Genomic DNA, 113,811 nt, shown 5'->3' with positions numbered 1-113,811 from the left:
GCGGAGCTGCTCGACCTGGTCGAAGAACCTGCTGGCGGAGAACTGGCCCACGACACTGAGTTGCCCGCCGGTGCGCACGGTGGCGAGGGCGCTCACCATGATCGCGTTGACGTGAAAGAGCGGCAGGATCAGCATGCAGTGATCCGTCTCGGACAGGCCGAGATGCCGGGCCATCATCCCCGACATCGCCTCTGCATTCGCATGGTCGAGCATGACGCCCTTGGGCCGGCCGGTGGACCCGCTGGTGTAGATCAACAGAGCGAGCTCGTCTCCGATCAGCGGGACCGGGTCCGCGCGCCGGCCCTGCAGCGTGGTCCGCATGGCGTCGACGGGGATGGCCGGTCGCCCACCGTCGGGCGCCGAGTGTCCGAGGTTGACCACGAGCTTCGCGCCGGAGTCGGAGATCTGATAGTCCGCCTCGCTCGCGGTGAACACCGGGTTCACTGGGGTGGCGGCGCCGCCGAGGCGCCACGCCGCGAACATGGCGACGAGGAGTTCGACACGATTGGGCAGCATGATCGCGAGGACGTCGCCCTCGCCGAATCCTCGTTCGGAGAGCTGCTCGGCGAAGGCGGCGACCCAGGAGTCGAACTCGCGGTAGCTGAGTTCGACCCGGTCGTCACGAAGTCCTACCGCGTCCCATCGCGCGTCGAATAGGGTGGATCCGCCCCACGGCAAATATCCGAGCTGCATCGGCCCTCCAAGCGGTTGTCTGTGGCGCGCGCCACAGCGGGTGTGATTTAGAACACTAGGAGTTCACGGTGTCGCTGCCTACATGCGTAAAGACGAAGTTCGAGCCCTGCTTTGTCGGTCGCGCACAGGGCGACGAACGGTCGGCTGCATGCTGACCGAGCACGACCTCGCCCGGTGGCGGCTGCGAAGCCAGTTCCTCGTGACGCCGCACGCGCCGGCCGCGGTCGACGTCGTGCGTGGGCTGCTCGCCGTCCAGGCAGAGAACGTCGCCCAATCCGGGTGGGCGGTGGCCGCCCGGACTGCGACGCCCACCCCCGACGACCTGCGGCACCTGCTTGACGAGGGTCGGGTCATCCGCACGCACGTCCTGCGTCCCACGTGGCACTACGTCGCGGCCGAGGACATCGGGTGGCTGCTTGACCTGACCGCTCCACGGTTGCGGACGCTCGTGCTGCGCCAACTGCACCGTGACCACGGGCTCACCACGTCCGACCTGGACCGAATGGGTTCTGTCGTGGTGGATGCGCTGGGCCGGGAGCCTCACCGGACACGCGACGAGGTGGCTGCCGCGCTCAGGGCCGGGGGCATCGACACCACCGGTGCCGTCCTGATGACGTTCCTCGCGCTTCTCGAGTTCGATCAGCTCGTCTGCAGCGGACGGCCGCGCGAGGGCGTCCACACGTATGCGCTGTTCGCCGACCGCGTGCCGGCAGCGCCCCGGCTCGACCGGGCGGAATCGCTCGCCGCCCTGGCCCTGCGCTACTTCACCGGGCATGGCCCCGCGACCGAGAAGGATCTCGCCTACTGGGCGACGCTGCCGCTCGGCGAGGTGCGAACCGCTATCGCGGAGGTCCGCGACCAGCTCGGGTCCTTCGAGCATCAGGGCCGCACGTTCTGGCACGCCCGCGAGAGCGAGTGCCCGTCCGGATCACTGAAGCCCCAGGGGCATCTGCTGCAAGTGCTCGATGAGATGTACCGCGGCTACCAGGACAGCCGCATGGTGCTCGACGCCCGCGGCGTCGTGCCCGCGGGACGGGAGACGGCGCTCGGTATGGCCTTGGTGGACGGGCAGCTGGTGGCGCGGATGAAGCGCACCGTCGGTCAGCGCGTGGTCTTCGACCTCGAGCCGTACGACGGGGCGCTGAGCCGGGCCGAGCGCGACGCGTTGGACGAAGCGGCCGCGCGCTACGGCGCGTTCCTCGGCCTCGAGCCCGTGGTCACGGTCGCTACGCCTGGGTGAGTCACAACGGGCGACGCAGGACGGTCACGGCCGCCCGGGCGATGGCGCCGATGGCCGCGTCGACCCGAGGTTGATGTGTTTCCGGCCGGGCCGACTTGGTGAGGACGGCGACCGCAACGGGGTGCTCGTGCGGGAACTCGATGACCGCGGCCTCGTGACGCAGCCGGCCGAGAGTTCCGGTCTTGCCGTACACGCCGACGTCGTCGTGCGGGAAGCCGGAGCCGATGCGGTGTCTCCACGCCTGGAGACGCAAGGAGTCACGCACCATCGCGTGGTGCTCTGCTTCCCACAACCGCCCGAGGACGGTGACCATGTCGGCAGCCGTCGTGGCGCTGGCGAGAAGAGCGTTGTATTCGCTGGTCTGCACGTCGACGTCGGTGTTGGCGAGCCGCCGCGGCGCCTCGCCCACGTCGCCGCCACCGGTCTCCTCGACCACGACGCTCCAACTGTCCCTCGAGCCGCGGCGGACAATGGTGCGGTTCAGGCCGTGAGTCGTCAGCCAGGCCGAGAGCCGGTCGAGCCCGACCAGGTCGAGTACCTGCTCAGCCGCAGCGTTGTCCGACAGCGACAGCATCAGGCGCACGGCGTCGCGCTGGCTGACCTCGACGTCGTCGAGCAGCGCCGCGAGACCCGTGGGCCCGGGGGCGCGCTGGGTTGCGGTCACCCGGAGCCGTTCCGTCGCGTCGAGCGCGCCGTCCGCGACGAGGTCGGACCAGCAGGCGGCGAGCGGCAGTTTGTACAACGAGGCCATCGGCACCAGTTCGTCGCCACCCCGCGTCACCTCGTCCAGGTCGGGGCCGAGGCGGCGGGCGTGCACCCAGGCTTGGATGCCGACGTCCGCTGCGGCGCGGTCGATCGTCGCGGCCGCCGTTGCCCCCGTCATGAAAGTGCGGCTTCGAGTCGGCGGATCAGGGTTTCGTGGTCCACGTCGGCTCGCCGGTCCGGTGGCAGCGGCGTGACGACTCGCACCCGAAGCGGAGGAAGATCCGGGATCGGTCGTCCCGACTCGTCGTCCAGCACCAGCCGGACCCCGTGACCGGCCGAGGCCCACGCCTGCCGCTCGATCAGCGTCCCCGCCTCGATCACCGCGCCGCTGTGGCCCAGCCGCCGGAGCGCGTCGATCAACTGGTCATGAGCAGCGGGGTGGTGCCGCCGCGGCGGGACGACCACAGGCGGCACCTCGCGCATGGGCGGGAGCTCGGCGTCTCGCGGGCGGTCATCGTCCCAGGCGAGGTAGGTCGCGAGCGTGTGCACGGGGCCCGCCGCCAAGCCGTCCACCACGGCCGGGTGCCGGACCACCGCGATGTCGAGTTCGTCCTCGCGCACCCCCTCGACGAGCTCGACGGTGCCGCTCACGGTGGGAACACAGTCGACGTCGCGCTCGGCCAACCGGGTCAGCAGCGCGGGGATTTTGTCCTCGAGGTCGTCGGCAAGGCCGAGCCGCACCTGCCCGGACGGCCGCCAGCGATGCGCGAGCGTCATCAACTGCTCGGCGTCGCGGAGCAACCGGCGGGCGACGGGGAGGAGGGCGCCGCCGGCCTCCGTCAAGCGCACGCCGCGGGCGTCGCGGAAGAAGAGGCGCTGGCCGAGTTCCTGCTCGAGTCGCTGCACCCCCTGCGACACCGGGGGCTGGGTCATGCCCAGGGCCGCGGCGGCATGGCCGAAATGCCGGTGCTCGGCGACGGCGTCGAAGAAGCGCAAGTGCCGGAGGAGGTCCACTGGACCATGATAGCGAGAAGCTATCGAAGACCCCGATTCATACACTTTGACTCTCGGGGCTGCGGGTCGGCAGGATTCGAGCATGCGAAAACTCCTCGCCACAGGTCTGCTCAGTTCCCTCGTGCTCAGCGGCTGCTCGCTGTTCTCTGATCGCGGGCAGATCGAAGACCTGGCTGACTCTCTCGCCGCGGCCCTTGCCGAGCACTCGTTGGCCGATGTGCCGCTCACCCGAGACAGCGATGCGGAGCGACATGAAGAGCTCGTCTCGCCGTTGAACTCCCGACCTGTCACGGTGAGCGTCGGGGAGGTGACCGAGGAGGGCGATACGGCCTCGGCGACGCTGCGGTGGACGTGGGAACTCGGCGGTCAGGAATGGCGGTACGACACGCAGGCCCCGCTCGTTCACGATGGCGATCGCTGGCAGGTGGACTGGTCGCCCGCGCTCGTGGAGTCGTCGTTGACCGATGAGGACCGCCTCGTCGTCTCCAGTCTGGCCGCGCAACGCGGACGGGTGCTCGGCCAAGGTGACCTGCCCGTGGTCGAGGACCGGCCGGTGCTGCGCTTCGGCATCGACAAGACCAAGGTGGAGGCAGCACAGGTCGGAACCAGCGCCGAGCGTCTGGCGGCGATGCTCGACATCGACGCCGCCGGCTACCGCACGCGGGTCGAGGGTGCCGGACCGCAGGCCTTCGTCGAGGCTCTGGTGCTGCGCTCGGAGGAGGCGTCCGGCGTCGATCCGAACTACGCCGCGATTCCGGGCGCCGTCGCGCTCGAGGACGAGATGCCGTTGGCCCCGACTCGGGACTTCGCGGCGGAGCTGCTCGGCCGGGTGGGGCCCGCGACCGCAGAGATCATCGAGAAGTCCGAGGGGCGCATCCAGGTGGGGGATGTCGTCGGGCTCTCGGGGCTGCAGGCGCAGTACGACGAGGTCCTCGGCGGCACGCCGGGGGTCGAGGTGGCCGCCGTCGGAGCCGACGGGCAGCGCCGCCAGCTGTTCAGCGCCGAGCCGCGCGACGGTGAGGATCTGCGTACGACACTCGATGCCGCCATGCAGCAGAAAGCCGAGGCGATCCTGGCCGGAGCCGGTGAGGATGCTCCGCCGTCGGCGCTGGTGGCCATGCGGCCTTCCGACGGCGCGCTCCTGGCGGCGGCGAACGGCAACGGTGGTCTGAACATCGCTACGACGGGCCAGTACGCGCCGGGGTCGACGTTCAAGCTCGTGACCGCGTTGGCGCTGCTCCGATCGGGTGTCGCTCCCGGGGACGTGATCGAGTGCCCCGCCACCATCAACGTCGACGGTCGAGTCTTCGAGAACTACGACGACTATCCCACCAACCGTCTCGGCGCGGTCAGCTTGACCACCGCGTTCGCCAACTCGTGCAACACCGCGTTGATCGGAGCGCGCGACCGGCTCGACGACACCGCGTTGACCGAGGCTGCCGACGCACTGGGGCTCGGCCGCGACCATGACCTCGGCTTCCCGTCCTACTTCGGTCAGGTGCCGCCGCCGGAGGGGGAGACCGAGAAGGCGGCGGACGTCATCGGCCAGGGCAAGGTGCTGGCCAGCCCGATGGCGATGGCCGCAGCAGCGGCGTCGGTCAGCGCGGGGCACGCGGTCGTGCCGACGCTCCTTCCCGACTACGAGAGCACGGTCGACGAGGGGGACGCCCCGGCGCTCACCGAGCAGGAGGCGCAGACGTTGCGCGACCTCCTGCGCGCCGTGGTCACCGACGGATCGGGCGCCTTTCTCGCGCACGTGCCCGGCGACGTCGGCGCCAAGACGGGTACGGCCGAGTACGGCGAGCCGGGTCCGGACGGCAAACTCGCGACGCACGCCTGGATGATCGCCATCCAGGGCGACCTCGCTGTGGCCGTGTTCGTCGAGGACGGCGAGTCCGGCTCCGGCACTGCCGGCCCGCTGCTCGAGGCGTTCCTGCGCTGATCGACCGGCCGAGGCGCCCGCGCTCAGCCGAGCGCGGGCGCTCTGTGCTCGATCGGCGCCTCGGCCTGCCGGCGCCGCAGGAGTGCCAGTCCGTAAGCGATGGCACCGGGTGTCGAGGCGACTGCGACGGCGGCGACGAGGGGCTGGATCTGGCCGCCTTGCGCGAGGAGGATGTGGCTCAGCCCTTGGAGTGCGGCGACGCAGGTTCCGGTCCAGATGATCAGCCAGGCGATGCGGGGGAGTCGGCGGGCCGCGGCGGTCGCCGGAAGGATCAACGCGGCCGCGCTCAGCGCCCCGTTGACGAAAAGAACAGTTCGTTGAGCGGGGGAGTCCATGCCCTGCGGCCCGGTCGAGCCGGGACCGGCCAGGCCCCAGAAGAGCATCGCCGCGCTGAACGGCACGAGACCGAGCATTCCGGCCGCCGTGGTCCAGCGGCTGGGCCTCGGCACATCGGCGATCAGCTCGCTCCAGCGCCCGGCCACGTACACCGCCGCCAGGACTGCGAGGGCCATGGCGAAGACGCCGAAGCCGCCGTACACGACGCCGAAGACCCACGGAGCCAACCCCGGTTGGACCTCCGGTTGCGAGGCGCCGGGCCCGCTGAGCAGCTGAAGCACCGTCCCGATCGGCAGGCCGAGCAGGATGGGCGCGAGAAGCCCCGTTGCCCCGGCAGCCAGCACGAGCACAACGCCGCCCGGCAAGCGTTGCCCCCAGGGGCGGGTCAACGCGGTCACGAACGCGACCGCCACGAGTAGCAGCAGAACGGTGGTGACGTTCGCGGCAACAAAGCGTGTGCTGGACATTTCGGCGACTCCGGCTGCGCTGGTCATCCCGATGGTGGACCCGCCCAACCACAGCACCTTCAAGACCAGATAGGGCACGGCGGCGAGACAAGCGGTGACGAGCGCACCCCGCTGGAGCAGCGTGACGCGACGTGAGACTTCGGACATGGCATTCCCCGATGACGGCGACGATGATGACCGTCCCAATCTGTCCGAGAGGCGCACGGTCTGTCATCCGGGATCTCCCCGAATTCGCGTCCAGGGTCACCCGCTGTGGTCCCGTGGGTTTGCGGCATCAGCCGCCTGCATGCGATGTGTACTGCCCGATCATTTCGCGGCGTCGCCGAGGAGATCCCAGAGGTTGCCCCAGGGGTCACGGAACACACAAACGCGCCCGTACGACTCGGTGCGGACGGGGCGCACGATCTCGCACCCCGCTGCGCGGAGTTCTCCGAGTGTGGCGTCAAAATCAGCGACGCGAAGAAACAACCCGACCCTGCCGCCGAACTGATTCCCGATTGCTGCAACTTGCTCCTTGCCGTCGGCCTTGGCGAGCACGATTCCCGGTCCTCCGTCTGAGGGACGGACGACGACCCAGCGTTTGGGACGACCGTCCGTTGTGGTGGACGGCGAGTCATCAGCGACGACGAAATGGAGTGTTTCGGTAAAGAATCGTAGTGCTCGGCCGTAGTCGTCCACGAGCAGCGAGAACAGTTCGATCGGCATTCATGAATCCTAGGCCGTGGCAACACCGTGGCGGTCGATCACAGGCTCTCGACGTACGAGGGTCTTGGCCCCAACCGACGTCCGCGGCTGGACAGATTGCTGAAGAGCCGGCGGAACACTTCGAAACGGCCGAGGGCCCTGGCCGCAGCGCATGCGGCCAGGGCCCTCGGGCTCGTGGGGTACGACTCAGATGTCGTAGCAGAGCTCGAACTCGTGCGGGTGCGGGCGCCGCTGCACGGGGCGAACCAGCACGCCGAACCAGGCGAAGGGGGTACTCGCGGAAGTACTGCACTGCGTCCTTGATGTGTCCTCGGCAGACGCTGCGCGAAGCGTCGCCGCCCACGACGAGGTCGGTGACGATCCCGGGGCGACCGCTGGGGTCGGAGTACCGAGCGAGGAGATGACCTTGGGCGACTGCTCGGTCGGCGTCCCTGTCTGGTCCGGCACTGACGTCGTTGCTGCGATCGGGGCTGTGGCGCCGGACATTCGCCGCGACCGCGCTCGACTCGTCGCCGCTCTCACAATGGCGGTACGAGGCATCGTCCGTCGGCTGACTACCGAAAGTCGTTAGCACCTCGACATCCGAACGATGCCATGGAGCCGTCTCGGCGCATGACCACTCAAATGGTTTCAGGAGCAGGCAGGTCGGTGTGCTGGTGGCCAAACGACTAGAGCGTGTTGGCTTCCAACTGCTAAGCAGTCGCGCCGGTCCAATCGCGGCGGTAAGGCGCAACTTCATGGACGCTGCAGATCGCGAATCGCGGAGTCATCGCGCGGCCCACCGGCCGCTCACACCCCATGCTCGAGGACCTTGACTCCGTACAGGCTCGTCGACCTTTGCACGGTCGTTTGGAGTCCGTGACAGCTAAACCAACGATCCCGATTGCGGGGTGTCCCCGACTTGCCGAATCGTGCCAGCGGCCACCGAGAGCCCGGGTGCGGGGCGGCAACGTGTCACACCTTCGCCTTTTTGGCTGAGGGCGAGCTCCGGTTCCCCGGGACCTCCACCAGGACCAGATGCCGTTTATCGGCGTCGCCGGCAACATCGGCGGTGGCGTGAGTGAACAGCGACGTCAGGTGCGGGTGCGCCCCCGCCTGCGGGAACGCTTTGACCCGGAGGGCGACCACGAACCCGATGCGCACGTCGGTGGCCTGGTAGGTGACTGCCTGTTGCAGGTACGCGCCCTTGTCAGACAACGGCTTCATCGTGTCGTCGGACTTCAGTTCGAGGTACACGCTGAACCCGCCGTACTTGACCCGCAGATCGGCCCTTCCACCGCCGACCTGCTGCACCTCGATGTCCAGCAACGGCCCGACCGCGTAAGACAGATAGTCATACAGGTCCTCGTGGAGCGCGCTCTCGCTGGCAAGGGGGTCGAACAGGTACGGGCGGCGGCTTTCCTGCGCGTTCTGCCGACTCCCAACGAACCGCACCATCGCCAACACGAGCTCGTCGATCGCGATCTTCACCTTTCCGACGTAGTCCGTCGACGCCGACAGGGCGCTCTCAAGGCTCCGAAGTACTCGAGCCTCCTGGAGTGTCGAGTGACGCGCTGCGCTGGTGCTCTCCACGGCCTCCTCCAGGCGCGCGAGCCTGTCCTGCCCCAGCTCGGCGAGCTTCGCGATAGCGGCGGGATCCGACCCGAACAGTTCTTCAAGCCGACGCGGCAACGGCGCGGTGGCCGTGCCGCCGCCGCCTTTTCCCGGCGGCTCGCCACGAGCAAGCACCGCACGAGCCTCCGTGAGGACCTCTGCGGCAACCGCATGCTGCTCGACCAGGACGACGCGCTCCTCGTCCTCGACCTGCTCCAGACGTTCCTCGAGCCGTCGGGTGTACTCCGCGAGATTCGCCACGAACCCCGTGTTGGACGCGAACCCGGCCTCGATGACCGGCTGCACCACCTCCAGGACACCATCGAAGTCCTCGACCCTGCGCACGATCTCTACCGACCTGGAGGCTCGGTAGACGTTCAACAGATCGTCGATGATCGCCTCGGGTCGGTAGAAGGCCTCCTTGGCAAGCTGCTCCCGTGCCCGCGCGAGGTCCTCTACCAGCATCACCCACGCAGCGGTCGTTTGCCGCTTCACGTCTGCGTACCAGTGGTTCAACCCGCTCAACGACACGTTCAACTTCGTCTGCTGATCAACCAGTTGCTCGAGGTCACCGGCGGATGGCAACGCCACGTCGAGCGCCGCTACGCCCGGCTCAGCGCGAGTCAGCGCCCCGACAGCGCCGACGATGGGTGCCAGAACCCTTGCGTCGTCCCGGTCGTACGTCTCGACGCCGAGAGACAGGTACCGGACGCTGCTTTCGAGGTGGCTCAGCATGGACTGGCGCGTGGCCGCACGAAGCGCCTGGACGAGCTCGATGTTCGCGAGCACCCACGAGGCGTCGGAGGCGACGTCCTCAGGGTCTGCGTCGGCGGCCTGCGGGCCCGTCGGCGCCTTCAACCCGGATATGACCTCCACGACCTTGGTTAGGCTCGCGGCCTCGTGCCAGTGGTCCACGGCGGTCCCGACCGACCGGACGACCGCAGCCGCCAGCCGCTTAGGCGCTGGCGCACGGAACCGCTCCAGCGTGGCAAGTAGGCTGAACTTGGAGCCGTACCCGCCGACGTTGAGTCGGGTCACCGCCTCCAACGCAGTGGCAGCCCGCCACACATCCCGGGCGGACGGGTCATCGAGATCGACGAACGCGGCCACCTGCGCCAGCAACCCATCGGCGAGCCCGTCCGCGACGACGCCCAATACGGCAGGTGACGCCACTAGCGCGTCCACCGACTCCGAGAACCCACCGGGGCTCTCCATCGCGAGCACTGCATCGACGATCGCCGGCAACGCTGCGGCGACATCGGGTCCGCCGGCGGCGGCGTCTTGGGCGAGGATGCGGATCAGCACGACGGACGCCGGGTCGTCAACACCGCGGGGAAGTTCATCGGCGACGCGCTTCCAGCCGCCGAGACGCTCGACGGTGTCCTCAGGCAACTGACCCGCCGAGGCGGCCAAGAGGGCCCGCAGCGCGTCCATCAGAGACTCAGCTGGCTGACTCACCAGTCACCTCCGTCACGATTCCACCGTAACGGCCCCGCGGCCGTCGCCGAGACCGGTGCACGCAACCTGGCCAAAACCCATCCTCTCGGGATCGCCGGCCCCGCATGCGGCACGACGAACGGCGTGTCGCGCACCTCTGACAGGACCAGGGCAGTTACCACAGGTAGTCGTCCCCGACCGCGACCCGTCGGCTCGCCTCCGGCAGCAGATCTAGCAGCGGGCCGGCGTTACGGGTTCCGACGAAAATCTGCATTTCCGCCTGCTCGGCGACCTCTACGAGTTCCGCCATCAAGATTGCGAGGTCCTCCTCCGGCATCTCCTCGGCAGCCGGAGAGTCGAGCACCAAAAACCCCGGGTGCCGACCGATCTGGGCGACGTACCCGTGTTTGATGAGCGCGACCGCGGTCGCGATCTTCACCCGAAGCTTCTCGCCGGCCGTCAGCCGCGTGTACGTCGTCTGCCCGCCGCCCTTCACGACATCTAGACGACCGCCACCGCCGAGCTTGACCCTCGAGAGGCTGTCGGCACCGAACCCGACGGCCAGCTTCTCGATATCGGCTGAGATCCGCTCAAGCAGCGGGTTCTGTCCCTCGCTCATCCAGTTCGAAAGGACCTTCTTGGCCGCCTCGAGCACGGCGACGACTGCGGGGTCGGCAGGGTCGAGGAACTCCGGATCCGACGACCCCTTGAACGCTGCGAGGGCACCCTCCGCCCGCGCCAACTCCAGTTCCATTCTGCGGCGATCTTCGGCCGCCGCAAGCTGTTCTTTCCCACTCGTGCTCTGCGTCTCGGCGGCCGCCAACTGGTCCTTCTTCGCCGTGATCTGGGAGTTTAGCGCGTCGACCACCCGCTCCGCCTGCGTGAGCGCGGTCTCGAGAGCCTCGAGATCGTCAACGGGCGCGTCGACGTCGCCGACCACCGGTCCCGCGGCCACAGTCGCCTTGGACGTGTCAACCTCCTCGAGTCGCAGTTCCTTCGAGCACAGCGAGCACTCGTGTTTCTCGGTCTCGGCGGCCTGCTGCTCCGGCGTCACCTTGGACGTGCACCTGGGGCACACGCTCGGCGTCATCTGGTGGAAGAACTTGACCGCCAGGGCGTCCTCGAACTTTGTGTGGTTCCGGGCCTTGGCGGCCCGCAGCTGCAGCCGCACCGTGTCCACGTGCGAACTGGCATCCATGACCTTCCGCTCGAGCTCGTGCACCTGGCGTGCCAACTCCGTCGCGTTCGCGGTCGCCGCGATCAGCTGCTCAACGTCCGGCGTGCTGGCCGGGATGGCCTTGACCGCCGCCTCCAGACGGTCGACCTCCGCCTGCGCCTTCTCACGCTGCTGCCGGACTACCTCGCCAGCCGCGGACACCTTCTGCTCGACAACCGTCTGCTGCGCGCGCACCTCGTTCAGCGCCGTCTGCGTCGCCGCGAGCGCCGGACCCCAGTCCGTTCCGACGAACATCTGCAGCATCCGCGTCCCGAGGACCGTCACATTCCCTACGACAGGGTCCAGCATGTCCGCGCGGACCGTGAACGCCGACGCGTACGCCGGCCACTTGTGTCGGACCTCCCGGTCGCCGGTCCACATCGGAATCTCCTCGAGGCGAAGCCGGGACATCATCACCGTGCCCATCACGTCCTCGAACTGGTCCTCGCCGTCGAACGCGCCAACCGCCCGGACACGATCCGTCCCATTCGACTTGTCGACAGTCTCGACCACACCGACCGGGTGGCCGCGATCGTTGTCGAACTTGACCCGAATCGTCTCACCGCCGACCTGCCAGTCGACCTCAATGTGCTTGAGCCACGCCTTGGTGTCGACCTGGAAGTTCGCGCAGCGACCAGACAGCGCCCACATCAAGACGTTCAGCACGGTTGACTTGCCGCGCAGGTTCCTGCCGCTGCCAACCCCGTTCACGCCCAGCTGCGGCTCCCAGGACCAGTCGATCGGCACCGCCGCCAGCCGGATGCTCGCCTCGATGGGCTCGGCATGCTGCGGAGTCTCGGAATCGTTAGCATCCGCAGCCAGGGCCAGGTCCAGCTTGTCCGTGGTGACGTCGCCGCCGTCGACATCGGGACCGGCTAGCTCGATGAGCTCGTGCCCGGCCGCCAGCGGATGGTCCGCCGGCAGCACCTTTACGCCCGAGAAGTGGATGCGCGTCACCCGCAACGGCACAGGCGTCGCAGGCGAAGCAGATGTCGGGATACCGTTGGCCGACAGGATGTCCTCGACATCTTCCGACGACAACATCACCCGGACTTCACCGTCCACCGCGACCGCGTCCTGCGGCCCCGCCTCGCCCCCTGCGCCGTCAGCCTCAGCCTGCTCCTCGGCCCGCGCGGCGGACGACTCGGCCGCCCTCGCGGCCCGTTGAGCCGCACGCTGGGCAACCCGCTCGAGCTCGGCAGCCACCGCCTCCGACAACACGCTCATCGGCCGCCCTCCGCCTCGTCACCGGTCGCGTGCCCAGCCAGGCGCTCACGAACGCGGTCCGCGATAGATGCGATGTTCAACCCGAGCTCCGCGTTCGCGTATGTCGCCTGCAAGTACTGCCGCTCCTTCAACCGACTACCCACGTCGTCGCCAGCGATCAGCGCCACCAATTCGACCTGCTTCGCGTACCACCCCAGCACCGGGTCCTTCGCGAGCTCCGCGGCAGCGGCAGCACCAGTAGCCGTCAGGAAGAACTGCGTCTGCGACACGTTCTGCCCGGGGGTACCCCTCCGCACCGCAGACGCCAATCCGTACGTCTCCAACAACGAGAACGCGTCGTCCAAAGGCTCGTACGCCCCGTGGAGCCACTTTGGCATGGGGTAGTACCGCAAATCCGGTTCGGGGTCGTGCAACAGTTTCCGCGCGACCTTGACATATGACTTGTCAACGGCGCCGGACTCCACCAGGGTGATCAGCTCGTCCGCGAGGTAGTCAGGGTTGCGCAACCAGAAGTCGGTCGCCTGCAACCGCAGCTCACTCCGAACCACGGACACCATCCCCGGCGGGTCCACCTCCGTCGGCGGAGACCCACACCGGCTCATCAACACCAGGAGCCGCACCGCGTGCTGCGTCCGCGTCGCCGAAGGCCGCGCGACGTCGAAGCCGATATTCCCCGCCACGATTCCCTTTCGCCCTAAACTTGCTAGGTGTGCGGCGACAATCCTAGTCGCGCAACGAGCGGATGGCAGCCGGTTCATGCAAGCCAGCGCCGGCAGCGTCCGGACGAGGACGACGGTGCTTACGGAATGTCCAGGCGAGAACTTGGAGCGTCCTCACAAGAACGAGCGTCTCCAGAAGTCGACACGACACTCTTTCGAGAACCCGCACTAACGTGCGACGACCTGCTTGCTTCGAGTCCATTCGCATCGCGCAAGCCCGAATTCTAGGGCTTTACGCTCGACTGATCCGCCGCGTCTGAGCGGCGAGCTTGAGGTCCTAAGTCAGTCGGTCGAGGACGTTGAGCTCGAACACGACCTCGCCAGCGCTGCACTGATATCCGCAATCGGACGCCTCATGGGGGACACGGGCAGGGGCGTGCATTGCTTTCGGCGCTGGGGTCGCACTGGGGTCGCGGACAGCCGGAGAACGACCCCTGACGCTGGAAGACGTTGAAGGTGTCTTCGCGCTTCAGGGGCCGTTTTCAGGCACCTAGTCGATGGGCATCACCCAAGCGAGATCAGATGTCGTAGTAGAGCTCGAACTCGTGCGGGTGCGGGCGCAGCTGCACGGGCGCGATCTCCTCGGTGCGCTTGTACTCGATCCACGTCTCGATGAGGTCGGGCGTGAACACGTCGCCGGCGGTGAGGAACTCGTGGTCGGCCTCGAGCGAGTCGAGCACGGCACCCAGCGAGGTGGGGACGTGGTCGATCTGCGCGTACTCCTCGGGCGGGAGCTCGTAGATGTTCTTGTCCACCGGCGCGGGCGGCTCGATCTTGTTCTTGATGCCGTCGAGACCGGCCAGCAGCAGCGCCGAGAAGGCGAGGTACGGGTTGGCCGACGGGTCGGGGCAGCGGAACTCGATGCGCTTAGCCTTCGGGTTGTTGCCGGTGATCGGGATGCGCACGCACGCCGAGCGGTTGCGGGCCGAGTACACGAGCGCGATCGGCGCCTCGTAGCCCGGCACGAGGCGGTGGTACGAGTTGACCGACGGGTTCGTGAAGGCGAGCAGGCTCGGAGCGTGCTTGAGGATGCCGCCCACGTAGTAGCGGGCCATGTCCGACAGACCGCCGTAGCCTGCCTCGTCGTAGAACAGCGGTTCGCCACCGCTCCAGATCGACTGGTGCACGTGCATGCCCGAGCCGTTGTCGCCGAAGATCGGTTTCGGCATGAAGGTCACGGTCTTGTCCGCGGCCCACGCCGTGTTGCGGATGATGTACTTGAACTTCATCACGTCGTCGGCGGCCTTGAGCAGCGTGTCGAAGTTGTAGTTGATCTCGGCCTGGCCGGCGGTGCCGACCTCGTGGTGACCGCGCTCGACGGTGAGGCCCACCCGCTCGAGGTTCGCCATCATGTCGCCGCGCAGCTCGGAGAAGTGGTCCGTCGGGGCGACGGGGAAGTAACCGCCCTTGTAGCGCACCTTGTAGCCGCGGTTGTCGACGATGTCGTCATCGGTGGACCAGGCGCCCGCCGCCGACTGGATCTCGTAGTACGACTTGTTGGCGCTCGTGCCGAAGCTGACGCGGTCGAAGATGTAGAACTCGGCCTCGGGCGCGAAGAACGCGGTGTCACCGATGCCCGTCGTGCGCAGGTACGCCTCGGCCTTGCGGGCGATGTTGCGCGGGTCGCGCGAGTACGCCTCACCGGTGATCGGGTCGTGCACGAAGAAGTCGATCGCGATCGTCTTGCGGGCACGGAAGGGGTCGAGGTAGGCGGTCTTCAGGTCGGGGAGCAGCGTCATGTCGGACTGGTCGATGCTCTGGAACCCGCGGACCGAGGAGCCGTCGAACGCCAGGCCGCTCTCGAACACGCCCTCGTCGAAGGAGGAGACCGGCACGGTGAAGTGCTGCTGGATGCCCGGCAGATCCGTGAAGCGGACGTCGATGAACTCGACACCTTCGTCCTTGATGTACTTGAACAGCTCGTCGGCATTGCCGAACATGAGGGCCTCCTCGACCGCCGCCTGGCGGGTCATCGTCGGTGCTACGTGATCGTGACGCGGGGGAAGCGTCGCCATTGACGCTACGCACGTGCAGTTTCCCGTCCATCACTGGTTTGTTTCATCGATGTTACAAACTCAGCGGTGACTCTGCGGGCCGCGAGGAAGGGGATGCGGGGCGAATCGCTAGGCTCGGGCCGTGCCGTCATCGCCCTCCCACGACGCCCCTGACGCGGTAGATCCGACTGAAGCGACGATCGGCCTCCGGTTGGTCGCGCTGGTCATCGACTGGCTGATCGCGGCGCTCGTCGCCGGCCTCGCGTTCGGCATCGGCTACCCGCCCGAAGGGTCCCGTCAGGGCTTCGTCATCCAGTTCGTGTTCATCGTGTACGTGGGGCTGTTCGTCGGATTGTTCGGCGTTTCCCCCGGCAAGCGGATCGTTCGGCTCGCGGTGATCAACCCCGAGGGCGCACCGATCGGGTGGTGGCGCGGGCTGCTGCGCACAGCGCTCATGAGCATCGTCGTCCCGGCGCTCATTCAGACCAAGGACGGGCGCGGCCTCCACGACCTCGCCGTGGGCAGCAAAGTCGTCAAAGTTCCCAAGACCGCCTGAGTTCGCTGCGGGGAGAATGGGCGTGAGCGTTCAGCGGGCCGCCCAACGCGAGCGGTGAGTGAGCACGCAGAAACGGGCGTGAGGTGCGGGATAGCTCACCGCTAAAGCGACCGGTGCGGGATAGGTCACCGCCCGAGGAGTGGGGCCGAGGTCAGCCGCGCATCATCTTGCGGGCGCCCTTCATGCTCGTGGGCATCGGGCCACGCGGCATGGGGGCGGCCGGGCGCATCGCGTCGAGCGCCTTGACCTTGTAGAGGATGTCGGTCTGCTGCGCGGGCTTGATCGCCTTGGGCAGTTTGCGGACGCGCTTGACCAGCTTGGGCAGCGGCACCTCGCCCTCGCCGCGACCGACGACGAGCGTCGTGACGGGGGTGCCCTCACCGACGATGCGCTGGTGCTTCTTGGCCTCGCTGGCCAGCAGGGAACGGGTGCGGCCGGGGTTGCCCTCGCCGATCAGGATCACGCCGGGACGGCCGATGACGCGATGCACGACGTCCTGCTGCTTGGTGAAGCCGACGGCCTGCTTGACGTCCCAACGTCCCCGCAGCATCGACAGGGCCGCGCCACCCGCACCCAGCTGGCCCTCGGCCTGCTGATACATCGAGCGCTCGGCGCGACGACCGAAGACCGTGATCGTGGCGAGCGAGGACGTGGTGAGCGTGACCAGGACCGTGAGCACGATGCCGAGCCAGCCCGTACCGACGAGCAGGAGGCTGAGCGTCGCGACGATCGCTGCCGTCAGGATCCACACGCCCAGCAGCATCCACCCGAGCTTCGGGTCGGTCTGCTTGGTGTTGCGGTAGGCCTGGCGCAACTGCGCGATGCGGCCGGTGGGGACGGCAGGAGCGTTGGACATGCGTCGATTCTACGCGAGCGCCCGGAGCGCCCGGAGCGGCCCGAGGCCGGGCCGGCGGTGGGCCTTACTCCGCCTTGTTGCGCGCGTCGATCGCCTGCTGGTACAGGCGCCCCGCCCGGTACGAGGAGCGGACGAGCGGGCCGGACATGACGCCGGCGAAGCCGATCTCCTCGGCCTCCTGGGAGAGCTCGACGAACTCCTCGGGCTTGACCCACCGCTCGACGGGGTGGTGCCGCACCGAGGGGCGCAGGTACTGGGTGATGGTGATGAGATCGCAGCCGGCCTCGTGCAGGTCGCGCAACGCCTCGGAGACCTCCTCGCGGGTCTCACCCATGCCGAGGATGAGGTTGGACTTGGTGACCAGCCCGAAGTCGCGCGCTTGGGTCAGCACGTCGAGCGAACGCTCGTACCGGAAGGCCGGGCGGATGCGCTTGAAGATCCGCGGGACGGTCTCGACGTTGTGCGCCAGCACCTCGGGCCGCGACTCGAAGACCTCGGTCAGCAGCTCGGGCTTGCCGTTGAAGTCCGGGATGAGGTTCTCCACGCCGGTGTCCGGGTTGAGTTCGTGGATCTTGCGCACCGTCTCCGCGTACAGCCAGGCACCGCCGTCGGGCAGGTCGTCGCGGGCGACGCCGGTGATGGTGGCGTACCGCAGCTGCATCTTCTGCACGCTCTCGGCCACCCGGCGAGGCTCGTCGCGGTCGAGATCGGCCGGTTTGCCGGTGTCGATCTGGCAGAAGTCGCAGCGCCTGGTGCACTGCTCGCCGCCGATGAGGAAGGTGGCCTCACGGTCCTCCCAACATTCGAAGATGTTGGGGCACCCGGCCTCCTGACACACCGTGTGCAGGCCCTCGCTCTTCACGAGCTGCATGAGCTCGTTGTACTCCGGACCCATCTTGGCGCGCGTCTTGATCCACGACGGCTTCTTCTCGATGGGCGTCTGCGCGTTCCGAACTTCGAGGCGCAGCATCTTACGGCCTTCGGGTGCGATAGTCATCGTCGCCAGCCTACCCCTGTACCGGGAGCTGTACCGAGCCGACCGAGAGCCCGACGTGAGGTGTGCGCTCGATGTCCGGACTGGGGTCGTAGGGCTCCCACGACAGGAGCTCGGCGAGGTGGCGCGCCACGGCGGGCGCGGCCTCCGGCACCGTGACCTGTCGGCCGAGTTCGGCCGACAGCGTGGTGACGCCGGCGTCGGCGATGCCGCAGGGGACGAAGCGGTCGTACCAGGCGAGGTCGACGTCGCAGTTCAGGCTGAACCCGTGCATCGTCACGCCGCGCGACACGCGGATGCCGATGGCCGCGATCTTGCGTTCGGGACGCCCGGGCGCCTCCGGCAGCCAGACTCCCGAGCGGCCCTGGACCCGGCCCGTCGTGACCCCGAACTCGGCGAGCGCCCGGACGAGTGCCTCCTCGACCCGCCGGACGTAGTCGACGACGAGCACATGCGAGGGCAACTTGGCGATCGGGTAGCCGACCAGCTGGCCGGGACCGTGAAAGGTGATCTTGCCGCCGCGGTCGACATCGACGACCGGGGTGCCGTCCTGCGGCCGCTCGAACGGCTCGGTGCGCTTGCCCGCCGTGTACACGGGCGGGTGCTCCAGGAAGAGGGCGGTGTCCTCGATCCGGTCCGCGACGCGGTCGGCATGCAGTTGGCGTTGCAGCTCCCAGGCGTCGAGGTAGTCGATCGCCTGCTCGCCGTACCAGGAGTCCAGGATGCGTAGGCTCACGTGCGTCAGCCTACGCCTCCTCGCCGACCGCGCCGTCCCCGCGACGGCCCCTAACGTTCGCTCGCGACGAGCTCGGCGATGTCGGCCGCCACCTCCTCGGGGTACTCGCCGTTGACGGCGTGCGAGGCATCGGAGTAGACCCGGACGGTACCGGTCGGGAGCGCGCGCCGGGCGGTGGCGGCCGCCGCCTCGGGGTCGTGCATGACGGACTCTCCGGCGATGATCGCGAGCACCGGAAGGGTGAGTTCGGCGAGTCGCTCCTCGGGGATCCTGGTGGGCTGCGGGAGCTTGAGGCTGTAGTGCTGCATGCCTGCTTCGATCATCTCCGCGACCGGGACGTCCTCGACCGGAGCGCCACCGGCGGTGTAGGAGTTGAAGCTGTCGCGCCAGGATTTCGGGAGCCAGGAGAAGGCCGCCGGCAGCGACCGGACGATCGTCTCCAGCGGCATGCTGCCGAAGACGTAGACCGGGTCGATCAACGTCATGGTGGCGAGATTCTCCGGCTCGTGGAGCGCGAGGTTGGCGGCCGTCCACCCGCCGATCGAGAGCCCCACGACGTGGAACGACTCTTCGGGGAGGGCCTCGAGGGTCTCGTGCAGCCACGCTGCTTGATCGGCATCGTTGCTGATCGGGCGGTCCTGGATGCTCATCCCCGGCTCGCCGAGCAGGTCGATCGTGTAGACGTCGCCGATCTCCAGGAGCAACGGCAGATTGTCGGCCCACACCGGTGTGGCCGAGGCTCGGCCGGGCAACAGCACCAGCGGTAGCTCGGATGCGCCGTTGCCAGCGAACCGGTACACCCGCACGACGCCGTAACCGGTGCGGACGTCGATCGTCTCGGCGGGCTCGGGCAGATCCGCGAACGCCTCGTCGTACGCGGCCATGAAACGCGCGCGTCCCTCGGAGCCGTCCCAGTGGCCCGTGGGGGAGGGGGAGCGCCACGCGAACGCGATCATGACGCCCAGGACGGCGACCACGATCAGCACCGCGCGCGTGCGACGCCAACGGCGGCGTGGTTTCCGTTGCGTGTCGCTCGACTCCGCCTCGGGCGCGATGTCCTCGTGCGTGCTCGGCTCTGTCATTCCCGCTCCTAACCGATCGGTTAATGTTTCTACCGTACGGTAAGCTACCGGCTATGGCGACGAAGCGGCCCGGTGGGGCGCCAACCTTGACGGAGCAGGCGCGCAGAGCGCAGTTGATGACCACGACGATCGAACTCGTGGCCGACAAGGGCTACGCCGGCGCCTCGCTGGGCGCGATCGCGGCTGCGGCGGGCATCACGAAGGCCGCGGTGCTGTACCACTTCCCGTCCAAAGACCTGCTCGTCCACGCCGCCTACGAACAGGTTCTCGCCGCGTTGACCGGCGCCGTCGCCGCAGCCGTCGAGGCGGCGGACGCGGCCGACGGCCCCGCCGCGTACGTGCGGGCGATGATCGGACACCTGCGTGACCATCCGCGGCACACCCGCATGATCGTCGAAGCGATGAGCCGGGGTGGTGCGGACTACGCCCCGGAGGTTCGGTGGGGGCCGCTCGCCCGGATCATCGACGGCGCGGCCGAAGCGCGGGGTGCTGAGAACGTCGACTCGCGCACTCTGGCCATCGTCGTCGGCGGCGCGATCGACTCGATCGTCTCGGAGCGACTACACGACCCCGACTACGACACGGAACGCGCCGCCGAACGGCTCGCCGAGCTGGTCGAGTCCGCCCTGACCCCCTGAGCCGAGCGCCTGTGGACGAACGAGCGCACGAAACCGGCACTTCGTCCGACGATGGGTCCGTGTCGGACCTGATCGCCATCCTCGCCACGTTGCTCCCGTCGGCCGCCGCGTCGCCCTGCCTCGTGCTCGACGGGCTCGATCTGCAGCGCGAGATCGCTTATGCGCAGGCGAACCCGTCCGGTCTGGCGGCGATCTATGCGACCGGCTCGACGGCGGGAGCCGCCGATGATCGGGCGCTGGCCGACTATCGCGCCCGCGGTATCCGCGTCATCGGGGCCGATCTGGAGCGTCGATCATGCGAGCCGTCGGGCCCGGAGACGGTTCGCACGATCGAGCGTCTCGGTCCGGCCGTCGCGGTCTTGCCCGACGGCACCGAACGCGCGTTGCCGCGTGACGGCTGGAATCAGCGCGACATCGCCCTCGTCGTCGAGGACGGGCGTTGGCGGATCGGCGCCGTCCGATCGATCGACTGATCGGGCCGGCGACGGCTCATGCGAGAGCGGCGGCGAGGATCTCGTCGACGTCGCGGTGCGCGAAGGAGAAGCCCGCCTCGGTCAGTCGTCGCGGCTGCAGGCGCAACGAACCGAGCAGGTCCTCGGCGATCCCGCCGAGCGCGGCGCGGACCGCGAAGGACGGCGCCGCGAACGGAGCTGGGCGACCCAGCGTCCGGGCGAGTGACCGCGTGAACTCCGCGTTGGTCGGCACCGCGGGCGCGCTGAGATTGACCGGCCCGGCGAGGTCGTCGTGTTCGGCGACGAAGCGCACCGCCTCGACCCAGTCGCGACGGCTGATGCAGGAGAGGTATTGGCGGCCGGACCCGATCCGCGCCCCCACGCCGAGAGAGAACGGGATCTTCATGAGCTTGAGCGCTCCGCCGGAGCCGTCGAGCACCATCGAGGTGCGAAGGTAGACCACCCGCGCGCCGGCCTCGACGGCCGGCGTGGCGGCGGCCTCCCATGCCTGGGAGACCTCGGCCAGGAATCCCTCGCCGGGACCCTCGTCTTCGGTCAGTACCCGCGGGCCGCGGTCCACGCCGTACCACGACATCCCGGATCCGCTGAGCAAGGCCGGGGGAGTGGGGGCGTGGGCGACGGCCCGGGCGAGGGTGGAGGTGGCACCGAGCCGGGAGCGGAGGATCTCCTGGGCGCGGCGCCCGGTGCGCGGCCACTGGGAGATCGGCGCTCCGGAGAGGTTCACCACGACGTCGGCGTCGGCGATCAGGGCCTCATCGACCTCGCCGGCGACCGGGTCCCAGGGGGAGGCATCCGCGTCGGTGGCGTCGCCGCGCACCAGGCGCGTGACGTCGTGGCCGCACTGGCGCAGCGCAGACACCAGAGGGGCACCGAGAAATCCCGATGCCCCTCCGATGACGATGCGCATGACTCAGCCGAGCTCGCCCTCGAAGTTCGCGCCCTGCAGACGCTGCTTCACCGCGGTCAGGAACCGGCCGGCGTCCGCGCCGTCGATGATGCGGTGGTCGTACGTCAGCGCGAGGTACGCCATGTGGCGCACCGCGATGCTGTCGCTGCCGTTGGCGTCGGTGACGACCACAGCGCGCTTGACGACCGCGCCCACGCCGAGGATCGCGACCTGCGGCTGGTTGATGATCGGCGTGTCGAACAGTGCACCGTTGCTGCCGAGGTTGGTGATGGAGAACGTGCCGCCGCTCAGCTCGTCGGGGCTGATCTTGTTCGTCCGCGTCCGCTCGGCGACGTCGGCGATCTTGCGGGCCAGGCCGGCGGTCGAGAGGTCGCCGGCGTCCTTGATCACCGGCACGATCAGCCCGCGCTCGGTGTCCACCGCGATCCCGAGGTGCTCACCGGCCGGATACGTGACCGTTCCCGCCTCGAGGTCGAGCGAGGCGTTGAGCTGCGGGTAGGCCTTGAGCGCCTCCACCGCCGCCTTCGCGAAGAACGGGAGGTAGGTCAGCTTGACGCCCTCGCGCTCTGCGAACGCGTCCTTGTGCTGCGCACGCAGACGGGCGATCTCGGTGACGTCGACCTCGTGCACCTGCGTCAGCTGCGCCGACACCTGGAGCGACTCGGTGAGGCGCGTGGCGATCGTCTTGCGCAGACGCGAGAGCTTCTCGGTCTTGCCGCGCAGCGCCGAGACCTCGGTGGACGGCGCGGGAGCCGCCGCGGCGGGCGCCTCGGCGGCGGGAGCGCTCGGCTGCTCGGCCTTCTTGGCCGCGTCGAGGATGTCCTGCTTGCGGATCCGGCCGCCGACACCGCTGCCCTGGATCGAGGACAGGTCGACATTGTGCTGCTTGGCGAGCTTGCGCACGATCGGCGTCACGTACCCCTCGTCGCCACCCGATGTGGAGCTCTCGGACTGCGCGGGTGCCGACTGCGCAGCGGGAGCGGGTTCCTGGGCCTGCTTGGCGGGCTCGGGCTGCTCCGGCGCCGGCTCGGGCTCGGGTTCCGGCTCGGGCTCGGGTTCCGGTTCCGGCTCGGGCTTCGACTCCTCCTGGGGCGCGGACTCGGCGGCAGGCGCGGCGTCGGCGTCGCCGATGATGGCGAGCTCGGCACCGACCTCGACCGTCTCGTCCTCGTCGACCTTGATCTCCAGCAGCGTTCCGGCGACCGGGGAGGGGATCTCGGTGTCGACCTTGTCGGTGGAGATCTCGAGCAGAGCCTCGTCGACTTCGACGGTGTCGCCGACCTGCTTGAGCCACTGGGTGACCGTGCCTTCGGTGACGCTCTCGCCGAGCGCGGGCAGCGTGACGGACTGGCCACCGGACGAGCCGCCGGCCGGCTTGGCCTCGGGCTGGGGAGCGGGGGCCGCTTCGTCCGGCTCGCTGGCCGGCGCCTCGTCGGGCTGGTCCTCGGACTCGTCCGCCACGTTCTCCTCGCTGACCGGCGCATCGGCAGCGTTGTCGCCCGCGTCGGCCGGAGACTCACCCTCGTCACCGATCACGGCGAGCACTTCGCCGACCTCGACGGTGTCGTCCTCGTCGACCTTGACCTCCAGGAGGACGCCGGCCACCGGCGAGGGGATCTCGGTGTCGACCTTGTCCGTGGAGATCTCGAGCAGGGGCTCGTCGACCTCGACGGTGTCGCCGACCTGCTTGAGCCACTGGGTGACCGTGCCTTCGGTGACGCTTTCACCGAGGGCGGGAAGGGTGACGTTGGTTGCCATGTGTTCCTCTGTCCGATTCAGGCGTGCGAGTGGAGCGGCTTGCCGGCGAGCGCCAGGGCGGCTTCACCGAGGGATTCGTTCTGTGTGGGATGAGCGTGGATGAGCGGAGCGACGTCGTCGGGGTACGCCTCCCAGTTGACCAGGAGAGCGGCCTCCCCGATCTGCTCACCCATCCGGGCACCGATCATATGGACCCCGACGATCGGTCCGTCGGACTGACGGACCAGCTTGACCAGCCCCGCCGTCTGCAGGATCTGGCTCTTGCCGTTTCCGGCGAGGTTGTACTCGACGACGTCGACGTCGCCGAACCTCTCCCGGGCCTGCGCCTCGGTCAGCCCGACCGAGGCGAGCTCGGGCTCGCAGTAGGTCACGCGCGGGATCTGCTCGTCGACGACCGGCGCGGGGGCGAGCCCGGCGATGTCCTCGGCCACGAAGATGCCGTGCGCGAAACCGCGGTGCGCGAGCTGGAGGCCGGCCACGAGGTCGCCGACGGCGTAGACGCCGTCGACGTTCGTGCGCAGCCGCTCGTCGGTCGCGACCCAACCGCGGTCGAGTGCGATCCCGGCCTCCTCGAAGCCCATGTCCTCCGAGCGGGGGCCGCGGCCCACGGCGATGAGCACGAGATCGGCCTCGAGCGCCGAGCCGTCCTCGAGTCGGACGACGGCGTGGTCGTCGTCCTGCGTGACGTCGGTGAACTTGACGCCGGTGCGAAAGCCGATCGAGCGCTTGCGAAAGGCGCGCTCGAGACCTTTGCTCAGCACCGGGTCCTCCAAGGGGGCGAGGCGATCGAGCGCCTCCACGATCGTCACCTGCGCGCCGAGCGAGGCCCACACGGAGGCGAACTCGACCCCGATCACGCTGCCGCCGATGACGACGATGCGCTCGGGAAGTTCCTGCAGGGTCAGCGCCTGATCGGAGGTGACCACGCGTCCGCCGAGCTCTACTCCGAGCGTGCGCGGCGCTGATCCGGTGGCCAGGACGACGTTGCTGCCGGTGTAGCGGCGACCCTCGACCTCGACGGTGTGGGCGTCGAGGAGCCGGCCCGCGCCCTCGACGACGGTGATGAGGTCCGAGGACGCGATGAGGCCGGTGAGACCGCGGTACAGCCGGTCGACGACTCCCTGCTGGTAACGCTGGACGGCGGGCATGTCGACGCCGTCGAAGCGGGTGGACACGCCGATGGCCGAGCCGTGGCGGGCGGTGTCGGCAACCTCCGCGGCGTGAAGCAGCGCCTTGGTCGGGATGCACCCCTCGTGGAGGCAGGTGCCGCCGAGTTTGCCCTTCTCGATGAGGGCGACGGACTTGCCGAGCTGCGCCGCGCGAAGGGCACACGCATAGCCTCCGCTTCCAGCTCCGAGCACGACGACGTCGAACACGGTGCCGGGATCGGCGTGGGCCACAGCAGTCCTCCCCTCGGTGTCTGCGCTCCATCTTGTCACCAGAGGTGCACCCGCGCCCACCGGGGTGTCCGACCCGTCAGTAACTTTCCGCTCGTTGCCGTCGGGCACACTAGGGGTGTGGGTTGGTTCTCTCGTCGCAAGCGCACCGATGCCGGTGCCGTCGTCTCCGATCGCGAGGCGAACCGCGCCGATCTGAAGGCGTTGGAGGAGTTCGTCACGACGCGTCGTGGGGTGGAGGCGTTCGTCGAGCCGGCGACGTCGGTCACCCAGACCACGCTGCTGTTGGTCGCCTCCGACGGTGAGTGGACGCGCAAGCGGGTGGCGTCGGGCAAGGTCGCGGCTGACTTCGCGCGCAAGCACCACATGCCGATCTACGACGCCAATCGCGTCGGTTACCCGCAGCGGATGCGCGACTACAACCAGCGGGTCGCCGCCGAGCGCCGCGTCTCGTCGCCGCCGGCGCCGCAGCGCACCGGACTCAGCCCGAGCCAGTTCGCGGCCCTGATGGTCCTCGAGACCGTCGCCGGGGTCGAACCGCTCGGCAAGGACCCCTCGCGCGACGAGCTGGAGCGAGTCTGGAAGACCGCCCGCGCCGCAGCACACCCGGACCGCCGCGGCGGAGACCGCACGGACTGGGACAAGGTCGAGGCCGCCGCCCGCGCGCTCGACCTCCAGTGACGGTGGCCCGACGACCGGATTCGAGGGAGGCCGCGCCGCGCGCCTCAGTGCCAGCCGGCGGGATCGAGGTCGCCGGGGTAGGAGTGCGCGGGGTCGTAGGGCTGCCGCGTGAAGATGAACGACGCGAGGTCGAGGGCACCGTCGGAGCGGACGCTCAGGTGCTCCCCGGCGTAGTAACCGTCGAGGCCCCGCCAGCCGTCACCGTCCGGCGCGAAGCGCGAGCCGCGGCCCGCACCTTCGGCCGGACGCAGTAAGAAACCGTCGGCGTGCGACTCCACGACGAAGTGCGCAGGCCCCCAGTACCAGTCACCGAGGAGCCGACGCACCGGCGTGGACGGCTCTCGATCGGTGGCCGGCGGCGCCGGGACGACGTCCTCGGCCAGCCGGAGCAGATCGTCGGTGAGATCGCCGAGTCCGTGCGTCGTATTGGTCAGCACCACGACACCGACGCCGCGAGCCGGCTCGACCTTCAGCGTGGCGAGGAACCCGGGCATCGAGCCACCGTGGCCGACGAACCGCCGGCCACCGTCGTGCCAGACCCGCCAACCGAGCCCCTGCGCGCTGTCCCAGCCGGCGCCGAGCCGGTCGTCGACGGCGAGCGGCACCCGCATGAGGTCCATCGTCGCCGCGCTGACGAGCCCGCTGCCGTCGCTCAGCGCGAACTGCGCCCAGCGGGCGAGCCCGTCGATCGAGGACCAGACCTGTCCGGCCGGTGCCATCGCGCCGGCGTCGAACTCGGGCTCGGCGTGCAGCAGGTCCTCGTGCGGGTGGACCGCGAGGGGAGCGGCGGCCGACGCGTCCGGCCGCAACGACATGGCGTCGGCGGCACCGATCGGCTCGAGCACGTCGTCGCGCACCACGTCGAACCACGAGCGCCCGTGCAGCTGCTCCAAGACGCGCCCGAGGATCGCGAAGCCGACGTTGGAGTAGTGGAACCGGGTGCCCGGCGGGTGGACGAGTCGCAGGCCCGCGTCGCGCAGCGCGACCCAGTCGCCACCCGGTGAGCGCTCCCACCAGGGTCCGTTCGTCTCGGCCTGCAGCCCCGACGTGTGGGTCAGCAGCTGTGCGACGGTGACGTCGGCGAACGAGGCGTGCGCCGCATCGGGCAGGAGCTGCCGAACGCGCGTGGAGAGGTCGAGCAGACCGCCCTCGCGAGCCCGCAGCACGGCGACGGCGACGAGTGTCTTGGTGACCGATCCGATGCGGTAGCGGGTCGAGCGGTCCACGATGGCGCCGTCGCGTCCGTCCCGCGTGCCGACGGCACCGGCCCAGATCAACGCGTCCGGCGAGACGACCGCCGCCGTGACCGAGGGCAGCCGCCGCTCGGTGTACTCGCGGCGGAGGCGCTCGTCGAAGTCGGTCATGCCAAGGTGCTGGCGATCTGCACGAGCGTGCGGACGCCGGCGCCGGTGCCGCCGTTCGGCGTGTAGTCGTACGCCCCGCCGTCGTTGAACGCAGGACCGGCGATGTCGAGGTGCGCCCATGAGACGTCGCCGGTGAACTCGCGCAGGAAGGCCGCGGCGAACAGCGTGCCGCCGTAGGGCTTGCTGCTGATCTGCCGCAGGTCGGCGATCTGCGAAGACTTGAGCGCGGAGACGACCTCGTCGGTGATCGGCAGGCGCCACATGTCTTCGCCCGCCTCACGCGAGGCGGCGAACACCCGCTCCTCGAAGTACTCGTCGCTGCCGAGGATCGCGGCGGTCCGCTGACCGAGCGCGGTCAAGGCGGCGCCGGTGAGGGTCGCCACGTCGACGATGTGATCGGGTTCGGCCTCGGTGGCCAGGGAGAGCCCGTCACCGAGCACCATGCGGCCCTCTGCGTCGGTGTTGAGGACTTCCACGGTCTTGCCGTTGCGCATCGTGATGACGTCGCCGGGACGCGTGGCCGTGCCGCTCGGCATGTTCTCCGCGAGGCAGGCGTAGGCGGTGACGCGGATCGGCAGCCCGAGCGTGGCGATGGCGTTGACCGCGGCGACGATCGCCGCCGCGCCGCCCATGTCGCACTTCATCGTCTGCATGCTGGCGCCCGGCTTGAGCGACAGGCCGCCGGAGTCGAAGGTGATGCCCTTGCCGACCAGGGCGAGGTGCTTGGTCGCCTTGGACGGGGAGTACGTCAGGGTGACGAGGCGCGGCGGAGCCTCCGAGCCGCGGCCCACGGACAGGATGCCGCCGCACTTCTCCTTGGCGAGCCGCTTCTCGTCCCAGACCGCGACGGTGACGCCCTTGGCCGCGGCGGCCTCGATCTGCGCGGCGAAATCGGCCGGACGCAGGTCGCCGGGGGGAGTGTTCACCCAGTCTCGGGCCTGGCACACGGCCTCGGCGACGGCGACGCCCCGCTCCACGGCGGACTTGGCCTCGGACTTGCGTGCCTCGGAGGCGACGATGCTGACCTCGCTCAGCTGAGGCTTCTGCGCAGCCTTCTCGCGTGCCTCGGCACCGCGGTAACGATCGAAGCGGTACGCCGTGAGCACGGCGCCCTCGGCGACGGCGGTCAGCTGGTGGGGCTCGAGCGCGCCGAACTCCACGACGGCGTGCCGCACCGGTGGCGCGGCACGCAGGCCGGCTGCGACAGCACGACGCAGGTCCTCGTCGCTCGCCTCGTCGTCGACGGCCACGAACACCGTGACGGGCGCCTTCGTCCCCGCCGGACTGCTGGTGACCAGCGTCTGCCCGGCTTCCTGCCGAAAGCCGAGAGCATCGAAGGGGACGGTGTCCTCATCGAGCGCGTCGGACGTGCGGATCGCGCGGATCACGACGTCGCTGGACGGGGCGGTGGGACGCAGGGATACCGAGACCATGCCGACACTGTATCCACGGGTAGGTTGGGCGCATGGACCTGCTGCACTCGCCGCTGCACGACCGTCACGAGGCGCTGGGAGCCAAGTTCGCCGAGTTCGGCGGCTGGGAGATGCCGCTGGAATACGCCGGTGGCGGAGTGCTCGCCGAGCACGCCGCGGTCCGCGACGGTGCAGGCCTGTTCGATGTGAGCCACCTCGGCAAGGTGATGGTGCGCGGCGCCGGAGCGGCCGATTACGTGAACCGCTGCCTCACCAACGATCTGCGGAAACTCCGGCCCGGACAGGTGCAGTACACCCTGTGCTGTGACGACGACGGCGGCACGATCGACGACCTCATCGCGTACCTGCGCAGCGACTTCGAGGTCTTCTTGATCCCCAACGCGGCCAACACCGCCGAGGTCGCCCGCCGGCTCGCGGCGCAGACGCCCGAGGGCGTCGACGTCACCGATCTGCATCGCCGTTACGCCGTGCTGGCCCTGCAAGGTCCCCGCAGCGGCGAGATCCTGTCGCGGCTCGACGTGCCGGTCGACCACGATTACATGTCCTTCACGACCGCCAGCGTCGCCGGGCATGAACTCATCGTGTGCCGCACGGGATACACGGGCGAGCGGGGGTACGAGCTGGTCGTCACGAGTGATCATGCGGCTGACGTGTGGGACGCCATCATGGCGGCGGGCGCGGGCGCCGGCATCCGGCCGTGCGGGCTCGGCGCCCGCGACACCCTTCGCACCGAGATGGGATACCCGCTGCACGGCCACGAACTGTCGGCGGAGATCAGCCCCGTCATGGCGCGCGTCGGCTGGGCTGTGGGGTGGGACAAGCGCGAGTTCTGGGGCAAGGCCGCGCTGGAAGCTCAGCGCTCGGAGAAGGCCGTCCCGACCCTGCGGGGCCTGCGTGCCGAAGGCCGTGGCATCCCTCGCCCCGGCATGACCGTGACCTCCACGGACGGACGTCCGCTCGGCGAGGTCACCTCGGGCACGTTCAGCCCGACCTTGCGACAGGGGATCGGCCTGGCGCTCCTCGACCGCACGGTCGCCGACGGCGAGACGGTCGTGGTCGACGTGCGAGGACGGACGCAATCCTTCACGGTGGTGAAACCACCGTTCGTGAGCCCCTCGACCAAGGAGGACTGAAGATGACCGCAGCGTGGCGCTGGACCTACGAGACCGCGGACGGCGAGCAGGTCGGCAACTCGCACGACTTCGACAGCCGCAGCGACGCGGAGACGTTCATCGGGCTGGAGTTCGAGACCCTGCTCGGCAACGGCGTCGATCAGGTCCGCCTCCATGAGGGCGACACCGAGGTCTACGGGCCGATGAGCCTGCACGCGGAGTGAGGCGACCGCCCGCGGCGAACGGTCAGTACCGCTCGCGGAGCGGCTCGCCGCGCTGGATCGTCGGACGAGGACGACGGGTGCGACGCAGCTGCGTCGAACGCAGAACGCCGTAGGTCACGGCGCCCTTCGCCTCGCCCGGCTCGAAGCGCCGCTTGAGCTCGCGCTTGAGACCGACGACGAGGAAGACCTCGTCGACGACGGTCGACAGGATCGTCACGCTCCACAAGAAGAACACGACCGTCACCGCGGTCGGGTTCGGGATGAAGCTGAGGACCAGGATGACCACGAGGATCGGCAGCATGTACTCGGCCACCGAACGACGTCGGTCGATGTAATCGCGGACGAGTGCGCGGACCGCGCCGCGGTCGCGCGCCGGCAGGTACGTGGCGTCCCCGCGTCCGTCCAACGCGGCGAGCTGCTTCTCGCGCAGCTTGCTGCGGCGCTCGCGCTCACGGCGCATCTGCTCACGGCGTCCGGTGGGCCGCTTCATCTGCTGCTTGCGAAGGGCCTCGGCTTCCTTGCGCGAACGCGTGGGGCGGCCCTTGCCGGGTGAGTCGTCGATCACGCGCGAAACCCTACCGGGCGGGGCCAATGAGGCGTCCCGCGCCATGGCCGGACCCCGTACGCTGGGCCCATGGCAGGTGGTGGGATCACAGCGCGCATCGGACGGTGGTGGCGCTCGCGTGCCGCCGAACGTGACCTGGAGGACCCCGATCGCCTTCGGGGCAAGCTCGACGAGACGTACCGCGAGCAGATCCAGATGCTCACCCGCGTGCGGCGCGGCGTGGCCGAGGTCGCCACCAGCCGCAAGCGGGTCGAAGTCCAGATGGCGCAGCTGCAGCGACAGATCGAGGATTTCGATGCGCGCTCGCGCGATGCCGTGGGGCGCGGGGACGACGAGGCCGCCCGCGATGCGCTCACCCGCAAACTGACGCTCGAGAAGGCGCACCGGGAGCTCGCCGACCGCCACGCCTCGCTGACCCGCGAGGAGGAGTCGTTGGAGCAGGCCGCGACACGCGTGGAGCGGCAGATCGAGGACTTCCGGATGCGCAAGGACACCCTCAGCGCTCGCTATTCGGCCGCGAGCGCGCGTGCCGAGATCAACGACGCCACCCGCGGCATCTCCTCGGCGACGAGCGAGATCGGCCAGGCGATGGACGAAGCCGAACGACACACCCGAGAACTCGAGGCGACCGCGAACGCGGTCGACGAACTGGTGGCCGAGGGCATCGTGACGCGGCCGGGGGAGTCGCCCGACGATGCTCTCGCCCGGCACTTCGACGCCGCACTCGGCGATCTCCCACCCGTGGATCAGGACAAGAAGGGAAACGATGGCCCGCACCAGATTTCGTCGTGATCGGGGGCTCTCCTGGCGCATGGGGACCGTGAGCCTCGGTCTCGGTGCGCTCTACGTCGCCTTCGGCGCCGTGCTCATCTACTTCTCCGGCAGCGCCATCCTCGGCCTCGTCATCACGCTGGGTCTGGCGTGGGGGCAGTGGTACTTCTCCGACACCCTCGCGCTCAAGTCGATGGGCGCCAAGGAGGTCAGTCCGCAGCAGGCCCCCGAGTTGCACGCCATGATCGATCGGCTCGTCGCCCTGGCCGACATGCCGAAGCCTCGCGTCGCGATCGCGGTCACCGACATCCCCAACGCCTTCGCCACCGGTCGCACCCCCAACCACTCGGCGGTGTGCGTGACTACCGGGATCATGCAGCGGCTGGATGCCGAGGAGCTGGAAGGTGTCCTCGCCCACGAGCTCGCGCACGTGGCCAACCGGGACGTGTCGGTCATGACGGTGGCGTCCTCGCTCGGGCTGCTGGCCGGGTTCATCACCCGGTGGGGCTTCTTCTTCGGCGGTGGCAACAACCGGAACAACAACAACGGCGGGCCGGCGTTCATCGTGGTCTTCATGGTGAGCGTGCTCGTCTACTTCATCAGCTTCTTGCTGACCCGAGCGCTGTCGCGCTACCGGGAGTTGAGCGCGGACCGCTCCGGCGCGTACCTCACGGGTCGTCCCTCCAAGTTGGCGTCCGCGCTGATGAAGATCTCCGGCGACATGTCGCGAATCCCCAATCGCGACCTGCGTGACGTGCAGAGCATGAACGCCTTCTTCATCGCCCCCGCGATCAGCGGTGAGTCGGTGGCGGCGCTGATGTCGACGCATCCGGCCCTCGATCGTCGCCTGGCCCAGCTGTCGCAGATCAGCGCCGATCTCTCGGAGCGCGGCTGATGGGGTTCCTCGACGCGATCTTCGGCCGCACGACCCCGCCCAAGGCCGACCTCGAGGTGCTGTTCTCCGTGCCGCAGGCCGCCCTGTCGCTGGAGGCGCAGGGATTCCGCTTCCTCGGGCAGGGTGCCGTGTGCTTCCGCGACAGCGAAGGGTCGGCCGACGACGACGTCATCGCGGAGGTCGAACAGATCATCACGGTCGACGACGACGCGACGATCGAGCGCAGTCAGGACCAGTTCGGCTTCACCTGGCTCTCGGTCCGCCGGGAGGCAGGGGATGCCATCGCCGTGGCGACCGACCTGCACGCGCTCAACTCGTCCCTCGCCGACCACGGCTTCAGCACGGCGCTGCTGTGCTCGACGTTCCTCTTCGAGTACCAGGGCCGACCGCTCGCGCTGGTCTACCTGTTCAAGCGTGGGACCTTCTACCCGTTCGTCCCCGAGGGGGCCGGGGCCCAGCGCCGCGACAACGCCCTGGAGTTGCAGATCCGCGGCGTCGTCGAGGCCGACGTGCCGGTGGAGAAGGACCTCGGGCGCTGGCTCGCCATCTGGGGTGCGCCGGGCCTGGGCTGAATGTCCCTGCGCGATAGGTTGGGACCCGTGACGATCGACACCCTGTCCCGTGCGGACCTGCAGGAGTTCCACGACCACCAGCGCCAGGCCTACGACGCGCTCAAGCAGGCCGGCCTCGCCCTCGACATCACCCGCGGCAAGCCTTCGGCGGAGCAACTCGACCTCTCCACGGAGCTGTTGACGCTCCCCGGGGCCGACCGTTATCGCGCCGGCACGGTGGACGTCCGCAACTACGGCGGCAACACGGGTCTGCCGGAGTTGCGTTCGATCTTCGCCGAGTTGCTGAACGTGCCCGTCGAGCAGCTCATCGCCGGCGACAACGCCAGCCTCTCGCTCATGCACGACACGATCCTGTGGTCGCTCGTGCACGGCACACCCGATTCCCCGCGTCCGTGGGCCGCGGAGGAGAAGGTCACGTTCATCTGCCCGGCGCCCGGGTACGACCGCCACTTCTCGATCTGCGAGCACTACGGCATCGACATGGTGACCGTCGACATGCTCGATGACGGTCCCGACATGGCGGCCGTGCGTGAGCTCGTCAAGGATCCCTCGGTCAAGGGCATCTGGCTCGTGCCGACCTACTCCAACCCCACCGGTGCGGTCATCAGCGAGGCGATCGCCGCCGAACTCGCTGCGCTGGAGACGGCCGCACCGGACTTCCGGATCTTCTGGGACAACGCCTACGCCGTGCACCACCTGACCGACGAGCAGGTCAAGACGGCCGACATTCTCGGGCTCTGCGCGTCCAGCGGTCATCCGGACCGGCCGTTGATCTTCGCGAGCACCTCCAAGATCACCCTGGCGGGCGCGGGCGTCAGCTTCTTCGGAAGTTCTCCGGCCAACGTCGCCTGGTACCTCGGCCACGCCGCCGTGCGGGCGATCGGCCCGGACAAGGTCAACCAGTGGCGGCATGCGCTGTTCCTGCGCGACGCCGAGGGCGTGCTCGCGCACATGGAGCGCCATCGCGAGATCCTGGCGCCGAAGTTCGCGGCCGTCGACGAGATCCTCAACGAACGCCTCGGCGAGCACGACGTGGCCTCGTGGACGCAGCCGCGCGGCGGCTACTTCGTCAGCCTCGAGGTGCCCGAGGGCACCGCGGCCCGCGTGGTGCAGCTGGCCAAGGAGGCCGGAATCGCGCTCACGCCGGCCGGAGCGGCGTTCCCCTACGGGAAGGACCCGCGCGACCACCACATCAGGATCGCGCCGTCGTTCCCCTCGCTGGAGGAGTTGCGCGCCGCGATGGACGGGCTGTGCACGTGCGTGCTGCTCGCTGCCGCGGAGAAGGCTCTGGCCTGAGCCGTGCGGGTCCTGGTCGCGCCGGACAAGTTCGCCGGAACGCTGACCGCGCCCCAGGCGGCCGAAGCGATCGCCGAGGGGTGGCGGCGGACCGCTCCCGGCGACGAGCTGACGCTCGCCCCCATGGCCGACGGCGGTCCCGGATTCGTCGACGTCCTGCAGACCGCCCTCGGTGGCGGCGTGCACGCGGTCACGGTGCGCGGGCCGCTGGGCGACCCCGTGCCCGTCTCACTGTTGATCGACGGCACGACCGCGTATGTGGAAGCCGCGCAAGCGTGCGGGCTGCACGTGGTGGAATCCTCGCGCCGCTCGCCGTGGACGGCCTCGAGCCACGGTGTCGGTGAGGCGCTGGCGGCCGCCGCGGACGCGGGCGCGCGGCGCATCGTCGTGGGGCTGGGCGGAAGCGCGACGAACGACGGGGGAGCGGGACTGCTCGCCGCGCTCGGCGCGACCGCGGACGCGCCGCTCGATGCCGGGCCGGCGGCGCTCGAGCACGTCACGTCCGTGGACGTGAGTGCGGCACGTGAGCGACTGGCCGGCGTCGAGCTGGTCGTCGCGGCCGATGTCGAGACGCCGCTGCTCGGCATGTTCGGCGCCACCAAGACGTTCGGACCGCAGAAGGGATTGAGCGAGGACGAGATCCTCCGCGTCGACCGCATCCTGGACGGCTTCGTCGACGCGGTATGCGGTGCCACTCCGGCCGAACGCCGTCTCGCCGACACCCCGTCCGCGGGCGCCGCGGGCGGTCTCGGCTTCGCGCTGCTGGTGCTGGGAGCCCAGGTCACCTCGGGCCTCGGCGTGGTCGCGGACGCCGGTCGACTCCCTGAGCTCGCCCGCGCACATGACCTGATCGTCACCGGTGAGGGAGCCTTCGACTTCTCCTCCCGGGCCGGCAAGGTCGTGTACGGCGTGGCCACCATCGCCGCCGAGGCGGCGCGTCCCTGCGTCGTCCTGGCCGGCACGGTCGACGTCGGATCGCGTGAGATGCGTGCCCTGGGGGTGGAATCGGCCTACGGACTCACCGATCGCGTCCCGCTCGACGAGGCGATGCGTGCGCCGGCCCGTCACCTGGCCGACCTCGCCGCCCGCGTGGCGCGCACGTGGTCGACATCGGGCGGTAGGTGAGATCCCACGTCGGCGCCTCCGGTGGGACCTCACCTACCGCGCTCGGAGGCGGGTGGGACCTCACCTACCGCGCTCGGAGGCGGGTGGGACCTCACCTACCGCGCTCGGGCGCCGGACGGTGATCGAGTTCTTTCCGCGGAGCGCGTACGATGGGGAATGGAATCGTGACGGGGGGCGTTGACCTCGATCACCAGCAGTCCACCGGCAGGAGCACACATGACCACGACGGACCAGACCCAGACCACGGCGCCGGCCGACGGAGTGACGCTGACCTCCGGAGCGGCGGCCAAGGTCAAGAGCCTGCTCGACCAGGAAGGCCGTGACGACCTCTCGCTGCGCATCGCGGTGCAGCCGGGCGGCTGCTCCGGCCTGCGCTACCAGCTCTTCTTCGACGAGCGCTCGCTCGACGGTGACGAGATCCGCGAGTTCGAGGGCGTCAACGTCGTCGTCGACCGGATGAGCCTGCCGTACCTCCACGGCGCCACGATCGACTTCGTCGACACCATCGAGAAGCAGGGCTTCACGATCGACAACCCGATGGCGACGGGTTCGTGCGCCTGCGGCGACTCGTTCCACTGATCAGCCTTCTGTCACGGCGCCGGGGTGAGCTCGACTCGCCCCGGCGCCGTCGTCTGTCCACCCGGCTCGATGCCACCGGGGTCGACGGTCGCTGTGGCGTGGTTCGTATGCTGGGTTAGTGCATCTCGCCATCGCCGGGTCGGTCGCGACCGACCACCTGCAGACGTTCTCCGGCCGTTTCTCGGACTCGCTGGTCCCTGACCAGCTCGACAAGATCTCGGTCTCGTTCCTCGTCGACGACCTCGAGGTCCGCCGCGGCGGCTGTGCTGCCAACATCTCCTTCGGGCTGGCTCAGCTCGGCCACGCGCCGACCCTGGTCGCCGCCGTCGGCACCGACTTCGCCGACCAGGGCTATCAGAAGTGGCTCGAGACCGCCGGCGTCGACTGCTCTCAGCTCCTGGTCTCGCGCAACCGTCACACCGCGCTGTGCACCATCACCACCGACGACGCCCACGCGCAGATCGTGACGTTCTATCCCGGCGCGATGGCCGAGGCTCGCGAGATCGACATCGCGGCGCTGCACCGCAACCAGCCGATCGACCTGCTCCTCATCGGACCGGACGATCCCGAGGGCATGTTGCGCCATACGCGCACCGCGCGAGAGACGGGCTTGGCTTTCGCGGCCGACCCGTCCCAGCAGCTCGCGTGGGCCGACGGAGCGGTCATCCGCGACTTGATCGACGGCGCGGCGTACCTGTTCTGCAACGAGTACGAGGCCGCGCTCATCGAGAAGAAGACCGGCTGGAACGAGGCTGAGGTCCAAGAGCACGTGGGAACCCGCGTGGTGACCCACGGCAAGGACGGCGCGGTCGTCTACACGCCCGCGGGGGAGCGGATCGAGGTGTCGGCGATCGACGGCATCGAGGCCGTCGATCCGACGGGCGTGGGTGACAGCTTCCGCGCCGGGTATCTCGCGGGTGTCGCCGCCGGACTGAGCCCGCAGCGTTGCGCCGAGGTGGGGTGCACGGTGGCCGCGGCCGTGGTGGAGACCGTCGGCACGCAGGAGTACGACCTTCACGCCGAGACGTTCCTGCAGCGGGTCGAGCAGCAGTACGGCCGGACCGCTCGTGAAGAAATTCACCAAGCCCTCGCGATCGGCGCGTGACCCGATGGCGACGCGGCGCACTCAGGTCGACCTGAGCGACGTCGCAGGGAAGCCCTGCGTTAGGGTTTTGGTGACAACCAGGTGATGGTCCAGGTTTCAGAAAGGCGCCCCGTGGGTCGGAAGAAGTTGGCGGCGATCCTCGCCGCAGCCGTGGTGTTGCTCAGCGGCTGTTCCCCTCTTGACGAGTCGGAGTTGAAGCGTCTCGCGCTTCCGATCGCCGGCTCGGATCGTTCTGAGCCCATGTGGAACCTGTGGCTCGGCGCGTGGATCACGACGCTCGTGGTCTTCGTGGTGGTGTTCGCGCTCATCCTCTACGCGCCCATCCGCTACCGGCGCCGTCGCGGCGACGCCGCGGGCCCCTCGCAGGTCCGGTATAACCTCCCGATCGAGGTCCTGTACACGATCACCCCCGTGATGATCGTCTCGGTGTTCTTCTTCCACACGGTGCAGGCACAGAGCACGATGCTCGAGGACGTCGAGAACCCCGATCACACGATCGAGGTCGTCGGCAGCAAGTGGCAGTGGACGTTCAACTACCTCGAGCCCGACGCCACCGACGGTCAGGACGTCTACGACCAGGGCGACACCGAGCACCTCCCCGACCTGTACCTGCCGGTCGACGAGTCGGTCGAGTTCCAGCTGAAGTCGCCCGACGTCATCCACTCGTTCTGGGTCCCGGAGTTCTACTTCAAGATGGACGTGTTCCCGGGAAGCCAGGAAAACAGCTTCACGATGACTCCGAACCGCGAGGGCACCTTCACGGGTCGCTGCGCCGAGTTCTGCGGCATCTACCACACCCGCATGCTGTTCAACGTGCACGTCGTTTCCCGCGACGAGTACGACGCGCACCTGGAGGAGCTCGAGGAGGCCGGCCAGACCGGTCGCCCGCAGGGTCCCTCCGAGGCGACCAAGATCGCCGGCACGCCTGATGACAGAGGAGAATGATGGCCACCACCGCGGCGTTCGACGAGGGCAGCGCTTCCCCGTCCGTCCTGCTTCCGCGTGAGCGCACGATCGGTCAGAAGATCGTCACGATCCTGACCACGACCGATCACAAGCTGATCGGCAAGCTGTACCTGCTGACCTCGTTCGCCTTCTTCTTGCTGGGCGGCGTGCTGGCGCTGATCATCCGTGCGGAACTGGCCCGGCCCGGATCGCAGATCGTCGGCGACGAAACGTACAACCAGCTGTTCACGATGCACGGCACGATCATGCTGCTGTTGTTCGCGACGCCGCTGTTCTTCGGTTTCGCCAACATGATCGTGCCGATCCAGATCGGCGCTCCCGACGTCGCGTTCCCGCGACTCAACATGTTCAGCTACTGGATGTTCCTGTTCGGCGGTCTCATCACCGTCTCGGGCTTCATCGTGCCCGGTGGCGCTGCGGCCTTCGGCTGGTTCGCCTACCTGCCGCTGAGCGACTCGATCCACACGCCGGGCATGGGCGGTGACCTCTGGGTCATGGGCCTGTACATGGCCGGTCTGGGCACCATCCTCGGTGGCGTCAACTTCATCACCACGATCTTCACGATGCGCGCACCGGGCATGACGATGTTCCGCATGCCGATCTTCACCTGGAACGCGCTCGTGACGAGCCTGCTCGTCATCATCGTGTTCCCCGTGTTCGGCGCCGCGCTGCTGGCGTTGGCGGCCGACCGCATGCTCGGCGCGCACGTGTTCGATGCCGCCACGGGCGGTCCGATCCTGTACCAGCACCTGTTCTGGTTCTTCGGCCACCCCGAGGTGTACATCATCGCGCTGCCGTTCTTCGGCATCATCACCGAAGTCCTGTCGGTGTTCAGCCGCAAGCCGGTCTTCGGCTACGTCGGCCTGGTGTTCGCGACGCTGGCCATCGCGGCACTCTCGGCCACCGTCTGGGCGCACCACATGTTCGTCACCGGCGCGGTCAACCTCGGGTTCTTCTCGTTCATGACGCTGCTCATCGCGGTGCCGACGGGCGTGAAGTTCTTCAACTGGATCGGCACGATGTGGGGCGGCTCGGTGTCGTTCGACTCGCCGATGATGTTCGCCCTGGGCTTCCTGGTCACCTTCCTCTTCGGTGGTCTGACGGGCATCATCCTGGCCTCGCCGCCGCTGGACTTCCACCTCTCGGACAGCTACTTCGTCGTGGCGCACTTCCACTACGTGGTCTTCGGCACGGTGGTGTTCGCGATGTTCGCGGGCTTCTACTACTGGTGGCCGAAGATGACCGGGCGGATGCTGAACGAGAAGCTCGCCAAGATCCACTTCTGGCTGCTGTTCATCGGCTTCCACCTGACGTTCCTCGTGCAGCACTGGCTCGGTGTGGCCGGCATGCCGCGGCGCTACGCCGACTACGGCGCGCTCGACGGGTTCACGACGCTCAACGAGATCTCCACGATCGGCGCGTTCCTGCTCGGAGCCTCGACGCTGCCGTTCCTCTACAACCTGTGGGTCTCGCGCAAGGCGCCGATGGTCGGACTCGACGACCCGTGGGGCTGGGGACGCACGCTGGAATGGGCGACGTCCTCCCCGCCGCCGCGGCACAACTTCACCAAGCTGCCCCGGATCCGTTCGGAGAGCCCGGCGTTCGACCTGCACCACCCCGATCTCGCAGCGCTGGAGATGCGGCAGAACCCGGCGGAGACGGACACCCTGTCGGATGCCCCTGACATCGAGAACCGCGAAGAGGCCCTCGGCGACAACAACCGCCGCGGCGACAAGGATGGTGAGTGAGCCGTGAAGAACGAGTTCTGGATCCTCGCGGGCTGCGCGGTCTTCTTCGTCTTCGTCACGCCGGTCTACTGGGTCCTGTCGGGCGATCCGACGGGCACCACGGCGCTGACGATGACCCTCCTGCTGTGCCTCATGCTGGTGCTCTACCTGGGGTTCGTCAGCAAGCAGGTGCACCCCCGTCCGGAGGACCTCAAGGACGGCGAGATCATCGACGGTGCCGGTGAGCTGGGCTTCTTCCCGCCCTTCAGCTGGTGGCCGCTGTGGGCCGCGCTGGTGTTCGGCGTCCTGATGCTGGGCGTCGTCGTCGGCTGGTGGCTGTTCCTGCTGGCGGTGCCGTTCGGAGCCGTCGTGGTCGTCGGCTGGGTGTTCGAGTACTACCGCGGAGTCCACGCGCACTGAGCGACTGGACGAGGAGATCACCGTGACTACACTGTCACGGTGATCTCCTCGTCGTTTGTGCGTGGTCTGACCGCTGCGCTGTTCGCCGTCCTGCTGTTGAGTTCGTGCAGCAGCGACGGCGATTCCTCGTTCACGCCCGTCGCCAATGAGCCCGCCGCCGAGCTCCAGGCGAACGTGACCGACGGCGCCACCGACGTCCCCGTGGACACGGTGGTGACGGTCGACGTGTCGCACGGCGCGATCGACGGGGCGACCGTGCGCGACACCACCGGCGACGCGGTCATCGAGGGAACCGTCGAAGGCGATCGCTGGACGGCGGCTGAGCGGCTGGAGCCCGGCGTCGCCTATCGCCTCGAGGCCCAAGCCACGGGCGAGGATGGGGAGACCGTGGAGCTGGCGGCCGAGTTCACGAGTCAGGCGCTGACGCTCGATGAACAGACCTACCCGTCCGTCGTGCCGTTACAGGGGGAGACGGTCGGCGTCGGCATGCCGGTGATCGTCATGTTCGACATCCCGGTACAGGACAAGGCGACGTTCGAGCAGCACATGACGGTGACCTCGGACCCGGCCGTCGAGGGTTCCTGGAACTGGCTCAACGACCGCACGGCCCACTGGCGGCCCAAGGACTACTGGCCCGGGGGCACCTCCGTGCACGTCGACCTGCAGCTGAACAGCCTGCCCGCCGGCAACGGCATCTATGGTCAGCAGGACCAGGTCATCGACTTCCAGGTCGGCTCCTCGGTCGTCTCGACGGTGGACGTGAACGCCCACACGATGACCGTGCAGATCGACGGGCAGGTCGCGCGGACGATCCCGGTGTCCACGGGCGCGCCGCAGTGGGCGAGCCGTGAGGGCACCAAACTCGTGATGGAGAAGCACGCGTCGATCGACATGGACGCCGCCACGACCGGCGTGGACTCCGCCGACCCGAACTACTACAACCTCAAGGGCGTCAAGTGGGCCATGCGCCTGACGAACTCGGGCGAGTTCGTCCACGCCGCCCCCTGGTCGGCCGGCTCACACGGGCGCGCCAACGTCAGCCACGGTTGCGTCGGCATGAGCACCGAGAACGCGGCGTGGCTGTACCAGAACTCCAAGCGCGGCGACGTGATCACGTTCGTGGGCAGCACGCGTCCGTTGGAGGCGCAGAACGGCTGGACGGACTGGAACGTGGACTGGGAGACCTGGAAGGCCGGATCGGCCCTCTCCGGCGCCGCTGAGCCGGCTCCGGGCGCGTAAGCGGCCGCGTGGAGTAGAGACGGGATCGCCGCACGTGGCGTTCTCGCCCCTGGTGGGCGCGGCTCACCCTCGTCGAGGCGCACGCCGCGCCTGTGGCGCGACCACCCACGTTCGGCTCACCCGGAGCACTCTGGACGGTGGGTGACGTCCGACCGTCCGTGCGCTTGGGCGGTGCCGGTCGACCTGACGTGCGCTTGGGCGGTGTCTGGTCAACCTCACGCACACCCGGACACTAGTCAACCTGACGCGCTCCTGGGCGGTGTCTCGTCAACCTCATAATGCGGGTGATGCGTTGCTGAGACACCGCTGCGCACGTGATGCGTTGCTGACGCACCGCCCGCTCGCGTGATGCGTTACGGACGCACCGCCCTCCGGCCGGCAGCGGGGGAGGCGGCTGAAAACGGCGAAGGGCCGCTCCCCGGTGGGGAGCGGCCCTTCGCCGCGATGCCGGTGGGGCCGGTGCTCAGTGCACCCGCGGAACACCGGTCTCGGAGACGCCCTGGAAGTCCTCGCCGAGTTCGACGGGGTGCTCGTTCGAGCCCCGCAGGTGCTCTTCGGCGTGGGCCATGTCCTCGGCCGTCGGCTTGTCGACGACCGCCGCACCGTAGTAGTAGAAGCGGCGGAGGCGGTGACGCAGCCGCTCACGTCGCGAGCGCGGTGCGTCGACACCGTTCTCGTCGACGAGCTCGGGTGCCTCGATCTGCTTCGGACGCTCCTTGGCGGCGGTGAGCGCGTACTGCTTGGCCAGCGGCATGGCCGCGTGACGCTCCGAGTAGCCGCCGTCGGGGGAGCGGTCGATGACTCCGGTCTCGTACCCGTGGGTCAGGACCTCGTTGTCCTTGCGCTGCAGGCTGATGCAGATCCGGCGCGTGATGAGGAACGCGACGACCGGGCCCACGAAGATGCCCACCCGCAGGAACCACGTGATGGCGTTGAGATCCAGCCCGAACTTGAGCGCGATGACGTCGTTACCGCCACCGATCCAGAGCAGGCCGAACCAGGTCATGCCGGCCACGCCCAGGCCCGTGCGCGTCGGGGCGTTGCGCGGACGCTCGAGCAGGTGGTGCTCACGCTGATCGCGCGTGATGGCCCGCTCGATGAACGGCCACGCGCCGAGCGCGACGAACAACAGCCCGAGGAAGCCGAGGCCGGGGATGAAGACGCTCATCGCCCAGGTGCTGCCGAACCAGGACCACTCCAGCGGCGGGAAGATCCGCAGGGCACCTTCGGCGAAGCCCATGTACCAGTCGGGCTGGGAGCCGGCGGTGACCTCGGCCGGGTTGTAGGGGCCGTAGATCCACACGCCGTTGACGGTGAATGTCGCGGCCATCACGGCGATGACACCGAACACGATGAAGAAGAAGCCGCCGGCCTTGGCGATGTACACCGGCAGCGCCGGGTAGCCGACGACGTTCTCGTTGGTGCGTCCGGGGCCAGGCCACTGGGTGTGCTTGTGGTAGACGAGCAGCAGCATGTGCGCGGCGATGAGGCCGAGCAGCAGTGCCGGGATCAGCAGGATGTGGACCATGTAGAGCCGGCCGATGATCTGGTCGCCCGGGAACTCGCCACCGAACAGGAAGAACGAGACGTGCGTACCGATGAGCGGGATCGACTTGATCATGCCGTCGGCGATGCGAAGGCCCGTGCCCGACAGCAGGTCGTCGGGGAGCGAGTAGCCGCTGAAGCCGGCGAGAATGCCGAGCATGAGCAGGCCGAGTCCGATGAGCCAGTTGAGCTCACGGGGCTTGCGGTACGCGCCGGTGAAGAACACCCGCAGCATGTGCACCATCATCGCGGCGATGAACAGGTGCGCCGCCCAGTGATGCATCTGGCGCAGCAGAAGCCCGCCGCGGATGTCGAAGCTGATGTCGAGCGAGGAGGCGTACGCGACCGACATCTCGACCCCGTTGAGCGGTCGGTAGGAGCCCGTGTACGTCGTCTCGGCCATGCTCGGGTCGAACCACAGCGTGAGGAACACGCCGGTGATCAGCAGCACGACGAAGCTCCACAGTGCGACCTCGCCCAGCATGAACGACCAGTGCTCGGGGAAGACCTTGCGGAGGTTCTTCTTGCCGGCGCCGGCGAGCCCGAGACGGTCGTCGAGCCACCCGACGGGGCCGGCGAGCTTCTTGCCGGTCGACGTCTGTTCGACGGGGGTATAGGTCTGGCTCATGCCATCTCCTCGTCAAGCTTCTTCTGATCGCGGTCGAGGAAGGAGTAGGAGGGACCGACGATCTCGGGGAAGTCGCTCACCGCGACCAGATAACCCTCTTCGTCGACCGCCAAGGGCAGCTGCGGCAGCGGCCGGAACGCGGGGCCGAAGATCACCTTGCCGTTGTCGGCGAGGTCGAAGGTGGACTGGTGGCACGGGCAGAGCAAGTGGTGGGTCTGCTGCTCCCAGAGGCTGATCGGGCAGCCGACGTGCGTGCAGATCTTGGAGTAGCACAGGATGCCGTCGATGCCCCAGTTCTCGCGGCCCTCGGCCGGAGTGATGTCCTCCGGACGCATCCGGACGAGGATGACCGCGGCCTTGGCCTTGGCGTTGAGGACGTCGTGGCCGTGCATGACCGGGTGGCCCTCGTCATCGGTTTCGTAGAAGATCGCCGGCTGACCGTTGACCAGCTGGCCGACCTCGATGTCCGACGGCCGGATGGGCTGGCCCGAGACGTCGTTGACGACGCGCATGCCGGGCTGCCAGACCGTGTGCATGAGCTTGTCGCCGGGCAACGGCCCCAGATCGCGCAGCATGACGATGGCCGGCAGGCCCATGGCGCCGAGCGCGCCGAGCAGGCTGTTACGGATCAGCGGACGGCGTCCGATGCCGGACTCCTCGATGCCGGCGTTGATGTCGGCCATCACCGCCGTGCGGTCGTCGTCGGAGGAGCGGGCGGGGTGGCGCATCTCGATGATCTCGTGGTCACCCATGAGCTTCTTGGCCCACTGGATGATGCCGGTGCCGATGAGCAGCAGTGCAGCACCGAGCGTGAGGCCGAGGGTGAAGTTCATGGCCGACCAGCCGCCGTTGCCCGCGCCGTCGACGAAGATCAGCGCGTCCTGGTCGATCGTGAAGTAGGCGACACAGAACCCGAGCAGCAGCAGCGTCGCGACGCCGAACATGGCGGCGATCTGACGCTCCGTGCGCTTCTCCTGCGCCGCGTCGACGTCCTGCGGACGGTACTGGTGCTCCGGGAGACCCGGGTCGGCGATCGGGTCGCCGACGGGAGCGGTCTTCTCGAGTTCCTGCGTCATCGCTTCTTCGTCCTCGTTCCGTGCCAGCCGATCCAGATCGCGAATCCGACGAGCGACCCGAGCGCCACGAGCCAGGCCCAGACGCCGTCCACGACGGGACCGAGGCTGCCGCCGCTGACACCGCCGTAGTTCGGCTGCTCGGAGATCGTCTTGATGTAGGCGATGACCTTGAGCTTCTCCTCGGGGGTGATGACGTCGTCGGAGAAGACCGGCATCTGCTGAGGGCCGGTCTGCATCGCTTCGTAGATGTGCTTGGCCTCGACGCCGTCGAGGGACGGGGCGTAGCGGCCGTTGGGGAGGGCGCCGCCGGCGCCGACGGAGTTGTGGCATGCCGTGCAGTTGGTGCGGAAGAACTCGCCGCCTTCGGCCAGGCCCTCCTCGTCGACGCTCTCCCAGTCGAGGTAACGCTCCTCGGGGATCTGCGGGCCGGGAGCCAGCGAGGCGATGTAGGCGGCGAGCTGCGCCGTCTCTTCCTCGGTGTACTCGTCGGCCTTGCGCGGCGCCTGAGGTGCCGTCTGCGCCATCGGCATCCGGCCGGTGCCGACCTGGAAGTCCACGGCCGCGGCCCCCACGCCGATCAGCGGCGGGCCGTAGTTGCCGGCGCTGCCGTCGGCAGCCTCGGTCACGACGCCCTGAGCGTTGACGCCGTGGCAGCTCGCGCAGCCCACGAGGAAGAGCTGGCGCCCCGCCTCGATATCGCTCGTCGACGCTGTCTCTTCAGCGGTGGCGGCCTTCGGCGCCACAGCGGCGTACAAGCCGCCCGTGATGAGCAGCCCCACCGCGAGAACTAACAGTCCGGCCAGGGGGTGCCGGCGTCTGGTCGACAATGTGCGCACCGAGAACCTCATTCCGTGATGACTTCAGCGTATCCCTGGACACCCAGGTCGAAAATTGTGAGGTGAGCCTTGCTCACTGGATCAGATAGATGGCCGCGAAGAGCGCCACCCAGACCACGTCGACGAAGTGCCAGTAGTACGACACGACGACCGCCGAGATGGCCTGTTCGTGGGTGAACTTGCGCGCCACGTAGGTGCGGCCGATGACGAGCAAGAAGGCGATGAGGCCACCGACGACGTGGATGCCGTGGAAGCCGGTGGCGAGGTAGAAGAGGCTGCCGTAGGCCGAGCTCTGGATGGTGAGGCCGTGGTGGACCAGCTCGGCGTACTCGAAGGCCTGGCCGCCGATGAAGATGGCGCCCATGATGTAGCTGAGGATGAACCACTCACGCATGCCCCATTGCGCGACGTTGAGCAGCGAACCGACCCGCCCGGCACGCCCGCGCACCGCGGCGAACACGCCGAACTGGCACGTGAACGAGGACAGCACGAGGATCGTGGTGTTGGCCGTGGCGAACGGGAGGTTCAGCAGCTCGGTCTCCTGAGCCCATAGCTCGGGCGCCACGCTCCGCACCGTGAAATAGGCAGCGAAGAGCGCTGCGAAGAACATCAGCTCGCTCGAGAGCCAGACGATCGTTCCGACCGTCACATACGACGGCCGTCCTTCGACGCCGTGGAGCCGGGACGCGGGAATCGCTGAAGTAGTCGCCACGCCTTCATTATGTACGATTCGGTTGTGACCGATGACCACACCCTGCGTGTCCTCTTGTACAGCGACGATCGCGAGGTTCGCACCGCAGTGAAATCGGCGATCGGAGAGCGTCCGCACCCCGATCTCCCGCGCGTGGAGTTCGTCGAGGTTGCCACCGAACCGGTCGTCTTCCAGCGTCTCGACGAGGGCGGGATCGACATCGTCATCCTCGATGGCGAGGCGGTGCCCGCCGGCGGCATGGGGATCGCGCGACAGATGAAGGACGAGATCTTCCACGCTCCGCCGGTCATCGTCGTGACCGCCCGGGACGAGGACGCGTGGCTGGCCACGTGGTCGCGGGCGGAAGCGGCCGTGCCGCACCCGATCGACCCCTTCCGGCTCGCCGAGAGCTTCCTCGAGGTCGCTCGCACGCGACTCGCCACGAAGCGATGAGCCGCACCTGGCCGCAGCTGCTGTCGACGCTCGTCGCCGGCCGCGACCTCGATCACCCGCAGGCCCAGTGGGCGATGGAGCAGATCCTGTCCGGTGAGGCCTCCGCAGCCCAGATCGCGGGGTTCTCGATCGCGCTGCGCGCCAAGGGGGAGACCCTCGACGAACTGCAGGGGCTCGTCGACGCGATGTACGCCAAGGCCACCACCTTGCAGCTGGACGACCGCGTCGTCGACATCGTGGGGACGGGCGGCGACATGGCCAAGACCGTCAACATCTCCTCGATGTCGGCCGTGACGATCGCCGGCGCCGGCATCGGTGTCGTCAAGCACGGCAATCGTGCGTCGTCCAGCCAGACCGGCACCGCCGATGTGTTCGAGCGTCTGGGCGTTCGGCTCGACGTCCCCGCTGAGCGGATCCTCGACGTCTACGCCGAGGCGTCCATCACGCTGTGCTTCGCGCCGGTGTTCCACCCGTCGTTGCGCTACGCCGGTCCGGTGCGCCGTGAGCTGGGTGTCCCGACGGTGTTCAACTTCCTCGGTCCGCTGACCAACCCCGTGCGACCCGCCGCGATGGCGATCGGTTGCGCCGACCCGCGGATGGCTCCGTTGATGGCGGGCGTGCTGGCCCGGCGCGGTGCGGAGGCGTTCGTGTTCCGCGGCGACGACGGCCTCGACGAGATCACGGTCTCGGACACCACGCAGGTGTGGCTCCCCGACACCGACGGGAGCATCAGGGCCGAGACGTTCGATCCGCGGGACGTGGGCATCGCGCTGGCGGGGCCCGAGGCGCTGCGCGGCGGCGATCCGGAGTACAACGCCGAGGTGTTCCGACAGGTGATGGCGGGGGAGAAGTCCCCGGTCCGCGACGCGGTCCTGCTCAACGCGGGGGCGGGCATCGCCGCCCACGAGGCTGGCGAGGGCACCTTCACCGAGCGCATCGCCCGCGGCGTGGAGCGAGCAGCGCAGTCCATCGACTCAGGCTCCGCCCAGGCCGTGCTCGACCGCTGGAGCGCCGCCACGCAGCGCATCGCGAGCTGAGTGACGGGCGGTGCGTGCGCAACGTCTCGTCAGGTCGACCACGCACCGCTCAGTGCGCGGCGCGGCGATCGGTACGGGAGGGGCGGTCGCCTCAGTCGAGGCCGATGGAGAACGCGTCCTCGAGGTCGTGCTTGCTCAGGGCGCGGAAGGCGATCTGCGTGTGCGTGCTGAGAACGCCCGGGACCTTGTTGATGCGGTCGGGCACGACCTCCGCGAGATCCTCGTGCGAGCGCACGCGCACCATGGCGATGAGGTCCAGGTCGCCGGTGACCGAGTAGACCTCGCTGACCCCGGGGATCTCGGCGATCTGTTCGGCGGTCTCGGAGATGGACGAAACCTCGGCTTCGATGAAGACAATCGCGGTGATCACACAGCGAGCATAGAGCGGTCGACCTCGTAGCGGTCGAGATGGCGGGCCGTGCTCCAGCGCGGGGAGGTCCAACTGCCCTCGATCAGCCGGACGCCGGGTTGCTCGAGCCACCGCAGGATGGCTTCGGTCTCCTCGACGAGTCCCGACGGGCACGGACCCCGTCCCGGTGAGACCGTCTCGGCGCCGGCCACCAGCGCCTCCAGCCACGGCCAGGTGGCAGTGCCGCGCCGCAGGATCCCGGCGGCGGCAAGCCGGCCGAAGCGCACGACGTGAACCTCCCAGCCGTCGTCGTGGGGCGCTGCGGCGACGAGGTGCGGTTGCTCGGTCAAGGAATTCAGCCGCTGGCTGCGGCGGGCGCCGCGCAGGAAGGCGGCGAGCCGGTCGCGCCAGGCACCGGCATCCTCGAAGCGCTCGACCGATGCCAGCTGGGTCATCTTGTCCTCGACATGGCGCACGACGTGTGCTGATGGATCGCCGTGCAGGGCGGCGCGGAGGCGCTCGACCTCCTCGCCGTAGCGCTCGGCGTCGACGCTGCCGTCGCACGGCGAGAGGCAGCGACCGAGCTCGGCCAGGGCGCAGGGCGATCGGCGGGGGACCTTGCCGAAGCGCGTGGTGCACTGACGCACGCGAAAAGACTCGTGCAGCGCGGCCACCGCGGACTCGGCGGCCGCGCGGCGGAAGGGTCCGATGTAGTCCGCGCCGTCATCGAGGACGCGCGTCACGATGGACAGTCGCGGCCACGGCTCGGAGGTGAGCTTGATCCAGGACTGGCGGTCGGGGAACTTGGACCGCCGGTTGTACGGCGGTCGGTGGGCGTCGATGAGCCGGAGTTCGCGGACCTGGGCCTCGAGGGCGGTGGCGCACACGACCGGGTCGACGCGCTCGGCGAGCGCGATCATCTCGCCCATGCGCGATCGTGTCTCGGCGCGGGTGAAGTACGAGCGGACGCGGCGTCGCAAGGACCGGGACGTGCCGACGTAGAGGACCTCCCCGTCGCTGCGCCGGAACAGGTAGACCCCCGGAGCGTCGGGGATGTGGTCGGCGAGGTGACGCTTGGCGCGCTGGGCAGGGGAGACCGACGCGGTGAAGTCGCGGACCTCTTCGAACGTGGTGACCCCGAGCGAGCCGAGCCGTTCGAAGAGGGCGTGCAGCACGTCGACGGTGGCCCGGGCATCGGTGAGCGCGCGGTGGTCCGGCGTGACCTCGGAGAACTTCGCCGCGAGAGTGGCGAGCTTGACGTTGGGCACCTCGTCGCGCAGGAGGGCCCGCCGGGCGAGGACCGCGGTGTCGAGGACCTCGAAGCGCGGCCAGGGGAGACCCAGTTCGCCGGCCGCGTGTCGCAGGAAGCCGGTGTCGAAGGGCGCGTTGTGCGCGACGAGCACGCAGCCGTGCGCGAACTCCAGAAAGCTCGGCAGCACCTCGTCGATCCGGGGAGCGTCGATGACCATCTGGTCGCTGATCCCGGTCAGCACGGTGATGAACGCGGGGATGGACTCGTCGGGATTGACCAGCGTCTGGAACTCGCCGAGCACCTCGCCGCCGCGGATCTTGACGGCGCCGACCTCGGTGATCTTGGACCCCTTCGCCGGCGAGCCGCCGGTGGTCTCGAGGTCGACGACGCAGAACGTCGTGTCCAGGAGCGGACGGCCGAGGTCGTCGAAGGTCGGTTGGATCACCACGGCGGACACGCTAGGCGGACCCACTGTCAGTTCCGGGCTCCGGACGGCCGGTGGCGCGGCGGATGACGCGACTCGCCGGAAATGTCAGTGACCGTCCGTAGCGTCACCTCCATGAACCAGCACAACTTCGCCGCGACGCCTCCTGGACGGCCGGGCGACCACGACACCGAGAGTCTCGTCGTCGACTGTGACCGTTGCGTCGTCCGCAGCCCCGGCGCGTGCGCCGACTGCGTCGTCAGCGTCCTGCTCGGGCCACCGGTGCACGATCCGGTGCAGATCGACGAGGAGGAGCGCGCTGCGCTCGACGCGCTCGCCGGCTCCGGACTCGTCCCGCCCCTGCGGCTCGTGACCGTCACGCCGTCGTCGCCCCCGGACCCGGCGGGGGCCTGACCGAGCAGCACGCGGCAAAAACGTCGTCCAGCTAACAGCGGGGCGAGTTGATCCGCCCCCGGGCGGGTGCCTACAGTGGGGTCTTGTGTCAGCGGAGACCTCGGCCGACCGGTCGGGACGCTGCCACCGCCGAATTGCCTTCGGGCGAACCGGGGAACCACCACTTTGGGGTGAATCGGTCAGGCTTGGTGTCTGACCGTAGGGCAGCCTTGAGCCCGAACCCGTCAGCTCACCCGGTAGGCGTCGAGGATTGCAGGAGATGATCCGTGCCGCGAACGCACCGAGTCGCGCCCTTGCGAGCGATCGCCGTGGGTTCCACGTCCCTCGCACTCGCCGCAGTGCTGTCCCTCTCGTCCGCGCACGCCGATCCGCAGGTCACCCCTGCCGACGTCGAGCGCGCGTTCCATGCCGCCGAGGCGGCTAACGAGGAGGTCAACCAGCTCGCTGAGGAGCAGGAGACCCTCACCAAGCGCATCGACGAGCTCACCGCCGAGATCGCCAGCGTGCAGGAAGAGTACGAGGCCCAGCGCGCCGAGCTCGAGTCGGCGATCGTGCAGCAGCATCTCGACGCTCCGCTCGGCCCGACCGTCAACCTGCTGGCGAGCAAGGATGCCCAGGTCTTCCTCGACGGCCTCAGCGCCGTCGACGCGCTGAACACGTCGCGCGCCGAGGCGCTCGACGCCTTCGGCGACACGAGCCGTGAGCTGAAGAACCGCCAGAAGAAGCTCGCCGAGCACCGCAAGAGCCTCGATGCCGCTGTGGCCGAGGCCGAGGCGAAGAAGGCCGAGGTCGAGGCCAACTACGAGCGCGCGCAGGCCGACCTGGAGCGCTTGGAAGCGCCGCAGCGCGAAGAGCTCACCGCTGCGGGCAACACCCAGGCGCCCGTCGACACCCCGCCGGCCAGCGGTAACGCTCAGGCCGCCATCAACTTCGCTCTCGGCCAGCTGGGCGATCCCTACGCGTACGGCGGCACCGGCCCCGACTCGTGGGACTGCTCCGGTCTGACTCAGGCCGCGTGGGCTGCGGCCGGCGTCTCGCTGCCGCGCGTCGTCGGTCCCCAGGTCAACGCCGGGACCCGCATCCCGATCAGCGAGGTGCAGCCCGGAGACCTCGTGGCCTACTCGAGCATGTCGCACATCGGCATGTACATCGGCAACGGCCAGGTCATCCACGCCCCCCGCCCGGGTAAGACGGTCGAGATCGTCGGCTTGAGCGGCTTCTCGGTTGCCTCGCGCGTCGGCTGACCCTGACGCCTCGCGCCCGCGGTCGACGCTGCGGGCCAATCTTCTCGCGCTCGCGGCCCTCGTGGTCGTCGGCGGCGCCCTGCTGCTGTGGCAGCAGCCCTGGCGCACCGGCGATCCGGGGGCCGCGAGTGTCGTGTTTCCCTCCGACGCCGTCCGGCGGATCGACCAGCAGCTGGCGGCGATGAGCGAGACCGCCGCGACCGGGTCGTTCGTCGAGGCCGCCGGATCGGGGAACGTCGCGCAGACGGTGTCCGACGCGCTGCGCACGGTCGGGACCGCATCGTTGACCCTTCGCTACCTCGACGGTGGACAGGCGCCCTCGCGCGACGACGGCACCACCACCGTCACGACCCGGGTCGCCTGGGCCGCGGACGGCACGGTGCTCCCGGCCGGGGAGCGTCGCAGCACCGTGGTGCTCCGGTTCTCCTACGACGGCGAGCGCTTCGTGCTCGCCGGTGCCGAACCCCACGAGGACGACCCGTTACCGCTGTGGCTCGCCGGTCCCGTCACGGTCGAGAACGGCGATTCCAGCACCGTCGTGCGCGTCGGCGACGGCGCGCCCACCGACGGCGTCGTCGGCCTCGCCGACCGGGCCGCAGCCGACGTCGCAGCGGCGCTCGGTCCCGACGTCGCCGATCGCGTCGTCGTGGTGGCCCCGGCCAGCACCCGGCTCCTGGCCCGCCTCGTCGGTCGTGCCCCCGACGAGGCCGCCGCGATCGCCGCGGTCACCACGCGCCTCGACGCCGGCTCGGACGCGGCGGCGGTCATCGCGCTCAATCCCACCGTCTTCGCGCCGATGGACTCTCGTGCCCGGCAGATCGTCATGACCCACGAGGCCGTGCATCAGCTGACCTCGGTCGTCGGCTCGCCCACGGAGGACACGATGTGGGTCGTGGAAGGATTCGCCGACTGGGTCGCGCTGCGCGAGGACGACGCGGGCCTGGAGGAGAGCGCTGCCCGCATCCTCGGCGAGGTCCGGGCCGAGGGCCCGCCCGAGCGGCTCCCGACACGTGCGGACTTCGCGGACGCCGCCCGGGTCACCGCGGTGTACGAGTCGGCGTGGCTCGCCATCCGCATGCTCGTGGAGCAGCACGGCTTCGAGGCGGTCACCGAGTTCTACGGTCGGGTGACCGGCGGCGAAGCCGTGAGCATCGACGCGGCGCTACGCGAGACGATGGGAACCGATCTGGCGACCGTCGCGGCCCAGTGGCGCGACTACCTGACGTACAACGCCTCGACGGTGTCGTGAAGGTCGCGCAGCACCGCGTGCCGCTTGACCTTGAACGACGGCGTCAGGTACCCGTTCTCCTCGGTCCAGTCCTCGTCCAGCACGATGAACTTGCGGATGGACTCGGCGCGTGAGACCTGGGCGTTCGCCTCGTCGACGGCCGCCTGGACCGCCTCGTCGAGCGCCGGGTCGTCGAGGTCGCCGGTCCAGTGCTCTCGGTCGATCGTGACGAGTGCGGCGATGAACGGCTTGCCGTCACCCACGACGAGACACTGGCTCACGTAGGGATGGGCTCGGACGCGGTCCTCGAGGATGCTCGGCGACACGTTCTTGCCGCCCGCGGTCACGATGATCTCCTTCTTGCGACCGGTGATCTTGATGAAGCCGTCCTCGTCGATCTCGCCCACGTCGCCGGTGTGGAACCAGCCGTCGGCCTCGAGCACCGCGGCAGTGGCCTCCGGGTTGCGCCAGTAGCCGCGGAAGACCTGGGGCCCGCGGAACAACAGCTCACCGTCGTCGGCCACCTTGACCTCGGTGTCGGGGAAGGGGACGCCCACGGTGCCCATCCGCTGGCGGTCGACGCGGTTGACGGCCAGGGCTGCGGTGCTCTCGGTCAGGCCGTAGCCCTCGAGCACGGTGACCCCGATGCCGCGGTAGAAGTGCCCGAGCCGGGCGCCGAGCGGTGCGCCGCCGGAGATGGCGTACTCGGCTCGGCCGCCCAGGGCGTCGCGGAGTTTGCGGTAGACGAGCTTGTCGAACAACGCGTGCCGGGCACGGAGCCACAGACCCGCGCGGGCGCCGTCCTCGGTCGCCCGGCTGTAGGCGATGGCGGTCTGGGCGGCGCGGTCGAAGATCTTGCCCTTGCCCTCCGCGTACGCCTTGCTGCTCGCGGAGTTGAACACCTTCTCGAAGACCCGTGGCACCGCGAGGATGAAGGTGGGCTCGAACTCACCGAGGTGCTCGACGAGATCGGGGATGTCGGCCGTGTGGCCGAGCACCGCCCCGGCGCGGATCGCGCCGATCTGAATGATCCGGGCGAAGACGTGCGCGAGGGGGAGGAAGAGGAGGGTCGAGGCGCCGGGCTGCGCGAACATCTGCGGCAGACTCGACAGAGCGCCGCCGAGCTCGGCGCGGAAGTTGCCGTGCGTCAGCTCGCAGCCCTTGGGCCGCCCGGTGGTGCCGGAGGTGTAGATGAGGGTGGCGATGGAGTCGGGGGTGAGCGTGGCGAGCCGCTGGTCGACGAGCTCGTCCGTCACGTCGGCTCCCGCGTCGGCCAGCGTCGTCAGGACGTCGTCGAGCAGACGCACCTGCTCGACCTGCGGAGCGTCCTCGCGCGACTGCTCGACCCGCTCGCGGTGCTCGTCGGTCTCGACGAAGACGTGAGTGGCGCCCGAGTCCGACAGGATCCAGGCGATCTGGGCGGCGGAGGACGTCTCGTAGATCGGCACGGTGATCGCGCCGGCCCACCAGATGGCGTAGTCGAGGACGGTCCACTCGTAGCGGGTCTTGGCCAGCAACGCGACCCTGCCGCCGGCTTCGACTCCCTCGGCGATGAGACCCTTGGCGGCGGCCACGACCTGCGCGTGGAACTCGCGAACCGTGACGTCCTGCCACGAGCCGTCGACGCGTCGACGCAGCGCCACGGCGTCCGGGGCGGTGCGAAGTCGGTCCAGCAGATCGAGCGAGAGGTTACCGAGATCGCGCGTCGTCGCGGGAGTGCTCACAGCCCACCACCCTACTCCCGTGGATCGGCTGAGGACGGTGGCGGTGGCTAGGCTGTGGCGTGATCGGGACCGCCGGTCCTGCACGTCGACGAAGGAGGGACCGATGGCGCGCACCGAGAGCGACATCGTGATCGCCGCGCCCGCGCCCACCGTCATGGCGGTGATCGCCGACTTCGCGTCCTATCCCTCGTGGGCGACCGGCATGCAGGAGGTCACCGTGCTCGAGGCCGGTGAGAACGGACGCGCCGAACGGGTACGCTTCCTGCTCGCCGCCCCGCCCATCCGCGACGAGTTCACCTTGGGCTACCGCTGGGAGGGCGACGACGCGGTGTCGTGGAATCTGGTGGGCGACGCGTCCATGCTCACCGCGATGGACGGCGCCTACCGGCTCGACCGGCTGGACGAGAACACCACTCGGGTGACGTACCAGTTGCGTGTCGACGTCTCGGTGCCGCTGCTGGGCATGCTCAAGCGCAAGGCGGAGAAGGTCATCGTGGACACTGCGCTCAAGGGGCTGAAGAAGCGGGTCGAGACCGGTGACGCCTGAGCGAGGAACGGGGGAGAAGCATGGCTGAACGACTCGCCGTCGGTATCGACATCGGCGGCACCAAGATCGCGGCCGGCGTCGTCGACGAGGACGGCCGCGTGATCGCCAGGGCGCGGCGCGAGACGCCCACGACGGACCCCGTCGCGATCGTCGATGCGATCGCCGACGTGACCACGCAGTTCCGCGCGGAGTACACGGTGCGGGCCATCGGGATCGGCGCGGCCGGGTACGTCGACGTGTCCCAGTCCACCGTGTTGTTCTCTCCCCACCTGGCCTGGCGCCACGAGCCGTTGCGCGACGCCGTGGCGCGGCGCACGCGGCTTCCCGTGCTCGTGGACAACGACGCCAACGCCGGCGGCTGGGCCGAGTGGCGCTTCGGGGCGGCGCAGAACGAACCCGACCTGGTGATGGTCACGCTCGGCACCGGGATCGGCGGGGCCATCGTCATCGACGGCCAGCCCTACCGCGGGCACTTCGGAATCGCCGGGGAGTTCGGCCACATGCGCGTGGTTCCCGACGGGCTGCCGTGCGAATGCGGCAACGTCGGCTGCTGGGAGCAGTACGCGAGCGGCCGGGTCTTGCAGCGGCGCGCCCGGGCCGCGGCGCTCGAAGGGAGCGAATTCGGGCGGAAGCTGCTCGCCGAGGCCGGCGGCGACATGGAACGGATCGACGGTTCCTCCGTCGGCCGCCACGCCCTCGCGGGTCACGACGTAGCGCGGGGGTGGGTCAGCGACGTGGGCGACTGGCTCGGCGTGGGACTCGCCAACGTGGCGGCGGCGGTCGACCCGGGGCTGTTCGTCATCGGCGGCGGCGTGAGCGAGAACGGGGAGTTGTTGCTGAGCCCGGCCCGGGCCGCCTTCGCGCGCACCTTGACCGGCCGTGGCTACCGCGCCGAAGCCCGCATCGTCGGCGCGCACCTGGGCCCGGATGCCGGTCTGATCGGGGCGGCCGACATGGCCAGGCTCACAGCGCGGCGCCGTCGTCTGGCCAATCCCGGTGCGAGGGCCCGCGCTCGGGCAGGTGCCAGACCAGCCAGGCCACCGAGACGACCGCGACGAGCGTGAGCACGGCGAGCAGCTCCGTCGGGAGCCAGAACCCGACCACGGCCGAGAGCAGCGCGAGGACGGGAGCGGCTGCGACGCCGGCCCAGGCCAGCCCGGTTCCCCGGGCCGGACGCAAGCGGGCCGGGGGCACCTGGCGGTAGAACGGTTCCTCGTCCACCTCGTCGGCGTCCTGCAGTTCGCTGGGGAGTTCCTCGGCGTCGTGGGCCGCGCGCTCACGCTCCTCCTCGCGGCGGGCGTGCTCGGCGGCGGCCTGGTCCAGATCGGGCAGGCCGTCCACGTCCAGCTCGAGCCCCTCGACGATCCGGTCGAACTCGTCGCGCTCGTCGCGCTCGGTCATGACCACATCCTCGCACCGCCGAGGGCGTGACGGCGAGGGGAGGTATCGTCCTCTCGTGCTCTACTGGTTCTTGAAGTACCTGGCGCTGGGTCCGCTGCTGCGCGTGATCTTCCGTCCGTTCGCCGAAGGGCTCGAGAACGTGCCGCGTCAGGGGCCGGTGATTCTCGCCGCGAACCACCTGTCGTACAGCGATTGGCTGTTCATGCCGCTGGTGATGCCGCGTCGGGTGACCTTCGTGGCCAAGGCGGAGTACTTCGAGTCCCCGGGCGTCAAGGGTTGGCTGCAGAAGAAGTTCTTCGGCGGCACCGGCCAGGTCCCGATCGACCGCACCAGCGGATCGGCGGCCGCAGGAGCGCTCAAGACCCAACTGCGGCTGCTGTCCGAGGGAGAGGTGTGCGGCATTTTCCCCGAGGGGACGCGGTCGCACGACGGGAAGCTCTACCGCGGCCGTACGGGCGTGGCCCGGCTGGCGCTCGAGGCCAAGGTGCCGGTGATCCCCGTGGCGGTGCTCAACACCGACGTCATCGCTCCGCCCGGCAAGATCTTCGGCACGTTCGCTCGTCCGGGCGTCAAGTTCGGCCGGCCGCTGGACTTCAGCCGCTACGAGGGGTTGGAATCGGACCGTTTCATCCTGCGCGCGATCACCGACGAGATCATGTACGAGATCATGAACCTCACCGGCCAGGAGTACGTGGACCTGTACGCGCAGGACGCGAAGAAGCGGGACAAGGAGTTGGCCGAGGCCGCCGCAGCCGAGCGCGAAAAGGCCGAGTCCGAGGGCGTCTGGGACGAACTCAACGAGTGACCTCGTCCGGTCGGTGAAACCGCGTCTCGGCCGTGGGGACCCGCCGCGTATCCTAGTGCGGTGAGCATTCCCAGCCTTGACGACCTTCATGCGATCGGCGCCGCACAGCAGCCGACGTATGCCGATCAGGTCGAGCGCGATCGTGCGGTCGACACGCTGCGGAAGATGCCGCCGCTCGTGTTTGCGGGCGAATGCGATGCCCTGCGCGACAAGATGGCCGCGGTCTCCCGCGGGGAGGCCTTCCTCCTCCAGGGCGGCGACTGCGCAGAGACGCTCGAAGGCGTCACCGCCGAGAACACCCGCAACAAACTGCGAGTGCTGTTGTCGATGGCGGTCGTCCTCACCTACGCCGCGAGTGTCCCGGTCGTCAAGGTCGGCCGCCTCGCCGGGCAGTTCGCCAAGCCGCGCTCCAGCGACACCGAGACCCGTGAGGGCGTGACGCTGCCGGCCTACCGTGGCGACGCCGTCAACGGCTTCGACTTCACCCCCGAAGCCCGCCGACACGACCCGCAGCGGCTGCTCGACGTCTACCACGCCTCGAGTGCGACCTTGAACCTCATCCGCGCGTTCACCACGGGCGGATACGCCGATCTGCGGCAGATGCACGTGTGGAACACCGACTTCGTGCGCAGCAGCCCGGTAGGGGAGCGGTACGAGCGGATGGGTGCCGAGATCGATCGTGCGCTCGCGTTCATGGCGGCCATCGGCGCCGATCCGGCCGAATTGCACGCCGTCGACTTCTACTCCTCGCACGAGGCGCTCATTCTCGAGTACGAGCACGCACTCACCCGTATCGACTCGCGCACGCAGTTGCCGTACGACGTCTCGGGGCACTTCCTGTGGATCGGCGAGCGCACGCGTCAGCTCGACGGTGCGCATGTCGAGCTGCTGCGTCACATCGCCAACCCGATCGGCGTCAAACTCGGACCCACGAGCACGCCGGACGACGCCATCGCGCTGTACGAGAAGCTCAACCCTGAGCGCATTCCGGGCAAGGTCACCTTCGTGACCCGGTTCGGCGCCGACAAGATCCGCGACCTGCTGCCGCACCTCATCGAGAAGGTCAGCGCGGCCGGGGTCGAGGTCGCGTGGGTCACCGACCCGATGCACGGCAACACGTTCGCCACCGAGAACGGTTACAAGACGCGTGACTTCGACGCGGTGATCGACGAGGTGCGCGGGTTCTTCGAGGTGCATCGCTCGCTCGGCACGTGGCCCGGCGGGCTGCACGTCGAGCTGACCGGCGACGACGTCACCGAGTGCGTCGGCGGCGGGTCACGGCTGTCGGCCGCCGACCTCGCCCATCGCTACGAGACGCTGTGCGATCCGCGGTTGAACCGCGCGCAGTCGCTCGAGCTGGCCTTCCTCGTCGCGGAGATGCTCTCCGGCCGCTGAGCTCGGCAGCCGTTGTCGAGAGAACGTTCGATGCCCCGCGAGTGGTGCACATTGTTTCGCGAGTGGTGCAGATTCGCGGTCGCTGAGCTCGATCGGTGACGAATCTGCACCACTCGGCGAGGCGGACGCGGGTGGATTCGTTCAGCTGAGGAAGACCGTCACGGTTTCGCCTCTGCGACGCTCGGTGCCGGCGCTCGGGCTCTGGAACCGCACCTTGGCGCCGTCGCCGGCGAGCGGATTGCGGGTGGCGTTGAGCTTGAGCCCGAGTTCTTCGAGGGCCTTCTTGGCGTCGGCCTCGGATTTGCCGCCGAGGTCGGGGACCTTGACCAGCTCCGGGCCCTTCGAGACCACGAGCGTGATGGTGTCGCCGCGGAACGCCGATCCGCCCTGGGGCTGCTGGGAGATGACCCGGCCCTGCTCGACGTCGTCGCTGAACTCCTCCTGGACGTTGACGAGGAACCCCACGCCCTGAAGTCCGTTCGTCGCTTCGTCGACGGGCTTGCCGACGTAGTCGGTGATGGCGATCGGCTCGCGGCCCTGACTGACCACGATGTCGAGTGCTGTGCCGCGCTTGACCTGCGCTCCCACCTCGTGATTGGTGACGCGGATGATGCTGCCTTGCGGGATCTCCTCGTGGAATTCCTCGACCGTGTCGCCGAGGGTCAGGTTGAGCGAGCCGACGATGGTCCGTGCCTCATCGACGGTCTTGCCGGCGAGGTCGGGAACCTCGTAGCGCTCCTGGCCCTTGGACAGGGTGACCGTGATGGTGGTGTCGGGCAGGACCTGTTCGCCGGCCGCGGGATCGGTCGAGATGACGTGGTCGGCGGGCACGTCCTCGGAGAACGCGGCCGGCGCGAACTCGACGTCGAAACCGTCGGCCTGGGCCGTGGACACCGCTTCGTCGCGCGACAGTCCGGTCAGTTCGGGGGCGTCGACATAACGGCCGACGGCGAGATACCAGCCGCCGAGGGCGGTCAGCGCCAGTGCCACGAGGGCGGCGAGCAGCAACAGGGCCCCGCGCCGGGACTTCTTGCGCGGGGGCGGATCGGCTTCTTCAGACGTGGCCGCGTCGGCCGGCTGCGACCAGGTGACCGTCGGCTCGGCGATCGCCGTGGTGTGAGCGGTGTCGGCCGCGGAACCGAACGGCGCGAGGTCGACCGCCCGGGTGGGCTCGTCCTCGCTGGCCCGCGGCGCCGAGGGGAGCAGGTCGGCGGTGAGCTCGGGATCGTCCTGGGCGCCGTCGGCCAGCGCGCGCCGGACCTGCCGGACCTGGTGGAGCAGGGCCCGGGCGTCGGGGGAGCGGCGCTCGGGATCGCGAGCGGTGGCCCGGGCGACGAGAGCGTCGACGTAATCGGGCAGGCCGCCCACGAGCGTCGAGGGCGCTGCGACGTCGACGTTCACGTGCATGTACGCGACCTGAATGGGCGTGTCGGCGACGTGGGGCTTGCTGCCGGTCAGCATCTCGAACAGCATCGCGCCGCAGGCGTAGACATCGGCTCGAGGATCGGAGCCGCGGTGCAGCACCACCTCGGGCGCCAGATACGACACGGTGCCGATGAGGGCGCCACCGCTGTGCGTCGTCGAGGTGCTGACCGCCCGGGCGAGCCCGAAGTCGGCCACTTTGACCTCACCGTTCGGGGTGATGAGGACGTTCTCGGGTTTGACGTCGCGGTGGATGAGCTTGGCCGCGTGCGCCTCGGACAGCGCCTGCAGGATGGGATCGAGATAGGCGAGTGCCTGCTGGGGAGACATCGGGGCTTCATCGCGCAAGACGTCGCGTAGCGTGCGGCCCGGCACGTACTCCATGACGAGATACGTGAAGTCGCCGTCGGTGCCCTGGTCGAAGACGGCCACCACGCTGCGGTGATTGAGCTTGGCCGCGGCCTTCGCCTCGGAGACGAAACGCTGACGGAAGTCGTCCGCATCGCCGAGACCGGCATGCATGATCTTGACGGCGACGATGCGATCGAGCCGGAGGTCGGTGGCGCGAAAGACGCTGGCCATGCCGCCGCGCGCGATCCGTTCGTGGATCACATAACGGCCGTCGAGCGTGTGCCCGACCAGCGCTTGATCGCCGGTGACCGTCACCGATACCTCCTCGCGGCATGCGTCGTGGGCCGGTGGGCCCGGACCCTTTGAAGTGTAGAGAACCGCCGCGAAACTAGCGCAGATTCGCGGCGCTGCGGCGTGCCTCTCAGCGGTCGCGGCGGGTCGCGGCCCGCGCGAGCGGCGTGAGAATCCTGACCGCCTCCTCGCCGAGCGTCTCCAGCGCCTCGTCCGCGTCGTCCTCGAGGCGCGAGATGTCGGCCTCCACGTCGGCGCGAGCACCACTGGACTCGATGACGGCGGCCAGCTCCTCGACGCCGTCGTCGCGGCCCAGCAGGCTCAGGATCCGGTCCGGACCGAGGCGTTCTGCCGCTCGCGCGACGAGCACGGTGCGCTTCCCCTCCCGCAGATCGTCGCCGGTCGGTTTGCCCGTGGCGACGGAGTCGCCGAAGACGCCGAGGACGTCGTCGCGCAGTTGGAAGGCCTCACCGAGCGGTACGGCCAGCCGGGTCAGGCCGTCGAGCAACGCGTCGTCCCCACCGGCGAGCGCCGCCCCGACGTGCAGTGGACGTTCGATGGTGTAGGTCGCTGCCTTGAAACGGACCACCCGCATCGCGTCCTCGACGCTCAACTCTCGCTTCGTCTGCGCGAGGACGTCGAGGAACTGGCCGGCAATGACCTCGGTCTTCGCCAGGTCCCAGAACCGGAGCGCGTTCGTCAGCCGCCAGTCGGGCGCCTCCGGGACCCGCCGGATCTGCTCGTCCGCCCAGCTCAACAGCAGATCGCCGAGCAGGATCGCGGTCTGCGAGCCGAACGCGGCCGCGTCCCCGGCCCGTTCCTCGTCGCGGTGCTGGGCCTCGAAGGCCCGGTGGACGCTGGGGCGGCCCCGGCGGGTGTCGGAGCCGTCCATCAGGTCGTCGTGGACGAGCGCGCTGCCCTGGAGCCATTCGAACGCGGCGGCCGCGCGCGCGATGCGTGGATCGTCCCGATCGCCGCCGGCGACCTGCCAGCCGGCGAAGCAGAAGAGCGGGCGCAGCAGCTTGCCGCCGGCGACGAAACCGGAGGCAGCGTCGACCAACTCGACCAGGGGTGCGGCGATGTCGCCCAGGCGGATGCGCTGAGCCGCGGCGACGGCGCGCAGCTCGTGCTCGACGCGCTCCCGGAATGTGGAATCGTCGAGCGGGGTGGTCACGTCGGTCACGATACCGTTGTCAGGTGCCCGCACCCGATCGATCCCTCGTCGACGCCCTGCGCGACGACCGCCCCACCACGTCGTTCGAGTTCTTCCCGCCGAAGGACGACGACGGCGAGGACCAACTGTGGCGCACCCTCTCCGAGCTGGAACCGCTCGCTCCGACGTTCGTGTCGGTCACCTACGGCGCCGGTGGCACGAGCCAGGAGCGCACCGTGCGGATCACCGAGCGGATCGCGCGCCGTTCGTCGATGAAACCGGTGGGTCACCTCACCCTCGTCGGCCAGAGCACGGCCGAGATCGAGTCGGTCCTCAAGCAGTACCTCGCCGCCGGGGTCGATCACGTGCTGGCCCTGCGCGGCGATCCGAAGGGCGGGCCCCGCGCTCCCTGGGAAGGTCATCCCGACGGCATGAACCACGCGATCGAGCTGGTCGAGCTCGCCGCGCGGATGGGCGGGATCACGGTGGGGGTGGCGGCGTTCCCCGAAGGGCATCCCGATGCTGCGAGCCTCGACGCCTGCGCGGAGGTCCTGGTGAACAAGGCCCGCGCCGGGGCCGAGTTCGCGATCACCCAACTCTTCTTCCGCGCGAGCGACTACATCGAGCTCGTCGAGCGGGTTCGCGGGCTCGGCTGTGATCTGCCGATCATCCCGGGCATCATGCCGATCCTCAATTTCGGCCAGGTCGCTCGCATGGCCGAGCTCTCCGGTGCCGCGATGCCGGCGGAGGTTCTCGAGCAGATCGAACCCATCGCCGAGGACCGTGCGGCGGTGCGGGCGAAGGGCATCGAACTGGCGACTCAGCTGTGTCGCGACGTGCTCGACGCCGGTGCGCCGGGTCTGCACTTCATGACCCTCAACCGATCCAAGGCCACGCGGGAGATCTTCGAGGCGCTGCGCGCCGAAGGGCGCATCTGAGCGGCGGTCAGCGCCGGGGAACCTCACCGAGGTGCGCCGCGACCGCTGCCGTCGCGAGCCCGATGAGTTCGGGCGCGGAGCCCGGATGGGCGTGGGCGCCGGCGAAGAAGAGTCCGTGGCGCGCCCCGACCCCGGGCCGCTCGCCGGCCGCTCGCCAGCCTCGCCAGGCCCACCCGTCGTGCCCGAGCCCGACGAGGTCGCGCGGAGCCAGGTCGCGGCGCGCCGTCACCAGTGACCGCCAGTCGATTCCTGCGCTGGCGAGCACGTCGAGCACGTCACCGCCGGCCCGATTCTCCGCGACCCAGTGTTGCGGGCCGGACCGCCACAGCCGTACCGGCAACTCGGCGTGCACCACGATCTCCTCGGGCAGGTCGAGAGGCTCGCGCAGCACGAGGAGCGAGCGCGGTGCCGGGATGCGGCGCACGAGCGACGGCTCGCGGTACGAGCGGGGTAGTTCGGGGGCGCACCACACGACGACCTCGGCGTCGACGACGCCGTCGTCGGTCACGACCCCGCTCACTGCACCGTCGTCATATCGCACGTCGACGGCCCGTAAGGAGCGCACCGCCTCGACCTTGCGTTCGGCCAGCCGCCGTTCGAGAGCGTCGGCGAGCGCGGGCATTCCGCCGGCGAAGCGCCAGCGACCGAAGTTCCGTTCGGCGTAGTGCCACACGCTCGTGTAGGCCGGGGTATGCGCCGGGTCATCTCCGGCGAGCCGGACCGGATCGAGGACCAGGGCGCGAAGGCGTCGGTCGCGGAAGGCCCGGCGCGCCGCCTGCCGCACCGTGCGCCGCGGCTGAAGCAGCCGTCGGTAAGGGCGCTCGAGGGCCCCGTCGTACACCTCGTCGAGCATGCGCCGCCGCAGCCCGTCCCACGCAGGACCCAACGAGTCCACCCACGGAGACCAGGGGTCCGAACCGAAGGCTTCGACGACGGCGTCGTGCTGGGCCCCGCGGGTGCCGAACGGCAGGTCGAGAACGTCCCTGCGACGCCCGCGGACGACGACGTGCCGCCGGGGTCCCGCGGGAGAGAGGTCGATGACCCGGTCCATGGTCCGGCCGGACTTGCGGAAGAAGTCGCGGAAGACACCGGGCAAGGTGACGGTCTGCGGGGTGAGGTGCCAGACGTGGTCGTCCCAGGCCAGGCCGCGCAGCCGCCCGCCGAGGGACTCCGAGGCCTCCAGCACCGTGACCTGATGGCGCAGCTTGGCGAGGCGCGCGGCAACGGTCAGGCCGGCGAAGCCACCACCGACGATCACCACGCGGGCCATGGCGGCAGCATACGACCGTCCCTCGGACGCCGGTCCCCTAGGCTGGGGCCATGGGTCCGGTACGTGGTGAGGTCATGTGGCAGGCCGTGCGCGACGCTTTGGACGCCGCCGCGGCCGGAAGCGGCCGGGTGCTGCGCGTCCTCGATCTGGGAGGCGGCACCGGCAGCGACGCGGTACGCGTGGCGCAGGCCGGTCATGACGTGACCGTCGTGGACCCGAGTCCGGACGCCCTCGCCGCGCTCGCGCGGCGTGCCGACGAGGCCGACGTGGTGATCCGTCACGTGCTCGGCGACACGGGGGATCTGGGTGATCACGTTCCAGCCGGCTCGGTGGACCTCGTGCTCTGTCACGGGGTGTTGGAGCACGTCGAGGATCCGGGCGCGGCGCTCGCCGCGGTCGCCGGCGCCCTGGTGCCCGAGGGGCTCGTCAGCGTCGCCGTGGCCGGGCGCGTCGGGGGAGCGCTCGCCCGTGCGGTCGCCGGCGACTTCGCCGGCGCCCTGGCCCTCGTCGAGCGTCCGCTCGATCAGTGGGACGTCCGCGATCACGGGCCCCGCCGCTTCTTCGCCGACGAGCTCGACGCCCTCCTGGCGGCGCACGGCTTCGCGTCGGCGCCGACCCGCGGTCTGCGCGTCTTCGCCGATCTCGTCCCGAGTTCGGTCGTCGACATGGAACCGGGTGCCCGGGAGGCACTCTTCGCCCTGGAACAATCGGCACGTAGCCAGCGCGATTTCTCCACCTGCTCGGGTGGTCTCCAGCAGATCGCACGCCTAGAATCGAAGTAACCACCCGACCGAGGAGTCCACCGTGCCGCTCTCTGACGAAGAGGCCCGCCTGCTGGCCCAGCTTGAGCAGTCGCTGGCCGAGGAAGATCCCGACTTCGCGTCCACGCTGCGTGGTTCCAAGCTGGCCGCGCGGTATCGCAAGTTCGCGGTGCTGGCCGCCGTCGGCTTCATCGCGGCGATCGCCATGCTGCTCGCTGGTGCGGTCACCGCCACCACCTGGCTCGGCGTGGTCGGATTCGTCGCCATGGTCGCGAGCGCGTACGCCTTCATCCGAACCTGGCGCCGCGGGATGATGGGGGGCGCCGAGGAGGGCCGGCCCCGGTCGTCGCAGCCGAAGGGCTCGGGTTCGGGTTCGTTCGTCGACCGGATGGAAGAGCGCTGGAACCGCCGACAGGACGACGGGCGCTGACCGTCCTCCACTGACGCACCACTTCCCACCACTCCACCGCCCCACCGTCAGGTGAGGGCGGTTTTTCCTTGCCCCGCAGGCAGAAAGCCTGCGGGGCTTTCGTGTGTTCCGAACGCGACACGCACGGCAGCGACGTGTTCTTGGTGAGAAGGTGGTGCAAAGTGGGTTAAGGTGGTGCAAAATGGAGCAACTGGTGGAGGAGCAGCTCATGTGGCTCATGGCGCGAGGTGAGGAGGGCCGTGGTGAATCCCGACGTCACCAACTTCTTCGGCACCTACACCCCGCGTCTGGACGACAAGGGGCGGCTCTTCCTGCCCGCCAAGTTCCGGCCCCGGCTGGAGCACGGCGTGATCCTCACGCGGGGTCAGGAGCACTGCATCTACGGGTGGACGCCCGAGGCGTTCACGGAGTTCACCGACCGCGTGCGCTCGACGCCGTTCACCAACCGCCAGGCGCGCAACTTCCTGCGGATGCTGTTCTCCGGCGCATCCTCGGAGACGCCGGACAAGCAGGGGAGGATCTCGATCCCTCCCGTGCTGCGGGAGTGGGCGAGCCTGGGCCGCGACTGCACCGTCGTCGGTGCGATGGACCGCATCGAGATCTGGGACTCGCAGCGCTGGGACGAGTTCTCCGCCGAGCAGGAGGACACCTTCGCGGACATGTCCGACGAGGTGATGCCGGGCATCTTCTGACGGTCGCGGGCTCAGATGCCCGCCTGGGTGGATCTGACATCCCTTCCCCGGTGTCAGAACCATGCGGGCGGGGATCTGTCCCCACGACCGGATCGGAACCTGTCCCGCGGTTACGCCGGCAGATCGCCGAGCGCTGCGCCGTCATGGCCGTGTCGCTCGGTGGATCGGCCGCGGTGACCGCGGTGATCGCGCTCGCCCTGGGGTCGCTATGACGCCGGCGCAGCACGTGCCGGTCCTGCGTGAGCGGGTCATCGCACTGCTCGCGCCCGCGATCGAGAAGTCACCCTCCCCGGTGATCGTCGACGCCACGCTCGGCCTCGGCGGACACACCGCATCTCTCCTCGAGCGCTTCGAGCAGCTCCGGGTCGTCGGGATCGACCGCGACCCCGACGCCTTGCGCCGGGCCTCGGAGCGCCTCGCGGCGTTCGGCGATCGATTCGTCGGCGTGCACGCGGTGTACGACGCGATCGACGAGGCCGTGCGCGCCGGAGGAGCGGAACGCGCCGCCGGCGTGCTGTTCGACCTCGGCGTCTCGTCGATGCAGTTGGACCAGGCCGAGCGCGGGTTCGCCTACGCCCAGGACGCGCCGCTGGACATGCGGATGAACCCCGAGGATTCCGTGACGGCCGCCGACGTGCTCAACACGTACGACGCCGCCGACCTGGCGCGCGTACTGCGGGAGTACGGCGAGGAGAAGTTCGCCCGCCGCATCGCCGAGGCCGTGGTGAGAGCGCGCGCCGTCGAGCCGTTCACCACGAGCGCGCGGCTCGTCGACCTCGTCCGCGACGCGATCCCCGCTCCGGCCCGCCGGACCGGGGGACATCCGGCCAAACGGACGTTCCAGGCGTTGCGGATCGAGGTCAACGACGAACTGGGCGCCGTGCGCCGCGCGTTGCCTGCCGCCCTCGCGCACACCGATGTCGGCGGACGTGTCGTCGTGATGGCGTACCACTCGCTCGAGGACCGCATCGTCAAGCGGGTCTTCGCGCAGGCCACGACCTCGACGGCACCGCCGGGGCTCCCGGTCGTGCCGGCCGAGCACGAGGCGAGGTTCCGCCTCGTCACCCGTGGCGCGGAGAAGGCCTCCGACGCCGAGATCGCCGAGAACTCCCGCGCCAAGCCGGTCCGGCTGCGCGCCGTCGAAAGGATCACCGCATGAGCGCCCGAGGCACTGCCGCCGCCCATGCGGGCCGCGCCCTCGTCGCCCGCGGCCAGGAGGTGCGTTCCGCCGGGCTCCGCCTGGTCGCCCCGGTCCGTCAGCGGGCGCACAAGGCGCCCTTCGTCGTGGTCTTGCTCGGGGTGCTGGGTCTTGGACTCGTCGGACTCATCGTGATGAGCACCCTCATGCAAGCTCAGTCGTTCCAGCTCTCCGAACTCTCGCGGGAGTCCGAGAGCCTGCAGATCCAGCGGCAGGCGTTGGAGCGGGAACTGCAGGAGCTCCAGAGCCCGCAGTCCCTCGCCGAGAAGGCCGCGGAGGACGGCATGGTGCCGCCGGCGACGCCGGTGTTCCTGCGCCTCACCGACGGGGCAGTGATCGGCCAGCCGGTCCCCGCCGAGCCGGGAGGTGCGCCGTGACGACCGCGGTGACCCGCCGACGGCTGCGGTTGTGTCTCATCGTGGTGCTCGCGGTGTTCCTGCTGTTCGGGGCACGCCTGTTCCAGATCCAGGGAGTCGACGCCAAGGCGTACGCCGCGATGGCCGTGCAGACCGGAACCGCGACCACGACGGTTCCGGCGCCCCGAGGGGCCATCCTCGACCGCAACGGTGTCGAACTGGCCGCCAACGTCGACGGCCTCACCATCACGGCCGACCCGAGCATGACCGCCGAGCACGCCCCGCAGATCGCGCGCATCCTCTACGAGAAGCTGCCCGAGCACATCGACTACTTCGAGACGATCGAGACGCTGCGCACGCCGGACTCGCGGTTCGTCTACCTCGTGCGTGACCTGCCCGCCTCGGAGGCGACCGAGGCCGTCGAAGCCGTCCGGGACGCCTCCTACACCGGGGTCTTCACCGAGAAGGAAGTGCTGCGCAGCTATCCGGGCGGATCGCTCGCGGCCAACCTCCTCGGCTTCACCGACGCCGAGGGCAAGGGCGTCCAGGGCATCGAGCAGATGTACGACGAGGCGCTCACCGGTACGGACGGTTCGAGCACGTTCGAGGTCTCCTCCACCGGTCAGCGCATCCCGATGGCCGACAGCACCGTCGAGGAGATGGTTCCCGGCACGGCGGTCAAGACGACGATCGATCGCGATCTGCAGTGGTTCGCCGACCAGCGGCTGGCCGAGGTCGTCTCGTCCGCGGGCGCCGACTGGGGCCTCGCGATCACGATGGACGTCAAGACCTGCCAGATCCTGCAGATGTCGCAGTCGCCGACCTTCGACCCCGACGCCCGCACGGGCATCACCGAGCGGAACACCGTCTCGCGTGCCACTCAGACGGTGTACGAGCCGGGCTCGGTGATGAAGCCCGTGACGATGGCAGCGTTGGCCGACCAGGGCCTCATCGACGCCGACTCGAAGATCCGGGTCCCCAGTCAGATGGTCATCGACGGATTCCCGATCGGGGACCACTGGGACCACGGCGAGCTGCAGATGACCGCAGCGGGCGTCATCGCCCAGTCGTCGAACCTCGGCACGATCATCGCGGCGCAGCAGATGGACGACCAGACCTTCCACGACTACTTGAGCAGGTTCGGATTCGGTTCGACCACCGGGATCGAGCTGCCCGGGGAGTCGGCCGGCATCCTCGCCCCCGCTGACGGCTGGACCGACGCCAAGCACGCGACGACCTCGTTCGGCCAGGGCATCTCGGTCACGGCTGTGCAGATGATGCGTGCCCTCGGGGCCATCGCCAACGACGGCGTGGCCTGCGACCCCACCGTCGTCGAGTCCACCATCGCGCCGGACGGCACCGAGACGCCGAACGAGCCGGGCGAATCCACCCGGGTCGTGTCCTCGGACGCCGCGGCGCAGGTGACCCGGATGATGGAGGCCGTCACGGCTGACGACGGGACGGCACCGGCGGCCCAGATCCAGGGGTACCGGGTGGCCGGCAAGACCGGCACGGCGTGGCGGGTCAACCCCGACACCGGCCGCTACGTGCGGGGACAGAACACGGTCTCCTTCGCCGGTTTCGCCCCTGCCGACAAGCCCCGATTCCTCACCTACATCGTCATCGACAAACCGCCGGCCAATGCCGGCGGCGGCTCCCTCGCCGGCCCGGTGTTCCACGACATCATGTCGATGACGCTGGAGCGGTTCGGCGTCACGCCGACCGGTTCCGCGCCCCCCAAGGTCGAGCAGTACTGGTGACCGGCGCCCGGGCGGTGTGCCCGAGCATGACGCAGTAGGTTGGTGGACGTGGAGGAAGCGTCGATGAGAGTACGACCGCGGGCGCTGCCGCACCGTTCGCTGCGGTCCATCGCCCGACAGTTGGGCGCCCGGGCCTTCGGCGAGGCGGAGGTGACCGGGCTTAGCCTCAACACCTCCGATGTGGTCGCCGGAGACCTCTACGCGGCCCTTCCCGGCTCGACGACGCACGGCGGGCGCTACGCCCCGCAGGCCGTGAGCGAAGGGGCCGTCGCCGTACTCACCGACGCCGCCGGCCTGCAGTGCGTGCCCGACGACACCCCGTACATCGTGCTCGAGGATCCGCGCGCCGCGCTTCCCGAGCTCGCGGCCGAGCTGTACGACCACCCGAGCAAGGCCTTCACGACGATCGGCATCACCGGCACGCAGGGCAAGACCACCAGCACCTACCTCGCCGAGGCCGCGCTGGGCGCAGAGCGCAGCGCCGTCATCGGCACGATCGGTACGCGCGTCGGCGGGGTGCCGGCCCGCTCCGCGCTGACGACACCCGAGGCTCCCGCCTTGCAGGCGCTCTTCGCCGTGATGCGTGAGGAGGAGATCGAGGTGTGCGCGATGGAGGTGTCGAGCCACGCACTCGCCCAGGGGCGGGTGGACGGCTTCGTCTTCGACGTCGGGGTGTTCCTCAACCTCGGCCGCGACCACCTCGACTTCCACGCCGACATGGAGGAGTACTTCGCCGCCAAGGCGAGCCTGTTGACCTCGGCCCACGCGCACTCCGGTGTCGTCGTGGTCGACGACGAGTACGGACGCCGGCTCGCGACGGGAGCGACCGTGCCGATCACGACGGTCTCGACGCGGGGTGAACCGGCCGACTGGCGCGCCGTCGACATCGTCGCGCTTCCGCACGGCACCGAAGCCCGACTGCTGGGCCCCGAGGCCGTCGAGGTCGAGCTCTTCGTCCCGCTGCCGGGTGCCTTCAACGTCGCCAACGCCGCGGCCGTCCTCGCGGCGTTGACCGTGCAGGGTCACGACCCGCACGAGATCGCGCGCGGCATCGCGGAGAGCCCCGGCGTCCCGGGACGGATGGAGCGGGTCGACGCCGGCCAGGATTTCACCGCCGTGGTCGACTACGCGCACAAACCCGACGCCGTCGTCGCGGTGCTCGATGCGCTGCGTCCGGTGACGCCGGGGCGGATCATCGTCGTCATCGGAGCAGGTGGCGACCGCGACCACGGCAAGCGACCACTCATGGGCGCGGCCGCCGCGCGGCACGCCGACGTCGTCATCGTCACCGACGACAATCCGCGCACCGAGGAACCGGCCGCGATCCGTGCCGCCGTCCTGCGCGGTACACGCAAGGAGAGCGCGACGGTCATGGAGATCGGCGGGCGTCAGGCGGCCATCGCCGAGGCCGTCACGATGGCCGGGCCGGGTGACACCGTGGTGGTGGCCGGTAAGGGGCACGAGCGCGGGCAGGAGATCGCCGGGGTCGTGCACCCGTTCGACGACCGCGACGTCCTGCGTGCGTGTCTGGAGGCGCGCGCGTGATCGCCGGGCTCACTCTGGGCGAGGTCGCCCGCGTGACAGGCGGGCGGCTCGCGGGAGTCTCCGCCGATGCCGTGGTCACCGGGCCCGTGGTCATCGACTCGCGCCAGGTCCGGGCCGGCGCGCTGTTCGCCGCCTTGCCGGGGGAGCGCGTCGACGGGCACGACTACGCGGCCTCGTCGATCCAGGACGGCGCGGTCGCCGTCGTGGCAGCGCGCGAGGTCGGCGTGCCCGCGATTCTCGTCGAGGACGTCACTGTCGCCCTGGCCGATCTCGCCCGCCACGTCCTCAGCCGTCTCCGCGAGAACGGGACGTTGACCGTCGTCGGCGTCACCGGTTCAGCCGGCAAGACCAGCGTCAAGGACATGCTCAACGCGGTGTTCAGCGCCGCCGGTGCGACGGTCGCGCCACAGGGGTCCTTCAACAATGAGCTCGGCGTTCCCCTGACCGTGCTCCGCGCCGCCGAGGACACCCGGTACCTCGTGGTGGAGATGGGGGCCCGCGGCGTGGGACACATCGCGCACCTGTGCCGCATCGCACCGCCGGACGTCGGTGTGGTGCTCAACGTGGGCTCGGCCCATGCCTCGGAGTTCGGCTCGCCCGCAGCGACCGCGCAAGCCAAGGGCGAACTCATCGAAGCTCTGCCGCCTTCGGGCACCGCGGTGCTCAACGCCGACGACCCGCTCGTCGCGGCGATGGCGGTACGCAGCGACGCGGAGGTGGTCACCTTCGGTGCCGCCGGCAACGACGTCCGCTTCCTCGACGCCCCGGAGCTCGACGCCGACGGCCACCCGCACCTGCGCGTGCTGGTCGACGACCAGGAGATCGACCTGACCGTGCCGCAGCTGGGCGAGCACCAGGTGGTCAACGCCGCGGCGGCGCTGGCCGCTGCCCGGGCGTCAGGAGTCGCCACGGCGCTCGCCGCCCGGGCGCTCGCCGGGGCGTCCGCCGGCTCGCCCATGCGGATGGAGCGCCACGTGCGCGCCGACGGGTTGACGGTGCTCAACGACGCCTACAACGCCAATCCGGAGTCCACTGCCGCCGCGCTGCGGACCCTCGCGACCGTCGCTCCCGGCGATCGCGGCATCGCCGTGCTTGGTGCGATGCTCGAGCTGGGGGACCGGAGCGATGAGCACCATGAGGCGATCGGGCGGCTCGCGGCCTCGCTGGGCGTGGGACGCGTGCTGGTGGTGGGCGACGAGGCGGCCGCGATCGCCCGAGGCGCAGGATCGATCGCCGAGGTCGTCCCGACAGCCGACGCCGCCATCCGTAGACTCGTCCCTAGTCTGCGGGCGGACCAGGTGGTGCTTGTGAAAGCATCGAGGGGCGAACGACTCGAACGTGTCGCCCAGGCTCTGCTCGCAGACTGATGTCGTCACCCACCGAAAGGAAGCCCTTGCCGTGCTTGCCGTCCTGATCGCCGGTGCCATCGGTATGCTCGGCACCCTCATCGGGACGAGATTCGCCATCCAGGTGCTCGTGGCCAAGGGCTATGGCCAGCTGATCCGCGACGACGGACCCACCTCGCACCACACCAAGCGCGGGACCCCGACGATGGGCGGTCTCGTCATCATCATCTCCGTGCTGCTGGCCTATCTCGTCGCCAAGCTCGCCACCGGGTTCACGCCCAGCGCGTCGGCGCTCCTCCTGCTCTTCCTCTTCGCCGGGCTGGGCGCCATCGGCTTCCTCGACGACTACATCAAGATCTCCAAGCAACGCTCCCTCGGTCTGCGCAGCAAGGCCAAGATGATCGGTCAGATCGCCGTCGGCCTGATCTTCGCGATCCTCGCCATCCGGTGGGAGGACGAGACCGGACAGACGCCGATCAATCACGCGGTGTCGTTCACCCGCGACATTCCCGGTTGGACGCTTCCGACCGTCGTGCTCGTCCTGTGGGTGCTCGTGCTCATCGCCGGTACGTCGAACGGCGTCAACCTCACCGACGGCCTGGACGGTCTGGCCACGGGTGCCTCGGCGATGGTCTTCGCCGCGTACGTGGTCATCAACATCTGGCAGTTCAACCAGAACTGCGCCTATGAGAACGCGCCCGGCTGCTACGAGGTGCGCGACCCCCTCGACCTCGCGGTGGTGGCCTCGGCGCTGACGGGGGCGTGTTTCGGCTTCCTGTGGTGGAACACCTTCCCGGCCAAGATCTTCATGGGCGACACGGGCTCACTCTCGCTCGGCGGGGCGATGGCCGGCTTCGCGCTCATGACCCGCACCGAGCTGCTGCTCGTCGTGCTCGGCGGATTGTTCGTCATCATCACCTTGTCGGTCATCGTGCAGGTCGGGTACTTCAAGCTGTCGGGCGGCAAACGCATCTTCCGCATGGCGCCCCTGCAACATCACTTCGAGCTCAAGGGCTGGGCCGAGATCACGATCGTCGTCCGGTTCTGGATCATCAGCGGGTTGTGCGTCGCAGCGGCGATGGGCATCTTCTACTGGGAGTGGGTCCGTCTCGCATGAGCGGTGAGCGCAAGGACGTGTCCTCGCTCGGTCGCGAATCGTCGTGGGAGGGCGTGCGCGCGGTGGTCGCCGGCTTCGGCGTGAGCGGATTCTCGGCGGCCGACACCCTGACCCATCTGGGCGCCGAGGTCATCGCCGTCGACGAGTCCGAAGGCGATCGGGAGCGTCGCGAGAAGGCCACCCTGCTGCAGATCCTCGGCGCCGACGTGCGCCTGGGGGAGGGGGCGACCGCCACCCTTCCCGACGACGTCGACCTCGTCGTCACCTCGCCCGGATGGCGACCGAGCACGCCGCTGCTCATGCAGGCCGCCGACCGCCGGATCCCGGTGTGGGGCGACGTCGAGCTCGCCTGGCGGTTACGCGGACCGGACGCGGCTCCGTGGCTCGTGGTCACCGGCACCAACGGCAAGACGACCACGGTCCAGATGCTGGAGTCCATCCTCCTCGCGGCCGGCCGACGGGCCCGCGCCGTGGGCAACGTGGGCACACCGGTGCTCGAGGCCGTCATGGACCCCGCCGGGTACGACGTCCTCGCCGTGGAACTGTCGAGCTTCCAGCTGCACTGGACCAGCTCGATGTCGCCCGAATCGGCAGCCGTCCTCAACATCGCACCGGACCATTACGACTGGCACGGGGGAGCGGAGCCGTACACGGCCGCCAAGGGCCGCGCCTACGAGCACGTGCAGCGCGCCTGCGTCTACAACGTCGCCGATCCCCAGACGCGCCGCCTCGTCGAGGAGGCCGACGTCGTCGAAGGGGCGCGGGCGATCGGGTTCACCCTCGGCATCCCCGGTTTGAGCGAACTCGGCATCGTCGACGGGCTGCTCGCCGACCGGGCCTTCGTGGAGAACCGCGCGGAGCAGGCCGCGGAACTGGGCTCGGTGTCCGACCTGTACTCCGACGCCTCGCACGTCGTCGCCAACGCGCTCGCTGCCGCGGCGCTGGCCCGGGCCCACGGGGTGGAGCCGAAGGCGGTCCGCGACGGACTGCGGACCTTCCGACCCGGTCCGCACCGGGTCGCGGAGGTGGCGTCGATCGGCGACGTGCGGTATGTCGACGACTCCAAGGCCACCAACCCGCACGCCGCGCTGGCCTCGCTCCAGGCGGTACCGCGTGCGGTGTGGATCGCGGGCGGACTGGCCAAGGGAGCGACCTTCGACGACCTCGTGACCCAGGCGCGCGACCGGCTGCGTGCCGTGGTCCTCATCGGCCGCGACCGGGCCGTGATCGCCGACGCGCTCACGCGACACGCGCCCGAAGTCCCCGTGCTGGAGGTCGAGACGGGACAGGATGACCTCATGGATCGCGTGGTCGAGGTCGCCTCGTCGCTGGCGGACGCCGGCGACACGGTGCTGTTGGCCCCGGGCTGCGCCTCCATGGACCAGTTCACCGACTACGCGCATCGCGGTGAGGCGTTCACGGACGCCGTACGACGGCTCGCCGAGCGCGCGTAGTCCCGACCCTTCCTTCCCCACCCCCGCTCGCCGAAGGATCTGCCCATGAGCATTTCGGCACCCCGTCGGTCCACGTCGGCGCTCGACGCCGTCCGCCAGGTGCTCTCGCGCCCACTGGCGTCGTATCAGATCGTCCTCGGGCTCACCGCGATCCTGCTCGGCCTCGGGCTCATCATGGTGCTCAGCGCCAGCTCGGTGTACGCGCTGCGCCTCTTCGACAACTCCTTCTACGTGGTCAGCCGCCAGGCGGTCTTTGCGGTACTCGGGGTGATCGGCTTCGTCGCGGTGCTGCGGCTGCCGTGGAACGTGCTCCGCGCCCTCGTCCGGCCCGCGCTGCTCGGCACCGTGGTGCTCATCGGTCTGACCTTCACCCCGCTCGGCGTCGAGATCAACGGCAACCGCAACTGGCTGCCGCTGTTCGCCGGGATCAGCGTCCAGCCGTCGGAGCTCGCCAAACTGGCGCTCGTGCTGTGGATCGCCGACCTCTACGCCCGCCGGTACAAGTACCTCGGGACACCGCGGTACATCCTCACCCCGATGGTCCCGATCGCCGGTGCCGTCGCGGCCCTCGTCGTGGCCCAGAAGGATCTCGGCACCGCGCTCGTGCTGTTCGCCGTCATCGTCGGCATGCTGTGGGTGGCGGGCCTGCCCGGCCGGCACATGTGGTTCATGGTGCTCGCCCTCGGAGTCGTGCTGATCTTCTTCGTCGCCACGGCGCCGCACCGCATCACCCGGCTGCTCAGCTTCCTCGATCCCACGGCGGATCCCGAGGGTGCCGGGCACCAGTCGATCAAGGCCATGATGGCGTTCGCCCGCGGTGGGTTCTGGGGAGTCGGGCTCGGCGGCAGCCGGCAGAAGTGGGGCGCTCTGCCCGAGGCGCACAACGACTTCATCCTCGCCGTGATCGGCGAGGAGCTCGGTCTGGCCGGCACGCTGGTCCTGTTGAGTCTGTTCGGCATGCTGGGCTTCGTCGGCTTCCGGATCGCGATGCGCAGCCGTGACCGCTTCGCGCGGTACGCCGCTGCCGGGATCACGATCTGGCTGCTGGCGCAGGCGATCATCAACGTCGGCATGGTGCTCGGTCTGCTGCCGGTCATCGGCATCCCGTTGCCGCTCATCTCGTACGGAGGTTCCAGCCTGCTCGCGACACTCCTGGGCATGGCGTTCTTGGCCAAGTGCGCCACGACGGAGCCCGGTGCGGCTCAGGCATTGGCCGCGAGCCGACGTCAGCGACGTCGCAGCAGCAAGAAGTAGACGATGACGATGCGCGTTCTCCTCGCCGGCGGAGGCACCGCCGGCCACACCTCACCCTTGCTCGCCACCGCCGCGGTCCTCCGCGAGGCCGGCGACACCATCGTGTGCCTCGGCACGCCTCGCGGCCTCGAGGTCGACCTCATCCCGCGCGCCGGGTACGACCTCGAGCTCGTACCGCCCGTGCCGTTGCCGCGCCGCCCCAACGCCGACCTGGTGAAGCTGCCGATCCGGCTGCGGGCCACGGTCAAGGCCACGCTCGGCGTGCTCGACCGTGTGCAGCCCCAGGTCGTCGTCGGATTCGGTGGCTACGTCTCGGTGCCGGCCTATCTCGCCGCGCGCCGGCGCCGGATTCCGATCGTCGTGCACGAGGGCAATGCCCTGGCGGGAATCGCCAACAAGCTGGGGGCGCGGTTCACCACGCATGTCGCCACGAGCTTCCCCGACACCGAACTGCCGCACGGCGAGTACGTCGGGCTCCCGATCCGCCGCGAGATCGCCACGCTGGACCGCGAGGCGCGTCGTGCCGAGGCGCGCGCGTTCTTCGACCTCGAGCCGGAGCTGCCGACGATCCTCGTGACCGGCGGCTCTCAAGGAGCTCGCCGGATCAATCAGGCGATGGCGGCAGCGGCGCCGGCGCTGGCCGCGGCCGGGGTGCAGGTCCTTCATGCCGCGGGACGGCCCGAGGAGGTGCCCGTCGCATCCGCCGCAGGTCAGGCCCCGTACCGCGTGCTGAACTTCATCGAGCGCATGGACCTGGCCTATGCGGCGGCGGATCTCATCGTCTGCCGTTCGGGGGCCAACACGGTCACCGAGGTGGCCGCCGTCGGGCTCCCGGCCGCGTTCGTGCCGCTCCCGATCGGCAACGGCGAGCAGGCCCTCAATGCGCACCCGGTCGTCGAGGCCGGGGGCGGCCTGCTCATCGACGACGCGGCGTTCACCGCCGCGTGGGTCGAGAACGCGGTCGTGCCGTTGGTCACCGATGCGGTCCGGCTGGCCGAGATGTCGCGCGCGGCTTCGGACATCGTGCGGGCGGACGCGGCCGAGCGGCTGGCCGCCATGATCCACGCGGCGGGGGCGGAGCGGTGAGGATCGCGTTCCCCGACGAGGTGCCCCCGGCCGAGCAACTCGGCACCGTGCACTTCGTCGGCGTCGGCGGAGCCGGGCTGTCGGCCATCGCCCGCATCATGGCGCAGCGCGGCGTCCGCGTGCAGGGCTCCGACGCCCGGGAGTCCGCGGTGATCGAGGCCCTGCGCGCCGAGGGCATCACCTGCTTCGTGGGCCAGGACGCCGCCCACCTCGACGGCGTGGACACCGTGGTCGCGAGCACGGCCGTGCGCGAGGACAACCCCGAGATCATCGCGGCTCGCCGGCGCGGGCTGCGGCTGTGGCCCCGCTCGGCCGGACTCGCCTCGCTGATGACACCGCCCATCACCACGGTCGCCGTCGCCGGCACCCACGGCAAGACCACCACCACCGGGATGCTGACGTGCGCGCTGGTCGGCGCCGGGGCGGACCCGTCGTTCGCCATCGGCGCGGAGGTGCCGGCACTCGGCACCAATGCCCGTGCCGGTGCCGATCCGGTCTTCCTCGTCGAGGCGGACGAGAGCGACGGCGCGTTCTTGCACTACGCGCCGGCCGGAGCGATCGTCACCAACGTCGACGCCGATCATCTCGACATGTGGGGCAGTGTCGAAGCGTACGAGCAGGCCTTCGACGACTTCGTCGCCACGGTGGGCCGCTTCCTCGTCCTCAATGCCGAGGACCCGGGTGCGAAGCGGATGGCCGAGCGGGCACGCGCGGCCGGCCTGCAGGTCGTCACCGTCGGGTTCGACCCCGGTGCCGCGGACATCGCGGGCACCGATCTGCGCGTCGAGGGCCCCACGACGCAGCTGCAGGTCGTGATGGACGGCGAGACGTACCAGCTCGACCTCCTGGTCCCCGGACGGCATTACGCGCTCGATGCCCTGCTCGCCCTCGCAGCGGGTCGGGCCCTGGGCTACCCGGTCGCTCCGCTCGTCGCCGGACTCGGTACGTACCGGGGCGCGGCGCGCCGGATGGAGTACAAGGGCGAGGCCGGCGGAGTGCGGGTGTATGACTCGTACGCGCACCATCCCACGGAGCTGGCAGCCGATCTCGCCGCGGCGCGCGCACTGGCAGGGGAGTCCCGCCTCGTCGCGGTGTTCCAACCGCATCTGGTGAGCCGTACGCGGATCTTCGGCAGCCAGATGGGGCGCGCCCTCTCGGTCGCCGACGACGTGGCGGTCCTGGACATCTACGTCGCCCGTGAAGACCCCGACCCTCAGGTCACGGCTCGACTCGTCGTCGACGCGGTGGACGGGCCGCCCGCCCGCGCCATCGGTGCGGTGGCTGCGGCCCCGGCCGCGCTGGCCGCGTCCGTGCGTCCTGGCGACGTCGTCGTGACCCTGGGGGCCGGCGACGTCACGGACGTGGGCCCGGCGCTGCTGTCGCTGCTGGAGACCGGCGGTGAGTGACGCCTTCGCGGCCAAGCTCAAGCAGCGCCGCCGGCGTCGATGGATTCGGGTGCTGCTCGCCGTGCTCGTGCTAGCGCTGATCGGCACCGGCGTCTGGGCCGTCTGGTTCTCCGGGCTCCTGGTGGCGCAGAAGGTCCGCGTCACCGGACTGGAGCACCTCACCGAGGAACAGGTGCTGCAAGCCGCAGACGTCCCGCTGGGCGCCCCGCTGGCGCGGCTCGACACGGAGGCCGTCCAGCAGCGCGTCCGCGAGCTGGTGCCGGTCCGGCGTGCGGACGTCTCCCGGTCCTGGCCCGAGACGGTAGTCATCACCGTCACCGAGCGCTCACCGGCCGCCTGGATCAGTCGCGACAACCGCCCCTGGGAGGTCGACGCCGAGGGCGTGATCTTCCTGCCGGTCGACTCGCCGGAGGCCGGGCTCCCGGAGCTGCGGGTGGACGCGGAGGACGCCGACACGGTCGCCGCGGCGGCTCGTGTCGCCCACGACCTGCGCGACACCGACCCCGCGCTGGCCGCTCAGGTGGCCGCGATCGGCGCCGAGACCCAGGACTCGGTCGAACTCGCGCTCCTGGACGGCCGGACGGTCGTCTGGGGGAGCGCGACCGATCCGGGGGCGAAGATCCGCGTCCTGAAGGTGCTGCTCGACGTGCCCGCGGGCGTCTACGACGTGAGCGTGCCCACCCGCCCGACGACGCGCGACTGAATTGCCGCCGCGACGCGCGGCGTGTTGGCCGGGTTCGCCCGGGTAGCCCGCCTAAAGTCATGTCATGTCACGAGGTTGACATAACTATAAGCCTCTACCTCAGGGTTAAGGTTTCGGGTCTCGGCCCCACGAGAGCATTCACGAGCGAAGGGCAAGCAGCATGGCGGTTCAGAACTACCTCGCGGTGATCAAGGTTGTCGGCATCGGTGGTGGCGGCGTCAACGCGGTCAACCGCATGATCGAGGTCGGCCTCAAGGGTGTCGAGTTCATCGCCATCAACACCGATGCCCAGGCGCTGCTGATGAGCGACGCCGACGTCAAGCTCGACGTCGGTCGCGACTCCACGCGCGGACTGGGCGCGGGAGCCAATCCCGAGATCGGGCAGAAGGCGGCCGAGGACCACGCCGACGAGATCGAGGCGGCGCTCAAGGGCGCCGACATGGTCTTCGTCACCGCGGGGGAGGGCGGTGGCACCGGCACCGGAGGCGCGCCGGTCGTCGCCCGGATCGCCCGTTCGCTCGGCGCACTCACCATCGGCGTCGTCACGCGCCCGTTCAAGTTCGAAGGACGCAACCGCTCCAACCAGGCCGACCACGGGATCCAGCGCCTGCGCGAAGAGGTCGACACGCTCATCGTCATCCCCAACGATCGACTGCTCTCGATCAGCGACCCCAACGTGAGCCTCCTCGACTCGTTCCGGCAGGCCGATCAGGTGCTCTACCAGGGCGTGTCGGGCATCACCGACCTCATCACGACGCCGGGCCTGATCAACCTCGACTTCGCCGACGTCAAGTCGGTCATGAGCGACGCGGGGTCCGCCCTCATGGGCATCGGTTCGGCGCGCGGTGAGCACCGGGCGGCCGTCGCCGCCGAGATGGCGGTCTCCAGCCCGTTGCTCGAGGCGTCCATCGAAGGTGCCCGCGGCGTCCTGCTCTCGATCGCCGGCGGCTCCGACCTGGGGCTCTTCGAGATCAACGAGGCGGCCGGCCTGGTGAGCGACGCCGTCCACCCGGACGCGAACATCATCTTCGGCGCGGTCATCGACGACTCGCTCGGCGACGAGGTGCGGGTCACCGTCATCGCCGCGGGCTTCGACGGTGGCGAACCCAAGGCGCGCGACGCCTCGCAGCCGGCGCTGCTCAAGGGCGAAACGCCGCAGCAGAACGCCGCCCCCGGCGCCGCGCCTGCTGCCGAGCAGCAGGCTCCGGAGCAGCCGTCGCGACCCGAACCGAGCGCGCCGACCCCGCCGCCGGCCGCTTCGCCCGAGCCCCGCCCGGTTCCGGCCTCGCAGAGCGACTTCAACGACGGGCTCGACGTCCCGGACTTCTTGCGCTGACGGTGTTCTGGTTCCGCGAACAGTACGGGCGGGCCGAGTTGGCGTTCACCGACGGCTCGAGCGATCTCGCGCCGCCCGACCGAGGGCTGCGCGAGATCCCGGCTGCCTTCGGTGTCGAACGGGTCGCGATCATGCGCCAGGTGCACGGCGCAGCCGTCGCCCTCGCCGATCCTGACGCCGTCCCGACGGCCGACGCCCTGCTGCTCGACCGGCCGGGCGTCGCCGCCGTGGTTCGCGTCGCCGACTGCGTCCCGGTGGTGCTAGCCGACGCGACGGCGCCGCTCGGTGCGGTCGTGCACGCCGGCCGGGTCGGCATGGCCGAAGGCGTCATCGCCGCCGCGGTCGGGGCACTGCGCGATCGCGGCGCGCAGCAGGTGCGCGCGTGGATCGGGCCGCACGCCTGCGGTTCCTGCTACGAGGTTCCCGAGGCGATGGCGCACGAGGTCGACGCGCTCGTGCCCGGTACCGCCGCCACGACCTCCTGGGGAACGCACTCGCTCGACCTGGGTGCCGGGGTCGCTGCGCAACTGCGGGCGCTCGATGTCGCCCACACCGCCGTCGGCGGCTGCACCATCGAGGACGAACGCTTCCACTCCTATCGTCGTCAGGGCGCGGCCGCCGGTCGCTTCGGCGCGGTCCTCGCGCTCCGTGAGGCAGGAGACGCGGCATGACGCGCCGAGCAGAGCTCGCGGCCCGGCTCGAGGCCGTCGAGCAGCAGATCGCCCAGGCCTGCGCCGCGGCCGGGCGCGAGCGCGACGAGATCACGCTCGTGGCCATCACCAAGACCTACCCCGCTTCGGACGTCGCGCTGCTCGCCGATCTCGGTGTCACTGACGTGGGGGAGAACCGGCACCCCGAGGCCCGCGACAAGCTCGAGGAGTTCGAGCAGCTGCTTCCGGCCGGTGCGGCACCTCCGCGAATGCACTTCGTCGGCGGGCTGCAGACCAACAAGGCCGGGGCGGTGGCGCGCTACGCCGACGTCGTCCACAGTGTCGACCGGCCGAAGCTGGCCCGCTCGCTGGCTCGCGGTGCCGAGGCTGCGGGGCGGGTCCTGGACTGCCTCGTGCAAATCGATTTCGGCGGCGACGACGCCGGCCGGGCCGGTGTGCTGCCCGAGGGCGTCGACGACCTGGCCGACCTCATCGCGGCATCGGACAGTCTGCGGCTGCGCGGCGTCATGACCGTGGCGCCGCTCGGGCAGGACCCCGAACCTCATTTCGCCCACTTGGCCGAGATCGCGGAGCGCATACGGACCCGCCACGAGACGGCCGACATCATCTCAGCGGGGATGAGCGGGGACTTCGCCGCGGCGGTGCGCCACGGCGCGACACACCTGCGCATCGGGCGTTCGATCCTCGGTGAACGGCCCCCGCTGCAGTAACCTCGCACTAGACCATCTCGCAACGACACTGACGGAGTAGCCATGGCAGGCGCAATGCGGAAAGTCGGAGAGTATCTCGGCCTCGTCGAACAGGCCGACTTCGGTTCCGATGAGGACGACTACACCGAGCCCGCACCGGCTCCGGTGCGGACGTCGCCGCGCGCTGTGCCGTCGGCTCCCGCCGCGCAGCAGACCTTCCGTCCCGCGGTGCGCCCGGTCGCCGACCTGGATCAGCACCGTGCGGCGGCCATGACGGGCGCCGATCTGTCGCGGATCGAGACGGTCACTCCGCACACGTACAACGACGCCCGCACGATCGGCGAGCATTTCCGCTCCGGCGTCCCGGTCATCATGAACCTCTCGGACATCAGCGACGACGACGCCAAACGCCTCGTCGATTTCGCCGCCGGACTGGTGTTCGCAGTGCGCGGCTCCCTCAACCGCATCACGGCCAAGGTCTTTCTCTTGTCCCCGGAGAGCATCATGGTCTCCGAAGAGGACAAGCAGGCCATCGTTGCCGGTGGCTTCTACAACCAGAGTTGATTCATGGCACCAGCCGTAGGCGAAGCGATCTGGTTCATCCTCCAGATCGCCATTTTGCTCGTCATCGCTCGCTTCATCGTCGACTGGGTGCAGGTGCTGGCCCGGCAGTGGCGCCCCACCGGGTTCGTCGCGGTGATCTGCGAGGCGATCTATACCGTGACCGACCCACCGTTGCGCGCCCTGCGCAAGGTGATCCCGCCCGTGCGCCTCGGCCAGGTCATGCTCGACCTGTCACCGATGGTGCTGCTCATCGCTTTGATCATCCTGCAGGCGGTGCTGCCGAACCTGTTCTACTAGGCTGATCGCTACGTCGTACCGCCAATGTGCCGGGCGCGTAGCGGCCCTGCACTGCGACAGAGTACGGTGGATATGTTGTGACTGATCGACTTGTGACCACGAACCTAGAGGTGAACCGATGCCGCTGACGCCGGAGGACGTGCGCGAAAAGCGTTTCACAGCCGTAAGGCTGCGTGAAGGCTATGACATGGGCGAGGTCGATCAGTTCCTCGACGAGGTCGAAGCCGAACTCGAACGCTTGCTCGCCGAGAACGCCGAGCTGCGCAGCAAGCTCGAGAGCGCGGGCGGCCCCGCCGCCACTCCGGCTGCCGAGCAGACCCGCTTGCAGGTGAGTCAGCCCGCCGAGCCGGTCAAGGCCCCCGAGCCCGAACCGGAGCCGGAGCCCGAACCGGAGCCGGTCAAGGCCCCCGAGCCCGCGGCCGCTCCCGAGGCCCCCAAGGTCACGACGGTCAGCGAGGCGTCGGTCGCAGCGGCCCGTCTGCTGGAGATCGCCTCCACGAACGCCGACCAGCTCATGGAGTCGGCCAAGGAGGAGGCCGACAAGCTCCTCACCGACGCGCGCACCGAGGCCGAGCGCCTCGAGACCGAGTCCAAGGAGAAGGCCGAGCGCCTCGAGGCCGTGGCGCGCATGCGCGCGCACAAGCTCGATGAGGAGACCAACCAGCGTCGTCAGCAGGCGCTCGCCGATATCGAGCGTCAGCGCCAGGAGCTGCAGACCGAGGTCGACCACCTCCGGGCCTACGAGCGCGAGTACCGGGCGCGGCTCAAGGCCTACTTCGAGAACCAGCTCAAGCAGCTCTCGGAGCAGGAGAACATCGAGCCCACCTCCCAGGTGCGCCGCGGCGGCAACCGCATCCTCGCCGCCGACGACATCGCATCGACTCCGGTCGAGGGCGACAAGAGCTGAGACTTTCGGTTCGAACGAGAGCGGCCCCCCACCACAGGTGGGGGGCCGCTCTCGTTCGAACCGGTGATCCCGGCCCGCGCTCACACCCGGCTGAGGGCGAAGACGACGTCGAGATCGTCGTCGCGCACGGCGTCGCCGGCGGCGGTGACGGAGGCGTCCTCGTCGAGCGTCGTGGCCAGCACCTCCTCGGCGATCGCGTCGGTATGAGCGCGGACGGCATCGGCGGTCGCCGCGCCGGCCGACCAGCGGACCGCGATGCGGTCGGTGATCTCCAGACCGGCGTTCTTGCGCGCCTCCTGCAGAGCACGGACGATCTCGCGCGCGAGGCCGGCCTGACGCAACTCGTCGTCGAGGTCCAGATCGAGCGCGACCGTCTCGCCCTGCTCGTTGACGACCGCCCAGCCCTCGCGCGGACGTTCCGAGACGATGACGTCGTCGGGGCCGATCTGCGCGTCCTCGCCCTCTACGGTGAGCGTGACGCTCGTGCCAGTCGCCGACATCTGGGCGAGCTGCGCCGGATCGGCGGCCGCGATGGCGGCGGCGACCTTGGGGGTCTGCTGACCGAACCGCTTACCGAGTGCCCGGAAGTTGGCCTTCGCCGTGTAGTCGACGAGATCCCCGCCCGCGGCGGCGAGTGAGTCGACGGTGCGGACATTGAGCTCCTCGCACACCTCGGCGCGCAGGTCCTCGCCGAGCGCGTCGTAGTGCGCGGAGCCGACTAGTGCGCGGCGCAGCGGCTGACGTGTGCGGATCTTGGCTTCGGCCCGGGCGGCGCGACCGAGCTCGGTGACCCGCCGGGCCAGCTCGACCCGCTCGGCGAGTCCGTGCTCGACCAGCGCCGAGTCCGCGGCAGGCCAGTCGGCCAGGTGCACCGAACGCGGAGCGTCCGGCGTCACGGGCACGATGAGGTCCTGCCAGACCCGCTCGGCGATGAACGGAACGAGCGGAGCGAGGAGCCGGGTCACGACCTCGAGCACCTCGTGCAGGGTCGCCAGGGCGGCGGTGTCGCCGCGCCAGAAGCGCTTGCGGGAGCGGCGGACGTACCAGTTCGACAGGTCGTCGACGAAGGCTGCGAGCTGCTGACCGGCACCCTGTGTGTCGAAATCGTCGAGCGCGGTCGTCACGCCGTCGACGAGGCGGTGCGTCTGGGACACGAGCCAGCGATCGAGCACCGGACGGTCGGCGACCGGCGGGACGTCACCGGACTGCGGCGACCAGCCCTCGGCACGCGCGTAGAGCGCCTGGAACGCGACGGTGTTCCAGTAGGTGAGCAGCACCTTGCGCACGATCTCGGTCAGCGCCGTGTCGCCGATCCGCCGGGCGGACCACGGCGAGCCCGAGCACGCCATGAACCAGCGCAGGGCGTCGGCGCCGTGCTCGTCCATGAGCGGCATGGGCAGCAGGATGTTGCCCAGGTGCTTGCTCATCTTCTTGCCGTCCTCAGCCAGGATGTGGCCGAGACACACGACGTTCTCGTAGCTGTTGTGGCCGAACACGAGGGTGCTGACGGCCATGAGCGAGTAGAACCAGCCGCGGGTCTGGTCGATCGCCTCGCAGATGTACTGGGCCGGGAACGCCTGCTCGAAGCGCTCCTTGGAGCCGGGCACGTGCGGGTAGCCCCACTGCGCGAACGGCATCGACCCGGAGTCGAACCACGCGTCGATGACCTCGGGGACGCGGCGGTACGTGCCGGGCTCGCCGTCGATCGTGAAGGTCACCTCGTCGATGTACGGACGATGCGGATCCAGCTCGGACAGGTCTCGGCCGGTCAGCTCCGAGAGCTGGGCCAGCGATTCGACGCACACGAGCTTGGTCGGGTCGGCGTCGTTGCGCCAGATCGGCAGGGGAGTGCCCCAGTACCGGTTCCGCGAGAGGGCCCAGTCGATGTTGTTCTCGAGCCAGTCGCCGTAGCGGCCGTGCTTGACGGTGTCGGGGTACCACGTCGTGGCCTCGTTGGCAGCGAGCAGTTCGTCCTTGCGCGCCGTGGTGCGCACATACCAGGCCGGGAGGGCGAAGTACATGAGCGGCGTGTGGCAGCGCCAGCAGTGCGGGTAGGAGTGCTCGTAGTCGAGCTTGGCGTACAGCAGTCCCCGCTCTCGCAGCGAGTCGACGAGGGCGGTGTCGGCGTCCTTGAAGAACTGCCCGCCCACCAGCGGCACCGTGGGCTCGAAGTGGCCGTCGGTGCTGATCGGGTTGACGATCGGGAGCCCGTACGAGCGGCACACCGCCATGTCGTCGGCGCCGAAGGCGGGCGACTGGTGCACCAGGCCCGTGCCGTCGTCGGTGGTGACGTACTCGGCGACCACGACGAAGTGCGCGGACTCGGGGAACTCGACGAGATCGAACGGACGCTGGTAGGTCCAGCGCTCCATGTCGCGCCCCGCGATGCGTTCGCCGATCGTCCAGTCCTCGCCGAGCGCGCTGGCGACCAGCGGCTCCGCCACCACGACGCGATCGTCCCCGCGGGTCGCGACGACGTAGGTGACGTCCGGGTGGACGGCGACGGCGGTGTTGGACACGAGCGTCCACGGGGTGGTGGTCCAGACCAGCAGGTCGGTACCGGCCCACGGGCCGCTGGTGAGCTCGAAGCGCACGTAGACCGAGGGGTCGACGACGGTCTCGTAGCCCTGCGCGACCTCGTGGTCCGACAGCGTGGTGCCGCATCGCGGGCAGTAGGGCGCGACACGGTAGTCCTCGGCGAGCAGGCCCTGCTCGAAGATGCGCGACAGCGCCCACCACACGCTCTGGACGTACTCGGTGTCCATCGTGCGATAGGGCTCGCGCATGTCGACCCAGTAACCCATGCGGTCGGTCATCGCTTCGAACTGGTCGACGTTGCGCTGCACGGCCTCGCGGCAGCGCGCGTTGAACTCGGCGATGCCGAACGCCTCGATGTCGGGCTTGCCGCCCAGGCCCAACTCCTTCTCCACCGCGATCTCCACGGGCAGGCCGTGGCAGTCCCAGCCGGCCTTGCGGTCCACGTGGTAGCCCTGCATGGTCTTGAACCGGGGGAAGACGTCCTTGAAGACGCGCGCCTCGACGTGATGGGTGCCCGGCGTGCCGTTCGCCGTCGGCGGGCCCTCGTAGAACGTCCAGCGCGGCGCGTCGGCCGGGGAGCTCAGCGAGGCGGCGAAAATCGCGTTCTCACGCCAGAAATCGAGAATCTCGCGCTCCATGGCCGGGAGCTCGATCTGGGCCGGCACGCGGTGGTAGAGCGCGGCCGCTTCGGACGATGTCGAGGCGTGTGAGGTCACGCGCTCGATTCTACGGATCCAGAACTTGCCACCGGGGCGCGGTCGGTCTACTGTCCCGGCATGCCCAGTACGACGTTGGCGGTCCGCGCGGACGAAGATCCGTGGACGGACGAGGAGATCGAGCAGGTTCACACCGAGCTGCTCGGTGACATCGAGCGTCTCGCCGCCGAGCTGAAGACCTCGGCGGTGGAGTTGCGCGAGATGCTGGCCGCTGGCGTCGACGGCGCCGGCAACGACCAGGCCGACGTCGGCTCCAACAGTCTCGAACGCGACGCCGAGATGTCGCTCGCCGCGAACCAGCAGTTGCTGCTCATCCAGACCGAGAAGGCGCTGGAGCGTCTCGAGGACGGCAGCTACGGAATCTGCGAGAACTGCGGTGAGCCGATCGGCAAGCTGCGGCTCATGGCTTTCCCTCGTGCGACACTATGCATGGAATGCAAGAGGAAAGAAGAGCGTCGCTGAGTTCGTCAGCGGACGCCACAGCGCCCCGCCGGTCTCGGATCGGTCTGTTCGCGATCGTCGCGGTCCTGGTCTGGACCCTCGACCAGATCACCAAGATCCTCGCGGTCGCCCATCTGGAAGGGCAGGACCGCGTCACCGTCATCCCGGGTGTGCTGTGGCTGACCTTCCTCCGCAATCCGGGTGCCGCGTTCGGTGCCGGTGCCGAGTTCACCATCGTCATCAGCGTCGTCGCGATCATCGCGAGCGTCGTGCTGATCGTCATGGCCCGCAAACTGCGCGACCGCTGGTGGGCCGTCGCGTTCGGGTTCTTCCTCGCCGGCGCGACCGGGAACCTCGCCGATCGCATCTTCCGCGAACCCGGCGCCCTGCACGGCCACGTCGTCGACTTCCTGCAGCTGCCGAACTGGCCGGTCTTCAACATCGCCGACATCTCGCTCAACGTCGCCGCCGTGATGATCGTCATCCGCGCGTTCCAGGGGGTCGGTATCGACGGCGCTCGCGAAGAGCGCCGACCCAAGGGCGGTGATCGGGCATGACTGAGAGCCGATCGGTCTACGTTCCCGAGGGGCTTGCCGGTGAGCGCGTCGACGTCGCTCTGGCTCGCCTATTCGGCCTGTCGCGCTCGCGCGCCGGTGAACTCATCGCCGAGGGGCTCGTGCTGCTCGACGGCGTGCCTCCCGCCAAGTCCGAGCGCGTCGACAGCGGCGTGCTGCTCGAGGCGGAGATTCCCGCAGCCCGGACGGCCGAGGTCGTCGCCGAGGTCGTCGAGGGGATGTCGATCGTCTTCCAGGACGAGGACATCGTCGTCGTCGACAAGCCCATCGGGGTGGCCGCCCACCCGAGCGTGGGCTGGGAAGGTCCGACCGTTTCCGGTCACCTCGCCGGCGCCGGAGTGCGCATCTCGACCTCCGGTGCGCCGGAGCGTCAAGGCATCGTGCAGCGACTCGACGTGGGCACGAGCGGCCTCATGGTCGTGGCGAAGTCGGAGGCCGGGTACTCGGTGCTCAAACAGGCGTTCCGCGATCGCAGCGTCGACAAGACCTACCATGCGCTCGTGCAGGGGCATCCCGATCCGCACACCGGGACGATCGACGCGCCGATCGCCCGGCACCCGAAGCACGACTTCAAGTTCACGGTCCGCTCGGACGGGCGCCCGAGCATCACCCACTACGACACGCTCGAGGCGCATCGCTACGCCTCGCTGCTCACGATCAAGCTGGAGACCGGCCGTACGCACCAGATCCGCGTGCACATGAGCGCGCTCAAGCACCCCTGTGTCGGCGACCTCCAGTACGGCGCGGACCCGACCCTCGCCGCCAAGGTGGGCCTCGATCGTCAGTGGCTCCACGCGGTGCGGCTCGGCTTCACCCACCCGCGCAGCGGCGAGTACGTCGAGTTCGAGTCGCCCTACCCGCCGGACCTTCAGCACGCCCTCGACATCGTGCGCGACCTCTCCTGACCCGGGTTCTCGCTGAGTGTGACGTTTCGCAGGCGAACGGGAGGTTTTCGCCTGCGAAACGTCACACTCAACGTGTTCAGTCGTAGCGGCGACCGGGCGGCCAGCTCCACCACCACGGGGGTTTGTCGAGGGTCCAGTCCCGACGGGCCGAACGCGAGGCGTCGGCGCGCGCGGCGGCGAGTCGCGCGATGAGCTCGCGCGGTTGCTGGTGGTCCAGCGAGCTCACCCGGCTCACGACGGCGCCAGCACGTTCCAGCCGCTCCTCGCGCCGATTGTCCTCCGCGTGCTGGTCGCGTTCGCGGTGGTGATCACCGTCGACCTCGATCATCAGCCCGGAGTCGAGGTCGTGGAGATCGACGATGGCGAGGAGTTCGCCCGAGGGCGAGAACACCGGCGCGTTGACGAGTAGCTGGCGCATCCCCAGATCGAGCTGCGCCACGAGTCGCGTCCGCGATTCCCATGGACTCGCCGACCGCGAGCAGGCGAGCTCGAGAGCATCGCGGGCTCGGGCAAGACCGCGGACCTTGTGATGAGTTTCCACGACGCGACGCACGGCCGCGAGATGGGTGCGAGGCGTGCCGGTCACGCTGCTGATACCCATATCGAGCGCCACCACCGCTTCGCGCAACGTTGGTGCGAGCCGCAACTCGTCGAAGACCGCCCGCGCCATCGTGGTCACGGCGACTCCACCGAGATCGATGATCTCGTCGGGATAGGTGAGACCGCGAAACGGCTGGATGCACGCGCGGCGGCGAAGCTGGGCTCCCGGCGGGCAGTGGATGAGAGCCGGCCGGATCGGGGTACCACCGTCGAAGAACGTGTTCTGTTGGAGTCGTAGCGAAGCCCAGCCACCGATGGCACAACCGGGGGTGAGCAGCGCGGCCGCGTCAGCAAGCCTCGCGGTGACGGGGTCGTCCTGGGTGCCCGACGGAACCAGGAGTCCATGTCCGCGACGTTGCCACGTCGGGCCCTGCGCGACTCCGCGCGAGACGCCGCTGGCGAGGACGTCGCGGGTGCGGCGGGTCGCGAAGTAGGGATTCTCCATGGGGAGACCCTGCCTCGTTTGAGCCCTCACGTGACTGCGCTGTCCACAACCGCGTTGAGTGTGACGTTTCGCGCCTCCAGCGGCCGTTTTTGGATGCGAAACGTCACACTCAACGTGTGAGGGGCCGTCCGCGCGGGCCGCAGTGACAGAATGGCGCCATGAGTCCTGTGGTGCGGCAGTCGGAGAAGTTGCGCGATGTCCTGTATGACATCCGCGGGCCGGTCAGCGCACGAGCGGCAGCACTCGAGGCCGAGGGGCACCGCATCCTCAAGCTCAACATCGGCAACCCGCAGCCGTTCGGTTTCGACGCGCCGTCGGAGATCCTCCAGGACGTCATCGCGGGGCTGCCCATGTCGGCCGGATACTCCGATTCGCGCGGCATCCAGTCTGCGCGCCGAGCGGTCGTGCACCACTACCAGCTGCAGGACGGGTTCCCCGCGATCGGCATCGACGACGTGTGGCTCGGCAACGGGGTCTCCGAGCTCATCCAGATCGCGTTGCAGGCCCTCCTCAACAACGGCGACGAAGTGCTGATCCCCGCGCCGGATTACCCGCTGTGGACGGCCGTCACGAATCTCGCCGGCGGCGTCCCCGTGCATTACCTGTGCGACGAGGACAACGGCTGGAACCCGGACCTGGAGGATCTCGAGTCGAAGATCACCGACCGCACCCGCGCCATCGTCGTCATCAACCCCAACAACCCGACCGGCGCGGTCTACAGTCGCGAGACGCTCACCACGATCGCCGAGTTCGCACGCAAGCACGATCTGGTGCTGATGGCCGACGAGATCTACGACAAGATCCTCTACGACGACGCCGTGCACATTCCACTCGCGAGCGTCGCGCCCGATGTGCTCACGCTGACCTTCAACGGGCTGTCCAAGGCCTACCGCGTCTGCGGCTACCGCTCGGCGTGGCTCGTCGTGACCGGGCCGCTGGAACGCGCCCAGGACTACCTCGAGGGCATCACGCTGCTGGCCTCGATGCGGCTGTGTCCCAACGTCCCGGCCCAGAACGCCATCCAGGTCGCGCTGGGCGGCTACCAGTCGGTCAAGGAGCTGATTCTCCCCGGCGGCCGCCTGCTGGAGCAGCGCGACACCGCCGTGGACGAGCTGGGCAAGATCCCCGGCGTCAGTGTCGTGAGGCCGCGCGGCGCGCTCTACGCGTTCCCGCGCCTCGATCCGGAGGTCTACCCGATCAAGGACGATCAGCAGCTGGCCCTGGATCTGTTGACCAGTGAGAAGATCCTCATCACCCAGGGCACCGGTTTCAACTGGCCGCGACCCGATCACCTGCGCATCGTGACACTGCCGTGGGCGCGCGACCTCGCCGAGGCGATCCAGCGGCTGGGCAACTTCCTCAGCAGCTACCGTCAGGCCTGAGCCGCACCCCGTCGAGCGATCCGGCGACCACGCCCGCGATGACGGACTCGACGACGTTGCGTCCCAGCTGATCGACGACGGGACGTTCCTGGTCGCGTAGCGGTCCGCGGGCCACGAGGTCGGCGAAGCCGTGGACCGACCCCCAGCACGCCCATTCGGCGCCGTTGCGGCGCTCGGGGGCGAGCACGCCCGTCGCGACCATCGCGTCGAGCGAGTCCATCAGCAGCTCGAACGGTCCCGGCCGGTCCGAGGGAGCGGCCGACGGGTCGTCGGGCATCGAGAACGCGAGGTCGAACCATCCGGGCTCGTCCAGGGCGAACCGGATGTAGCCCAGCCCCACACCGCGGAGTCGTTGGACCGCCTGCGCGTCGGGCGGCAGATCGGTGCCCAGCTCGGCGATGGTCTCCAGCATCGTGTCGGCGAGTGCGCGCCGCGTCCGTCGTGCCGTATCGCGCATCAGGTGGTCGCGATCAGTGAAGTGCCGGTAGGCGGCGGTGGCGGAGACGCCCGCTTCCCGCGTGACGGCGCGGAGGGTCAGCGCGGCCGAGCCGCCTGCCCGTGAGAGCCGGAGTCCGGCGGCGATCAGCGCCTCGGGAAGCTCTCCGTGGTGGTACGGACGGTCAGCGGTCGTCACGCGTTTGGATTCCTGTCGGTGGCGATGTGTACGTTGTCAACATTACCCGCTCACGCGATATCGAGGAGACCTGATGAGCGACATGATCCAGGCGCAGGGCCTGGTCAAACGATATGGAGACGTCGAGGCGCTTGCGGGCCTCGACCTACGGGTACCCCAAGGCACCGTGCTCGGCCTGCTCGGTCCGAACGGTGCGGGCAAGACCACCGCCGTGCGCATCCTGACGACGCTCCTCAAGCCCGACGGCGGCACCGCCGAGGTGGCCGGGGTCGACGTCCTCGCCGACCCGAACGGCGTGCGCGAGCGCATCGGGCTGTCGGGTCAGTACGCGGCGGTCGACGAGCACCTCACGGGGTTCGAGAACCTCCAGATGGTCGGTCGGCTCTACGGCATGAGCGGCAAGCGGGCAGGAGCGCGAGCGCGTGAACTGCTCGAGCGGTTCGACCTCGCCGACGCGGCGGACCGGCCGTCCAAGACCTATTCGGGCGGCATGCGCCGACGGCTCGACCTCGCCGGGGCGCTCGTCGCCGAGCCACCCGTGCTGGTGCTCGACGAACCGACGACGGGACTGGACCCGCGCAGCCGCCAACAGATGTGGGACGTCATCGAGGAACTCGTCGCCTCGGGGGCGACGCTGCTGCTGACCACGCAGTATCTGGAGGAGGCCGACCTGCTCGCCGACGACATCATCGTCATCGACAAGGGCCGGGCGATCGCCCAAGGCACGGCTGACGAGCTCAAATCGCAGACCGGCGGCGAACGCATCGAGATCGTGGTCGCCCACGGCGAGCGGGTCGACGAAGCGGGCCGGATCCTCGCCGAGCTCGCGCACGGCGAGGTGCGGCGCCGCGACCGGGGGCTGTCGGCGGCGGTCAGCGGCGACGGGGCGCAGCGGCTGATGGCGGTCCTGCAACGGCTGGAGTCCGCCGGCATCGAGGTGCTCGACATCGGCCTGCGCCGTCCCACCCTCGATGACGTCTTCCTGGCCCTCACCGGTCACGAAGCCGAGCACGAGGCCACCGAGAACGAAGCCGAGAAGGAGCCTGTCCGATGAGCACCGTACGCATCGCCACCGACGGCTGGGTCGTCGCCAAGCGCAACCTCATCAAGATCAAGCGCGTCCCGGAGATCATGGTCTTCGTCCTCATGTCGCCGATCATGTTCGTGCTGCTGTTCGCGTACGTGTTCGGCGGGGCGATCGACGCCGGTCCCGGGCTCGACTACAAGGAGTTCCTCATCGGCGGGATCTTCGCTCAGACCGTCGTCTTCGGAGCGACCTACTCGGGCGCGGCGTTGGCCGAGGACATGCAGAAGGGGCTCATCGACCGCTTCCGTTCGCTGCCGATGGCGCGGTCGGCGGTGCTCGTGGGCCGCACCACCTCCGACGTCGTGTACAACGTCGTGTCGCTCATCGTCATGGCGCTGACCGGTCTGCTGGTCGGCTGGCGGGCGCGCGGCTCGATCCTGGAGACGATCGCGGCGTTCGGTCTGCTGCTGTTGTTCGCGTACGCGATCAGCTGGGTCATGGCCTACATCGGGCTGCTGGTTCCGAGCGTCGACGTCATCAACAACGCCTCGTTCATGGTGATCATGCCGTTGACGTTCGTCTCGAACGCCTTCGTGCCGCTGGAGTCGTTCCCGTCCGGGCTGCAAACGGTCGTGGAATGGAACCCGGTGTCGGCGATCACCCAGGCGGTGCGGGAGATGTTCGGCAACGTGCCCGAGGGGATGGCGGTGCCGGACGTCTGGTCGATGCAGAACCCGGCGCTGTACTCGCTGCTGTGGGTGGGCATCATCCTGGTGGTCTTCGTGCCGCTCTCGGTGCGGCAGTACCAGCGGGCCACCTCGCGCTGAGTCGAGGCTCGCCACGGCGGCGTCGCCGTGGCGAGCCTCGCCGGTTCTGTCGGAGCCCTGGCGTAGGCTGAAGGCCTTCCCCGGCGACGCCCGTATGGGCACCGATCTCGTCATGTCTGGAGGCCACAGCCGCGATGCCGAGCGATTCGAGCTTCGTGCACCTGCACGTCCACACCGAATACTCGATGCTCGACGGTCACGCCCTGCTCGACGGGCTGTTCGAACGTGCCGCCGAGCTCGGCATGCCGGCGATCGCGATGACCGATCACGGCAACGTGCACGGTGCCTACGACTTCTGGTCCAAGGCCCGCAAGCACGGGGTCAAGCCGATCATCGGCATGGAGGCCTATCTCACCCCCGGCACGCACCGCAGCGAGCGGCGCAAGGTGCGCTGGGGCAAGGGTGACAGCGCCGAGGAGGCCGGCAACGACGTCGCCGGCGGTGGCGCGTACACCCACATGACGATGCTCGCCACGTCCACCGAGGGGATGCACAACCTCTTCCGGATCTCGTCGTTGTCGAGCCTGGAGGGGTACTACTATAAGCCGCGCGCGGACCGAGAGTTGCTGGAGCGGTACGCCTCGGGCATCGTCGCCACCACCGGATGCCCGTCCGGCGAGATCCAGACGCGCCTGCGCCTGGGGCAGTACGACGAAGCCCGCCGCGCCGCGGGGGAGTTCCAGGAGATCTTCGGCAAGGAGAACTTCTTCCTCGAGCTCATGGATCACGGCATCGGCATCGAGAAGGTCGTTCGCGACGACCTTCTGCGGCTCGGTCGTGAACTGGACATCCCGCCGGTCGCCACCAACGACTCGCACTACACGCATCCGCAGGACGCCGAGGCCCACGACGCCCTCATCTGCGTGGCCTCGGGTAAGACGATCAGCGATCCCAAGCGGCTCAAGTTCGACGGTGGTGGGTACTACATCAAGTCGGCCGCGGAGATGCGCGAGCTGTGGGAGGACACCTACGGCATGAAGGAGGCGTGTGACAACACGCTGCTCATCGCCGAACGCTGCGACATCGAGTTCACCGAGTCCACCGGCGGCTACATGGCGCGCGCCGACGTCCCCGACGGCGAGACCGAGGAGTCGTGGTTCGTCAAGGAAGTCTGGTCCGGCATCCGCGAGCGCTACGGCGACGACTTCTCCGAGGAGGTGCGTCAGCGCGTCGAGAAGGAGCTCGACGTCATCCGCACCAAGGGGTACTGCGGCTACTACCTCGTCGTCGCCGACTTCATCAACTGGGCCAAGAACAACGGCATCCGCGTCGGACCCGGCCGCGGCTCGGGCGCCGGTTCGATCGCGGCGTACGCGCTGCGGATCACCGACCTGTGCCCCTTGCAGCACGGCCTGATCTTCGAGCGGTTCCTCAATCCCGAGCGCCCCTCGATGCCCGACTTCGACATCGACTTCGACGAGCGTCGACGCGGTGAGGTCATTCAGTACGTCACCCAGAAGTACGGCGCGGACCGGGTCGCGCAGATCGCCACGTTCGGCCGGCTCAAGGCCAAGGCGGCGATCAAGGACGCCTCGCGCGTACTCGACTACCCGTTCGCGATGGGCGAGAAGATCACCAAGGCGCTGCCCGCCGACGTCATGGGCAAGGGCGTGGCGCTGAGCGAGCTGTTCAACGAGAAGCACGCGCGCTACGGCGACGCCAAGGACTTCCGCGAGCTGCACCAGAACGATCCCGACGTCCGCAAGGTCTACGACGTCGCGCTGGGTCTCGAGGGGCAGATCCGCCAGTGGGGCGTGCACGCGGCCGGCGTGATCATGAGCAGCGAGCCGCTGCTCGACATCGTGCCGATCATGAAGCGCGAGCAGGACGGCGCGATCATCACCCAGTTCGACTACCCGATGTGCGAGTCGCTCGGCCTGGTCAAGATGGACTTCCTGGGGTTGCGCAACCTCACGGTGCTCGACGACGCGGTGGCCAACATCCAGGCCAACCGCGGCATCGACCTCGTGTTGGAGGACATCCCCTTCGACGACCTGGAGACGTACCGCCTGCTCGGGCGCGGCGACACGCTCGGCGTCTTCCAGCTCGACGGCGGTCCCATGCGTCAGCTGCTGCGCATGATGCAGCCGGACAACTTCGAGGACATCTCGGCGGTCATCGCGCTGTACCGCCCCGGTCCGATGGGCGCGGACAGCCACACCAACTACGCCAAGCGCAAGACCGGCAAGCAGAAGATCGACTACATCCACCCCGAGCTCACCGAGGCGCTCAAGCCGATTCTCGGCACGACCTACGGCCTGATCGTGTATCAGGAGCAGGTCATGAGCATCGCCCAGGAGCTCGCCGGGCAGACGCTCGGACAAGCCGACAATCTGCGCCGCGCGATGGGCAAGAAGAAGCGCGAGGTCCTCGAGAAGGAGTTCGAGGGCTTCGAGGCCGGCATGAAGTCGCGCGGGTTCTCATCCGAGGCGATCAAGACGCTGTGGGACATCCTCGTGCCGTTCGCCGACTACGCCTTCAACAAGGCTCACTCGGCCGCCTACGGTGTCGTCTCCTACTGGACGGCCTATCTCAAGGCCCATTACCCCGCCGAGTACATGGCCGCCCTGCTCACCAGCGTCAAGGGCGACAAGGACAAGTCGGCGATCTACCTGGGGGAGTGCCGGCGCCTGGGCATCAAGGTGCTCCCGCCGGACGTCAACGAGTCCTTCCACAACTTCACCTCGGTCGGCACGGACATCCGCTTCGGGCTCACCGCCATCCGCAACGTCGGCAGCAACGTCGTCAACGGGATCGTCGAGACGCGTGAGGAGAAGGGCGCGTACACCGACTTCGCCGATTTCCTCGACAAGGTGCCGACGCAGGTCTGCAACAAGCGGGTGCTCGACTCCCTCATCAAGGCCGGTGCCTTCGACTCGCTCGGCCACCGCCGCCGGGCGCTCACCACGATCGCCGAGGAGGCCGTCGACCAGTACATCGACATCAAGCGCAACGCGGCGATCGGCCAGGACTCGCTGTTCGGGGCCTTCGACGACGACTTCACCGGCGTCGACGTCACGATCCCCGACATCAACGAGTGGGACAAGACCCAGCTGCTGAGCTTCGAGCGCGACATGCTCGGCCTCTACGTGTCGGACCATCCGCTCGCGGGGCTCGAACACGTGCTCCGGGCCAGCGGCGACTGCTCCGTCGGCGAACTGCTGGAGGACACCGAACGTCCCGACGGCGCGCAGGTGCGCATCTGCGGTCTCATCACCAACGTGCAGCGCCGGCTCAGCAAGAAGGGCGACACCTGGGCGTCGGTCACGATCGAGGACCTCGAGGGTTCGGTGGACGTCATGGTGTTCCCGGCCGCGTACAACCTCGCCGCGCCCGTGCTCGTGCAGGATTCGATCGTCGTGGTCAAGGCCCGGTTGCGCCGCAGCGATGACGGCGTCGACCTGTCCGCGCAGGAGATCACCCGACCGGCTGCGGGTCAGGGCAGCGGCGACGGACCGCTCACCGTCGCGATGCCGGTGGCGATGTGCACCCCCGAGACCGTCTCGTCGTTCAAACAAGTCCTGGCATCGCATCCGGGCGTCACCGAGGTCCATCTGAAGTTGACGGGCCGTGGCACAGTCAAGACCATGCGTCTGGACAACTCGCTGCGCGTATCCACCAGTTCGGCGTTGTTCGCCGACCTCAAGGAGCTGCTCGGCCCCGGGTGCCTCGGGTGAATGCCCGGTCGTGGCTCAGCGCCGCGATCACCGCGGTGCTCGTGATGGCGGGTCTCGGTGCCGCGGCCGGTCTCTGCTGGATCGTCGTCGCGCAGCCGGCGCAGTGGGAGTACGCCGAACAGGGTCTGGTGCTGAGCGAAAGCGCCGCGGCCGAGCAGTTCGGCATCGTCGCCTGGTTCGTGGCGATCGGCTTCGTGCTGTGCCTGGTCTTCGGGTGGGTCCTCGCCGCGCGACGGGCCGAGGACGGCTGGCGCGTCGTGCCGGTCGTGATCGTCGCGACGTTGCTCGGCGCTGTGGTCTGTTCGCGAGTGGGCTACTCGTTCGGACCGCCAGATCCGCGGTCGGTCACCGGGCTCCAACTCGGCGACCAGGTTCCGATGCAGTTCGAACTCGGGTCGTTCTCGCCGATGCTGCTCTGGACGCTCGGCGGACTGGTCGGCCTGGTGGGTGCGGTCTTCCTGCGGGCTCCCGACGAGTCGCAGGAGGATGTCGTCACCGCGCGATCGACGCCGTGACCGCGTTCGTGACCCGCCTGAGGTCGCCAGGGGAGACCTCGACTTCGAGTCCTCGGCGACCTCCGGAGACGAACACCGTCGGCCACTCCTCGGCCGAGACATCCACCACCGTGCGTAGCGTCTTGCGTTGACCGAACGGCGATATGCCGCCGAGGACGTAACCGGTCGCCCGCTGTGCTGCTGCCGGGTCGGCGAGCTGGGACTTTTTGGCACCGAGCGCGGCCGCTGCGGCCTTGAGGTCCAGCGAACGTTCGACCGGGACGATCGCCACGCACAGCTCGCCGTCCAGGTCGATGACGAGCGTCTTGAACACGCGACCCGCGTCGACGCCGAGTGCCTCGGCCGCCTCCCGTCCGTACGACGCGGCGCCCGGGTCGTGCTCGTACACGTGTGCGGCGGCCGTGACGCCGGCCCGGCGCAGCGCGGCAAAGGCCGGGGTCGCATCGCCCTTGTTCTTCGTGCCCACCGGTCCACGGTAGCGGCGGGGACGGGCTGATCGTGGTGCTCCGTAGAATTGTCGCGTGACTCCACGACGTCTCGACCTGCGTTCCCTCGACCCTGCGTCCCTCGACGAGTATCGCCATGCGGTGCCGCGGGCTGAGGTCGACGTCGAGCATGCCCTCAACGCCGTCGCACCGATCTGCGAGGACGTGCGAACACGCGGTAGCGTCGCGGTGCTCGATGCCGGTGAGCGGTTCGACGCCGTGCGTCCCGAGCAGCTGCGCGTGCCGGTCGACACGATGGCCCGTGCCCTGGAGGAGCTCGACCCGGAGATTCGAGCCGGGCTCGAGGAGTCCGTCGCGCGCCTGCGCGCGACGTGCGAGGCCGAGCTCGAGCAGACCGTCGTCACCGAGGTCGCGCCCGGCGCGCGGGTGGAACGGCGCATCGTGCCCATGCAGCGCGTCGGTCTCTACGTTCCCGGAGGTCTCGCACCGCTCGTGAGCACCGTCGTCATGAACGCCGTCCCGGCTCAGGTCGCCGGCGTGCCGGGCATCGCGCTCGCGAGTCCGCCCCAGGCGGAGTTCGGGGGGCTTCCGCACCCCACGATCCTCGCCGCCTGCGCACTGCTCGGCATCGAGGAGGTGTACGCGGCAGGCGGTGCCCAGGCGCTGGCGATGTTCGCCTACGGCACGGAGGACTGCGCCGCGGTCAACCTCATCACGGGCCCGGGCAACATCTTCGTGGCGGCCGCCAAGCGGTATCTGCAGGGCACGGTCGCGATCGACGCCGAAGCCGGGCCGACCGAGATCGCGATCATCGCCGACGACACCGCCGATCCGGCCTATGTCGCCGCCGACCTGGTGAGCCAGGCCGAGCACGACCCACTCGCGGCGAGCGTGCTCATCACCGACAGCGAGTCGCTCGCCGACGCGGTCGACGCTGCGCTCCTCGACCAGGTCTCCGCCGCCAAGCACGCTGAGCGCATCCGTACCTCCCTCGGGGGGCGGCAGTCGGCGACCCTGCTGGTCCGCGACCTCGACCAGGCGGTCGACGTCGCCAACGCGTACGCCGCCGAGCACCTGGAGATCCAGACGCGGGACGCCGAGACCGTCTCCGCGCGGATCGTCAACGCCGGCGCGGTGTTCGTCGGCGCATTCACACCGGTCTCGCTCGGCGACTACGCTGCCGGCTCGAACCACGTCCTGCCGACGGCGGGCTGCGCTTGCCACTCCTCGGGTCTGTCCGTGCGTGCGTTCTGCAAGAACATGCACGTCGTGAGCTACAGCGCCGAGGCGCTCGACGAGGTGGGCCGCAAGGTCGTCGCGCTGGCCGAGGCCGAGGATCTTCCTTCCCACGGTGCGGCCGTCTCGATCCGGTTGGAGCGCTGACATGCCGTTGCCCTCCTGGGTGCCGATCCGCGAGGATCTGCGCGGCTTCGAGCCGTATGGCGCCCCTCAGCTTCCCGGACTCATCGGTCTCAACGTCAACGAGAACCCCTACGCACCCAGCGAGGCGGTCGCCGACGACATCGCCGCGGCGGTGCGTGCGGCGGCGCTCGGGCTGAACCGGTATCCGGATCGTGAGGCCGTCGAGCTGCGCGAACGACTCGCGCAGTACCTCGGTCATGGCCTGTCTGCGCAGAACGTCTGGGCGGCGAACGGCTCCAACGAGGTCATGTTGCAGATCCTGCAGGCCTTCGGCGGTCCCGGCCGCGCCGCGGTGTCCTTCGCTCCGACGTACTCGATGTACCCCGAGTACGCCCGCGACACCCACACGCGCTGGGTCACGGGTCGACGGGCCGAGGACTTCAGCGTCGACCCGCAGGAGGCCGTCGAGCTCATCAAGGCCGAACAGCCCGACGTCGTGCTGCTGACCTCGCCGAACAACCCGACCGGCACCGCGCTGCCGCTGTCGACGGTCGAGGAGGTGCTCGAGGTGGCCCCGGGCGTGGTCGTCGTCGACGAGGCATACGCCGAGTTCCGGCGTGCCGGGACGCCGACGGCGCTGGAGCTGCTGGACACGCATCCGCGGCTGCTGGTGACCCGCACGATGAGCAAGGCGTTCGCGTTGGCCGGCGGTCGGCTCGGGTACGTCGCCGCGGATGCGGCGATCATCGACGCGCTGCGCATCGTCCGCCTCCCGTACCACCTCTCCGCCGTGACGCAGGCCGCGGCGACGGCGGCGCTCGCGCACGCCGATGAACTCCTCGCGCAGGTCGACGCGCTCCGCGAGGCCCGCGACGAGCTGGCGGCATGGCTGGGGGAGCGCGGATACGCCGTGGCCGAGTCCGATGCGAACTTCGTCCTCTTCGGCCGCTTCGAGGATCGCCACGCCGTGTGGCAGGGTCTGGTCGATCGAGGCGTGCTCATCCGGGAGACTGGTCCCGAAGGCTGGCTACGGGTCTCCGTCGGCACGCCCGAGGAGATGAACGCTTTCTACACCGCACTCATGGAGGTCGATCCCCGATGACCGCACGTACTGCCCGCATCGAGCGCAAGACCTCCGAGAGCCACGTCGTCGTCGAACTCGACCTCGACGGCACCGGAACGGCCGACATCAGCACGGGCGTGGGCTTCTACGACCACATGCTCACGGCACTGAGCCGGCACTCGCTCATCGACCTCACGGTTCATACCGAGGGCGATCTGCACATCGACGCGCACCACAGTGTCGAGGACACCGCCATCTGCATCGGCGACGCGCTGCGCGAAGCGCTCGGCGACAAGTCGGGCATCCGCCGCTACGGTAATGCCACGATCCCGCTCGACGAGGCCGTCGCGACGTGCGTCGTGGACGTCTCCGGACGCCCGTACTTCGTCCACAGCGGTGAGCCCGAGCGCCAGATCACCGCCCTCATCGGCGGCCAGTACATCGGGTCCTTGACCTCGCACGTCTTGGAGTCGATCGCGCACCACGCGGGCATCACCCTGCACATGACGCTGCTCAGCGGCCGCGACCCGCACCACATCGCCGAGGCTCAGTTCAAGGCCCTGGCGCGGGCGCTGCGCGAGGCGGTCGCGCTGGATCCGCGCGAATCGGGGGTCCCGAGTACCAAGGGAGCCTTATGACTCCGGCCGCGCCCCGCGTCGCGGTCCTCGACTACGGGTCGGGCAACCTGCGCTCAGCTGTGCGCGCCGTGGAACGGGCCGGCGCCGACGTCGTGTTGACGGCCGACCCGACGGAGGCGGAGAACGCTGCGGGTCTGCTCGTTCCCGGTGTCGGGGCCTTCGAGTCGTGCATGCGCGGTCTTCGGTCGGTCGACGGCGAGCGCATCATCGAGCGCCGGCTGATCGCCGGCCGACCTGTGCTCGGCATCTGTGTCGGCATGCAGATCCTGTTCGGCGAAGGCATCGAGCACGGCGTGCGCACAGCCGGCTGCGGTGAGTGGCCGGGCACGGTAGAGCGTCTGCAGGCCGACATCGTGCCGCACATGGGCTGGAACACCGTCGAGGTTGCCGAGGGTTCGCGGATGTTCGCGGGGATCGCGGACGAGCGCTTCTACTTCGTGCACTCGTACGGCGTCCGCCGGTGGGAGCTCGAGGGCGGCGGTCCGTTCACGCCACCGCAGGTGACCTGGACGAACTACGACAGCGATCGCTTCGTCGCCGGTGTCGAGCACGGCCCGCTCTGGGCGACGCAGTTCCACCCCGAGAAGTCCGGCGACGCCGGACGGCGACTGCTGGAGAACTGGCTCGCGACCCTGTAACCAGGTCAGGCGCGGTATCGCTCGGGTCGGTGGTTGAACGCCAGCACGATGTTCAGCACGACCGCGCCCGCGGCCGACAGCAGCACGTTGGTCACCGGGACGACGGCGAACGCTGCCACCACGACCGCGACGTCGAGCCCCATCTGCACATAGCCGGCGCGCAGCCCTGCGCGTTCCTGGAGGATGAGGGCGAGGATGTTGAATCCACCGAGGCTCGCTCCGTGCCGGAACAGGATCAGCAGTCCGACGCCGGCCAGGAGGTTGCCGGTGATCGCGGCGTAGACCGGATCGAGTTCGGTCAGAGGCATCACGTGCTGATGCAGCGATGAGAAGGCCGAGACCAGCAGTACCGCGAGGACGGTTTTGCCGGTGAACAGCCAGCCCTTTTTCCAGACGGCGAGCGCGAAGAACGGCAGGTTCACGGCCACGAACAGCACGGCGAACGGTGCGGCGACGGCGTAGGAGAGCAGCAGCGACAATCCGGCCGTGCCGCCGGTGACGGCCTGCGTCGCGTTCAGCAGGTACAGGCCGAGCGACGCGAGGAAGGTGCCGGTGAGTACGCCGAGCACGTCCTCGGCGGGCGTATGCGGCAGCGTCACGGTGGTCGGCTCGCTCACATCGCGGCCGGGCTCGCTGTGCTCTGGCTCCACGGATCCTCCTGCGGTCGACGGCTGGACCACTGTACGAGCGGCCGCCGCCGACGGCAGCGGCGGCGCCGATACGATCGGGGTCGTGACTCTTGAGCTCCTCCCCGCCGTCGATGTGGCCGATGGCCAGGCCGTCCGACTCGTCCAAGGTGAACTCGGCAGCGAGACCTCCTACGGATCGCCCCTCGATGCCGCGTTGCAGTGGCAGACCGACGGGGCGGAGTGGATTCATCTGGTCGATCTCGACGCGGCGTTCGGCAAGGGCGACAACCGCGAGCTGCTGGCCGAGGTCGTCGGCCGGCTCGACGTCAAGGTCGAGCTCTCCGGTGGTATCCGCGACGACGCCTCCCTCGAGGCCGCATTGGCGACCGGTTGCCGCCGGGTCAACCTCGGTACGGCCGCGCTGGAGAACCCCGAATGGTGCCGCCGCGCGATCGCCGAGCACGGCGACCGGATCGCCGTGGGCCTGGACGTCCGTGGCCGCACGCTGGCGGCTCGCGGCTGGACCGAGGAGGGCGGCGACCTGTTCGAGGTCCTCGAGCGACTCGAACGTGACGGGTGCGCGCGCTACGTGGTCACCGACGTCACCAAGGACGGCACGCTGCAGGGTCCCAACCTGGACCTCCTGCGTCAGGTGTGCGAGTTCACCGACAAGCCGGTCGTCGCATCAGGCGGCGTTTCCAGCCTGGACGACCTGCGGGCGATCGCCTCGTTGACGTCGATCGGCGTCGAAGGTGCCATCGTGGGCAAGGCGCTGTACGCGGGCGCGTTCACGCTCCCCGAGGCGCTCGCCGCCGTGGCCGAGGTCTGAGCTACTCGGTCAGGATCGTTCCGCCGACGTCCCAACGTCTTGAGCTTGTGGTGGTGGCGCTCCGTCGCGGCTACGCCCTTACCTGCGGTGGTCTTGATACGCGGGGCGCAGAGCTCGTCGCTACCCGGCAATAGGTGGTCGAGTAGGCCGGAGCTCTGCGGAGGCCGTATCGAGACCACGTTGCGTTGAGTGGTCTCGCTCCGTGGCGGCTACGCCCTCATTGCCACGGCTCCATCGCGTCTCGCAGAGCTCGCCGCTACTCGACCACCTGAGCCGGTCCTCGGTGGTCGAGTGGGAGGTCGCTCAGCGACCGACGTATCGAGGCCCACGTTGGGCGGGTTGGTCTCGATACGCCCGCCGATGGTCGCTACTCAGCCGGCTTCGGGGTCAGCAGGCGTCGCGGGAGAGGGAGGGGCGGCCTTCGCCGCCGGTGACCTCCATGAAGGTCACCGGGGTGTCCTGGGCCATCTGCTCGACCTGCGCGTCGAACAGGAAGCCGAGCCACTGCGTACCGTCGGTGACGAACAGGCCGGTCTGACCGAACCCTGCTTCGCGCATCTCGGCCGTCTCGTACACGCCGCGGAAATCGGCGAGCGTGTTGCCGATGCCGAGTCCCTCGGCGCTCTTCGGGCCCTCGGCCCTCACACCGATCGACGTGATCTTGCCGTCGGCGACGTAGACGTCGAGCGTGTCGCGCAACGGTTCCTTCCAGGCCAGCGGGCTCTTCGGGGTGCCCTCGCCGCAGTCCAGTACCTGAACGTCTGCGTCGAACAGTCCGGTGGCGAGCGCCTCGTCGACGGTCATGCCCACGCGCGCGTCACCGACCGCTCCGGGGACCACGAGCAGATCGGCGGCAGCGGGGAGATCGGCGGCGGGGCTGGGCTCCGGGCTGGGCGACGAGGTCGTCGGCGCTGGTGTGGTCGGAGCGCTGGCGTCGGGTTCGTTCGTGTCCCCGGTGCCGCATCCCGCCAGAACCACTGCCGCGGCCGCCATGGCCAGGACCTTCTTCATCGTGTCTCCCACTCGCCCAGATAGTCTCAGAGAGTGAGCCTAGCCGTCCGAGTCATTCCCTGTCTGGACGTCGATGCGGGCCGTGTCGTCAAGGGGGTCAACTTCGTCGATCTGCGCGACGCGGGCGATCCGGTGGAGATGGCCCGGGTGTACGACGCCGAGGGCGCCGACGAGCTGACGTTCCTCGACATCACCGCCTCCAGCGCCGACCGGTCCACGACGTACGACATCGTCGGACAGACTGCCGAGCAGGTGTTCATTCCGCTGACGGTCGGAGGGGGCGTGCGCACGCCCGAGGACGTCGACCGGCTGCTGCGGGCCGGGGCGGACAAAGTCGGGATCAACACGGCCGCGATCGCTCGACCTGAGGTCATCGCCGAGATCGCTCAGCGCTTCGGCAACCAGGTGCTCGTGCTCAGTGTCGATGCGCGTCGTGCCCCCGACCAGCCCAGCGGCTTCGAGGTCACCACCCACGGTGGTCGGCGGTCGGCCGGTATCGACGCCGTCGAGTGGGTCCGCACGGCCAGCGAGCTCGGCGCGGGGGAGATCCTGCTCAACTCGATGGACGCCGACGGCACGAAGCGAGGATTCGATCTGGAGATGATCCGCGCCGTCCGATCGGCGACGCGGGTCCCCTTGATCGCGAGCGGCGGGGCGGGGCACCTCGACCACTTCGCGCCCGCCGTCGACGCCGGCGCGGATGCCGTCCTCGCCGCGAGCGTCTTCCACTTCGGCGATCTGACGGTGGGCGCCGTCAAAGAGGCACTGCGGGCGGCGGGCCACGATGTCCGCTGACCAGCTGGACACCCTCGCCGCGACTCAGTCCGAGCGGCTGACCCGGCGCGGCTTCGCGGTGATGGGCGTCGGCATCCGTCGCGAGCCCGCGATGTTCACGCTCGCGGTCGTCTTCTCGCTGCTGTTCGGTGTCATGACCGTCGCCGACGCCTGGGTGCTCGGTTGGGCGACCGACGCGGTCATTCGACCCTCCTTCGAACGTGGCGAGATCGTCGCCGGCGCGATGTGGGCCGGGATCGGCCTGTTCCTCGGCGCGGCACTGCTGCGGATGGTCGGCGTCATCGGTCGCCGCCTCATCGGTGGCGTCGTCTTCTACCGGCTCGTCCGCGAGGACCGACTGCGCGTCACCCGCAAGTACCTTCAACTGCCGCTGCGGTGGCATCACCGCCACCCGACGGGGCAGCTGCTGAGCAACGCGAACGCCGACGTGGAGGCCACGTGGAGCGTCTTCATGCCACTGCCGATGGCCATCGGTGTCGTGGCGATGCTCGTCGCGGCGATCGGCACGATGGCCGCAGCGGATCCGGTGCTGACCCTCGTCGGTCTGGTGGTCTTCCCGCTGCTGTTCGTCGTCAACGCCGTGTACCAGCGCTGGCAGGGGCCTCGACTGGCCCGGGCGCAGAGCCTGCGGGGCGACGTCTCTACCGTCGCGCACGAGTCATTCGACGGAGCGCTCGTGGTCAAGTCGCTCGGCCGCGAGGCGGACGAGACGGCTCGCTTCGGGCGCATCAGCGAGCAGCTGCGGGACGCCAACATCGCGGTCGGCCGTATGCGTGCCCTCTTCGATCCGGTCATCGAGGCGCTGCCGAACTTCGGGGTGCTACTGGTGATTCTCATCGGCGCCTCACGCATCGCCACCGGGGCGGCCGACCCCGGCGACGTCGTCCAGGTCGCCTTCCTGTTCACCGTGGTCGCGATGCCCGTGCGTGCCTTCGGCTGGGTGCTCGGCGAGCTGCCGCGCGCGGTCGTGGGCTGGCAGCGGGTCCGCCATGTGCTCGATGACGACGCCCACATGCCCTACGGCGAATCGACGCTGCCCGGCAGCGGCGCGCTGCGACTCGACGTGGAGCACCTGGAGTACAGCCATCCCGACGCGCCCGGTGTTCCGGTGGTCCGCGACGTCGACTTCACGGTCCCCGCGGGCCGGGTCACCGCGCTGGTGGGATCCACCGGAAGCGGCAAGAGCACGCTCACGTCCTTGGTCACGCGCCTCGTCGATCCCGACGCCGGAGAGGTGCGGTACGACGGAGTGCCCGTCACCGAGCTCTCCCAGCAGGGGCTGACCGAGGCCGTGGCGCTCGTACCGCAGTCGACGTTCCTCTTCGACGACACCGTCCGGGCCAACATCGTGCTCGACCGCGACGTCAGCGACGAACGGGTGTGGGACGTCCTGCGCGACGTTCAGGCCGATGGTTTCGTCGCAGCGCTACCGAACGGGCTCGACACCGAACTGGGGGAGCGCGGCACGAGTCTCTCCGGCGGGCAGCGTCAGCGCATCGCGCTCGCGCGGGCGTTGGTCCGTTCGCCTCGGCTGCTCGTCATGGACGACGCGACGAGCGCGCTGGACCCCGAGGTCGAGCAACGAATCCTGCGGGCGCTGGCCCGTCGCAGCGAGTCCGGGGCCGGCCCGACCGTGCTCGTGGTCGCCTACCGCAAGGCGACCATCGGGCTGGCCGACGAGGTGATCTTCCTCGTCGACGGCCGCATCGTCGATCGGGGTCCGCACGACATGCTGCGCGAGCGCTCCTCGGCCTACCGCAACATCGTCGACGCGTACGACCAGGCGCGGGAGGAGGTAGATCATGAGTGAGCAGCGCGAGGGTGGCCTCGCGGTGATCCGCCGCGGCCTCCGGCTCTCGCCGTCGATCACCGACGGACTCCTGATGACCCTCCTCCTCGCCTTGGCGAGCACCGCCGGCGGTGCCGTCATTCCGATCGTCGTACGCAAGGCGATCGACGACGGGCTCGGCGACCCGAGTGGGGTCGACACCGGGCACATCGGCGGGTACATCGGTCTCGCTGCGGCGGTGATCGTCGCGATCATGGTGACCGGCTGGTGGTCCAAGGTCCGGATCTTCACCTCGACAGAGCGCGGGCTCACCGAGTTGCGCGTGAAGGCGTTCCGGCACGTGCACGATCTGTCGATGCTGACGCAGAACACCCAGCGCCGCGGTGCGCTCGTCTCGCGCGTCACGTCCGACGTCGACCAGATCTCCCAGTTCCTGCAGTTCACCGGGATGATGATGATCACGAGCGTCGGGCAGATGATCGTCGCGACGGTGGTCATGGCCGCGTTGTCCTGGCAGCTCACGCTCGTCGTGCTGATCGCCTTCGTGCCGTTGGCACTCGCGCTGAAGTACTTCGCCGCGGCGATGTCGCGGGCGTATGACCGCGTGCGGCACAGCGTGGGGGAGATGCTCGCGGTCATCGCCGAGCCGGTCGTGGGCGCCTCCGTCGTGCGTTCGTACGGCGTCGAGGGACGGACGCAGGAGCGGATCGACCACGCGGTCCGCACCAACTACGGCAACAACATCCGGGCCCAGACGATCACGGCCGGCACTTTCGGCTCCGCGATCATCGTCGGTGGACTGGCGAACGCGGGCGTCCTCGGCATCGGCCTGTGGCTCGGGATGCTCGACCAGCTGTCGATGGGCACCGTCATCGCGTTCATCTTCCTCGTCGGCCTGTTCACCGGGCCGGCGCAGCAGGCCACGCAGGTGATCTCCGACGCGCAGAACGCCATCGCCTCGTGGCGCCGGGTGATCGAGCTGCTCGAGACGCCGGCCGACGTCGTCGACCCGGGCGACACCGGACTTCGGCTGCCCGACGGCGACCTCGGCGCGCGGTTCGACAAGGTCACCTTCGCGTACCCCGGAGGCCCGCCCGTACTGCACGAGGTCGACGTCGAGATCGCGCCGCGGGAACGGGTGGCGATCGTGGGGGAGACCGGCTCGGGTAAAACCACGTTCGCCAAGCTGCTGACGCGGTTGATGGACCCGGTCGAGGGCCACGTGCTGCTCGGCGGAGTGGACATCGCCCGGGTGAGCTTCGCCGAGCTGCGCCGCCACGTGCTGATGGTGCCGCAGGAGGGCTTCCTGTTCGACGCCACGCTCGCCGAGAACCTGCGCTACGGCCGCTCCGGTGCCACCGACGGCGAACTGGAGGAGGCGATCGCGGCTCTCGGTCTCGCCGACTGGTACGCCGGCCTGTCGCGAGGGCTGGAGACACCCGTCGGGCAGCGAGGGGAGTCGCTGTCGGCCGGCGAGCGTCAACTCGTCGCGCTCGTCCGCTCGGCGTTGGCCGATCCCGCCTTCCTCGTTCTGGACGAGGCGACGTCGGCCGTCGACCCGCAGACCGAGCTGCGGGCGACCCGGGCGCTCGACCGCCTGCTCGAGGGACGAACGAGTGTCACGATCGCGCATCGGCTCTCGACGGCCGAGAACGCCGACCGGGTGCTGGTGTTCGATGCGGGGCGACTGGTCGAGGACGGCCATCATCGCGACCTCGTCAAGGCCGATGGCGTGTACGCGCGCCTCCACGCGAGCTGGGTGGCCCAAGCCTCCCTCGGCGGGTGAGGGTGCTCCTGGGACAATGGCCCGGTGACGTCCTCATCCCTGGATCCGCAGATCGCCGCTCGACTCAAGCGGGACCCGCAGGGTCTCGTTCCTGCCGTCGTGCAGGACGCCACGAGTCGTGCGGTCCTCATGCTCGGCTGGATGGACGACGAAGCCTTGCATCGCACCCTGAGCACCGGGCGGTCCACGTTCTGGAGCCGTAGCCGTCAGGAGTACTGGGTCAAGGGCGAGACGTCCGGCCACACCCAGACCGTCCGTGAGGTCCGCCTCGACTGCGACGGCGACACGCTGCTGCTGATCGTGGACCAGGTCGGACCCGCGTGCCACACCGGGACCACCACGTGCTTCGACACCGACCGGCTGCGATGAGCCGTCCACGCCGCTGGTTCGCGCCCACCGTGCTGGCGCTCGTCGCCGGAGGGGGACTCACCTTCCTCACGATGCGTCAGACCTGGGGCGCGACGACGCTCACGGCAGAGGGTCTGCCTGACGACGAACTCACGGTGACCGGCGCCGAGGCGATGCCCGTCGTGTCCGCACTCGGACTGGTGCTCCTCGCCTCGGCGCTCGCGCTACTCGCCGGCTCACCGCGCGTGCGTCGCGTGCTCGGTGTGGTCGTCGTGACGGTGGCGATGTCGTCGCTCGCCTGGGTCGCGATCGGCTCGGGAGCCGCGGTCGACAGTGCCCTCGACGACGCCGTCCGCGAGTCCGCCTCGTTCACCGGAACCAATCAGCCTGACGCCGCCGATTTCACGCCATCGCGGCTCGCGACGATCGCCGGCCTGGCCGTCGCTGCGCTCGCCGGCGCCGTCACCGTGCGGTTCGCGCCGGCGTGGCCGACCATGTCCAGCCGCTACGAAGCACCGGGTGCGCGACCGGCCGAGACCGACGAGTCGGACATGTGGAAGGCGTTCGACGAGGGCAGGGATCCCACCGAGTAGGCTGTGTCCCGAACACGTCACCCCCGAGGGAGAGCAGCATCATGTCGCACGGATCGTCGCCCGCCGCCTGGACCGCCGTCATCGTGAGCCTCGTCGGCTTCACCGTGGGCTCCATCGCGCTGATCCCCGAGCCCAACTGGACGCTGTTCGCGATCGGTTGCGTGCTCGCCGTCGGCGCGCTGCCGCTGGGCAAGATCCTCTCGATGGCCGGTCTCGGCGCCGATCGCGAGACGCAGCACTGATGACGCCCGGGGGTTCCTCGGCGCCCCCTCACGCCTCGGCTGGACTTTCCGCCCGGGCGCTCGCAGCACTGCTTGACACGTTGATCTCCGTCGCCGCCGGCCTGGTCCTCGGTGTCCCGGCGATCGCCATCATCGTCCTGGGTGGCACCTGGACCCGGCGGCCCGACGGCGCGCGGGTCCTCGAATCCGTGCCGCCCGCCGGCCTCGTCCTGCTCGCGGTGGCCCTGCTCGCCCTCGTCGCCGTGGCCGCCTGGAACCGCGGCATCAGGCAGGGGCGCACGGGTCAGTCGCTCGGCAAACGACGGCTCGGCTTGTTCGTCGTGACCCGCGACTCCGGCGAATCGCTCGGTGCCGGGCGGGGACTGCTGCGGTGGGTCCTCAGCCTCGTGCTGGCGCTGCCGTGCCTGCTGACCTATCTGTGGGCGGTCGTCGACCGTCAGGCGCGCACCTGGCACGACCTGCTGGCCGACGCGTGGGTCGTGCGGCGCTGACTACAGTGGACGCATGAGCGCATCACCGGCACCGCCCGCCACCGCGTCGCGGGGCCGCTTGCTTCGCGGTCCGCTGCTCGCCGGGCTCGGCGGTGCCGCGGCGCTCACCCTGCTGCACCTGCGAGATCCCCACGACTCCGGCTCCTACGGCTACTGCCCCTACCTGCTGCTCACCGGTCATCCGTGCCCCGGCTGCGGCGGTCTGCGCGCCGTGAACCTGGTGACGAACGGCGACTGGGTCGGCGCGCTGTCCAGCAATGCCATGGCCGTGGGGCTGCTGGCGTTCCTGGCCGGCGCCTGGCTCCTCTGGCTCGTCCGTCGCGTCGGGGGCAGCGACGCGCCGTTCTTGAAGCCCACGACCGCCTGGGCCTGGGCCTTCTTGGCGGTGGCGCTCGTCTTCGGCATCGCCCGGCTCACCCCGCAAGGGGCGTGGCTGGCGCCGTAGACGACGAACGGCCGGGCCCGAGGGCCCGGCCGTCGTTACGCTGACGCTCAGTAGGTGGTGGAGTCGACGCCGAAGGTCAGGACGCCGGCCACGTACAGCACGGTGCCCAGCACCCACAGGGCGATGCCCACGATGCCGAGCCACCAGCCGGCCGTGGCCATGCCCGAGCCACTCTGACCGGTCTGCGAGATCTCCTTGCGGGCGTTGTTGGCGAGGACGAGGGCGACGATCGCGAGCGGTCCACAGCAGACGATGCCGAGGATGCCGGTGATCATCGACCACATCGCCTTCTTGTTGGTCTCCTGGGGCGCGCCGTAACCGCCCGGCGCGCCGTAACCGCCGCCCGGGGGCGGGGGCGGGTAGCCGCCGGCAGGCTCGCCTGTTCCGGAGCCGCCATAGGGAGGAAGACCGGACGAGGTGGGGTCGTTCGGATTCTGGTTGCCGCCCGCGGGCGGTTCCTGGGTGCTCATGGCACCACAGCATAGGGTGCGGCGAGGTCCGTTTCCTATCGGTGGGTCCGTGGGCGGCCGACCCGGCTCGGAGCCCAGGACCGTCGGGTTTACTCTGGTGGGGACGGACCCGTGGGCCACACGAGGAAAGGAGGGGATGGTCGTGACCGTTCTCGATGACATCCTCGCCGGCGTCGCCCGTGATCTGGAGTCGCGCATGGAGCGGGTCTCGATCGACGAGCTCAAGGAGCGCGCGGCACGCCAGAACCCCGCCCTTGACCCCATGCCGGCCTTCCGGGCCGACGGCGTCTCGGTGATCGCCGAGGTCAAGCGTGCCAGCCCGAGCCGAGGCGATCTGGCACCGATCAGCGACCCGGCCGCGCTTGCGGTCGACTATGCGACCGGTGGCGCAGCCACGATCAGCGTGCTGACGGAGGAACGCCGATTCCACGGGTCGCTGGACGATCTGCGGTCGGTGCGCGCAGCGGTCGACATTCCGGTCCTGCGCAAGGACTTCATCACCACCTCGTACCAGCTCTGGGAAGCCCGCGCGGCCGGTGCCGACATGGCGCTGCTCATCGTCGCGGCCCTGGAACAGCCCGCCCTGGAAAGCCTCATCGAGCGGGCACGCTCGATCGGTCTCACACCGCTCGTGGAGGTCCACGACGAGGACGAAGTGCAGCGCGCCGTCGCCGCCGACGCCGACCTCATCGGTGTCAACGCGCGCGATCTCAAGACCCTCGAGGTCGACCGCGGCACCTTCGAACGGGTCGCGCCCAAGATCCCCGACTCGATCGTCAAGGTGGCCGAGTCCGGCGTGCGGGGGCCGCACGACGTCATCGAGTACGCCCGATTCGGAGCCAACGTCGTGCTCGTCGGGGAGACGCTCGTCCGCGGCGAGAACCCCCGTCAGACGGTCGCCGACCTCGTCGCCGCGGGACAGCACCCGGCGCTGCAGCACCGGTGGCACGTGTCCTGACCCCGTCTCGTCCACGTCTTCTCGAAAGCGCAGCGCGCCCATGACCTCACCTGTCCCTGACGCCTCCGGTCACTTCGGCCGCTTCGGCGGCCGCTTCATGCCCGAGGCGCTCATTGCTCCGCTCGACGAGATCACGCAGGCGTGGCAGGAAGCGCAGGACGACCCGGCGTTCACCGCCGAGCTCGACCGGATGCTGCGCGAGTACGCGAACGTCCCGAGCCCGCTCTACGAGGCGCACCGCTTCTCCGAGGCCGCGGGCGCACGCATCCTGCTCAAGCGTGAGGACCTCAATCACACCGGTGCCCACAAGATCCGCAACGTCATCGGACAGGCGCTGCTGGCCAAGCGCATCGGAAAGCCGCGGTGCATCGCCGAGACCGGGGCCGGTCAGCACGGTGTCGCCTCGGCCACGGCCTGCGCCTACCTCGACCTGGAGTGCACCGTCTACATGGGCGAGGTCGACACGGAACGGCAGGCCCTCAACGTCGCGCGCATGCGGATGCTCGGCGCCGAGGTCGTTCCGGTCACCACGGGAAGCCGAACGCTCAAGGACGCCATCAACGAGGCCCTGCGCGACTGGGTCGCCAGCGTCGACACGACCCACTACCTCTTCGGCACCGCCGCCGGTCCGCACCCGTTCCCGGCGATGGTCCGCGAGCTCACGCGCGGTATCGGCGACGAGGCGCGCGCGCAGTGCCTCGAGCTGACCGGACGGCTGCCGGACGCAGCGGTGGCATGCGTCGGCGGCGGCTCGAACGCGATCGGGTTGTTCACCGGCTTCGTCGCCGACGCCGACGTCCGCCTCGTCGGTGTCGAAGCGGGCGGCGACGGCGTCGAGACCGGGCGGCACGCCGCGACGATCACCGGCGGCTCGGTCGGTGTCCTCCACGGCGCTCGGTCCTATCTGTTGCAGGACGAGGACGGGCAGACCCTCGAATCGCACTCGATCTCGGCGGGCTTGGACTACCCCGGCGTCGGGCCCGAGCACGCGTACCTCGCGCAGACCGGCCGGGCCGAGTACCGGCCGGCCACCGACGCGCAGGCCATGGCGGCGTTCGAGCTGCTGTGCAAGACCGAGGGCATCATCCCGGCGATCGAGTCGGCGCACGCGCTCGCGGGCGCCCTGACGCTCGCCGAGGAACTCGGCCCCGACGCCACCATCCTCGTCAACCTCTCGGGACGAGGCGACAAGGACGTGCACACCGCGGCTCAGTACTTCGGACTCATCGAGGAACCCGTCGTGCTCGACGAAGGGACCGAGGAATGAGCGGCTCGCCGATCACGGCCCTGTTCGACCGCACGCGTGCTGAGAATCGCGCGGCGCTCGTGGGTTACCTTCCGGCCGGGTTCCCCAGCAAGGAGCTCTCGATCGCCGCGATCGAGACCATGGTCGAGGCGGGTGTCGATCTCGTCGAGGTCGGCTTGCCGTACAGCGACCCGGTCATGGACGGTCCGACCATCCAGGCGGCCGCCGATCGCGCGCTGGAGGCGGGCACCCGCATCGCCGACGTCATCGAGATCGCCGGGCGCAGCGCCGCCACCGGCGCGCCGACCGTCATCATGACGTACTGGAACCCCGTCGAGCGCTACGGCGTCGACCGCTTCGCCGCCGAGTTGGCCGCCGCCGGCGGAGCGGGGCTCATCACCCCGGACATGATCCCCGACGAGGCCGAGGAGTGGATGGCCGCCTCGACCGCGCACGGACTCGACCGCGTCTTCCTCGTCGCGCCCTCGTCGAGCGACGAACGTCTCGCGATGACGGCTGACGCCGCCAGCGGATTCATCTACGCGACCGCGGTGATGGGAGTGACCGGACAGCGGGAGCAGACCAGCAGCCTGGCTCCCGAGCTCGTCGCCCGACTGCGCAAGGTCACCGACAAGCCGGTCGGAGTCGGGCTCGGTGTCAGCAACGGCGCGCAGGCCCACGAGGTCGCCGCCTTCGCCGATGCGGTGATCGTCGGGTCGGCGCTGGTCCGTTGCCTGCTCGATGCGCCCGACCCGGACTCGGGTCTCGACGCCTTGCGGCGGCTCGTGACCGATCTGCGTGCCGGAGTCGAGCGATGATCCCCGCCGCGATCCCCAGCCCCGCCGAAAGCGTCTGGCACCTCGGGCCGCTGCCGTTGCGGGCCTACGCTCTCGCGATCATCCTCGGTGCCGTCCTCGCGATCTGGATCGGCGAGCGCCGCTACCA

At 69.5% G+C, this 113,811-nt stretch carries 111 protein-coding genes and 1 riboswitch (2 of these 112 only partly in view); of the genes, 74 read left to right on the top strand and 37 right to left on the bottom strand.

All coding sequences use genetic code 11. The annotated features are described in order from the left end of the window. Positions 1–693: the 5' end (the start) of a class I adenylate-forming enzyme family protein gene (locus tag D9V41_RS08770; RefSeq protein WP_121794175.1), read on the bottom strand. It extends 783 nt beyond the left edge of the window; the window shows 693 of its 1,476 coding nt (coding positions 1–693); it begins with the start codon at positions 691–693; its stop codon lies beyond the left edge, outside the window. 148 nt (positions 694–841) lie between these two features. Between D9V41_RS08770 and D9V41_RS08765 the strand changes: the two genes are divergently transcribed. Continuing rightward, complete coding sequence (locus D9V41_RS08765) at positions 842–1,933, top strand: winged helix DNA-binding domain-containing protein (protein ID WP_166375962.1); 1,092 nt, start codon at positions 842–844, stop codon at positions 1,931–1,933. A gap of 1 nt (position 1,934) precedes the next feature. Here D9V41_RS08765 and D9V41_RS08760 read toward each other — a convergent pair whose 3' ends face one another. Beyond that, positions 1,935–2,816 (bottom strand): serine hydrolase, encoded by an 882-nt coding sequence (locus D9V41_RS08760; RefSeq protein ID WP_121794173.1) that lies wholly within the window; start codon positions 2,814–2,816, stop codon positions 1,935–1,937. After that, positions 2,813–3,652: a LysR family transcriptional regulator gene (locus D9V41_RS18590; RefSeq protein WP_279432337.1), complete on the bottom strand. Its 840-nt coding sequence runs from the start codon at positions 3,650–3,652 to the stop codon at positions 2,813–2,815. The genes D9V41_RS08760 and D9V41_RS18590 overlap by 4 nt, the downstream gene beginning before the upstream one ends. A gap of 82 nt (positions 3,653–3,734) precedes the next feature. Between D9V41_RS18590 and D9V41_RS08750 the strand changes: the two genes are divergently transcribed. Next, positions 3,735–5,594, top strand: a complete 1,860-nt coding sequence (locus D9V41_RS08750; protein ID WP_208006794.1) for a penicillin-binding transpeptidase domain-containing protein — start codon at positions 3,735–3,737, stop codon at positions 5,592–5,594. Between the two features lie 23 nt (positions 5,595–5,617). Here the strand turns inward: D9V41_RS08750 and D9V41_RS08745 are convergent, their stop codons facing one another. The 6 genes from D9V41_RS08745 to glnA all read right to left on the bottom strand — a co-directional run bounded on the left by D9V41_RS08745 (position 5,618) and on the right by glnA (position 15,234). Then, positions 5,618–6,544, bottom strand: a complete 927-nt coding sequence (locus D9V41_RS08745) for a hypothetical protein (protein WP_121794171.1) — start codon at positions 6,542–6,544, stop codon at positions 5,618–5,620. A 159-nt stretch (positions 6,545–6,703) separates the two neighbouring features. Beyond that, entirely contained in the window at positions 6,704–7,102 is a 399-nt protein-coding gene (locus tag D9V41_RS08740) for a VOC family protein (RefSeq protein WP_121794170.1), read from the bottom strand. 954 nt (positions 7,103–8,056) lie between these two features. Further along, positions 8,057–10,129 carry a hypothetical protein gene (locus D9V41_RS08735; RefSeq protein ID WP_121794169.1) on the bottom strand — a complete coding sequence of 691 codons (2,073 nt, stop codon included), beginning with the start codon at positions 10,127–10,129 and terminating at the stop codon, positions 8,057–8,059. 178 nt (positions 10,130–10,307) lie between these two features. Further along, the gene (locus D9V41_RS08730; RefSeq protein WP_121794168.1) at positions 10,308–12,575 is read right to left on the bottom strand and encodes a hypothetical protein; all 2,268 of its coding nucleotides are present in this window, start codon (positions 12,573–12,575) and stop codon (positions 10,308–10,310) included. Continuing rightward, entirely contained in the window at positions 12,572–13,195 is a 624-nt protein-coding gene (locus tag D9V41_RS08725) for a hypothetical protein (protein ID WP_133434146.1), read from the bottom strand. The genes D9V41_RS08730 and D9V41_RS08725 overlap by 4 nt, the downstream gene beginning before the upstream one ends. Before the next feature lie 617 nt (positions 13,196–13,812). After that, a complete protein-coding gene (gene glnA, locus D9V41_RS08720) occupies positions 13,813–15,234 on the bottom strand; it encodes a type I glutamate--ammonia ligase (RefSeq protein WP_121794275.1) in 1,422 nt (473 codons plus the stop codon). Between the two features lie 196 nt (positions 15,235–15,430). Here glnA and D9V41_RS08715 point away from each other — a divergent pair, with 196 nt between their 5' ends. Further along, a complete protein-coding gene (locus tag D9V41_RS08715) occupies positions 15,431–15,844 on the top strand; it encodes an RDD family protein (RefSeq protein WP_121794166.1) in 414 nt (137 codons plus the stop codon). A 151-nt stretch (positions 15,845–15,995) separates the two neighbouring features. Here D9V41_RS08715 and D9V41_RS08710 read toward each other — a convergent pair whose 3' ends face one another. The 4 genes from D9V41_RS08710 to D9V41_RS08695 form a co-directional block, all read right to left on the bottom strand. Continuing rightward, on the bottom strand, positions 15,996–16,700 hold the full coding sequence (locus tag D9V41_RS08710) for a DUF4191 domain-containing protein (protein WP_121794165.1): 705 nt from the start codon (positions 16,698–16,700) through the stop codon (positions 15,996–15,998). Between the two features lie 64 nt (positions 16,701–16,764). Next, entirely contained in the window at positions 16,765–17,697 is a 933-nt protein-coding gene (lipA, locus tag D9V41_RS08705) for a lipoyl synthase (RefSeq protein WP_121794164.1), read from the bottom strand. A 10-nt stretch (positions 17,698–17,707) separates the two neighbouring features. Beyond that, positions 17,708–18,430, bottom strand: a complete 723-nt coding sequence (gene lipB / locus D9V41_RS08700; protein WP_121794163.1) for a lipoyl(octanoyl) transferase LipB — start codon at positions 18,428–18,430, stop codon at positions 17,708–17,710. 50 nt (positions 18,431–18,480) lie between these two features. After that, positions 18,481–19,512, bottom strand: coding sequence for an alpha/beta fold hydrolase (locus tag D9V41_RS08695; RefSeq protein WP_121794162.1), 1,032 nt, complete (start codon positions 19,510–19,512; stop codon positions 18,481–18,483). A gap of 116 nt (positions 19,513–19,628) precedes the next feature. Here D9V41_RS08695 and D9V41_RS08690 point away from each other — a divergent pair, with 116 nt between their 5' ends. Together D9V41_RS08690 and D9V41_RS08685 are read left to right on the top strand one after the other, a co-directional pair. Continuing rightward, positions 19,629–20,150: a TetR family transcriptional regulator gene (locus D9V41_RS08690; protein WP_243697212.1), complete on the top strand. Its 522-nt coding sequence runs from the start codon at positions 19,629–19,631 to the stop codon at positions 20,148–20,150. 59 nt (positions 20,151–20,209) lie between these two features. Then, positions 20,210–20,623: a hypothetical protein gene (locus D9V41_RS08685; protein WP_133434145.1), complete on the top strand. Its 414-nt coding sequence runs from the start codon at positions 20,210–20,212 to the stop codon at positions 20,621–20,623. Between the two features lie 16 nt (positions 20,624–20,639). Here D9V41_RS08685 and D9V41_RS08680 read toward each other — a convergent pair whose 3' ends face one another. The 3 genes from D9V41_RS08680 to lpdA are packed head-to-tail and all read right to left on the bottom strand — an operon-like array spanning position 20,640 to position 24,688. After that, entirely contained in the window at positions 20,640–21,530 is an 891-nt protein-coding gene (locus D9V41_RS08680; RefSeq protein WP_121794159.1) for a TIGR01777 family oxidoreductase, read from the bottom strand. Between the two features lie 3 nt (positions 21,531–21,533). Further along, complete coding sequence (gene sucB / locus D9V41_RS08675) at positions 21,534–23,288, bottom strand: 2-oxoglutarate dehydrogenase, E2 component, dihydrolipoamide succinyltransferase (protein ID WP_121794158.1); 1,755 nt, start codon at positions 23,286–23,288, stop codon at positions 21,534–21,536. 17 nt (positions 23,289–23,305) lie between these two features. Continuing rightward, positions 23,306–24,688 carry a dihydrolipoyl dehydrogenase gene (lpdA, locus tag D9V41_RS08670; RefSeq protein WP_121794157.1) on the bottom strand — a complete coding sequence of 461 codons (1,383 nt, stop codon included), beginning with the start codon at positions 24,686–24,688 and terminating at the stop codon, positions 23,306–23,308. Positions 24,689–24,805: 117 nt separating this feature from the next. On the opposite strand from lpdA, the gene D9V41_RS18475 reads away from it, so the two are divergent. After that, positions 24,806–25,366 carry a hypothetical protein gene (locus D9V41_RS18475; protein WP_243697211.1) on the top strand — a complete coding sequence of 187 codons (561 nt, stop codon included), beginning with the start codon at positions 24,806–24,808 and terminating at the stop codon, positions 25,364–25,366. 44 nt (positions 25,367–25,410) lie between these two features. Here D9V41_RS18475 and D9V41_RS08660 read toward each other — a convergent pair whose 3' ends face one another. Then, positions 25,411–26,730, bottom strand: a complete 1,320-nt coding sequence (locus tag D9V41_RS08660) for a serine hydrolase domain-containing protein (protein ID WP_121794156.1) — start codon at positions 26,728–26,730, stop codon at positions 25,411–25,413. Continuing rightward, positions 26,727–28,163, bottom strand: coding sequence for a leucyl aminopeptidase (locus D9V41_RS08655; RefSeq protein WP_121794155.1), 1,437 nt, complete (start codon positions 28,161–28,163; stop codon positions 26,727–26,729). Before D9V41_RS08655 ends, D9V41_RS08660 begins: the two co-directional genes overlap by 4 nt. 32 nt (positions 28,164–28,195) lie before the next feature. Here D9V41_RS08655 and gcvT point away from each other — a divergent pair, with 32 nt between their 5' ends. Both gcvT and D9V41_RS08645 read left to right on the top strand, forming a co-directional pair. After that, a complete protein-coding gene (gene gcvT / locus D9V41_RS08650; RefSeq protein WP_121794154.1) occupies positions 28,196–29,296 on the top strand; it encodes a glycine cleavage system aminomethyltransferase GcvT in 1,101 nt (366 codons plus the stop codon). A gap of 2 nt (positions 29,297–29,298) precedes the next feature. Beyond that, positions 29,299–29,499, top strand: a complete 201-nt coding sequence (locus D9V41_RS08645) for a YegP family protein (RefSeq protein WP_121794153.1) — start codon at positions 29,299–29,301, stop codon at positions 29,497–29,499. A gap of 22 nt (positions 29,500–29,521) precedes the next feature. On the opposite strand, the gene D9V41_RS08640 is transcribed toward D9V41_RS08645, so the two are convergent. Continuing rightward, positions 29,522–30,064: a DUF3043 domain-containing protein gene (locus tag D9V41_RS08640; protein WP_166375961.1), complete on the bottom strand. Its 543-nt coding sequence runs from the start codon at positions 30,062–30,064 to the stop codon at positions 29,522–29,524. Positions 30,065–30,133: 69 nt separating this feature from the next. On the opposite strand from D9V41_RS08640, the gene D9V41_RS08635 reads away from it, so the two are divergent. The 11 genes from D9V41_RS08635 to D9V41_RS08585 all read left to right on the top strand — a co-directional run bounded on the left by D9V41_RS08635 (position 30,134) and on the right by D9V41_RS08585 (position 40,759). Further along, complete coding sequence (locus D9V41_RS08635; protein ID WP_121794151.1) at positions 30,134–30,856, top strand: PspA/IM30 family protein; 723 nt, start codon at positions 30,134–30,136, stop codon at positions 30,854–30,856. Continuing rightward, positions 30,831–31,730 (top strand): zinc metalloprotease HtpX, encoded by a 900-nt coding sequence (htpX, locus tag D9V41_RS08630; RefSeq protein WP_121794150.1) that lies wholly within the window; start codon positions 30,831–30,833, stop codon positions 31,728–31,730. Before D9V41_RS08635 ends, htpX begins: the two co-directional genes overlap by 26 nt. Beyond that, complete coding sequence (gene pspAB, locus D9V41_RS08625; protein ID WP_121794149.1) at positions 31,730–32,302, top strand: PspA-associated protein PspAB; 573 nt, start codon at positions 31,730–31,732, stop codon at positions 32,300–32,302. The genes htpX and pspAB overlap by 1 nt, the downstream gene beginning before the upstream one ends. Then, positions 32,303–33,598: an aspartate aminotransferase type Ic gene (locus tag D9V41_RS08620; RefSeq protein WP_121794148.1), complete on the top strand. Its 1,296-nt coding sequence runs from the start codon at positions 32,303–32,305 to the stop codon at positions 33,596–33,598. A gap of 3 nt (positions 33,599–33,601) precedes the next feature. After that, positions 33,602–34,723, top strand: a complete 1,122-nt coding sequence (locus D9V41_RS08615) for a glycerate kinase family protein (RefSeq protein WP_121794147.1) — start codon at positions 33,602–33,604, stop codon at positions 34,721–34,723. Between the two features lie 216 nt (positions 34,724–34,939). Next, positions 34,940–35,302 (top strand): HesB/IscA family protein, encoded by a 363-nt coding sequence (locus D9V41_RS08610; protein WP_121794146.1) that lies wholly within the window; start codon positions 34,940–34,942, stop codon positions 35,300–35,302. Between the two features lie 118 nt (positions 35,303–35,420). Next, positions 35,421–36,407 carry a carbohydrate kinase family protein gene (locus D9V41_RS08605; RefSeq protein WP_121794145.1) on the top strand — a complete coding sequence of 329 codons (987 nt, stop codon included), beginning with the start codon at positions 35,421–35,423 and terminating at the stop codon, positions 36,405–36,407. 111 nt (positions 36,408–36,518) lie between these two features. Then, positions 36,519–37,352, top strand: coding sequence for an aa3-type cytochrome oxidase subunit II (gene ctaC / locus D9V41_RS08600; protein WP_243697210.1), 834 nt, complete (start codon positions 36,519–36,521; stop codon positions 37,350–37,352). Continuing rightward, positions 37,349–39,121, top strand: coding sequence for an aa3-type cytochrome oxidase subunit I (ctaD, locus tag D9V41_RS08595; protein WP_481725499.1), 1,773 nt, complete (start codon positions 37,349–37,351; stop codon positions 39,119–39,121). Before ctaC ends, ctaD begins: the two co-directional genes overlap by 4 nt. Before the next feature lie 3 nt (positions 39,122–39,124). Continuing rightward, complete coding sequence (locus D9V41_RS08590; RefSeq protein WP_121794142.1) at positions 39,125–39,520, top strand: cytochrome c oxidase subunit 4; 396 nt, start codon at positions 39,125–39,127, stop codon at positions 39,518–39,520. 39 nt (positions 39,521–39,559) lie between these two features. Beyond that, positions 39,560–40,759: a L,D-transpeptidase gene (locus D9V41_RS08585; RefSeq protein WP_243697209.1), complete on the top strand. Its 1,200-nt coding sequence runs from the start codon at positions 39,560–39,562 to the stop codon at positions 40,757–40,759. Positions 40,760–41,222: 463 nt separating this feature from the next. Here D9V41_RS08585 and qcrB read toward each other — a convergent pair whose 3' ends face one another. The 4 genes from qcrB to ctaE form a co-directional block, all read right to left on the bottom strand. Next, on the bottom strand, positions 41,223–42,932 hold the full coding sequence (gene qcrB, locus D9V41_RS08580) for a cytochrome bc1 complex cytochrome b subunit (protein ID WP_121794141.1): 1,710 nt from the start codon (positions 42,930–42,932) through the stop codon (positions 41,223–41,225). Further along, positions 42,929–44,008 carry a cytochrome bc1 complex Rieske iron-sulfur subunit gene (gene qcrA, locus D9V41_RS08575; protein WP_121794140.1) on the bottom strand — a complete coding sequence of 360 codons (1,080 nt, stop codon included), beginning with the start codon at positions 44,006–44,008 and terminating at the stop codon, positions 42,929–42,931. Before qcrA ends, qcrB begins: the two co-directional genes overlap by 4 nt. After that, positions 44,005–44,844 carry a cytochrome bc1 complex diheme cytochrome c subunit gene (qcrC, locus tag D9V41_RS08570; RefSeq protein ID WP_166375960.1) on the bottom strand — a complete coding sequence of 280 codons (840 nt, stop codon included), beginning with the start codon at positions 44,842–44,844 and terminating at the stop codon, positions 44,005–44,007. Before qcrC ends, qcrA begins: the two co-directional genes overlap by 4 nt. Before the next feature lie 73 nt (positions 44,845–44,917). Then, the gene (gene ctaE, locus D9V41_RS08565; protein WP_121794138.1) at positions 44,918–45,556 is read right to left on the bottom strand and encodes an aa3-type cytochrome oxidase subunit III; all 639 of its coding nucleotides are present in this window, start codon (positions 45,554–45,556) and stop codon (positions 44,918–44,920) included. Between the two features lie 24 nt (positions 45,557–45,580). Here ctaE and D9V41_RS08560 point away from each other — a divergent pair, with 24 nt between their 5' ends. Together D9V41_RS08560 and trpD are read left to right on the top strand one after the other, a co-directional pair. Further along, complete coding sequence (locus D9V41_RS08560) at positions 45,581–45,988, top strand: response regulator (protein ID WP_121794137.1); 408 nt, start codon at positions 45,581–45,583, stop codon at positions 45,986–45,988. Next, a complete protein-coding gene (gene trpD, locus D9V41_RS08555) occupies positions 45,985–47,025 on the top strand; it encodes an anthranilate phosphoribosyltransferase (protein ID WP_121794136.1) in 1,041 nt (346 codons plus the stop codon). Before D9V41_RS08560 ends, trpD begins: the two co-directional genes overlap by 4 nt. A gap of 91 nt (positions 47,026–47,116) precedes the next feature. Here the strand turns inward: trpD and D9V41_RS08550 are convergent, their stop codons facing one another. Next, on the bottom strand, positions 47,117–47,395 hold the full coding sequence (locus D9V41_RS08550; RefSeq protein WP_121794135.1) for an Lrp/AsnC family transcriptional regulator: 279 nt from the start codon (positions 47,393–47,395) through the stop codon (positions 47,117–47,119). Beyond that, positions 47,392–49,074 (bottom strand): DEDD exonuclease domain-containing protein, encoded by a 1,683-nt coding sequence (locus D9V41_RS08545; RefSeq protein ID WP_243697208.1) that lies wholly within the window; start codon positions 49,072–49,074, stop codon positions 47,392–47,394. The genes D9V41_RS08550 and D9V41_RS08545 overlap by 4 nt, the downstream gene beginning before the upstream one ends. A gap of 111 nt (positions 49,075–49,185) precedes the next feature. Between D9V41_RS08545 and D9V41_RS08540 the strand changes: the two genes are divergently transcribed. From D9V41_RS08540 to D9V41_RS08530, 3 genes are all read left to right on the top strand, one after another. Beyond that, positions 49,186–49,464 (top strand): hypothetical protein, encoded by a 279-nt coding sequence (locus D9V41_RS08540; protein WP_121794273.1) that lies wholly within the window; start codon positions 49,186–49,188, stop codon positions 49,462–49,464. A gap of 117 nt (positions 49,465–49,581) precedes the next feature. Continuing rightward, positions 49,582–49,722: riboswitch (cyclic di-AMP (ydaO/yuaA leader) on the top strand. Positions 49,723–49,730: 8 nt separating this feature from the next. Continuing rightward, positions 49,731–50,708: a C40 family peptidase gene (locus tag D9V41_RS08535; protein ID WP_121794133.1), complete on the top strand. Its 978-nt coding sequence runs from the start codon at positions 49,731–49,733 to the stop codon at positions 50,706–50,708. Continuing rightward, complete coding sequence (locus D9V41_RS08530) at positions 50,689–51,957, top strand: hypothetical protein (protein WP_121794132.1); 1,269 nt, start codon at positions 50,689–50,691, stop codon at positions 51,955–51,957. The genes D9V41_RS08535 and D9V41_RS08530 overlap by 20 nt, the downstream gene beginning before the upstream one ends. Here the strand turns inward: D9V41_RS08530 and D9V41_RS08525 are convergent. Then, positions 51,924–53,660 carry an AMP-dependent synthetase/ligase gene (locus D9V41_RS08525; RefSeq protein WP_243697207.1) on the bottom strand — a complete coding sequence of 579 codons (1,737 nt, stop codon included), beginning with the start codon at positions 53,658–53,660 and terminating at the stop codon, positions 51,924–51,926. The two genes, D9V41_RS08530 and D9V41_RS08525, sit on opposite strands and share 34 nt — an antisense overlap. Positions 53,661–53,763: 103 nt before the next feature. Here D9V41_RS08525 and D9V41_RS08520 point away from each other — a divergent pair, with 103 nt between their 5' ends. Together D9V41_RS08520 and D9V41_RS08515 are read left to right on the top strand one after the other, a co-directional pair. Then, on the top strand, positions 53,764–54,207 hold the full coding sequence (locus D9V41_RS08520) for an SRPBCC family protein (RefSeq protein WP_121794131.1): 444 nt from the start codon (positions 53,764–53,766) through the stop codon (positions 54,205–54,207). Between the two features lie 20 nt (positions 54,208–54,227). Further along, on the top strand, positions 54,228–55,271 hold the full coding sequence (locus D9V41_RS08515) for an ROK family glucokinase (protein ID WP_121794130.1): 1,044 nt from the start codon (positions 54,228–54,230) through the stop codon (positions 55,269–55,271). On the opposite strand, the gene D9V41_RS08510 is transcribed toward D9V41_RS08515, so the two are convergent. After that, positions 55,171–55,608: a hypothetical protein gene (locus D9V41_RS08510; RefSeq protein ID WP_121794129.1), complete on the bottom strand. Its 438-nt coding sequence runs from the start codon at positions 55,606–55,608 to the stop codon at positions 55,171–55,173. The genes D9V41_RS08515 and D9V41_RS08510 overlap by 101 nt on opposite strands. 55 nt (positions 55,609–55,663) lie before the next feature. On the opposite strand from D9V41_RS08510, the gene D9V41_RS08505 reads away from it, so the two are divergent. Together D9V41_RS08505 and D9V41_RS08500 are read left to right on the top strand one after the other, a co-directional pair. Then, the gene (locus tag D9V41_RS08505) at positions 55,664–56,413 is read left to right on the top strand and encodes a lysophospholipid acyltransferase family protein (protein WP_121794128.1); all 750 of its coding nucleotides are present in this window, start codon (positions 55,664–55,666) and stop codon (positions 56,411–56,413) included. Positions 56,414–56,473: 60 nt separating this feature from the next. Beyond that, a complete protein-coding gene (locus tag D9V41_RS08500) occupies positions 56,474–57,808 on the top strand; it encodes a class II 3-deoxy-7-phosphoheptulonate synthase (RefSeq protein ID WP_121794127.1) in 1,335 nt (444 codons plus the stop codon). Positions 57,809–57,949: 141 nt separating this feature from the next. Here D9V41_RS08500 and pknB read toward each other — a convergent pair whose 3' ends face one another. Further along, complete coding sequence (gene pknB, locus D9V41_RS08495) at positions 57,950–59,896, bottom strand: Stk1 family PASTA domain-containing Ser/Thr kinase (RefSeq protein ID WP_166375958.1); 1,947 nt, start codon at positions 59,894–59,896, stop codon at positions 57,950–57,952. A gap of 106 nt (positions 59,897–60,002) precedes the next feature. Continuing rightward, positions 60,003–61,046 carry a polyprenyl synthetase family protein gene (locus tag D9V41_RS08490; RefSeq protein WP_121794271.1) on the bottom strand — a complete coding sequence of 348 codons (1,044 nt, stop codon included), beginning with the start codon at positions 61,044–61,046 and terminating at the stop codon, positions 60,003–60,005. Between the two features lie 23 nt (positions 61,047–61,069). On the opposite strand from D9V41_RS08490, the gene metF reads away from it, so the two are divergent. Further along, a complete protein-coding gene (gene metF / locus D9V41_RS08485; RefSeq protein ID WP_121794125.1) occupies positions 61,070–61,963 on the top strand; it encodes a methylenetetrahydrofolate reductase [NAD(P)H] in 894 nt (297 codons plus the stop codon). Between the two features lie 7 nt (positions 61,964–61,970). Here metF and D9V41_RS08480 read toward each other — a convergent pair whose 3' ends face one another. Then, complete coding sequence (locus tag D9V41_RS08480; RefSeq protein WP_121794124.1) at positions 61,971–63,233, bottom strand: phytoene desaturase family protein; 1,263 nt, start codon at positions 63,231–63,233, stop codon at positions 61,971–61,973. A gap of 50 nt (positions 63,234–63,283) precedes the next feature. On the opposite strand from D9V41_RS08480, the gene D9V41_RS08475 reads away from it, so the two are divergent. From D9V41_RS08475 to D9V41_RS08380, 20 genes are all read left to right on the top strand, one after another. Beyond that, complete coding sequence (locus D9V41_RS08475) at positions 63,284–64,015, top strand: class I SAM-dependent methyltransferase (RefSeq protein WP_121794123.1); 732 nt, start codon at positions 63,284–63,286, stop codon at positions 64,013–64,015. A 22-nt stretch (positions 64,016–64,037) separates the two neighbouring features. Then, entirely contained in the window at positions 64,038–64,424 is a 387-nt protein-coding gene (locus D9V41_RS08470; protein WP_121794122.1) for a DUF3040 domain-containing protein, read from the top strand. A 239-nt stretch (positions 64,425–64,663) separates the two neighbouring features. Continuing rightward, the gene (gene mraZ / locus D9V41_RS08465) at positions 64,664–65,116 is read left to right on the top strand and encodes a division/cell wall cluster transcriptional repressor MraZ (protein WP_243696403.1); all 453 of its coding nucleotides are present in this window, start codon (positions 64,664–64,666) and stop codon (positions 65,114–65,116) included. A gap of 208 nt (positions 65,117–65,324) precedes the next feature. After that, positions 65,325–66,275: a 16S rRNA (cytosine(1402)-N(4))-methyltransferase RsmH gene (gene rsmH, locus D9V41_RS08460; RefSeq protein ID WP_121794121.1), complete on the top strand. Its 951-nt coding sequence runs from the start codon at positions 65,325–65,327 to the stop codon at positions 66,273–66,275. Beyond that, positions 66,272–66,691 (top strand): cell division protein FtsL, encoded by a 420-nt coding sequence (ftsL, locus tag D9V41_RS08455; RefSeq protein WP_121794120.1) that lies wholly within the window; start codon positions 66,272–66,274, stop codon positions 66,689–66,691. The genes rsmH and ftsL overlap by 4 nt, the downstream gene beginning before the upstream one ends. Then, entirely contained in the window at positions 66,688–68,430 is a 1,743-nt protein-coding gene (locus D9V41_RS08450) for a peptidoglycan D,D-transpeptidase FtsI family protein (protein ID WP_121794119.1), read from the top strand. Before ftsL ends, D9V41_RS08450 begins: the two co-directional genes overlap by 4 nt. Before the next feature lie 63 nt (positions 68,431–68,493). Beyond that, positions 68,494–69,975 carry a UDP-N-acetylmuramoyl-L-alanyl-D-glutamate--2,6-diaminopimelate ligase gene (locus D9V41_RS08445; RefSeq protein ID WP_121794269.1) on the top strand — a complete coding sequence of 494 codons (1,482 nt, stop codon included), beginning with the start codon at positions 68,494–68,496 and terminating at the stop codon, positions 69,973–69,975. After that, on the top strand, positions 69,972–71,342 hold the full coding sequence (locus D9V41_RS08440) for a UDP-N-acetylmuramoyl-tripeptide--D-alanyl-D-alanine ligase (protein WP_243697206.1): 1,371 nt from the start codon (positions 69,972–69,974) through the stop codon (positions 71,340–71,342). Before D9V41_RS08445 ends, D9V41_RS08440 begins: the two co-directional genes overlap by 4 nt. A 31-nt stretch (positions 71,343–71,373) precedes the next feature. Continuing rightward, a complete protein-coding gene (gene mraY, locus D9V41_RS08435; protein WP_121794118.1) occupies positions 71,374–72,438 on the top strand; it encodes a phospho-N-acetylmuramoyl-pentapeptide-transferase in 1,065 nt (354 codons plus the stop codon). After that, positions 72,435–73,892 (top strand): UDP-N-acetylmuramoyl-L-alanine--D-glutamate ligase, encoded by a 1,458-nt coding sequence (murD, locus tag D9V41_RS08430; protein ID WP_121794117.1) that lies wholly within the window; start codon positions 72,435–72,437, stop codon positions 73,890–73,892. The genes mraY and murD overlap by 4 nt, the downstream gene beginning before the upstream one ends. 45 nt (positions 73,893–73,937) lie before the next feature. Next, positions 73,938–75,146, top strand: coding sequence for a putative lipid II flippase FtsW (ftsW, locus tag D9V41_RS08425; RefSeq protein WP_121794116.1), 1,209 nt, complete (start codon positions 73,938–73,940; stop codon positions 75,144–75,146). A 9-nt stretch (positions 75,147–75,155) separates the two neighbouring features. After that, entirely contained in the window at positions 75,156–76,232 is a 1,077-nt protein-coding gene (murG, locus tag D9V41_RS08420) for an undecaprenyldiphospho-muramoylpentapeptide beta-N-acetylglucosaminyltransferase (protein WP_121794115.1), read from the top strand. Next, complete coding sequence (gene murC / locus D9V41_RS08415; RefSeq protein WP_121794114.1) at positions 76,229–77,638, top strand: UDP-N-acetylmuramate--L-alanine ligase; 1,410 nt, start codon at positions 76,229–76,231, stop codon at positions 77,636–77,638. Before murG ends, murC begins: the two co-directional genes overlap by 4 nt. Continuing rightward, positions 77,631–78,341 (top strand): cell division protein FtsQ/DivIB, encoded by a 711-nt coding sequence (locus tag D9V41_RS08410; protein ID WP_121794113.1) that lies wholly within the window; start codon positions 77,631–77,633, stop codon positions 78,339–78,341. Before murC ends, D9V41_RS08410 begins: the two co-directional genes overlap by 8 nt. Positions 78,342–78,501: 160 nt before the next feature. Beyond that, a complete protein-coding gene (gene ftsZ, locus D9V41_RS08405) occupies positions 78,502–79,677 on the top strand; it encodes a cell division protein FtsZ (RefSeq protein WP_121794112.1) in 1,176 nt (391 codons plus the stop codon). Positions 79,678–79,679: 2 nt separating this feature from the next. Further along, complete coding sequence (locus tag D9V41_RS08400) at positions 79,680–80,348, top strand: purine nucleoside phosphorylase YfiH/LACC1 family protein (RefSeq protein WP_121794111.1); 669 nt, start codon at positions 79,680–79,682, stop codon at positions 80,346–80,348. Then, positions 80,345–81,058 carry a YggS family pyridoxal phosphate-dependent enzyme gene (locus D9V41_RS08395; RefSeq protein ID WP_121794110.1) on the top strand — a complete coding sequence of 238 codons (714 nt, stop codon included), beginning with the start codon at positions 80,345–80,347 and terminating at the stop codon, positions 81,056–81,058. The genes D9V41_RS08400 and D9V41_RS08395 overlap by 4 nt, the downstream gene beginning before the upstream one ends. A 54-nt stretch (positions 81,059–81,112) precedes the next feature. Continuing rightward, a complete protein-coding gene (locus D9V41_RS08390) occupies positions 81,113–81,601 on the top strand; it encodes a cell division protein SepF (protein ID WP_243697205.1) in 489 nt (162 codons plus the stop codon). Positions 81,602–81,604: 3 nt separating this feature from the next. Beyond that, positions 81,605–81,898, top strand: a complete 294-nt coding sequence (locus D9V41_RS08385) for a YggT family protein (protein ID WP_121794108.1) — start codon at positions 81,605–81,607, stop codon at positions 81,896–81,898. Positions 81,899–82,016: 118 nt separating this feature from the next. Further along, positions 82,017–82,805: a DivIVA domain-containing protein gene (locus D9V41_RS08380; RefSeq protein ID WP_121794107.1), complete on the top strand. Its 789-nt coding sequence runs from the start codon at positions 82,017–82,019 to the stop codon at positions 82,803–82,805. 80 nt (positions 82,806–82,885) lie between these two features. On the opposite strand, the gene ileS is transcribed toward D9V41_RS08380, so the two are convergent. Next, complete coding sequence (gene ileS / locus D9V41_RS08375; RefSeq protein ID WP_279432336.1) at positions 82,886–86,059, bottom strand: isoleucine--tRNA ligase; 3,174 nt, start codon at positions 86,057–86,059, stop codon at positions 82,886–82,888. 60 nt (positions 86,060–86,119) lie between these two features. Between ileS and D9V41_RS08370 the strand changes: the two genes are divergently transcribed. Genes D9V41_RS08370 through D9V41_RS08360 form a run of 3 tightly spaced genes read left to right on the top strand, consistent with a single transcriptional unit; the run spans position 86,120 to position 87,980 of the window. Further along, on the top strand, positions 86,120–86,521 hold the full coding sequence (locus D9V41_RS08370; RefSeq protein ID WP_121794106.1) for a TraR/DksA family transcriptional regulator: 402 nt from the start codon (positions 86,120–86,122) through the stop codon (positions 86,519–86,521). Further along, positions 86,494–87,057, top strand: a complete 564-nt coding sequence (lspA, locus tag D9V41_RS08365; RefSeq protein WP_243697204.1) for a signal peptidase II — start codon at positions 86,494–86,496, stop codon at positions 87,055–87,057. The genes D9V41_RS08370 and lspA overlap by 28 nt, the downstream gene beginning before the upstream one ends. Then, positions 87,054–87,980: an RluA family pseudouridine synthase gene (locus D9V41_RS08360; protein WP_121794105.1), complete on the top strand. Its 927-nt coding sequence runs from the start codon at positions 87,054–87,056 to the stop codon at positions 87,978–87,980. Before lspA ends, D9V41_RS08360 begins: the two co-directional genes overlap by 4 nt. Positions 87,981–88,056: 76 nt before the next feature. Here the strand turns inward: D9V41_RS08360 and D9V41_RS08355 are convergent, their stop codons facing one another. Further along, complete coding sequence (locus tag D9V41_RS08355; RefSeq protein ID WP_121794104.1) at positions 88,057–89,025, bottom strand: PDDEXK family nuclease; 969 nt, start codon at positions 89,023–89,025, stop codon at positions 88,057–88,059. A gap of 158 nt (positions 89,026–89,183) precedes the next feature. Here D9V41_RS08355 and D9V41_RS08350 point away from each other — a divergent pair, with 158 nt between their 5' ends. Continuing rightward, the gene (locus D9V41_RS08350) at positions 89,184–90,407 is read left to right on the top strand and encodes a pyridoxal phosphate-dependent aminotransferase (RefSeq protein ID WP_121794103.1); all 1,224 of its coding nucleotides are present in this window, start codon (positions 89,184–89,186) and stop codon (positions 90,405–90,407) included. On the opposite strand, the gene D9V41_RS08345 is transcribed toward D9V41_RS08350, so the two are convergent. Continuing rightward, positions 90,385–91,041 (bottom strand): TetR/AcrR family transcriptional regulator, encoded by a 657-nt coding sequence (locus D9V41_RS08345; protein ID WP_121794102.1) that lies wholly within the window; start codon positions 91,039–91,041, stop codon positions 90,385–90,387. The genes D9V41_RS08350 and D9V41_RS08345 overlap by 23 nt on opposite strands. A gap of 73 nt (positions 91,042–91,114) precedes the next feature. On the opposite strand from D9V41_RS08345, the gene D9V41_RS08340 reads away from it, so the two are divergent. From D9V41_RS08340 to D9V41_RS08325, 4 genes are all read left to right on the top strand, one after another. Continuing rightward, positions 91,115–92,095, top strand: coding sequence for an ATP-binding cassette domain-containing protein (locus D9V41_RS08340; RefSeq protein ID WP_121794101.1), 981 nt, complete (start codon positions 91,115–91,117; stop codon positions 92,093–92,095). Then, positions 92,092–92,895 carry an ABC transporter permease gene (locus D9V41_RS08335; protein WP_121794100.1) on the top strand — a complete coding sequence of 268 codons (804 nt, stop codon included), beginning with the start codon at positions 92,092–92,094 and terminating at the stop codon, positions 92,893–92,895. The genes D9V41_RS08340 and D9V41_RS08335 overlap by 4 nt, the downstream gene beginning before the upstream one ends. 134 nt (positions 92,896–93,029) lie before the next feature. Continuing rightward, entirely contained in the window at positions 93,030–96,572 is a 3,543-nt protein-coding gene (gene dnaE, locus D9V41_RS08330) for a DNA polymerase III subunit alpha (protein ID WP_121794099.1), read from the top strand. Next, complete coding sequence (locus D9V41_RS08325) at positions 96,560–97,087, top strand: hypothetical protein (protein ID WP_133434143.1); 528 nt, start codon at positions 96,560–96,562, stop codon at positions 97,085–97,087. Before dnaE ends, D9V41_RS08325 begins: the two co-directional genes overlap by 13 nt. Here the strand turns inward: D9V41_RS08325 and ybaK are convergent. Next, positions 97,065–97,553: a Cys-tRNA(Pro) deacylase gene (gene ybaK / locus D9V41_RS08320; RefSeq protein WP_121794097.1), complete on the bottom strand. Its 489-nt coding sequence runs from the start codon at positions 97,551–97,553 to the stop codon at positions 97,065–97,067. The genes D9V41_RS08325 and ybaK overlap by 23 nt on opposite strands. A gap of 55 nt (positions 97,554–97,608) precedes the next feature. Here ybaK and hisD point away from each other — a divergent pair, with 55 nt between their 5' ends. From hisD to hisH, 4 genes are read left to right on the top strand one after another with little or no spacing between them, the layout of a single operon-like run. After that, a complete protein-coding gene (gene hisD / locus D9V41_RS08315; protein WP_208006792.1) occupies positions 97,609–98,916 on the top strand; it encodes a histidinol dehydrogenase in 1,308 nt (435 codons plus the stop codon). A gap of 1 nt (position 98,917) precedes the next feature. Further along, complete coding sequence (locus D9V41_RS08310; protein WP_121794096.1) at positions 98,918–99,997, top strand: histidinol-phosphate transaminase; 1,080 nt, start codon at positions 98,918–98,920, stop codon at positions 99,995–99,997. Further along, complete coding sequence (hisB, locus tag D9V41_RS08305) at positions 99,994–100,596, top strand: imidazoleglycerol-phosphate dehydratase HisB (protein WP_121794095.1); 603 nt, start codon at positions 99,994–99,996, stop codon at positions 100,594–100,596. Before D9V41_RS08310 ends, hisB begins: the two co-directional genes overlap by 4 nt. Next, entirely contained in the window at positions 100,593–101,234 is a 642-nt protein-coding gene (hisH, locus tag D9V41_RS08300) for an imidazole glycerol phosphate synthase subunit HisH (protein WP_121794094.1), read from the top strand. Before hisB ends, hisH begins: the two co-directional genes overlap by 4 nt. Positions 101,235–101,239: 5 nt before the next feature. On the opposite strand, the gene D9V41_RS08295 is transcribed toward hisH, so the two are convergent. Continuing rightward, positions 101,240–101,884, bottom strand: a complete 645-nt coding sequence (locus D9V41_RS08295) for a YitT family protein (RefSeq protein ID WP_121794093.1) — start codon at positions 101,882–101,884, stop codon at positions 101,240–101,242. Positions 101,885–101,966: 82 nt separating this feature from the next. Here D9V41_RS08295 and priA point away from each other — a divergent pair, with 82 nt between their 5' ends. Then, positions 101,967–102,692, top strand: coding sequence for a bifunctional 1-(5-phosphoribosyl)-5-((5-phosphoribosylamino)methylideneamino)imidazole-4-carboxamide isomerase/phosphoribosylanthranilate isomerase PriA (gene priA / locus D9V41_RS08290; protein ID WP_121794092.1), 726 nt, complete (start codon positions 101,967–101,969; stop codon positions 102,690–102,692). Positions 102,693–103,079: 387 nt separating this feature from the next. Here priA and D9V41_RS08285 read toward each other — a convergent pair whose 3' ends face one another. Beyond that, positions 103,080–103,703, bottom strand: coding sequence for a hypothetical protein (locus D9V41_RS08285; protein WP_121794091.1), 624 nt, complete (start codon positions 103,701–103,703; stop codon positions 103,080–103,082). A 33-nt stretch (positions 103,704–103,736) separates the two neighbouring features. Here D9V41_RS08285 and hisF point away from each other — a divergent pair, with 33 nt between their 5' ends. Genes hisF through D9V41_RS08245 form a run of 8 tightly spaced genes read left to right on the top strand, consistent with a single transcriptional unit; the run spans position 103,737 to position 110,192 of the window. Then, entirely contained in the window at positions 103,737–104,498 is a 762-nt protein-coding gene (hisF, locus tag D9V41_RS08280) for an imidazole glycerol phosphate synthase subunit HisF (protein WP_121794090.1), read from the top strand. Then, complete coding sequence (locus tag D9V41_RS08275) at positions 104,488–106,308, top strand: ABC transporter ATP-binding protein (protein ID WP_121794089.1); 1,821 nt, start codon at positions 104,488–104,490, stop codon at positions 106,306–106,308. The genes hisF and D9V41_RS08275 overlap by 11 nt, the downstream gene beginning before the upstream one ends. Further along, positions 106,301–108,073 (top strand): ABC transporter ATP-binding protein, encoded by a 1,773-nt coding sequence (locus D9V41_RS08270; RefSeq protein ID WP_121794088.1) that lies wholly within the window; start codon positions 106,301–106,303, stop codon positions 108,071–108,073. The genes D9V41_RS08275 and D9V41_RS08270 overlap by 8 nt, the downstream gene beginning before the upstream one ends. 24 nt (positions 108,074–108,097) lie before the next feature. Next, entirely contained in the window at positions 108,098–108,442 is a 345-nt protein-coding gene (gene hisI, locus D9V41_RS08265) for a phosphoribosyl-AMP cyclohydrolase (protein WP_121794087.1), read from the top strand. Then, the gene (locus tag D9V41_RS08260; RefSeq protein ID WP_121794086.1) at positions 108,439–109,014 is read left to right on the top strand and encodes a Trp biosynthesis-associated membrane protein; all 576 of its coding nucleotides are present in this window, start codon (positions 108,439–108,441) and stop codon (positions 109,012–109,014) included. Before hisI ends, D9V41_RS08260 begins: the two co-directional genes overlap by 4 nt. 41 nt (positions 109,015–109,055) lie before the next feature. Then, positions 109,056–109,256, top strand: coding sequence for an HGxxPAAW family protein (locus D9V41_RS08255; protein ID WP_121794085.1), 201 nt, complete (start codon positions 109,056–109,058; stop codon positions 109,254–109,256). Further along, positions 109,256–109,747, top strand: a complete 492-nt coding sequence (locus D9V41_RS08250; RefSeq protein WP_121794084.1) for an RDD family protein — start codon at positions 109,256–109,258, stop codon at positions 109,745–109,747. The genes D9V41_RS08255 and D9V41_RS08250 overlap by 1 nt, the downstream gene beginning before the upstream one ends. A gap of 13 nt (positions 109,748–109,760) precedes the next feature. Continuing rightward, entirely contained in the window at positions 109,761–110,192 is a 432-nt protein-coding gene (locus D9V41_RS08245) for a DUF2752 domain-containing protein (RefSeq protein ID WP_121794083.1), read from the top strand. A 47-nt stretch (positions 110,193–110,239) separates the two neighbouring features. Here the strand turns inward: D9V41_RS08245 and D9V41_RS18470 are convergent, their stop codons facing one another. Further along, the gene (locus tag D9V41_RS18470; protein ID WP_243697203.1) at positions 110,240–110,662 is read right to left on the bottom strand and encodes a DUF4190 domain-containing protein; all 423 of its coding nucleotides are present in this window, start codon (positions 110,660–110,662) and stop codon (positions 110,240–110,242) included. A 142-nt stretch (positions 110,663–110,804) separates the two neighbouring features. On the opposite strand from D9V41_RS18470, the gene trpC reads away from it, so the two are divergent. The 4 genes in view from trpC to lgt are tightly spaced (at most 40 nt apart) and all read left to right on the top strand, a layout consistent with a single transcriptional unit that may run on beyond the window. Further along, the gene (trpC, locus tag D9V41_RS08235) at positions 110,805–111,620 is read left to right on the top strand and encodes an indole-3-glycerol phosphate synthase TrpC (RefSeq protein WP_121794263.1); all 816 of its coding nucleotides are present in this window, start codon (positions 110,805–110,807) and stop codon (positions 111,618–111,620) included. 40 nt (positions 111,621–111,660) lie between these two features. After that, positions 111,661–112,887: a tryptophan synthase subunit beta gene (gene trpB / locus D9V41_RS08230; RefSeq protein ID WP_121794082.1), complete on the top strand. Its 1,227-nt coding sequence runs from the start codon at positions 111,661–111,663 to the stop codon at positions 112,885–112,887. After that, positions 112,884–113,684, top strand: a complete 801-nt coding sequence (gene trpA / locus D9V41_RS08225; protein ID WP_121794081.1) for a tryptophan synthase subunit alpha — start codon at positions 112,884–112,886, stop codon at positions 113,682–113,684. Before trpB ends, trpA begins: the two co-directional genes overlap by 4 nt. Further along, on the top strand, positions 113,681–113,811 hold the start of the coding sequence (gene lgt / locus D9V41_RS08220; RefSeq protein ID WP_121794080.1) for a prolipoprotein diacylglyceryl transferase. 733 nt of this gene lie beyond the right edge of the window; the window shows 131 of its 864 coding nt (coding positions 1–131); its start codon is at positions 113,681–113,683; its stop codon lies off the right edge, out of view. The genes trpA and lgt overlap by 4 nt, the downstream gene beginning before the upstream one ends.

The organism is Aeromicrobium phragmitis, from assembly GCF_003674095.1.
Taxonomy (GTDB): domain Bacteria; phylum Actinomycetota; class Actinomycetes; order Propionibacteriales; family Nocardioidaceae; genus Aeromicrobium; species Aeromicrobium phragmitis.
The sequence above is the reverse complement of the archived record's forward strand: the minus strand, read 5'-3'. Positions and strand labels throughout refer to the sequence as shown.

What these genes read in the sequence shown, in the direction of transcription:
- pspAB (WP_121794149.1), top strand. Translation starts at nt 31,730, where the DNA reads ATGGGGTTCCTCGACGCGATCTTCGGCCGCACGACCCCGCCCAAGGCC.
- rsmH (WP_121794121.1), top strand. Translation starts at nt 65,325, where the DNA reads ATGACGCCGGCGCAGCACGTGCCGGTCCTGCGTGAGCGGGTCATCGCA.
- D9V41_RS08395 (WP_121794110.1), top strand. Translation starts at nt 80,345, where the DNA reads ATGACGCGCCGAGCAGAGCTCGCGGCCCGGCTCGAGGCCGTCGAGCAG.
- D9V41_RS08710 (WP_121794165.1), bottom strand. Translation starts at nt 16,700, where the DNA reads ATGTCCAACGCTCCTGCCGTCCCCACCGGCCGCATCGCGCAGTTGCGC.
- D9V41_RS08245 (WP_121794083.1), top strand. Translation starts at nt 109,761, where the DNA reads ATGAGCGCATCACCGGCACCGCCCGCCACCGCGTCGCGGGGCCGCTTG.
- lspA (WP_243697204.1), top strand. Translation starts at nt 86,494, where the DNA reads ATGCAAGAGGAAAGAAGAGCGTCGCTGAGTTCGTCAGCGGACGCCACA.
- D9V41_RS08740 (WP_121794170.1), bottom strand. Translation starts at nt 7,102, where the DNA reads ATGCCGATCGAACTGTTCTCGCTGCTCGTGGACGACTACGGCCGAGCA.
- ctaD (WP_481725499.1), top strand. Translation starts at nt 37,349, where the DNA reads ATGATGGCCACCACCGCGGCGTTCGACGAGGGCAGCGCTTCCCCGTCC.
- D9V41_RS08760 (WP_121794173.1), bottom strand. Translation starts at nt 2,816, where the DNA reads ATGACGGGGGCAACGGCGGCCGCGACGATCGACCGCGCCGCAGCGGAC.
- murD (WP_121794117.1), top strand. Translation starts at nt 72,435, where the DNA reads ATGAGCGGTGAGCGCAAGGACGTGTCCTCGCTCGGTCGCGAATCGTCG.
- D9V41_RS08445 (WP_121794269.1), top strand. Translation starts at nt 68,494, where the DNA reads ATGAGAGTACGACCGCGGGCGCTGCCGCACCGTTCGCTGCGGTCCATC.
- D9V41_RS08370 (WP_121794106.1), top strand. Translation starts at nt 86,120, where the DNA reads ATGCCCAGTACGACGTTGGCGGTCCGCGCGGACGAAGATCCGTGGACG.
- D9V41_RS08765 (WP_166375962.1), top strand. Translation starts at nt 842, where the DNA reads ATGCTGACCGAGCACGACCTCGCCCGGTGGCGGCTGCGAAGCCAGTTC.
- D9V41_RS08735 (WP_121794169.1), bottom strand. Translation starts at nt 10,129, where the DNA reads ATGGACGCGCTGCGGGCCCTCTTGGCCGCCTCGGCGGGTCAGTTGCCT.
- D9V41_RS08730 (WP_121794168.1), bottom strand. Translation starts at nt 12,575, where the DNA reads ATGAGCGTGTTGTCGGAGGCGGTGGCTGCCGAGCTCGAGCGGGTTGCC.
- D9V41_RS18470 (WP_243697203.1), bottom strand. Translation starts at nt 110,662, where the DNA reads ATGAGCACCCAGGAACCGCCCGCGGGCGGCAACCAGAATCCGAACGAC.
- D9V41_RS08480 (WP_121794124.1), bottom strand. Translation starts at nt 63,233, where the DNA reads ATGGCCCGCGTGGTGATCGTCGGTGGTGGCTTCGCCGGCCTGACCGTT.
- ftsW (WP_121794116.1), top strand. Translation starts at nt 73,938, where the DNA reads ATGAGCATTTCGGCACCCCGTCGGTCCACGTCGGCGCTCGACGCCGTC.
- D9V41_RS08645 (WP_121794153.1), top strand. Translation starts at nt 29,299, where the DNA reads ATGACCGCAGCGTGGCGCTGGACCTACGAGACCGCGGACGGCGAGCAG.
- D9V41_RS08660 (WP_121794156.1), bottom strand. Translation starts at nt 26,730, where the DNA reads ATGACCGACTTCGACGAGCGCCTCCGCCGCGAGTACACCGAGCGGCGG.
- D9V41_RS08540 (WP_121794273.1), top strand. Translation starts at nt 49,186, where the DNA reads ATGAACCAGCACAACTTCGCCGCGACGCCTCCTGGACGGCCGGGCGAC.
- htpX (WP_121794150.1), top strand. Translation starts at nt 30,831, where the DNA reads ATGGCCCGCACCAGATTTCGTCGTGATCGGGGGCTCTCCTGGCGCATG.
- ftsL (WP_121794120.1), top strand. Translation starts at nt 66,272, where the DNA reads ATGAGCGCCCGAGGCACTGCCGCCGCCCATGCGGGCCGCGCCCTCGTC.
- D9V41_RS08690 (WP_243697212.1), top strand. Translation starts at nt 19,629, where the DNA reads ATGACCACGACGATCGAACTCGTGGCCGACAAGGGCTACGCCGGCGCC.
- D9V41_RS08635 (WP_121794151.1), top strand. Translation starts at nt 30,134, where the DNA reads ATGGCAGGTGGTGGGATCACAGCGCGCATCGGACGGTGGTGGCGCTCG.
- D9V41_RS08250 (WP_121794084.1), top strand. Translation starts at nt 109,256, where the DNA reads ATGACGCCCGGGGGTTCCTCGGCGCCCCCTCACGCCTCGGCTGGACTT.
- D9V41_RS08680 (WP_121794159.1), bottom strand. Translation starts at nt 21,530, where the DNA reads ATGCGCATCGTCATCGGAGGGGCATCGGGATTTCTCGGTGCCCCTCTG.
- glnA (WP_121794275.1), bottom strand. Translation starts at nt 15,234, where the DNA reads ATGTTCGGCAATGCCGACGAGCTGTTCAAGTACATCAAGGACGAAGGT.
- dnaE (WP_121794099.1), top strand. Translation starts at nt 93,030, where the DNA reads ATGCCGAGCGATTCGAGCTTCGTGCACCTGCACGTCCACACCGAATAC.
- trpD (WP_121794136.1), top strand. Translation starts at nt 45,985, where the DNA reads ATGAGCCGCACCTGGCCGCAGCTGCTGTCGACGCTCGTCGCCGGCCGC.
- D9V41_RS08275 (WP_121794089.1), top strand. Translation starts at nt 104,488, where the DNA reads ATGTCCGCTGACCAGCTGGACACCCTCGCCGCGACTCAGTCCGAGCGG.
- D9V41_RS08270 (WP_121794088.1), top strand. Translation starts at nt 106,301, where the DNA reads ATGAGTGAGCAGCGCGAGGGTGGCCTCGCGGTGATCCGCCGCGGCCTC.
- D9V41_RS08350 (WP_121794103.1), top strand. Translation starts at nt 89,184, where the DNA reads ATGAGTCCTGTGGTGCGGCAGTCGGAGAAGTTGCGCGATGTCCTGTAT.
- D9V41_RS08695 (WP_121794162.1), bottom strand. Translation starts at nt 19,512, where the DNA reads ATGACAGAGCCGAGCACGCACGAGGACATCGCGCCCGAGGCGGAGTCG.
- D9V41_RS08390 (WP_243697205.1), top strand. Translation starts at nt 81,113, where the DNA reads ATGCGGAAAGTCGGAGAGTATCTCGGCCTCGTCGAACAGGCCGACTTC.
- D9V41_RS08745 (WP_121794171.1), bottom strand. Translation starts at nt 6,544, where the DNA reads ATGTCCGAAGTCTCACGTCGCGTCACGCTGCTCCAGCGGGGTGCGCTC.
- qcrA (WP_121794140.1), bottom strand. Translation starts at nt 44,008, where the DNA reads ATGACGCAGGAACTCGAGAAGACCGCTCCCGTCGGCGACCCGATCGCC.
- gcvT (WP_121794154.1), top strand. Translation starts at nt 28,196, where the DNA reads ATGGACCTGCTGCACTCGCCGCTGCACGACCGTCACGAGGCGCTGGGA.
- D9V41_RS08310 (WP_121794096.1), top strand. Translation starts at nt 98,918, where the DNA reads ATGCCGTTGCCCTCCTGGGTGCCGATCCGCGAGGATCTGCGCGGCTTC.
- D9V41_RS08335 (WP_121794100.1), top strand. Translation starts at nt 92,092, where the DNA reads ATGAGCACCGTACGCATCGCCACCGACGGCTGGGTCGTCGCCAAGCGC.
- trpB (WP_121794082.1), top strand. Translation starts at nt 111,661, where the DNA reads ATGACCTCACCTGTCCCTGACGCCTCCGGTCACTTCGGCCGCTTCGGC.
- hisH (WP_121794094.1), top strand. Translation starts at nt 100,593, where the DNA reads ATGACTCCGGCCGCGCCCCGCGTCGCGGTCCTCGACTACGGGTCGGGC.
- D9V41_RS08475 (WP_121794123.1), top strand. Translation starts at nt 63,284, where the DNA reads ATGGGTCCGGTACGTGGTGAGGTCATGTGGCAGGCCGTGCGCGACGCT.
- D9V41_RS08355 (WP_121794104.1), bottom strand. Translation starts at nt 89,025, where the DNA reads ATGGAGAATCCCTACTTCGCGACCCGCCGCACCCGCGACGTCCTCGCC.
- D9V41_RS08255 (WP_121794085.1), top strand. Translation starts at nt 109,056, where the DNA reads ATGTCGCACGGATCGTCGCCCGCCGCCTGGACCGCCGTCATCGTGAGC.
- D9V41_RS08520 (WP_121794131.1), top strand. Translation starts at nt 53,764, where the DNA reads ATGGCGCGCACCGAGAGCGACATCGTGATCGCCGCGCCCGCGCCCACC.
- D9V41_RS08510 (WP_121794129.1), bottom strand. Translation starts at nt 55,608, where the DNA reads ATGACCGAGCGCGACGAGCGCGACGAGTTCGACCGGATCGTCGAGGGG.
- ftsZ (WP_121794112.1), top strand. Translation starts at nt 78,502, where the DNA reads ATGGCGGTTCAGAACTACCTCGCGGTGATCAAGGTTGTCGGCATCGGT.
- D9V41_RS08340 (WP_121794101.1), top strand. Translation starts at nt 91,115, where the DNA reads ATGAGCGACATGATCCAGGCGCAGGGCCTGGTCAAACGATATGGAGAC.
- lipA (WP_121794164.1), bottom strand. Translation starts at nt 17,697, where the DNA reads ATGACTATCGCACCCGAAGGCCGTAAGATGCTGCGCCTCGAAGTTCGG.
- D9V41_RS08515 (WP_121794130.1), top strand. Translation starts at nt 54,228, where the DNA reads ATGGCTGAACGACTCGCCGTCGGTATCGACATCGGCGGCACCAAGATC.
- D9V41_RS08260 (WP_121794086.1), top strand. Translation starts at nt 108,439, where the DNA reads ATGAGCCGTCCACGCCGCTGGTTCGCGCCCACCGTGCTGGCGCTCGTC.
- trpA (WP_121794081.1), top strand. Translation starts at nt 112,884, where the DNA reads ATGAGCGGCTCGCCGATCACGGCCCTGTTCGACCGCACGCGTGCTGAG.
- D9V41_RS08285 (WP_121794091.1), bottom strand. Translation starts at nt 103,703, where the DNA reads ATGAAGAAGGTCCTGGCCATGGCGGCCGCGGCAGTGGTTCTGGCGGGA.
- D9V41_RS08360 (WP_121794105.1), top strand. Translation starts at nt 87,054, where the DNA reads ATGACTGAGAGCCGATCGGTCTACGTTCCCGAGGGGCTTGCCGGTGAG.
- murG (WP_121794115.1), top strand. Translation starts at nt 75,156, where the DNA reads ATGCGCGTTCTCCTCGCCGGCGGAGGCACCGCCGGCCACACCTCACCC.
- D9V41_RS08620 (WP_121794148.1), top strand. Translation starts at nt 32,303, where the DNA reads ATGTCCCTGCGCGATAGGTTGGGACCCGTGACGATCGACACCCTGTCC.
- hisB (WP_121794095.1), top strand. Translation starts at nt 99,994, where the DNA reads ATGACCGCACGTACTGCCCGCATCGAGCGCAAGACCTCCGAGAGCCAC.
- D9V41_RS08380 (WP_121794107.1), top strand. Translation starts at nt 82,017, where the DNA reads ATGCCGCTGACGCCGGAGGACGTGCGCGAAAAGCGTTTCACAGCCGTA.
- D9V41_RS08750 (WP_208006794.1), top strand. Translation starts at nt 3,735, where the DNA reads ATGCGAAAACTCCTCGCCACAGGTCTGCTCAGTTCCCTCGTGCTCAGC.
- D9V41_RS08655 (WP_121794155.1), bottom strand. Translation starts at nt 28,163, where the DNA reads ATGGTCTCGGTATCCCTGCGTCCCACCGCCCCGTCCAGCGACGTCGTG.
- sucB (WP_121794158.1), bottom strand. Translation starts at nt 23,288, where the DNA reads ATGGCAACCAACGTCACCCTTCCCGCCCTCGGTGAAAGCGTCACCGAA.
- D9V41_RS08385 (WP_121794108.1), top strand. Translation starts at nt 81,605, where the DNA reads ATGGCACCAGCCGTAGGCGAAGCGATCTGGTTCATCCTCCAGATCGCC.
- qcrB (WP_121794141.1), bottom strand. Translation starts at nt 42,932, where the DNA reads ATGAGCCAGACCTATACCCCCGTCGAACAGACGTCGACCGGCAAGAAG.
- D9V41_RS08610 (WP_121794146.1), top strand. Translation starts at nt 34,940, where the DNA reads ATGACCACGACGGACCAGACCCAGACCACGGCGCCGGCCGACGGAGTG.